This window comes from Lapillicoccus sp. (assembly GCF_036559105.1).
Lineage (GTDB): Bacteria > Actinomycetota > Actinomycetes > Actinomycetales > Dermatophilaceae > Lapillicoccus.
Window position 1 is genome coordinate 1 of record NZ_DATBTV010000038.1, and the last position, 99,639, is coordinate 99,639.

Sequence of the window (99,639 nt, forward strand, 5' to 3'; positions counted from 1 at the left end):
TTGGAGAGCATCGCGACGCGGACTCCCTTGTCGCGCAACGCCGTCAGGACCGGAAGCACGTCGTCGTAGACGTCCCACTGCCGGTGCATGATCGAGTAGAGCGCGTCGGCGAGCTCGAGGTCGATCCCTGGAGCCTGGGCCATGGTCCGGTCGAAGACCTCGCGATGGCGTCGTGGGTCGAGGTCGCGTTCGCTGTCCGGGTCGACGTCGCGGGCGTGCTCCCAGAGGCGGTCGAGGAACGCCATCGCCCCCTCGTGGTCGGCCGGTCCGAGCCCGGTGGCCGCGTCGCCGTCACGGCCGAGGCCGGCCCAGGCCTGCTGGAGCCAGACCGCCGGGTCGCCCGCGTGCGCGAGGGTGTGGTGGAAATCGAAGACCACGCCGCGGATGGGACGGGCGGGCGGGACCGAAGGCATGCCCGGACCCTAGCGGCGGGCCGTCAGGCCGGCCGGTGCGCCCGGACGAGCACATCGAGCGCTACGCCGGTCGGGACGACGCGGTCCACCCGCTCGGCCCGCTCGAGAACGAGAGCGGTCCCGTCCAGGTCGGCCTCGACGTCGGCCGGGGTGAAGAGCACCCCCGGATCCTGCGGTCCGCCCACGCCGTAGCTGAGGTTGTCCGAGTGGTGCGCCACGAGCAGGAGCGTGCCGCCAGGAGCCAGGGCGGCCGCCGCCGCGCGGTGGGCGGGCCGGCGTTCTCCGGCGACCAGCTGCAGGTACGCCAGCACCACCAGATCGGCGCTCGCCGGGTCGGGAGTCCACGCCATCAGGTCCGCGGTCACCGCGCAGACCCGGCCGGTCTCCGGGCCCAGCCGGTCGTCGGCCAGCTCGCGGATCCGTCGGGTCGCGACCGCCGAGAAGTCGACGGCGGTGACCCGCCACCCCCGCGAGGCCAGCCAGATCGCGTTGCGCCCCTCGCCCGCGGCGAGGTCCAGAGCCCGCCCCGGCGGGAGGTCCGCCGTCTCGCGGGCGACCACGGCGTTCGGGGTCGCCGACCAGACGAGGTCGGTGGCCGCATACCGGGCGTCCCAGGCGCTGGAGTCCACGCTGACCAGTGTGGCGATCCCGTGCTCGACAGAGGAAGCGAGGGCCACCCAGACCCTCGAGTCTCACCGCCGGTCGACACGCGGAGGCCGACTTGCATCGCTACCGGCAGGTAACCGTATGCTGTGCCCGCTCCGGAGGTACGCCCCCCTGTCCCCTCCGAAGCTACGGGTCGCGCCATCCCCCGATGGGTACGACCCTCGGGCGCGGCGGCGCACCCCCCACGCGCCGCCGCGCCCAACCTCGCTCAGCGCGAGATGCCCGGCAGCGCCGACTCCCCGTCGCGCAGCGCCTGGAGCGCCTCCGGGTGGTGCTCGCTCAGGTGCCCGATGGCCTTGCGGCGGTACCGCCAGATCTGGAGCGCGCCTAACGCCCAGAACGGGAACTGCACGGCCATGGCCAGCCGGAACCCGTCCAGCGTGTAGGCGGTGGGGCCACCGGGCGTGACCTGGTCGAGGACGATGCCGACCAGAGCCATCGCGGACAGTGAGGCGACGAACCCGCCGACGTTGACCACACCAAGGGCGCTCCCGATGCGCTCCCGCGGGTTGAACGAGCGGGCCAGGTCGAAACCGACCATCGATGCCGGTCCGCCCAGCGCGGTGACGACCACGAGCACGACCAGCAGCGGCAGCGGAGCGGGACCCGGCCAGAGCAGGACCACGGCCCAGACGGTCGCGATGGCGCCGACGACGGCGAGGACGAGGTGGGACCGCTGGTAGGGGTGCCGGGCGACCACCCCGCCGAGGAGCGGCCCGAACAGGATCTGGGTGGCGGTCATGAGCACGAGGAGCCCACCGGCCGTCGCCTCGCTCAGGCCCTGGCCGCGGACGAGGAACGGGAACCCCCAGAGCAGGGTGAACACCGTCATCCCGAACTGGCTGGTGAAGTGGGACCACAGTCCCAGTCGGGTGCCGGGGGCGTCCCACGTGCTCCGGAGCGACCGTCCGACGGCTCGCAGGCGCAGCTGCGGGTGCTCCTCGCCCGGCGCGTCGCGCATGACCACCACGACGACGACGGCGAGCACGACCCCCATGAGCGCCGCCGCGAGGAACGTCGGGGTCCAGCCGACTCCGTGCAGCGCGGCGGCGAGGGGGAAGGAGGCTGCGATGGCCCCCACCTGGCCGAGCTGGCCGGTCACCTGGGTGATCATCGGGCTCTGCCGCACCCCGAACCACAGGGTGACGACCCGGATCACGCTGACGAAGATCATCGCGTCACCGGCGCCGACGAGGACCCGGGCGAGGACGCCGAGCTCGAAGGTCCCCACCACGGCGAACAGCAGCTGCCCGCCGGTCATCAGCGCGAGGCCGGTGAGGATCAGCCTCTTGGAGCCGAACCGGTCGAGCAGCACGCCGACCGGCACCTGCAGTGCCGCATACACCAGCAGCTGGAGGACGGTGAACGTCGCGAGCTGCGTGCCGGAGATGTGGAACCGATCGGCCGCGAGCAGCCCGGCCACGCCGAGCGAGGTCCGGTGGAAGACGGCGAGGATGTAGACCGACAGCGCCGCCAGCCACACGGCGTAGGCCCGCCGACCGCCGAGGACGTTGGTCACCGGTTCACCGGCAGTCCGGCCAGGGCCGTGTGGACGTGGGTGTGCGTCTCCGCCACCAGCTCGTCGACGGTACCGGTCCGCAGGACCTCCAGCAGCCGTTCGTGGTTGGCCACCGCGCGCTCGATGCGGTCGCCGCCGTGACGGAACTGGGCGGCGAGGATGGTCAGCTGCCGGTCCCGAAGCCCCAGGTAGGTCCGGGCGAGGACGCCGTTGCCGGCGGCTTGGACGACGATCTCGTGGAAGCGGCGGTCGTGCTCCACCAGCCGGTCGACGTCTCCCGAACCCAGCGTGGCGCGCATCCTCTCCAGCTCGGCCTCGAGAGCCGGGATCAGCTCGGTCCGGCGGGGCCACACCGAACGCGCGGCCCACTCCTCGATGACGATGCGGGCCTCGAGGACGTCCCGCGCGTCGTCGACCGACGGTGGGACGACGAGGGCGCCCTTCTTCGGGTAGAGGCGTACCAGCCCTTCGCCCTCCAGGCGCAGCAGAGCCTCGCGGACCGGGGTTCGGGAGACGCCGGCCGCCTCGGCGAGGCCGCCCTCGGTGACGAGGGAGCCCCCGGGGAGGCCGCCGGCGAGGATGTCGCGTTTGACCTGGGCGTAGACGCGGTCGGCGGCGGACGGAGTAGCGGTGGTCATGTTGTATCCAAGATAGATGCAACAGGGCTCCGACCTCAACTTCGTCTCACAGGTCCTGCACAGCGTCGCGCCAAGGTCACCCCAGTACCCGTTCCTACGTTCCAAAGGTCGTGACGAGGCCGGGTGTGGACCAGGCCCTGGCGGAAGCAGGTGGGTGCGTGTCCGTTGCTCAAGGGAGCCGTCGGGAGACTGACGGTGAGGCGCCGCCGCCGCCGAGCCGTCGGTCGGCGACGGAACAACCGCCCGCGTCACCCCGCCGGCACCGGCGCCGGCGGACGGTGATCGTGGTCGTCGCGATCCTCGTCGTGGTCGCCGCGGCGGCCGGGACCTGGTTCTACCTGCACCGGTCGAACGCGAGCGCCACCGAGGCGGCCACGACGCAGCTCGTCGCCGCGAGCACCGAGACGGTCAAGGAGACGGTGTCGGCGACCGGCACCATCCAGCCGGCCAACCAGGCCAACCTCAAGTTCGCGCAGACGGGCAAGGTGACCGCGGTCGGCGTCAAGGTCGGCGACACGGTCACGGCGGGCCAGACTCTCGCGTCGATCGACGCGACCAGCCTGCAGGCGGCGGTGACCCTCGCCCAGCAGCAGCTGACGGCCGCCCAGGCCCAGCTCACCGCGGCCACCGCCGCGGCCAACAGCGGCCAGATCGCCTCGGCCAACGCCCAGGTCACCTCCGCGCAGAGCAAGCTCACCGCCGCGCAGGACGCCCTCGGTCAGGCGTCGCTCACCTCCTCGATCGCGGGCACGGTGGCCGCCGTCAACGTCGCGGTCGGCGACTCGGTCACCGGCGGGTCGAGCACGTCCGGGTCGACGGGGTCCACGGGGTCCACCGGGTCCACGGGGTCCGCTGGAGGGACCGGTGGGTCCGGGGGCACCGGCTCCGCCGGGGCGGGCAGCACCTCCGCGTCGTCGGCGTCGTCGGCGCAGGTCGTCGTCATCGCGACGAACGCGTGGGTGGTCAACTCCACGGTGGGCGCCGCCGACCTCGCCAAGCTGAAGAACGGGATGCAGGTGACGATCACGCCGACCGGCGCGACGCAGCCGATCTTCGGGACCGTCTCGACCGTCGGCGTGATCGGCACGACCAGCGGTGGCACCTCCACGTTCCCCGTCACCATCGCGGTGACCGGGTCCCCGACGGGCGTGTACGCGGGTACGACGGCGAGCGTCCTCATCACCGTCAAGCAGGTTCCCGACGTGCTCACCGTCCCGACCTCGGCCATCCACCAGGAGAACGGGCAGACCGTCGTCTACCAGATGAAGGACGGCGCACAGGTCTCCACTCCGGTCACCGTGGGCACCGTCTACGGCGCGACGACGCAGATCACCAAGGGCCTCAACGCCGGTGACGAGGTGGTCGTCACGGCTCGCGTCGGTCGGACCTCGACCGGCAACGCGACCGGCGGCACCGGGACGACGCGCAACGGAACGGGCGGGTTCGGCGGCAACTTCGGCGGCAACGTCAACCCGGGTGGCGGCCAGGTGCCGGGGCAAGCCCCGGGCCAGGCGCCGGCCGGTCCGGGAGGGAAGTGATGTCCGCGGCCACCCTCGACGACCTCGCGCCGCTCGAGGCCGACGAGGCGGGGGGCGTCGACGGTTCCGAGCCGGAGCCGATCCTCGACCTGTCCCAGGTCCGCAAGACCTACTCGACCGGGTCGATCGAGGTCGAGGCGCTGCGGGGCATCGACCTCGTCGTCCCGGAGGGTGACTACGTCGCGATCATGGGTCCCTCGGGTTCGGGGAAGTCGACGCTGATGCACATCCTCGGGTGCCTGGACATCCCGACCTCCGGCACGTACCGCCTGGCCGGGGTCGACGTCGGCGTCATGGACGAGGAGGAGCTCGCCGACGTCCGGAACCGGCGGATCGGGTTCGTGTTCCAGCAGTTCAACCTGCTGGCCACCCTCACGGCGCAGCGCAACGTCGAGCTCCCGCTGGTGTACGCGCGAGTGCCGCGCGCCGAGCGGCGGCGCCGGGCCACCGAGGCCCTCGAACGGGTCGGCCTCGGCGACCGCCTCGACCATCGCCCGAGCGAGCTCTCCGGTGGCCAGCAGCAGCGGGTGTCGGTCGCCCGCGCCCTGGTCACCGACCCGGACCTCATCCTCGCCGACGAGCCGACCGGAAACCTCGACACCGCCTCGACGCTCGACGTCCTCTCGCTCTTCGCCGAGCTGCACGAGCAGGGGCGCACGGTCGTGCTCATCACCCACGAGCGGGAGGTCGCCAAGCAGGCGGCTCGCACCGTGCTCATCCGCGACGGGCACCTGTACCACTCGCACGAGGAGGAAGTGGCGGGCACCGAGGCCCTCGCCACGCTCGAGTCGGGCGCCGAGCCCGACCCGGCCTCACGCGTACCCCTGTGGGAGCACAGGGCCGACGAGCCGGGGGAGGACCGACCGTGACCTGGTCGGACAGCTTCCGCACTGCATACGAGGCGATCCTCGCCCGCCGGATGCGGTCCGTGCTCACCATGCTCGGCATCCTCATCGGCATCGCCGCGGTGATGTTGACGGTCGGCCTCGGACAGGGCGCGCAGGAGCGAGTCGCCAGCGCTATCAACGCCCTCGGCTCCAACCTGCTCATCGTCACACCCGGGAGCACCACGTCGTCGTCCGGTTTCCGGGGCGGTCAGGGCTCGGCGACGACCCTGACCATGGGGGACGCGCAGATGCTGGCCAACCCGACCATCGCCCCCGACGTGGCGGCGGTCGCTCCCGCCTCGACGTCGAACCAGGCGCTGGCCGCGGGGTCGCAGACCTGGACCTCGTCCGTCGTGGGGACCACCCCGACGTGGCTGTCCGTGCGCGCCCGCACGGTGAGCGAGGGCCGCTTCTTCACCGAGGCCGACCAGGCCGCCGGCAACACGGTCGCCGTCCTCGGCGCAACGACGGCGAGCGAGCTGTTCCCCGGTAACCCGATCGGGCAGACGGTGACCATCAACAGCGCCCAGTTCACCGTGATCGGGATCCTCGACACCCAGGGCACGAGCTCCTCGACGAACCTCGACGACCAGGTGGTCGTCCCGATGACGACGTTCGCGTCGCGGGTCTCCACGAGCGCCAACCCGGAGGCGGTCTCGCAGATCTACCTGCAGGCCAAGGACCAGAAGTCCCTGTCCGCCGCCTACCAGGAGGTCAACGCCGCGCTGCTCACCTCGCACGGGGTGACCACGGCGAGCCCGGACTTCACCCTGAGCAGCCAGCAGTCGCTCGTCGAGACGGCGACCAACACCGAACACATCCTCACCGTCCTGCTCGGCGGGATCGCAGCGATCTCGTTGCTGGTCGGGGGAATCGGTGTCATGAACATCATGCTCGTGTCGGTGGCCGAGCGGGTCCGCGAGATCGGGCTGCGCAAGGCGCTCGGTGCGACCCCGTCGGTGATCCTGCGCCAGTTCCTCCTCGAGGCGAGCCTCCTCGGTCTCACCGGCGGGATCCTCGGGCTCGCGGTCGGGTATGCGGGCGCCGCCATCCTGCCGAACCTCCTCTCCCAGCCGGTCACCATCTCCGCCGTGTCCGCGGTGGGCGCCCTCGTGGTGTCCCTCGCCATCGGCCTGGCCGCCGGCGTGTACCCCGCCCAGCGGGCCGCCCGCCTCGCCCCCATCGACGCCCTTCGCAGCGAATGAAGAAAGTGACCCGAACTGCTATGAGCTCCAACCAGATCCGCCTCCCGCGCCCGTCCTGCGCCGCAGTCCGTGCCCTCCCGTATGCCGGGGTCGCTCTGCTGACCGCCCTCGCGCTCGCGGCGTGCGGCCCGGCGTCCGCCTCCGGTGGCTCGGGTGCTCCCGCTGCCGGGTCGACGCCGGCGCCGACCGGTACCGCCGGCGCCGGGGGAGCGGCCGGCCAGCGACAGCCAGGCGTGAACGGGCTCGTGGCGGCGGTCAACGGGTCGACGATGCAGGTCCAGACCCGTACCGACCAGACGGCGGTCACCTGGTCCGACGCGACGACGTTCACCACCGTGGCCGCGGCCGCCCTCACGGACGTGACCGTCGGGTCCTGTGTCACCGTGCTGGAGCCCGCGACGACTGGCACGGCTACCGGTTCGGCGCCGGCGACCCAGGTCACCGCCGCCTCCGTCGAGGTCCGACCGGCGACCAACGGCGACTGCGGCGCCGGGTTCGGTGGAGCGGGAGGCGGCGCTCCCGGCGCACCAGGAGCCGGCGCCACCCGGCCGGCGGGAGCGCCCACCGGCACCGCGACCAACGGCACCGGCGGTCGCGGCGGAGCCGACTTCGGACGCCGCGCCGTCGCCGGCCTGGTGACCGCGGTGAGCGGCGACACCATCACCGTCCAGGCGACGACACGGGCTCGCGGGAACGGGACGGCCTCCTCGACGGCCACCTCGTCGCCGACGACCACCACGGTGGCCGTCACGACCACCTCCTCGACGACCTACACCGCTCAGAAGGCCGGCGCGGCCACCGACGTCGCCGTCGGCGTGTGCGCCAGCGCGCTGGGCAAGGCGGATGACACCGGAGCCGTGGCGGCCACCTCGATCATGCTGCGGCCCGCGACGAACGGGGCCTGCACGACCGGGTTCGGCGGCGGCCCCGGCGGCGGTCGCGGCGGGGCCACCGGCACCGCGACGACGACCGGAGGAGCGAATGGCTGATCCGCGCACCTCAGCGGCCCGGCGCCGGCGGCGCTGGCGCCGTCGGAGTGTGGTGGCCGCGGGCGTGGTCGTCGTACTCGGCGCCGGCGGCTACGTCGCCTACGCCCAGGTCAGCAAGCCGGACACCGACGGCACCTACCGCGTCGCCACCGCGTCGAAGGGCTCGGTGTCGCAGACGCTCACCATGACCGGGACGGTGAAGCGGGTCACGCAGGTGACTGCCGCGTTCCCCGTGAGCGGCATCGTCACCGGGGTCTCCGTCAAGGTCGGCGACACCGTCACGCCCGGCCAGCAGCTCGCGACCATCGACCAGACCCCTCTCCAGGCGGCGGTCACCGACGCCGAGGCGGCGCTGCTCCAGGCCCAGGCACAGCTGACCACCGACCAGACGACGACCACCAGCCCCACAGGGTCTTCCGGGTCCTCGGCGGGCTCGGGGTCGACCGGGTCCGGCGCGTCCGGGTCGTCAGGCCGCACCTCGTCGTCGTCCTCGTCGTCCGGCTCGACGCACACGACGGGTTCGACGGGTTCGACGGGCTCGACCGGCTCGACGCACACGACGGGCTCGACCGGCTCGACGGGTTCGACGGGTTCGACGGGTTCGACGGGTTCGACGGGTTCGACGGGCGCCTCCACCGGTGCGACCGGCTCGACGGGCTCCGGCACCGGAGCGCACGGCGGGACGTCGGGTTCGGCGGCCGTCTCCATGCCCGACGCGGCGCCGATGCAGACGGCCCTCGCCGCCATGAACGCCGCCGCGACGAAGGAGGCCACGGCCTGCGCGCCCGTCCTCGCGGCCACAGCGTCGACCAAGACCTCCGGGGCGCCGGCCACCTCCTCGCCCACGACGACGAGGACCTCGACCCCGACGGACTCGCCGACGACGCCGGCCACCTCGTCGACCACGTCACCGACCACCTCGTCGACCACGTCACCGACCACGCCCCCGAAGACGTCACCGACCACCTCGTCGACCACGTCACCGACCACGCCCCCGAAGACGTCGCCGACCGGGTCGCCCACGACCTCGACGGGATCGCCCACGTACGACGTGACCCCGGAGCAGATCGCGCTGTGCGTCCCGGCCCTCCAAGCCTGGTCCACCGCTCTGACGGCCGCCCAGAAGGCGGTCTCGAGCTACGGCACCGCATTGGTCGCTGTGCAGAAGGAGCTGGCCACCCAGCAGAGCGCCGCCTCGAGCTCGAGCAGCGGTGCCAGCGGGACCGTGGGGTCGTCCGGCGGCCAGACCGGCTCCTCCGGGAGCACGGGCGCGTCCACCCACAGCGGGTCGACGGGCAGCACGGGTTCGTCGAGCAGCACGGGCTCATCCGGCAGCAGCGCGGGTTCGTCGGGCAGCTCGGGCAGCTCGGGTTCCTCGGGCAGCTCCGGAAGCTCCCGAAGCACGGGTTCGTCCGGCAGCGGCGCCTCCGGGGGTCTGTCGACCGAGGCCGCGGCCGCGGCCGTGCAGGCCAAGATCCTCAACGACCAGGCGAGCATCACGTCGGCCCAGCAGCAGCTCACGGCCGCGCAGACGAACCTGGCCGCGTCGACCCTCACGGCCCCCATCGGTGGCGTCGTGGGGGCGGTCGGCCTCACCGCCGGGCAGAGCGAGACGTCCTCCTCGGGGATCACCATCGTCGGCGACGGCGCCGCCACGGTGACCCTCGCGGTCTCCCTCGACAAGCTGCCCTCCATCAAGATCGGTCAGGCCGCCACGGTCACCCCACCGGGGCTCGGGGCGCTCAAGGGGACGGTCACCCAGATCTCGATGCTGCCCAGCGCGTCCACGTCGACGGCCGGCACCTCGAACGCGACGGTGACCTATGACGTCACCGTCACGCTGCCGAGCACGCCGCAGACCCTGGCCTCCGGTACCTACGCCACCACGACGATCACCACCGCGTCATCGAACGACGTCCTGACGGTGCCCGTGTCGGCCGTGCCGGGCGTGACCTCCGGTTCCGCGCGGGTGGGCGTGCTGGCCAATGGCGCCGTCACCGAGAAGACAGTGACTGTCGGTGCCGTCGGCGGCGGACTGGCCGAGATCCGCACCGGGCTCACCGAGGGGGAACAGGTCGTCATCGCCGACGTCCAGGCGGCGCTGCCGACCAACAACTCGCAGAACGTGCGCGGCGTGACTGGGCCCACCGGTGCCGGTGGCGGCACAGCCCGCTTCACCGGCTCGGGGGCCGGCGGGGGTGCGGCCATTCCGGGTGGTGCCGGAGCGGGTGGAGCGGGTGTTCGTCCGGGTGGCTGAGGGTTGCCGGTCCGCGGTCCTGGCTCGTTGACGCTCAGGATGGAGGATTCACCACGGCAGGCGGTGGTGGATCTTCCACCAGAGCTCATTCCGAGTGGACGAGGTCAGGCCTGGCAACCTGCCCAAGACGGTCGTTCCGAACCGGCACCTCACGGCATACGGTGACGGCATGGTCGTCGTCGAGCTCGCGTTCACCGACAAGCCGTCCCGGCTGGAGCTTCGGCCGAGGCATCGCGAGATCCTCACGGAGCTCCACGCCGCCGGCGAGGTGCTGGTCGCCGGCCCGTTCGACGACGACTCGGGGTCGATGGTCGTCTTCACGACGAGTCGCCAACGGGTGGACGAGGTGCTCAAGATGGACCCCTACTACTCCGCCGACGGCGTGACCGTCGTCGGCGTGCGCGAGCTGACTCCGCTGTTCACCACCTAGGGGGCTGTGATGGGATTTCCGGAGAACGTGCTGACCAGCGACGAGAAGGTCGAGAAGAGCCTCCATCCGCACTGGCGCACCGTCGTCGGCTCGCTGGTCATCGGGCTCATCCTCATCGCGGCCTGCGTCTACGCCGCCTATCTCTCGCCCGACGACACCAAGGGCAACGTCATCCAGTGGATCGCGGTCGGTGTCGGGGTGCTCATCGGCATCCCGCTCTGTATCGTCCCGTTCCTGCGCTGGCGGACGACGCACTACGTCATCACGACCCACCGCGTCATGGTGCGCAAAGGGATCGTCAACAAGAACGGCAAGGACATCACCCTGTCCAAGATCACCGACGTCAGCTTCAGCCAGACCCTGATGGACCGCATCGTCGGGTCCGGGACGCTGAGCATCGAGTCGGCCGGGGACAGCCCGAACGAGGCGTTCGAGGCGATCCCGCACAGCGACCAGATCCAACAGCTGCTCAACCACCTCATCGACCAGGACGCCAACAAGCGGGCCCAGCGCATGGTCAACCGGGCCGGCTTCGAGACGGATCAGGAGGCCGCCGACCGGATGCACCAGGAGGAGCAGCGGATGCACGAGGAGGAGGAACGCCTCACGCAGGCCCGCCGCCGCGAGCCCGGGCCCGACGAACGGTCGGCAGAGACCACGGCGGTCAGCACCGAGCCGACGACGACCACGGCCCCGGAGGCGCCTCGCTCCGAGAGGGAACGATGACCGCGAGTCTGTATGCGGGCTCGCCCGCGACCGAGGCCTTCCGTACGGCCCGTAACCAGCTGATGGGCTGGCGCGGCGACCACCGCGCCGCCGTGTCCGGCTTCCGCTGGCCGGACGTGGGCGACCGCTTCAACTGGGCGGTCGACTGGTTCGACGCCATCGCCCGCGGCAACGAACGCCCTGCGCTGATGATCCTCGAGGAGGCCGACGCCGCGGCGGGGCAGCCGGCGCAGTGGTGGTCGTACGACACGATGGCCCGCCGCTCGGACCAGGTCGCGGCGTGGCTGGCCCAGCAGGGAGTCGCCAAGGGCGATGCGGTGATCGTCATGCTCAGCAACCAGGTCGAGCTCTGGGAGACGATGCTCGGGATCATCAAGCTGGGCGCGGTGATCATGCCGACGGCCACCGCAGCCGGACCGGCCGAGCTCCGGGACCGGTTCGAGCGTGGCGGGGCGACCTTCGCCGTGGCCAACGCGTCCGACACCGGCACATTCGATGGCGTGTCCGGCGAGTACGGCCGCTTCGCGGTCACCCGCGGCGACGCCGCTCCCGACGGCTGGGCGTCGCTCGACGACGCATACCGGCTCGACGTGCCGCCGGCCGAGCACCCGGGCACCACACCCGAGGACCGGCTGCTGCTCTACTTCACGTCGGGCACCACGAGCAAGCCCAAGCTGGTCGAGCACACGCAGGTGTCGTACCCGGTCGGACACCTCTCGACGATGTACTGGCTCGGCCTCGAACCCGGTGACGTGCACCTCAACATCTCCTCGCCGGGTTGGGCGAAGCACGCGTGGTCGTGCTTCTTCGCGCCCTGGAACGCCGAGGCCACCGTCTTCCTCTACAACTACACGCGGTTCAACGCGGCCGCCCTGCTCGGCGTGATCCGCGACAACGAGGTCACCTCGCTCTGCGCGCCGCCCACGGTGTGGCGCATGCTCATCAACGCCGACCTCTCCGGCGGCCCGGGTCGGCTGCGCGAGGTCATCGGCGCCGGAGAACCGCTCAACCCCGAGGTCATCGAGCAGGTCGACAAGGCGTGGGGCCTGCAGCTGCGGGACGGCTACGGCCAGACCGAGACCACGGCCCAGGTGGGCAACACCCCGGGGTCACCGGTAAAGGTCGGCTCGATGGGCCGACCGCTGCCGGGCGTTCCTGTGGTTCTCGTGGATCCCCTGACGGGAGAACGCGTCTCGGCCACCGACGAGGGCCCCGGCGAAGGTGAGATCTGCCTGGACCTGACCGACCGGCCGCTCCCCCTGATGACCGGCTACCAGGGCGACGACGAGCGCAACGCCGAGGCGATGGCCGGTGGCTACTACCACACCGGCGACGTTGCGACCATCGACAGCGACGGCTACATCACCTACGTCGGCCGCACCGATGACGTCTTCAAGGCCAGCGACTACAAGATCAGCCCGTTCGAGCTGGAGTCGGTCCTCATCGAGCACCCCGCGGTGGCCGAGGCCGCCGTCGTCCCCGCGCCGGACCCGGTGCGCCTGGCCGTTCCGAAGGCGTACATCGTGCTCGCGCCCGGGCACGAGCCCACCGAGGAGACGGCCCTGTCGATCCTCGGGTATGCGCGTGAGCACCTTGCTCCGTGGCAGCGAGTCCGTCGGATCGAGTTCTCCGAGCTGCCGAAGACGATCTCGGGGAAGATCCGCCGGGTCGAGCTGCGCGGCCGCGAGGACGACCTCGCCGCCGAGGACGGCGACGTGCGTCCGGAGAACGAGTGGCGGGACGACCAGTTCCCGCAGCTGCGCTCAGGCGGGTGAGACGGCGGTGACCGCCCGCTGACCGACGAGGCACCCGATGACGACCGCCAGCGGCATCAGGGCCTGGGCCGTCGTCACCACCCGCTCGCGCAGCCCGAGCGTCGCGCCACCGGTGACGATCTCCGCCACGGTGAGGATCACGAGCGCGCCGAGCACCAGCGTGCAGACCTGGCCGAACCGAGGCCGCAGGACCAACGGCGCGTCGGGGCGGTTGACCGCGATCACGGCCGGCCACACGGTGAGGGCGGCGAAGGCCAGGTAGGTCGCGATCATGTGGCCGACCGAGTTCCGGCCGGACAGCGCGTTGGGGATCCAGGCGACGATGAGCGTGGCGACCCCACCGACGACCAGCAGACCCCGTCCGGCGACGTCCGCGGGACGCAGGCCGACCGCGGTGACGATGTGCGCGAGCCCGGTGAGCACCAGGGCCACGGTCATCACCCACCGGTGCGGTTCGTCGCTCGCGGCCAGGTCGCTGATCGTCTGGCGCACGGGGTCGTAGCCGGGGGTGACCGCGGCCCCCAGCAGCCAGCCGCCGACGAGGGCGACGGGAGCGAGGACGGAGGAGGCGACCGCCCACCACGGGATGCGGGGAAGCGGCGTCCAGGTCACCGGCATACCTTTAACACATGAAACTTGGACTTCAGGTCTCGAACTTCACGTGGCCCGATGCCCCCGACGGCATCGGGCCCACGTTCGCCCGCGTCGCGCGGGAGGCCGACGAGGCGGGCATGGCCAGCCTCTGGGTCATGGACCACTTCTTCCAGATCTCGACGATCGGGCCGCCCGAGAAAGAGATGCTCGAGGGGTATGCGGCGCTGTCCTTTGCAGCTGGGGTCACCTCGCGAATCACGTTGGGAACACTGGTGACCGGCATCACCTACCGGCTTCCGGGGCTGCTCCTGAAGACGGTGACCACCCTCGACGTGCTGTCTGGCGGCCGCGCCTGGCTGGGCATCGGCGCGGCCTGGAACGAGGAGGAGCACCGCGGCCTGGGCGTTTCCTACCCCGGTACGTCGGAACGCTTCGAGCGGCTCGAGGAGACGTTGCGTCTCGCCCACCAGATGTGGTCGGACGACGACCGCCCCTTCGAGGGCAAGCACTACCGGCTCGAGCGGCCGCTCAACCACCCGCAGGCCATCGCTTCACCCCACCCCCGGATCCTCATTGGCGGTGGTGGCGAGAAGAAGACCCTGCGCCTCGTCGCGCAGTACGCCGACGCCTGCAACATCTTCGACATGGGTCCCGCGAAGGTGCAGGCCAAGTACGACGTCATCCGGGGCCACTGCGAGGACGTCGGCCGCGACTACGACGACATCGAGAAGACCGTGCTCACCCGGCTGGACTTCGCGAATGAGTCCGACGACCAGATGGTCGAACGGTTCGGACGTCTCGGGGAGATCGGCACCGACCACGTCATCCTCGGCAACGCCGCCGCGGCGGGCTTCGAGAAGCCGGGCTACCTCGACCGGGTACCCGGGTTGTTGCGTCAGCTCAACGCCTCGGGATGAGTGCGACGGTCCGGGAGACCGACGTCGTCGTCGTCGGTGCAGGGCTGGCCGGACTGGTCGCGGCGACCGAGCTGACCGCTGCCGGCCGGCACGTGGTCGTCGTCGACCAGGAGTCGCGGGCCAACCTCGGCGGACAGGCGTTCTGGTCCTTCGGCGGTCTGTTCCTCGTCGACTCCCCGGAGCAGCGGCGGATGGGCGTCAAGGACTCGGTCGAGCTCGCCTGGCAGGACTGGCTCGGGACCGCCGGCTTCGACCGTCCCGAGGACCACTGGCCCGGCTTGTGGGCCCGGGCCTACGTCGACTTCGCGGCCGGTGAGAAGCGGGCGTGGCTGCACGAGCAGGGCATGCGCTGGTTCCCGGTCGTGGGGTGGGCCGAACGCGGCGACGGCCGGGCCGGCGGTCACGGCAACTCGGTGCCTCGCTTCCACGTGACGTGGGGGACCGGCCCGGGTGTGCTGGAACCGTTCGTGCGCAAGGCGTTCGAGGCCGAGCGTGACGGTCTGCTGACGTTCGCGTTCCGGCACCGGGTGGACGAGCTCGTCGTCGATGGCGGGGGCGTCACCGGCGTTCGCGGGGCCGTGCTGGCCAACGCCACGGAGTCGCGCGGCCGTCCGACCAACCGGGACGTCGTCGGTGACTTCGTCGTGAGCGCCCCCTCCGTCATCGTCACCTCCGGCGGGATCGGCGGCAACCACGACCTGGTCCGCGCTGCGTGGCCGGACCGGCTCGGCACACCTCCGGACCATCTGGTGACCGGAGTCCCGGCCTACGTCGACGGGCGGATGATCGGGATCGTCGAGGCCGCCGGCGGCTCGGTGATCAACCGTGACCGGATGTGGCACTACGTCGAGGGCATCCACAACTGGGCCCCGATCTGGCCCGGTCACGCCATCCGGATCCTGCCCGGACCGTCGTCGATGTGGTTCGACGGCAACGGCCGTCGTCTTCCCGCGCCGTACTTCCCGGGCTTCGACACGCTCGGGACGCTGGCCCACCTGCGTCAGTCCGGCCACGACCACTCGTGGTTCATCCTCACCCAGAAGGTCATCGAGAAGGAGTTCGCCCTCTCCGGTTCGGAGCAGAACCCCGACCTCACCGGCAAGTCGGTGCGCCATGTGCTCGGTCGGGTCCGCCCCGGGGCCCCGAAACCGGTGCAGGACTTCGTCGACTACGGCGAGGACTTCGTGACGGCTTCGACCATCCAAGGGCTGGTCGAGCGGATGAACACGCTCACCCCGGACGCGCCGCTCGACGCCGACGACATCGAGCGGCAGGTGGTCGAACGCGACCGCAACCTCGACAACGACTTCGCCAAGGACGCCCAGATCACGGCGATCCACGGCGCCCGGAGATACCGCGGCGACAAGCTCATCCGCACCGCGACGCCGCACAAGTTCCTCGACCCCGCTAACGGGCCACTCATCGCCGTCCGGCTGTCCGTCGTCACGCGAAAGACGTTGGGGGGCTTGCAGACGGACCTCGACAGCCGAGTACTGCGGGCCGACGGCGAACCGGTGCCCGGCCTGTATGCGGCGGGCGAGGTGGCCGGGTTCGGCGGCGGCGGGATGCACGGCTACCGGTCGCTCGAGGGCACCTTCCTCGGCGGGTGCCTGTTCTCGGGCCGCACCGCCGGTCGGGCCGTCGCGGCCGGGCGCTGATGTCGCTCACCAACCGGCCGCGCCGCATCGTGCTCGTGCGACACGGCGAGTCGCAGGGCAACGTCGACGACTCGATCTACGAGACCGTCCCCGACCACGCACTGACGTTGACCCCCAAGGGCGTCGAGCAGGCGACCGAGGCGGGGAGGCGACTGCGCGCATACCTTGAGCAGGAGCCGCTCACCCTCTACGCGTCGCCCTACGTCCGGACCCGGCAGACCGTCGAGGCGCTCGGCCTCGGCGTCCCGATCGAGGACGTGCGCATCGAGCCGAGGCTGCGGGAGCAGGACTGGGCGAACTTCCAGGACCCGGCCGACATCGCCGAGCAGAAGCGGCTCCGCAACGAGTACGGCCACTTCTACTACCGGTTCACGCACGGTGAGTCCGGCTCCGATGTCTACGACCGGGTGAGCACGTTCCTCGAGTCGCTCTGGCGGTACATCGAGGCCGAACCCACCGACTCCGGCGGCCACCCGATGTCCGACCAGAGCCTCGTCATCGTCACGCACGGACTGACCATGCGGCTGTTCTGCATGCGCTGGTTCCACTGGAGCGTCGAGTTCTTCGAGTCGCTGGAGAACCCGGTCAACGGCGGCCATGTCGTCCTGACCCGGCAGCCCGATCTCAAGTACCAGCTGGAGACGCCGTTCGTCCAGTGGAACCAGGACTACGTGCCGACCGACCGCGAACGCTCCTCCTGGCGGTGACCTCGAGCGGGCGTCAGAGGTACTGGCCCGTGCCGGCCGCTCCGGGACTCTGTGGGCCACCCATCTGACCGGGCACGCCCTGGCGCGGGTCCTCCGAGGTGGGGTGACCCGGGGGGAGCGCGCGCCGCATACCCTGCAGCTGCTGCTGGGCCGCCATCTGCTGGGCGAAGAGCGCGGTCTGGATGCCGTGGAACAGCCCCTCGAGCCAGCCGACCAGCTGTGCCTGGGCGATCCGCAGCTCGGCGTCGGACGGAGCCGCCGAGCTGAACGGCAGGGCCAGCCGGTCGAGCTCCTCGACGAGCTCGGGCGCCAAGCCGGCCTTGAGCTCCTCGATCGACCGGCGGTGGATCTCGGCGAGCCGCGTCCGGCCGGCCTCGTCGAGCGGCGCGTTGCGGACCTCGTCGAGGAGGTTCTTGATCATCGAGCCGATGCGCATCACCTTGGCCGGCTGCTCGACGAGGTCGGCCGGGTTGGCGCCGCTCTCCTCGTCGGCGCCCTCGCGACCGGACCCGTGGGAGGAGACGCCCATCCCGTCCTGGGTGACCACGACGATGCGGCCGGGCTCGTTCTCCTCGTCCGACTGGCTGCCCTGGTGGCCCTGCTGCTCGGTCATCCCGACAGTCTGTCGCATGCGAACGGCGGGGGCCTTACGACCCCCGCCGTCCAGCGACCACCACAGGGGCAGGGCGGCGCCGACGGCGCCACACGGGCGGTCACTGCCCTCATCATCGGTATTCCCGAAGCGGACCGGGATAGTCCGTCGGGATGGTCTCGGGCGGAATCTTTGCGACATAACCGAGTGTTTCGGGGCAGTTCAGACCCGCAGCAGCAGCTTGCCCACGTGGGTCGACGCCTCCATCTCGCGGTGGGCGTCCGGAGCGTCACCGAGGGCGTAGGTGCCGTGCACCACGGGGCGGATCCGACCACTCTCGATGAGCGGCCAGACGTGCTCCCGGACCGCCGCGACGATCGCCGCCTTCTCCGCCGCCGGCCTCGCCCGGAGGGTGGTCGCGACCAGCGCGCACCGCTTGGCGAGCATGGCGCCGAGGTTGATCTCGCCCGAGCGCCCGCCCTGCAGACCGATGACGACCAGGCGGCCGTTGACCGCCAGCAGCCCGACGTTGGCGGCGAGGTACTTCGCCCCGATGGTGTCGAGGATGACGTCGGCGCCGTGTCCCTCGGTGGCCTCGCGGACGACGCCCTCGAAGTCCTCCGTCCGGTAGTTGACGAGGATCGACGCCCCGAGCTCCCGGCAGATCTCGAGCTTCTCCGGTGACCCGGCAGTCACCGCCACGCGCGCGCCCACCTCGCGCCCCAGCTGGACGGCCATGGTCCCGATCCCGGAGCCGCCGCCGTGGACGAGGAGGACCTCGCCGGGCTGGATGTTGGCGGTCATGAAGATGTTGGACCAGACGGTGCAGGTGACCTCCGGCAGGGCCGCGGCGTCCACGAGGCTGACCCCGGCCGGGACCGGGAGGAGCTGGCCCGCGGGTACGGCGACCTTCTCGGCGTACCCCCCGCCGGTCAGCAGCGCGCAGACCTCGTCGCCGATCGACCAGCCGTCGACCCCGTCGCCGAGCTGGACGATGCGCCCGCTCACCTCGAGACCCGGGTAGGCCGACGAGCCGGGCGGCGGGTCGTAGTGCCCCTGTCGCTGCATGACGTCCGCCCGGTTGACGCCGGCCGCCACGACCTCCACCACGACCTCCCCTGGTCGGGGCATGGGGTCGGGTACGTCGTCGAGGACGAGGGCCTCGGGGCCACCGGGCTGCGGGAGGGTGATCGCCTTCACGGGGTGACCCTACGGCGGCGTCACCGACGACCGACCGTGGGACCCGACTCCCACCGTCTCACCCGCTCGTCCTCCGATCGGGGACGAGCGGTCGACCGAGGAGTTGGTCGACTGGGTGACATCGCGACGTGCGGTCGCAGAGCAGAGTGTGGTGTCCCGGTCACCACCACCGGGATTCGGCGCCCGTCAACCAGGCGCCCGTCAACCAGAAGGAAACGACCTCGTATGAGAACCCCTGTCAAGACCACCCCAACAGCGCGGCGGTCAACCACCGCCATGATCCTCGCCGCCACCGTGTCCACGGCCATCGCCGCTGGGGCCCTGCTCGTGGATGCGGGCGGCGCCGAGGCCAGCGGAACCGGCGCGAGCGCCGAGGCTCCCCGGGCCACGCCTCACCCGCTGCCCTCGATGGGCGGTGCTGGCCACCAACCCCTGGGGCGCGGCCTGCCCCCCGTCCGGCGCGGCGGCGTGGGAAACAACGTCGGTGGTCCCCTCTTCGTGATCGACAACGTGACGGACCGGCCCATCACCATCACGTACAGCGACTGCCCGTCCGACCCCGCACTGAACTGCCCCTGGAGCGATGACGGCACCACTCCGGGACCCGACTACATCCCCGCCGGTGGGCAGGACCGCATTCACATGCTCAACAACACCGCCGTCGACAACGCTGGAGAGATCTACATCAACGGGGCCTACGGCACGGTCACGCTGGACCTGGGCGTGCCGGCCAACCCGTTCGGAACTCCGACGATGTCCGTTCAGTCCGCCACGGGGTACTTTCCCTTCATCTGTGGCATCGACAACCCGGCGTCGACCCCCGTGCCGGTGATGGAGCTCTTCACGACTCCCACCACTCCCAACCACTGTGGCTGACCGGCGGTAGCGCCTCGACGATCGCTCCGGCGTCGGAGAGTTCTCAGGGCCGCCCGGCGTCACCGAGGACCAGGCGGCGAGCAGTCGCGAGCGCCTCAGGGGTGTCGACGTCGAGGGCGGCCAGGGCATCGACCGCAACGGTCTCGTGCCGCAGGATCAGCAGCGAGCGGGCGGGAACGTTCGCGGGCGCGTCCGGCAGCGCGTGGCGCAGGGCCGCGGTCCGGTATGCGGCGAGCAGCGGGTTTGCTCGTCCGTCGGGGTCGACGGCGACGGCGGCCTCGGTCGTCCCGTCGTGACCCAAGGTGGCGGCCACGCCGGTCGCCGCGGCGGCGGCGAACGGCATGTCGCCGGCGAGGACGACGACCAGCATCGTGTCCACCAGCGCGAGTCCGGTGGCCAGCGCGGCGACCGGGCCTCCGCCGGCGGGTGACTCTCTCGTCCACCGGACGTCGCGGACGGTCGGTCGCTGGACACCGACGGCGACCACCGGCCACTCGGGGGGCAGGGCGTCGAGAAGGTGGTCGAGGACGGTCGTGTCGCCGAGTCGCGCCGCGGTCTTGTCCGCACCGTCTGGGCCGAGCCGTCGCGACCGCCCGCCGCAGAGCACGAGGGCGGTGACCGGCGACGGGGCCACGGGTCAGCCGGCCTCGGCGACGCAGGCGGTGCCGACCCGTCGGAACCCGACCAACTCGTAGACCCGGGCGACCGCGTCGTCCTGGGCGGAGCAGAACACCGTCCGCACGCCGTGGTCCAGAGCGTGCCGCGCCAGCCGCGCGGTGATCGCCGCGCCCAGCCCTCGCCGGCGGTAGGCCGGGAGAACGCCGATCCCGACGATCTCGGACACCTCGCCGCGCGGGTTGTGGCTGCCCCCGCCGACCGGACCGGCCTCGGGGTCGAACGCGCCGGCCAGGATGCCCAGCCCGGCCGTGATGAGGGCGGCGACCCGCGCGGCGGTCTCCGGACGGGCGGCCGCGTCGGCGTCGCGCTCGGCGATGGAGGCCTCGCCGACGGCGGTGCCCGGGGTGCCGAACCCGACGTTGACGGCGGCGCGCACCAGGCCCAGCTCGGGGTCGTCGGCGGCCACGATCCGGATGCCGGCCGCCGGGTCGGGCTGGGGCGGGTCCTGCTCCAGCACCAGCAGCGGGCACTCCTCGACGGTCATCCCGGCCTCTCGGGCCGCGGCCAGGAGCGACGGCGTCGTGTCGTGGACCCACTCCACCGCCCGCGGGACGTCGAGCTCGCGCTGCCGGTCCAGGACCGCCCGGACGTCAGCGGCGGTCACCTCGCCGGCCAGATCGAGGCGCGGCCTCGCGTAGTAGGGGAAGCCGCCGCGAGGCAGGAAGAGGGTCAGGGGCCCGAGCTCCTCCGTGTCGCACGCGGCGCGCGGCGCGGTGTCGTAGTAGCGCTCGAGATCGGCCAACAGGCCAGGAGACGTCACGCCCTCATCCTGGTGCCGCCGATCCGGCGGGACAACGCGTTTGCGGCGGCCACGACGGCCTCAGCCAACACACTCTCCTGCGCTGGATCCACCAGCCGCTCCTCGTAGGTGACGGCGAACGCCGCGCCCGGGTACCCCGCGTGGTCCAGGGCGGCCGCCGCCACCGACCCGAGGTCCGGCGTGACCGTGCCGTGCTCGACCGCATACCCCCTCGCCCGCACCGCGGTGAGGATCGACCGCAGCTGGGTCGACGAGGTCGGCCCCGTCCCGTGCCGCAGGACGAACGACGACCGGGACGGGTAGAGCGCGCGGACCTGAGCCGCGGGCAGGGCGGCGAGCAGGGCCAGCCCGCTGGCGGTGAGCTGGGCGGGCAGCCGGACCCCGACGTCGCTGACCAGGGACGGCCGCCGCGGGGCGCGCTCCTCGACGAGGTAGAGGACGTCGTTGCCGTGCAGGACCGCGAAGTGCGCGTTGTGCCGCGTCTCGTCGACGAGCCGGGAGAGGATCGGGCGGGCGAGGCGCTGCAGCGGCGCCTGCCGCGAGTACGCCGACCCCAGCTCGAAGGCGGCGACCCCCAGTCCGTAGCGCCGCTCCTCGGGCAGGTGGACCACGTAGCCGTGCTCCTGGAGGACGCCCAGCAGGTGGTAGGTCGACGACCGGGGCAAGCCCAGCCGGCGCGCGATGATGGCCGCGGGCATCGGTTCGGTATGCCGCGACAGCAGCCCGAGCACCTCGAGCGCCTGCGCCGCGGCCCGGGCGTTGCTCACAGCCGAGTCACGGCCGCGACGACCGCTCCGGCGCCGTCCTCCTCGGCCACGTTGGCGGCGAGGGCCCTCGCGTTGGCGCGGTAGGACGGGACGTGGAGCACCTGCCGCAGCGCGAACGCCAGCCGGTCGGCCGTGAGCCTCGTGAACGGGATCGGCTCCGCGGCGGCGCCCTGACGGTGGACGCGCTCCGACCAGAACGGCTGGTCCGCGAGCACCGGGACCGGCACCGCCGGAACCCCGTGGTGGACGGCGGCGGCGGTCGTGCCGGCCCCTCCGTGGTGGACCACCGCGGCCATGCGCGGGAGCAGCCAGTCGTGGGGCGCCTCACCGATGCTGAGGATGTCGTCCCGGCCGTCGGCGACCGCGGCGAGCCCCGACCAGCCGGCCTGGAGGATGCCCCGGGCGCCCACGGCGCGGAGGGCGGTGACCGCCAGCTGGGCCAGGCGCTCGGCGTCACCAGTGCCGGCGGCCATACTTCCGAACCCGAGCAGCACCGGCGGGTCCCCGGCGGCCAGGAAGTCGAGCAGCTCCGGGGACGGTGTCCACGTGGGATCCGGTTCGGCCCACCAGAACCCGACGACATCGAGCCCAGGTCGCCAGTCGGCCGGGCGGGGCACCAGGTGCCGGCTGAACCCGTGCAGGACGGGCCACCGCTGGTCGGCCAGGTCGCGGCGCAGCTGGCGGTACGAGATGGGCGCCAGGCCCAGACCGACGCGGGCCCGGTTCACCTCGCCCATGAACGGGACCGCGAGCAGGGCCTCGCTGGCCGCCGCGCTCATCCGGTTGCCCCACGGCCCGAAGGACCGCACGCCGCCGGTCAGGACCGACGAGAACTCCCGGGTCCGCTCCAAGGGCTGGAGGAACACCCCCATGCTCGGGATCCCGCGACCCTGGGCGGTGTGGTAGTTCGGCGCGGTCAGGCTCGAGCAGAGGATCAGGTCGGCGCCCTCCGTGGCGACGAGGGTCTTCTCGGCCATCTCCCGCGCATACGGACGCATGAGCCCGACCATCCGGACCGCCGAGACGACGCCGCTCGTGGCCTGCCAGCGCCGGCCCTCCTCGCTCCCGAGCACCTCGCGCGGATCGGCCGCCAGCCCGGCGAACTCGATGCCGAGCGCCTCGACCATCCCCCGGAACGCCTCGTGGGTGGCGATGACCGCCGTGTGCCCCGCGTCGTTCAGGCGTCGGGCCAGCCCGGTGTACGGCGCGACGTCACCTCGCGAGCCCGCGGTGGTGATGACGATGCGCATGGCTGCGAGTCTGCCACCCGTCTCGCATCCGAGACACAATCAGGGGTTCGGCCGACGCTTGGGGGGCTCGGCGGCGCTCCAATGGAGCCATGACGCAGACGCCTACCGCGCCGGTTCCGGCCGGGCTCGTCCCTACGACGGTCACCGTCGGAACCGGACCCCTCGCGTTCGAGGACGTCGTGGCCGTGGCCCGGTTCGACGCGCCGGTCGTGATCGCCGACGCAGCGCTGGTCCGGATCCGGGAGAGCCGCCGGATCATCGAGGGGTTGGCCACCGACACGGTCCCGCACTACGGGGTGTCGACCGGGTTCGGGGCGCTGGCCACGAGGCACATCCCCGCCGACCAGCGGGCCCAGCTGCAGCGTAGCCTGGTGCGCTCCCACGCGGCCGGGTCCGGCCCCGAGGTCGAGCGCGAGGTGGTGCGGGCGCTCCAGCTGCTCCGGCTGGCCACCCTCGCCACCGGCCGGACCGGGGTCCGCGAGGAGGTCACCCAGACGTATGCGGCGCTGCTCAACGCCGGGATCACCCCGGTGGTCCACGAGTTCGGCTCGCTCGGGTGCTCCGGTGACCTGGCGCCGCTCGCGCACTGTGCGCTCGCGGCGATGGGCGAGGGGCCGGTCCGCGTCCGCGACGGTTCCCTGGTCCCGGCCGCGGTGGCCTTGCCCGAGAACGGGATCGTGCCGGTCGTTCTCGCTGAGAAGGAGGGTCTCGCCCTCATCAACGGCACCGACGGGATGCTCGGGATGCTCGTCCTCGCCGTCACCGACCTGCGCCGGCTGGTCACGACGGCCGACGTCACGGCGGCGATGAGCGTGGAGGGCCTGCTCGGCACCGACGACGTCTTCGCCGAGGACCTGCAGGCGTTGCGGCCGCACCCCGGCCAGGCGGCGTCGGCCGCGAACCTGCGAATGCTGATGCGGGGCAGTGAGATCCGCGAGTCGCACCGCACCGAGGAGTGCACCAGGGTCCAGGACGCGTACTCGCTGCGGTGCGCGCCGCAGGTCGCCGGCGGGGCTCGCGACACGATCGACCACGCAACCCGGGTCGCCGAGTGGGAGCTCGCGGCGGCGGTCGACAACCCCGTGGTCACGCTCGACGGGCGCGTCGAGTCCAACGGCAACTTCCACGGCGCTCCGGTCGCCTACGTCCTCGACTTCCTGGCGATCGTCGCGGCTGACCTCGCCAGCGTCTCGGAGCGACGCACGGACCGGTTCCTCGACCAGTCCCGCAGCAACGGACTGCCGCCGTTCCTCGCCGACGACCCGGGCGTCGACTCCGGGCACATGATCGCGCAGTACACCCAGGCCGCCCTCGTCTCGGAGATGAAGCGGCTCGCGGCTCCGGCTAGCGTCGACTCGATCCCCAGCAGCGCCATGCAGGAGGACCACGTGTCGATGGGCTGGTCCGCGGCGCGCAAGCTGCGCCGCTCCGTCGACGCCCTGACCCGGGTCCTCGCCGTCGAGCTGGTCACCGCCGCCCGCGGCCTCGACCTGCGCGCGCCGCTGCGTCCCGCGCCCGCCACCGGCGCGGTCGTCACGGCCCTCCGGGAGACGGTCCCCGGCCCCGGACCCGACCGGTTCCTCGCCCCGGAGATCCAGGCGGCGGTGGAGCTCGTCGCCGCGGGTGACGTTGTCCGCGCCGCCGAGAGGGTCACCGGCCCCCTCGCCTAGCCCCTCGCATACCGACCGCTTCGACCCAAGGAGACCCGACATGGATGGCGCCCGACCCGTTCGCGCCCCGCGCGGCACGACCCTGACCACCCGCTCGTGGGGCGCTGAGGCCCCGATGCGGATGCTGATGAACAACCTCGACCCCGAGGTCGCGGAGCGCCCGGACGACCTGGTCGTCTACGGCGGCACGGGTCGCGCGGCCCGCGACTGGCGGTCGTTCGACGCGATGGTCCGCACCCTGCAGACCCTCGAGGCCGACGAGACGATGCTCGTCCAGTCCGGCCGTCCGGTGGGCGTCATGCGGACCCACGAGTGGGCCCCGCGGGTCCTCATCGCCAACAGCAACCTCGTCCCGGACTGGGCCACCTGGCCGGAGTTCCGGCGCCTCGAGCACCTCGGCCTGACGATGTACGGCCAGATGACGGCCGGCTCGTGGATCTACATCGGCACGCAGGGCATCGTCCAGGGCACCTACGAGACGTTCGCTGCGGTGGCCGAGAAGCGGTTCAACGGGACCCTAGCCGGAACGCTCACCCTCACCGGCGGCTGCGGCGGGATGGGCGGCGCGCAGCCCCTCGCGGTCACCCTCAACGACGGGGTATGCCTCGTCGTCGACGTCGACCGCACCCGCCTCGACCGCCGGGTCGAGCACCGCTACCTCGACGCCGTCGCCGACGACCTCGACCAGGCCGTCTCCCTTGCGCTGCAGGCGAAGGCGGACCGACGCGCCTACAGCGTCGGTGTCGTCGGCAACGCCGCCGCGGTGTTCCCCGACCTGCTCCGCCGCGGCGTCGAGATCGACATCGTCACCGACCAGACCTCGGCGCACGACCCGTTGTCGTACCTGCCCGAGGGGATCGACGTGGCCGACTGGCAGGACTACGCGGAGCGCAAGCCGGAGGAGTTCACCGACCGGGCCCGCGAGTCGATGGCCCGCCACGTGGAGGCCATGGTCGGGTTCATGGACCAGGGCGCCGAGGTCTTCGACTACGGCAACTCGATCCGCGACGAGGCCCGGAAGGGCGGCTACGACCGGGCCTTCGACTTCCCCGGCTTCGTCCCGGCGTACATCCGGCCGCTGTTCTGCGAGGGCAAGGGCCCGTTCCGCTGGGTAGCGCTCTCCGGGGACCCGAAGGACATCGACGCGACCGACCGCGCGGTGATGGACCTGTTCCCCGACAACGACCGGCTGCAGAAGTGGATGCGCGCCGCGGGGGAACGCGTGGCTTTCCAGGGGCTGCCGGCGCGGATCTGCTGGCTCGGCTACGGCGAGCGGGACAAGGCCGGCCTGCGGTTCAACGAGATGGTGGCCTCCGGCGAGCTGGAGGCGCCGATCGTCATCGGTCGCGACCACCTGGACTGCGGCTCGGTCGCCAGCCCGTACCGCGAGACCGAGTCGATGCTCGACGGCTCCGACGCGATCGCCGACTGGCCGCTGCTCAACGCGCTGGTCAACACCGCGTCCGGCGCCTCCTGGGTGTCGATCCACCACGGCGGCGGGGTCGGCATCGGCCGCTCGATCCATGCCGGGCAGGTCTCCGTCGCCGACGGGACGCCGCTGGCCGCGCAGAAGCTCGCCCGGGTTCTCACCAACGACCCCGGCATGGGTGTCATCCGGCACGTCGACGCGGGGTACGACCTCGCCGACCAGGTGGCGGAGGAGCGCGGCGTCCGCGTGCCGATGCGCGAGGATGCCGTCAGTCGGTGATGTCGCTGATGTCGGCGACCTGCGCGCCGAGCACCCGGACCACGTCGTCGCCGTTCACGGTGAGGGCCACGCCGTGAGCGCCGCCGCCGAGCGAGACCGTACGGCCGGCCACCGTGACGTCGGCCACGACCGGCCACGCCCGGGTCGACCCGAACGGCGTGATGGTGCCGCGCTCGTAGCCGGTGACCTCCCGGGCGGCCGCGGCGTCCGGCATCGACAGGCGGTTCGTCCCGAGCAGGGCGCGCAGCTTGGGCCAGGAGAACTGGCGGTCACCGGGCACCAGCACGAAGAGGTAGTCGCCCTCGCCGCGTCGCACCACCAGCGACTTGACGATGTCGCCCGGCTGGACGCCGCGGGCCGCCGCGGCTTCCTCGAGGCTGCGGACCGGACCGTGGCGGGTCACCGTGAAGGGAATACCGGCGGCTTCGACAGCGGCCAGTGCACGGGCTTCCCCCAGCATCTCCACGGACGACAGCCTAGGTTGGTCCCGTGAGCGCCGCCGTGGACGCCCAACACTCTCGTGTCCCTGTGCCCGTGTCGGCGCTGCGCTCCTTCGACGCCATGTGGGCCGAGCTCTCCCCGATCGGCCGGGACGCGTCGACCGGCGGGTACCGGCGGTACGCCTGGACCCGTGAGGACCACACGTTGCGGGAGTGGTTCGCCGGGCAGTGCGCCGCTCGGGGGCTGGACCTCGCCTTCGACCGAGCCGGCAACCAGTGGGCCTGGTGGGGCGACCCCGACGCGGTCCGTGCAGACGGGTCCACCGGCGGCGTGGCCGTCGGGTCCCACCTGGACTCGGTCCCGGACGGCGGGGCCTTCGACGGCCCGCTCGGTGTGGTCTCGGCGCTCGCGGCAGTCGACGCGCTGCGTGCCGCCGGGTTACGGCCGCGGGTTCCGTTGGCCGTGGCCTGTTTCGGCGACGAGGAGGGCGCCCGGTTCGGTATCGCCTGTGCCGGATCGCGCCTCATCACCGGAGCGCTCACGGCCGACCGCGCCCTCGGCCTCACCGACGCCGACGGGACGACGATGGCCGAGGCGATCGCGGCTGCCGGCCGCGACCCGGCGAGCCTCGGCGACGACCCCGAGACGCTGGCCCGGGTGCACACCTTCGTGGAGCTGCACGTCGAACAGGGCCGCGCACTCGCCGACCCGGACGCCTACGACCAGAGCCGTTCCGCCGTGGGTGTCGGCAGCGACATCTGGCCGCACGGCCGCTGGCGGATCGACGTGCCGGGCACCGCCAACCACGCCGGCACGACCCGCTTGGAGGACCGCGACGACGCCATGCTCAAGCACGCGGCCCTCGTCCTCGCCACCCGGGCAGCGGCGACCCGGCACGGCTGCGTCGCGACGATCGGCAAGGTCCGCGTCGAGCCCGGCGGAGTCAACGCCATCGCCAGCCACGTCGCCACCTGGCTCGACGCTCGCGGCGCCGACGAGGCGGCGGTCCGCCGGGTCGTGGCCGACGTGGTGGGTGCCGCCGCCCCGCACGGCGCGACGGTCACCGACGAGTCCTGGACCGGGACCACCCGGTTCGACACCGAACTGGTGGAGCGCCTCGCGACCACGCTCGGACCCGACACGCCAGTCCTCGGTACCGGCGCGGGTCACGACGCGGGAATCCTTGCGACTCGGGGGATCTCGTCGGCGATGCTGTTCGTCCGTAACCCGACCGGCGTCTCCCACTCCCCGGTCGAGCAGGCCGACCCCGCCGACTGCCACGCCGGCGTCGCCGCCCTCACCGCCGTGCTCACGGACCTCTCGGAGGCGGCGCCGTGACGACGTACTGGGCCGAGCACGCGTGGCTGCCGACCGGCCCGGCGACCTCGGTGCGGATCACCGTGCAGGACGGTCGCTTCGGCCCGATCCAGACCCACGTGCACGCCCACCACGACGACGTCCGGATCCCCGGGGTCGTCCTCCCGGGGCTCGCCAACACACACAGCCACGCCTTCCACCGCGCCCTGCGGGGGCGGACCCACGGAGGTAGTGGCAACTTCTGGACATGGCGCGAGCAGATGTACGCGGTCACCCAGCGACTGAACCCCGACACCTACTTCGCGCTGGCCCGAGCGACGTTCGCCGAGATGGCGCTGGCCGGCATCACCGTCGTGGGCGAGTTCCACTACCTGCACCACAGCCCGTCCGGACGGCCCTACGCCGACCCGAACGCCATGGGCGACGCCCTGATCGCGGCGGCGGGCGAGGCCGGTATCCGGATCACGCTGCTCGACACGTGCTACCTCGCCGGCGGGCTGACCGGCGAGGGGCACACCGCGCCCGACGCCGTCCAGCAGCGGTTCTGTGACGGCTCCGTCGGCGAGTGGCTCGACCGGATGTCGGTGCGCACCCCGCCGCACGCCGCCACCGCCCGAGTCGGTGCCGCCGTCCACTCGGTCCGGGCCGTGCCCAAGCCCTCGCTCGAAGAGGTGGGCGCCTGGGTCGAGGGCCGGCCGATCCACGTGCACCTCTCCGAGCAGCCGGCCGAGAACATCGCCTGCGAGATGTTCTACGGCTGCTCGCCGACCGAGCTCCTCGCTGACACCGGCGTGCTGCGACCCGACGTGACCGCCGTTCACGCGACCCACGTCAGCGCCGAGGACGTGAAGCTGCTCGGGGCGGCCGACGCACAGGCCGCGTTCTGCCCCACCACCGAACGCGACCTGGCCGACGGGATCGGCCCGGCGCGGGACCTCGCCGACGCCGGGGTCAGCCTCAGCCTCGGCTCCGACCAGAACGCCGTTGTCGACCCCTTCGAGGAGCTCCGCGGCCTGGAGATGAACGAGCGCCTCTCGACCAACGAGCGCGGTCGGTTCCGCACCGACGAGCTGGTCCGCATGGCCACGGCGAACGGGTACCGCAGCCTCGGCTGGTTCGGTGGCGGCGTCATCGCCGAGGGCGCGTTGGCCGACTTCGTCGTCGTCCGGGACGACACGATCCGCACCATCGGGAGCCGGGCCGGTCAGATCGTCTACACGGCGACCGGGGCCGATGTCGCGACCGTCGTCATCGGCGGCCAGGTCGTCGTCGACCGCGGCGAGCACCAGCGGCTCGGCTCGGTAGCGCCGCTGTTCCGCGATGCCTTCGACGCGCTGCGGGTCGAACGGTGACCGCTACGGCAACGACCCTCGTCACCGGCATCGGTGAGCTGACCACGATGGACCCGGAGCATCCCGACACCGAGGACGCCGTCGGTACCCTCCACGACGCGGCCCTCGTCCTCGGCCCCGACGACCAGGTGCTCTGGGTCGGGCGCGCCGCCGCGGACCACGGGCCCGACGCTGACCACCACCTCGACCTCGGTGGCCGAGCGGTGGTTCCCGCCTTCGTCGACAGCCATACGCATCTCGTCTTCGCCGGCGATCGCAGTGCCGAGTTCGAAGCCCGGATGTCCGGCGCGGCGTACGACGGTGGCGGGATCGCGAGCACGGTTGCGGCAACTCGGGCGGCGACCGACGACGAGCTGCGCCGGCTGCTCGCGGACCGGGTCGCCGAGATGCGCGACCAGGGCACCGGCGTCGTCGAGATCAAGTCCGGCTACGGCCTCGACATGGCCACCGAGACCCGGCTCCTTCGTCTCGCCCGCGAGGTGACCGGCGAGGTCACCTTCCTCGGCGGCCACGTCGTCCCCCCCGAGTACCGCTCGTGCCGCGGCGACTACGTCGACCTGGTGACCGGTCCCATGCTCGCCGCGGCCGCCGCATACGCCCGATGGGTCGACGTCTTCTGCGAACCGCACAGCCCGTACGCCTTCACCGAGGACGAGGCCCGCGCCATCCTCGTCGCCGGCCGGGCCGCCGGGCTCGGGTTGCGAGTCCACGGCAACCAGCTCGGCGCCGGGCCCGGGGTACGCCTCGCCGTCGAGCTCGACGCGGCGAGCGTGGACCACTGCACGTACCTCACGGCCGCGGACGTCGACGCGCTCGCCGGCGGTTCGACCGTGGCGACCCTGCTGCCCGGCGTCGAGTTCTCGACCCGGCACCCCTACCCCGACGCGCGCGCCCTGCTCGACGCCGGCGTCCGGATCGCGCTGGCGACCGACTGCAACCCGGGTACCTGCTTCACCTCGTCGATGCCGTTCGTCATCGCGCTGGCCGTCCGGGAGCTGCGTCTCACCCCGCAGGAGGCCTTGTGGGCCGCCACCCGTGGTGCGGCAGACTCGTTGGGACGTGACGACATCGGAAGGATCGCGGTGGCTGCTCGAGGTGGTGTGACGGTCATCGATGCGCCGTCGCACCGGCATCTTGCGTATCGTGCAGGCGTGCCGCTCGCCCGACGTCTGACGACCGCCCCCTGATGGCGGTCACTCCCCACTCGCTTGGCATCGTCCGGTCCGGCGAACGCGAGCCCATGCCGTGGAAGAACGGCCAGGGCGCGACGCGGGAGATCGCCCGGCGGCTCCTCGGCGTCCGCGGCCCCCACTTCGTCTGGCGGCTCAGCGTGTCCGACATCGACAAGGACGCCGACTTCGGCACGTTCCCGGGGGTGCAGCGGTCCGCGACGCTCATCCACGGCGACGGGATGACCCTCGACGTGGCCGGAACCGAGCACGAGCTCGCGCCGTTCCAGCCGCTCACCTTCGACGGTGAGGCCGACGCGCACGCCCGCCTGACGCACGGTCCGGTCAGCATCCTCAACGTCTTCACCGTGGCGAGCCGGATGAGCTCGGCGGTCCGCGTCGCCGACCTCTCCGACGGGCGGCCGATGAGCATCGCCGGCGCGACCGTGCTCGTCCTCCTCAGCGGGACGGCCTCGGTGTACGCGGCGGACGGCGCCAGCGCGAACCTCGCCGCGCTCGACGCGTTGGTACCCCGGCCCCGCGTCCGGATCGTCTCGGGCACGGGGATGGCGGCGGTGGTGCGGATGGAGAACTACCGCGCCTGGCGCGCGTTCAGCTGGTAGCGCCGGGCGGGCGGCCCACCCACGACGACGACAGTCGGTTCGACCGTTCCATCGAGCCGAACCTCGGCTCGTCGACCCGCTGAACCGCTCGCGCTGCCGACGGCCGCTACGGTGCCGGTGGACCGGCCTCGATCCGACGGCGGTGCCTCGCGACCGCGTCGTCGCCCATCGACCAGTCCGACTCGACCCAGAACGTCGCGCCGGCGTCGGCCCACCGTTTCACCGTGGCGACGCCCGCAGGCCCCGGTTCGCTGACACCCTCGGCAACCACGTCGTAGCCCTCCCACGGCAGTCCCTTGGACTCGCGAATCTCCTTGATGGCGGACACAATTCGCGCAAGGTCGGTGGGCCCGAACTCGCCGTCCCCGCTGCGCCCGACGGTGGTGGGGATGATCCCGTCCCACTGCGCGGCGCGCTCCATCGAGCGGCCGGCGGGGTAGGCACCGACCACCCATACCGGCACCCTCGGTTGCTGGACCGGGGGTGGTGGCGGGACGAAGTCGGTGGGCTCGACCGAGTAGTGGGAACCCGCGTACGCGAACGGCTGCCCGCGCATCAGCCCGTCGTAGACCGCCAGGCCCTCGTCGAGCTTCTCGGCCCGGACCTTGCGCCCCTCGTCACGCTCGAAGGCCAGCCATCCGGGGTGCAGCGCGCCCAACCCGACGGCCAGCTGGGCCCGGCCGTCGGAGAGGTTGTCGAGGGTGGCGACCCGACCCGCGAGGTCCCACGGCCGGATGCGGGGCAACGGCGTGAGCATGGTGCCCAGCCGGATGCGCGACGTCCGCATCGCCGCCGCCGCGAGGGTGATCCACGCGTCCTGTCCCCAGACCGCCTCCCACGTGAAGATCGCGTCCCACCCGACGTCCTCGGCCGCGACCGCGAGGTCGGCGAACTGCCTCGGCGTCGCCAGGCTGATGACGACGCCGGCCCGGAACGCCGTCACGCTCAGTCGTCGATGGAGTCGGCGTTCGGCAGGTGGCCGGTGGACTTGCGGTAGTACTGGGCGGCCGCCCGCTCGGCGACGACGCGCGCGGCGCCGACCGCGAGACCGAGGATCGCGGCGTAGATGAGCGCCTCGCCCCAGCTGGTCTCGTCGACCTCAGCGGGGTCCACCGGCGCTTCCCGGCCGGACACCGCACGCCACCCGACGCCGACGACCTTGGTCGCGACCGCGCCGGCCGCCAGCGCGGCCGCGGTGCCGAGAAGCCGCCATCCCATCGTGCCCATGTGCGCCACTCCTTTGCTTGCGCGAATCCCGCCGCCCGTCCGGACGACTCTTCCATGGCGGGGGAGTAAAGTCACCTTCCACAACGACAGGGGAGCGCCCCATAGCGCTGAGAGTGCGGTTCACGCCGCAGACCCTCCAAACCTGCTCCGGTTAGCACCGGCGAAGGGAGTCGGTTTCCATCTCAGGTGTGGCTTCGCATACGCGGTATGCGCGGGCGCACCTCCCCCGGGAGCCCAGAAGGACCTGACCCGGGAGACCATCATGAGCACCACCTCGCCGCACACGGGCCGCACCACCCGCCGCACCATCCTCGCCACCCGGCCGCTGACCCGGTGGCGCACCATCGACCTGCTCACCTGCGCCTTCATCGGCGTCGCCTTCGGCGTGGCGTACTGGGCGTGGTACCTGCTGTACCAGGGTCCGAGCACCGCGCTCGCCGCCGTCTACCCGCCGCTGCAGGGCATCACCGGGGCGCCATGGCTGATGGCCGGCGTCGTCGGCGGTCTGGTGATCCGCCGTCCCGGCGCCGCGCTCTTCGCCGAGGTCATCGCGGCGTCCGTCGAGGCGCTCATCGGCAGCTCGTGGGGCGCCGCGACGCTGGTCTCGGGGGTCCTGCAGGGCCTCGGCGCCGAGATCGGGTTCGCCATCCTCGCCTACGGCTCGTTCGGGCTGGGCGCGGCCATGCTCTCCGGGGCGCTGGCGGCCCCGATGGAGGCGGTCTACGAGTGGTTCAGCTACTGGACCGACTGGGACATGGGCTACAAGGTCGCGTACCTCGTCATCCTCACCGCCGGGGGTGCGCTCATCGCCGGCGGGCTCGGCTGGCTGTTGACGACGGGGCTGGCGCGAGCGGGAGCCCTGGGCTCCCTGCCACCGGGCCAGGAAGCACGGGAGGCGCGCGCTGTCTGACGCCCTCCGCGTCGCACCGTCGCCCCTGACCGCCGGCACGGGCGCCTCGGTCGAGGTCGAGGGACTGACCTGGCGCCCCTACGGCCGGACCCGGCCGGTGCTCACCGACCTCACGGTGCGCATCGCCGCGGGGGAGCGGGTGCTGCTCGTGGGGCCGAGTGGTTCGGGCAAGTCAACCGTGCTCCGGGCGATTGCCGGGCTGCTGCTGACCGCCGACGCCGGCGACCTCACCGGCACCGTGCTCGTCGACGGCGTGGCTCCCGGTGGCGCCGCCGGGTCGGTCGGCCTGGTGCTCCAGGACCCGGGCTCCGCCGTGGTCGCCTCGTCCGTTTGGCGGGACGTGGCCTTCGGGCTGGAGAACGTCGGGATGCCGCGGGACGCGATGTCCGCGCCGATCGCCGCCGCGCTGGACGAGGTCGGGCTGCGTCATCTCGCGGGCTCCAGCCCGCTCACCCTGTCCGGGGGCGAGCAGCAGCGGCTGGCGCTGGCAGGGGCGCTGGCGATGTCGCCACGGGTGCTGCTGCTCGACGAGCCGACCGCGATGCTCGATCCGCGCAATGCGGCCTCGGTGCGTCAGGTCGTCGGGGACGTGGTCCGAGCGCGCGGGCTGACGACGGTCGTCGTCGAGCACCGGTGGGGCCCCTGGCTCGACCTCGTCGACCGCGTCGTCGTGCTCGGCCCCGAGGGCGACATCGTCGCCGACGGGCCGCCGCCGATCGTCCTCGCGGAGCGGGGCGCCGAGCTCGCGGCGATGGGCATCTGGGTACCCGGGCAGCCGGACCCGGAGCCGGTGGACGTCTCCGAGGCGTTCACGACGGCGTTCGGGCCTCCGCCCGACCCCGCGGTATGCGCGCGCGGGCTGTCGGTGCGGCGTACCTCCCAGCCCCTCAACGGGCCGCCGCGGGCCACGACCGCCGTGGCCGACGTCGACCTCGAGGTCCGCGGCGGGTCGACCGTGGCCCTGGTCGGCCCGAGCGGGTCGGGCAAGTCGACCCTGCTGGAGGCGCTGGGCGGTCTGATCCGCCCGTCGGCCGGCACCGTGATGCTGGCCCCCGACCCGCCGAGAGGCCACCTTCGGTCGTTATCCGGCGTGAATAGCGACCGAAGTTGGCCTCTCGGCGGAGGTGGAGGCGACGTGGCGCCACCGCGTGACCCATTCCGGCGGTCGTCACCGGACCTCGCCCGGGCCGTCGCCTGGGTACCGCAACGGGCGGCCAGCACGATCGTGCGGCGTTCGGTCCGCGACGAGGTGCTCGCGACGTCGCTGGCCGTCGGGCTCGACCCGGCCACGGCGTCCGCCCGGGCCGACCTCCTGCTCGAGCGGTTGGGTCTGGCCCACCTGGCGACGGCGGACCCGCGGCAGCTGTCCGGTGGTGAACAGCGGCGGCTCGCCGTGGCCGCTGCCGTGGTCCACCAACCGTCGGTCGTCCTCGCCGACGAGCCGACGGTCGGCCAGGACCGGCTCACCTGGGCCGCCGTGGTGGGGATCCTCGACGCGGTCCGGGCCGCCGGCTCGGCCGTAGTGGTGGCGACCCATGACGACGCTGTCGTGGCCCGGGCCGATGCGGTGACGGCCCTGGACCACCGACCGTCGGACCCGGCGGCGTCCACCTCGCCGCGGCGTTCGATCGCCGCCCGCTGCGGGCCGCTGTCACTGCTGCTCGCCTGTCTGGTCGTGCTCCCGCTCCCCGCCCTGGTTTCCGGTTGGCGACCGCTGCTCGTGGTCCTGGCCGTCGAGGCCCTGCTCGGTCTCGTCGCCCTCTGGGCGCCGGGAACCGGTCCGGCCCCACCGGGCCGCTGGCGTCGCCTCGGAGCACGGTCGGTGCCCGCCCTCATCGGCATCGCCGGCGTGATGTGGTCGACCTGGCTGCTCGGCGGCCACGACCTCGAGACCGCGTTCGGTGCCGGTTTGCGCGTGCTCGCCCTCGTCCTCCCGTCGGTGGTCCTGCTGCCCTACGTCGACCCCGACGCCCTCGGCGACCATCTGGCCCAACGGCTCCGCCTGCCCGCCCGTCCGGTGGTCGCGGCGACCGCGGCGCTCCAGCGGTTCCAGACGTTCGGCTCGCTGTGGACCGAGCTCACCCGTGCTCGCCGGGTTCGCGGCATCGGGGCCGGCCGCTCCCTCGTGGCCAAGCTCCGGGAGGGGGGTGCCACGACGCTCGCACTGTTCACGGTGATCCTCGGGCAGGCCGCGGTCCTGGCCCTGGCCATGGACGCGCGTGGGTTCGCCGGCGCGCACCGGCGCACGTGGGCCGGCCCGGCCCCCTGGCGGCTGCCCGACACCCTCGTCCTCCTCGGTGCGCTCCTCGTGCTGGTCACCGCGGCCGCCGCCCGGCTCCTGGTCACCTGAGCCCTCCCGCGGACAGCTCGACGGGCACGAGCGACCGATTCGACCCGAAACCGGGCGATCCTGGCCAAGGTGCCGTCGAGCGGACCGGGGCCTGGTGGCGTGTTGCACGGGTCCGGGCCGGCGCCGCCTAGCCTGTCCGGGTGCGCCTGCTCCTCATCCGCCACGCCGAGACCACCGCCAACGCCCAGCGCCTGCTCGACACGGCGCCCCCCGGGGCCGACCTCACCGAGCTCGGGCGCGGCCAGGCGGCGGAGCTCGTCGACCGCCTCGCCGAGACCCCCCTGGACGCGATCTACGTCTCCGACCTGGTCCGGACCCACCAGACGGCGGCGCCACTTGCCGCTGCCCGCGACCTGGTCCCGATCAAACGGCACGGGGTCCGCGAGATCCAGGCGGGGGTCCACGAGATGGCCAGCGGCGAGGGGTGGGACCCCTACCTCGCGGTCCTCTACCGGTGGGCCGACGGAGAGCCCGACGCCCGCGTACCGGGTGGGGAGTCCCGGGCCGAGGTGATGGCGCGGTTCGACGAGGTGGTCGCCGAGGCGGCGCAGCACGAGAGCGCCGCGATCATCAGCCACGGCGCCGTGATCCGGGCCTGGACCGGCGCCCGAGCCGTCAACGTCGACAAGGCCTTCGTCGCCGACACCCGCCTGCACAACACCGCGGTCATCGTGCTCGACGGCGACCCGGAGTCCGGCTGGGTCGTCGACACGTGGGCCAACGAACCGGTGCCCCAGCTCGACTGACGGTCACAGCGCAGCGGACCGCTCCTCGGTCCGTGCAGCATGGCCGTCCGCTCCTCGTCGGACTGGCCCGTGACGTCCGTTCGGAAAAGCCTCGGGTGGTTGAGTTGCATAGACAACCTATGTAAAGTCGACGGTATGCCTGTGGATCTCGTCAGCCGACCGCGTTCCGAGGCCGAGCAGCTCGGCTCCGACCTGCTGTCGGTGGTCGCCCGGCTGAACCGGCTGGCCACCCAGCGCGCCGGACTCGACGTGCCGTACGCCCAGGTCCGGCTGCTCGCCCAGGTGGAGGAGCAGGGACCGGCTCGGATCTCGGCGCTCGCCGCCGCCGACCACTGCAGCCAGCCGACGATGACCACCCAGGTCCAGCGGCTCGAGGCCGAGGGGTGGGTGACCCGCGAGGCCGACCCGGTGGACGCGAGGGCTGTCCTCGTGACCATCACCGAGTCGGGCGCCGACGCCTTGGGCCAGGCCCGCGCCCGTCGCGCCGACGTCGTCGCGCCCTACGTCGCCGCCCTCTCCGGCCAGGAGCAGGACACGCTCGCGAACGCGGTCGGGATCCTCCGCCGGCTGCTCGTCGAGGCCGGCCCCGCGCATACCCCCACCGTCTGAAACCCGAACCACACCAAGGAACTCCTCTATGTGGCGCCAGCCGAAAGCCGTCTGGGCGGTCGCCTTCGCGTCCGTCATCGCGTTCATGGGCATCGGCCTGGTGGACCCGATCCTCAAGCCGATCGCCGACCAGCTGCACGCCACGCCCTCGCAGGTCTCGCTGCTGTTCACCAGCTACATGGCCGTCATGGGCCTGGCCATGCTCCTCACCGGCGCGATCGCGAGCCGGATCGGCGCGAAGCGCACCCTGCTGATCGGCCTGGTCATCATCATCGTCGGCGCGGGGCTGGCCGGGTCGTCCAGCTCGGTGATGGAGATCGTGGGCTGGCGCGCCCTCTGGGGGCTCGGCAACGCCCTCTTCGTCGCCACGGCGCTCGCGACCATCGTGTCGTCGGCCCGGGGGTCGGTCGCGCAGTCGATCATCCTGTACGAGGCGGCCCTCGGCCTCGGCATCGCGGTCGGACCGCTCGTCGGCGGCATCCTCGGCGGCATCTCCTGGCGCGGTCCGTTCTACGGCGTCTCCACCCTCATGGCCGTCGCCCTCGTCGTCACGGCGTTCCTGCTACCAAAGACCCCGCCGGCCGCCAAGAAGACCTCGTTGCTCGACCCGTTCCGAGCGCTCAAGCACCGCGGCCTCTTCGGCGTGGCCATCACCGCCCTGCTCTACAACTTCGGCTTCTTCACCCTGTTGGCGTTCACGCCGTTCCCTCTGGACATGAGCGCACACGAGATCGGTCTGATCTTCTTCGGGTGGGGCGTCGCTCTTGCCTTCACCTCGGTGTTCGTCGCTCCGCGCCTACAGGCCCGCTTCGGCACCGTCCCGACGCTGCTCGTCAACCTCAGCCTGCTGTCCGCGCTGTTCGTCGTCATGGCGATCGGGACCGACAACAAGGCGTTGCTCGCGACGTGCGTCGTCGTCGCCGGTCTGTTCCTGGGCGTCAACAACACCCTGGTCACCGAGACGGTGATGAAGGCCGCGCCGGTCGAGCGCGGAGTGGCGTCGGCGGCCTACAGCTTCGTCCGCTTCTCCGGCGGTGCCGTCGCCCCGTGGCTGGCCGGCAAGCTCGGCGAGGAGCTCAACGTGCACGTTCCGTTCTGGGTCGGGGCGTTCGCGGTCGCGGTCGCCGTGGGCGCGCTCGCGTTGACCCGGCCCTACCTGCGCCACATCGACGACCCCGAGGCGGACCAGTCGCGGGACACCGAGGCCGAGCGGGAGGCCCAGGCCGTCACCGTCGGCGACGCGTGACGACTGGACCCACGTCACTGTCGTCGCCGCAACGGTGATGGGAGGCTGGCTCTCGTGCGCCACATCGTCCAGAGCAAGAAGCTGCAACACGTCCGCTACGACGTGCGGGGTCCGATCCTGCAGGAGGCCCACCGCCTGGAGGCCGAGGGTCACAAGATCCTCAAGCTCAACATCGGCAACACCGCCCCGTTCGGCTTCGAGGCCCCCGAGGCGATCCTCGTCGACATGGTCCAGAGCCTGCCCGACTCGCAGGGCTACTCCGACTCCCGCGGCATCTACTCCGCGCGTACCGCCGTCGCGCAGTACTACCAGTCCTGCGGCCTGACCAAGACCGTCCCCGACGACGTGTTCATCGGCAACGGTGTCTCCGAGCTGATCTCGATGGTGCTCACCGCGTTCGTCGACGACGGCAACGAGCTGCTGATCCCGGCGCCGGACTACCCGTTGTGGACGGGGGCCGTGTCCCTGGCCGGCGGCATCCCCGTCCACTACCGGTGCGACGAGTCCAACGGGTGGAACCCAGACCTCGAGGACATCGAGTCGAAGATCACCGAGAACACCTACGCGATCGTCATCATCAACCCCAACAACCCGACCGGCGCCGTCTACAGCGAGGACATCGTCAAGGGAATGGTCGACATCGCGCGGCGGCACCAGCTCGTCGTGATGGCCGACGAGATCTACGAGAAGATCATCTTCGACGAGCGCACCCACCACCACGCGGCGAGCCTCTGCGGCGACGAGGTCCTCTGCCTCACGTTCAGCGGGCTGTCCAAGGCCTACCGGGTATGCGGGTACCGCTCCGGTTGGGTGATGATCTCCGGCCCGCAGCACCTCGCCACCGACTTCCTCGAGGGGCTCACGCTGCTCGCCAACATGCGGATGTGCGCCAACGTCCCGGGGCAGCACGCGATTCAGACGGCGCTCGGCGGGTACCAGTCGATCAACGAGCTCATCGTCCCCGGCGGCCGGTTCTACGAGCAGAGCAAGCTGGCGTCGAAGCTGCTCAACGACATCCCCGGCGTGACCTGTGTGGAGCCGCAGGGCGCGCTCTACTGCTTCCCGCGCCTCGACCCCGAGATGTACCCGATCGTCGACGACCAGCAGTTCGTCATCGACCTGCTGCGGGCCAAGAAGATCCTCGTCACGCACGGCACCGGCTTCAACTGGTTCGAGCCGGACCACTTCCGGCTGGTGACCCTTCCGGCGGTGCCGGAGCTCGAGGAGGCGATCGGCCGGATCGCCAGCTTCCTCGAGTCCTACGCCTAGCGGCTACGAGGCGGCGACGACCACGGCGACGACGATCAGCACCACGATCGCGAGCACCGTCAGGGTGAGGAACACCGTGCCGATGATGCCGAGGACCTTGCCGGCCATGGCGATTCCCCGGTTGGCGAACTCGCGCGGGTCCCGGTCGATCTCCGCGACGACCTTGTTGCCGTAGTACCAGCCGAACGGGCCGAGGATGGTCAGCCCGAGCACCGAGAGCAGGCCGAGCACGAAGGCCAGCGTCGCCCGCGGGTGCTCGACCGTCGGTCCGGGCGCGTGGAAGCGAACCTGGTCGGGGGCGCCGCCACCGTAAGCGGGCCGGTAGGACGGCTGGCCGTACGCCGGCTGCTGTCCGTATGCCTGCTCGGCGGGCCACTCCTGCGCCGGTCGGTCCTGCGCCGGTCGGTCCTGCGGGTAGCTCGGCCCCTCGTTGCTCACCGGTTCAGCCTAACGCCGTCGTCGTCGCGTCTCGTGGCGATGACGAGGATCCAGTCGTCTCGGGCACCGGCATGTCGCTCCAGGACGTCCACGGTCCAACCGTGCTGGTCCATCAGCCGAGCGAGCGGCTCCGGACGCCAGTAGGTGAAGAACCGCGGCAGCCCGAGCTTGTGGTCGCTCCACGCCGACCCGTCGCCCTCCTTGACCGACAGGGCCAGGGTGCCGCGGGCTCGCACCGCGCCGTGGATCCGGTCCAGGACAGTGGCGAGCTCGTCCGGGGTGAGGTGCAGCAGCATGGCGAAGGCGACGACGGCGTCCCAGGGACCGCCGAGGCCGTCGGTCAGCACATCGATGTGCAGTGGTGCGAGTCCCGCGTGCCGCATGGCATCGACGAACGACGTCGCGCCGTCGGAGGGCTGGACGGCCAGCCCCAGGTCGGCGAGGTAGCGCGCATCCACACCGGTGCCGGAGCCCAGCTCCAGGACGGCCGCCCCAGGAGGCACGGCGGCGGCAATCCGGTCGAGGAACGCCACGTGCCAGTCCGGAGCCGAACCCACGGTCGCGTCGTAGCGGTCGGCCCGGCGCTCGTAGACGGCGAGCGTGCGGGCGTTGGACGAGGCGGCGACGAAGGTGAACAACCGACCGCTGCCGAGGGCCGGCCCCGGGTCGTCGGCCAGGTCGGCGACACCGACGGCCGCCTCGCTGTCGGAGATGGGGATGAACGACACCTCACGAAAACCATGGTCAGCGAACCACGTTCGCACTCGTGGCGTGATGTCCGGCGCCCGGCGCGTCCGCGTCCAGATGACGCGGGCGTCGGGCGCGCACAGCGCGGGCAGCTCGGCGATGGTGTGCTGAACGTCCGCGTCAGAGATGTTGCCCAGCACACCGCAGAGCAGGACGAGGTCGGCCGGCGGCAGGTCGGCATACACGTCGTGGTCGCCGGCATCGGCGGTGAGCACCTCGACGCCGGACCAGCCGCGGGCCCGGTCGCGGGCGCGCCCGGCGAGGTGGGGGTCGAGCTCGACGAGGGTCGCCGTGACGCGGTCGGCGTCGTCGCGGCCGGCCAGGACCTCGAGCAGGTCGCGACCGTCCCCCGCGCAGAGACTGACCACCCGTACCGGACCCGGCGCCGTGGCGTCCAGCCAATGGGCGACCTGGTCCTGGACGACGCGCAGCCGGCGGCTCAGCGACGAGTCGGGGTCGGCATAGGCGCCGTGCCAGGTCTCCCAGTAGGTCATCGAGGCAGCCTAGGAGGGCCCGCCTACGCTCTGGGGATGGACAGTGAGCGACCGGCCGAGCTGCCGCCGGAGAAGCCGAACCATCGTCACGTCAGCCTGAGACGCGAGGAGACCGGCCGCTACACGATCACCAACGCCCGCGGCGGGACCCTCAGTATCGGCGCGAGGGACGACGACTTCACCGCCGTCGAGCTGCTGCTCTCGGCAATCGCCGCCTGCTCGTCGATCGACGTCGACTACGTCACCGGTCGCCGGGCGCAGCCGGAGGCGTTCGAGGTCGACGTCGACGCGGAGAAGGTGGCCGACGAGCAGGGCAACCATCTCGACGACATCGTCATGACCTTCCGGGTGGCCTTCCCGGCCGGCGACGGGGGCGATGCGGCCCGTCGGCTGCTGCCGGACATCGTCCGGAAGTCGCACGAGCGGCTCTGCACGGTGAGCCGGACGATCACCCTCGGCACGGAGATCACCACCCGGATCGAGTGACCCGCATACCGAACCGGCCGCCACCCGCCGTGTCTCGCCGGAAATCGGCCCCGCCGCACCTACCCTCGTGACCGTGACCAGCGTGACGAAGGGCAGCGCCGTGGACGCGCTGCCCGTCAACGTCTCCAACGTCGTCGCGCGCGTCGTCGAGGACTACCTCGACGACCTCGAGTCGACCGTCCCAGGCCTCGTCTCCGGGGTCTATCTCCTCGGCTCGGTCGCCCTCTCCGACTTCCACCCCGCGTGGAGCGACGTCGACTTCGTCACCGTCGTCAACGACGAGCCCGACGACGTGCAGCGGATGCTGCTCGCGGACATCCATGAACGCGTGGCGCAGTCACACCCGACCCCGCGACTCGACGGCCACTACCTGCGCTGGGCCGACCTGGCCAGCGCGCCCGACCGGCGAACGACCCTCGGCCTGCAGGCCAAGGGCGGAGTCCTGCACTTCGGGTCCAACTGGGTGCCGTCGATCCTCACCTGGCACGAGCTGGCCGAGCACGGGCTGCACGTCCACGGCCCGGGGCTGGAGAACCGGCGGATTGCCCGCGATGACGAGATGCTGCGCGACTGGTGTCTCGGGAGCATCGCCAACCAGTGGACGCCCTGGTGGTACCGCAATGCCAACCTCTGGTCCGGCTCCGGGATGGGCAGCCTCGGCGGCTGGGCGCCGGCGTCGGGCGTGCTCGGCGTCACCCGCGTCCACTACATGCTGACCACCGGGCGCGTCACCTCGAAGTGCGGCGCGGGCGAGTGGGCGCTCACGGTCTGCGAACCGGAGTGGCGCCGGCTGCTCGAGGAGTGCCTGCGGATCCGGAACCGGCCGACGAAGCCGTCGCTCTACCGCGACCCGTTCACCCGGCGTCGTCAGGCGCTGGCGTTCATGGACCTGCTGATGACCGCCGACGAGGAGACCTACGGTCCCTGACCGCTGAGGCCTACCGGCATACTCGGCACATGCCCGACGCCGACCTCGTGCCCGACCCGCGGGACGCCCCGCCGCTGACGTGGGGGATCATCGCCCCCGGTGGCATCGCCAACAAGCTGGCCGAGGCGGTGAGCGAGTTCACCGCCGGCACCGTCGTCGCCGTCGGCTCACGCGACGCCGGCCGCGCTGCGGATTTCGCCGCCCGGCACGGGGTGGCCCGGTCCTACGGCAGCTACGAGGAGCTGGTTGCCGACGACGAGGTACAGGCGGTCTACGTCGCCTCACCGCACTCGGGGCACCGCGAGCACGCCCTGCTGGCGCTGGCGGCCGGTAAGCATGTCCTCATCGAGAAGGCCTTGGCGCGCAACAGCTCCGAGGTCGAGGACATCTTCGCCGCGGCCCAGCGGAACCACGTCTTCGCCATGGAAGCCATGTGGACGAGGCACCTGCCGCACATCGCCGGGGTGCGTCGCCGCATCGCCGACGGCGCGATCGGTGAGATCGTCACGGTCTCCGCCGACCACGGCCAGTCGCTGGACCTGCCGAACGACCATCGGCTCAAGGACCCCGAGCTCGCCGGCGGCGCGCTGCTCGACCTCGGCGTCTACCCCATCTCCTTCGCCGTCGACCTCCTCGGCGCCCCCCAGGAGGTCTCGGCCACCGGTCGGCTGACCGACACCGGCGTCGACGGCCACGTGTCGCTCGTCCTCGGGTACGGCCCGAAGACCCTCGCGCAGATCGACACCACCCTGTGGACCAAGACGCCGACGACGGCGGTGATCTCCGGCACCGAGGGCAGCATCGAGATCGACGGCGACTTCTACGGTCCGAACCTCACGCGCCTCCGCCGCGCCGATCGCGACCGGACCGTCGTCGAGGAGTGGGGCGGCCCGATCCCCAACGGGTTCCAGTTCCAGGTCGCCGAGGTGGCCCGCTGCGTCGCCGACGGGAAGCAGGAGAGCGAGCGGATGACGTGGGCGTCCTCCCGCGCCGTCATGTCCGTGATGGACGAGGCCCGCCGGCAGGTCGGCGTCAGGTACCCGGGCGAGTGAGCCGTCGCACCGTCAGCGACTGTTCCGCGCGACCGACCGGACCCTGCACGTCGTAGAGCGTCGAGCTGGTGACCCCCAGCCCGTCGGACCCGAACACCACGGTCGTGTCGAAGCCGACCCAGCCGGCCACCGGCTCACGGAAGAGATGCACCGTCAGGTCGACGTTCGGGAACATCCACGAACGCGGATCTTCCCGCACCGCAATGCCGTTCGCGGTGTCGACCAGGCCCAGGTATGCGGCGGTCGGGCTCACGTCGAGCCCCTCCACGAGGGGTACACCGGGGTGGAGCCAGCCGCGACCGCGACCGGGCGAGTTCTGCGGATGCCCTCGCATGTCCAACGACGCGATGTAGCCGCCGCTCCACACGGCTCGGCCGTCCCACGGCGCGAAGGTGTCCGGCAGCGGCAGTGGTTCCGGCATACCGCCGGCCACCACCGCCGTGTCGCCGCGGGTGATCCGCCAGGCCCGGGCGCGTACCACGGGACGCTCCCCGGCCACCAGGGTGGCCTCGACGAGCTCGATGGTCCGGCCGGGCCGGATGGTCTCCACCGTCACCGACGTGGGCTCGGCCGGGATGACGCCGAGGATCTCGTAGCAGATCCGCGCCAGGAGCATTTCGGGTCGCGGCTGATGCTGGTCGATCATGTGGGCGATGAGCCCCGAGACCGGCCCCATGTGCTGCTCGTGGTCGTTCCACACACCCTGCGCGTGGAGGGTGGGCTGGTAGCGCCCGTCGGGCAGCCGGACGTAGTAGCTGCTTGCGGCGGGCCCCGGTTCGTTGCCGTCGGTCACGTCCGCCACCCTAGGCACCGGGTCGCAAGGGCAGCGCGCCGACTCCGGAACGCCGGATCTCGGTGGCGTGCACGATGTCGCGCGAACGCTTAACGAGCGCGGGACGTGTGCTCGATGGCTGCTGCGGAACCGACGTCCGCCACGTCGCTCAGCGGTGGGGCGTGCGCGGCCCGGTGGCCTCGTCATGGGCGCGCGCGACGCTCTTCGGGACGACCATCCGCCAGGCGTCGACGACGATCTCGCGCATCTCCTCGGGGTCCAGTGCGTCCATCCGGGCGACCACCCAGTGGTAGCGCAGGTCGCCCTTTCCGGGCATGAGGAAGGTCGCGGGATCACTGGCGACGAGGGCCTCGCGCTCCTCCTTGGGGAAGGCGAAGCCCATGGTCGTCTCGTCGCGGGAGAAGGCGACCCAGACGCTCTGGCCGACGCGGAACTTCACCCGGTCGTGGACGACCACCTCGTAGGCGCGGGGCAGCTCCCTCGCGACGGCGCGGACGTCCTCAACGGTGACGGGCACGTGACCAGCCCATCACGGACCACCGTCAGACCGTGCCGGCCACCCGGGCCGCGATCTCCGCGGCACAGAGGTCCGGCTGGCGCTCCGGCAACCAGTGGCCCTCGTCGACCTCGACGAAGCGGTAGTCGGCGAGCACCATCGCCCCGGTCGACTCGGCCGCCTGGCGCCCGAGGAACCCGTCGTGCCGGCCCCAGACCAACGTTGTCGGGACCCGGCTCCGGTGCACGGCGCCGCGGGAGTGCCGCATCGCGCGGTACCAGCCCAGGGCGCCGGTGAGGGCGCCGGGCTCGCGCATCCGGCCGGCGTAGCGCTCGGCCTCGGCCCGCGGCATCCCGGACGAGCGCAGCAGGCCCTCCAGCCGCCGCAGGAGCACGCGTTCCGGCAGCCGCGGCATCTGGAAGAAGAGCATGTAGCTGGAGTGGGCGAGCTGCCACGGGGTGCTCGTGGCCGCGCGGCGGAGGGCAGCCGGGTGTGGCGTCGAGAGCACGGTGAGGGTGGCCACCCGGTCGGGGTGCGCCCCGGCGAGCATCCATGCGAGCGCTCCGCCCCAGTCGTGCCCCACCAGGTGGACCCGGTCGACCCCCGCGGCGTCCAACAGGGCGAGTGCGTCGTCGGCCAGCTCGGTCAGGGCATAAGCCTGCGGGTAGGGCTCGTCGGGCCGGGCCCGGGGGCTGTAGCCGCGCTGGTCCGGTGCCAGGGTCCGTAGTCCCGCGTCGACCAGGCGGTCGGCGACGGCGGCCCAGGACTGTCGGTCCTCGGGGAACCCGTGCAGCAGCAGGACCGCCGGCGCCGATGGGTCGCCGCGGTCGGTGACGTCGAAGGTCAGCCCGTCACGGGTGTACTCGGTGATGCCCGACGTGGAGGTGCTCACGAGATCTCATCCTGTCGTCTTCCCTCCCACCCCGCTCACTGCCATCCTTCGGGTGTCGTATCGGTGACGAGACGGGGAGTCGAGCAATGGCGGTGTTCCTCAAGCTGGACGGCATCGAGGGCGAGTCCCGGGACGCCCGCCACGCCAAGGAGATCGACGTGACCTCCTGGTCGCTCGGCGTGACGAACGCCGGGTCCGGCCACGGCGGCGGTGGTGGCGGTGGTGGTGGCGGCGCGGGCCGGGCGACGTTCACCGACCTCTCGGTGAGCAAGCTGATCGACAGGGCGTCACCCGCCCTGATGCTCGCGGTCGCGAGCGGGCGGCACGTACGGTCCGGCCGGCTGACGGTGACCGGCGGTGGTCCGCGGCCGGTCGAGTACCTCGTCGTCGACCTCGAGGACGTCCTCGTGACCGCCTGTCTGCTCGCCGACGCGGTGGACCCCGACCGGCCGGTGGAGAACGTCGCGCTGGGCTTCGGGAAGATCCACGTCGCCTACACCCAGCAGTCGGCCACCGGGGGCATGGGGTCGGTCTCCGAGTTCACCTGGGACCTCGTCGGCCACGGTCCGGGCTGAACCGGTTCGGTCATCGTCCGCGGTGACGACGTCACGGCCACCGGCATGTTCTCCGAGCACTTCCAGAAGGAGAACGTCATCTGGTCCGGGGAGCGGGGCAAGACGATCTTCTTCCAGAACGAGTTCCCCTATGACGCGCCGACCCAGGCGGACTGGCAGCACGACGGCATCCTCGGCTATGCGGCCTACAAGGTCGCCGACTCGGTGAAGACCAACGAGCTGTGTGGGTGGCGCGTACATCTACACGAACGTCAACCCCACTCTCCATGCGACCCATGGGTTCGAGGTGCCGGTCACACCGGGGGTCAGGCTGCACAGCCTGCTGACCGTGTCGCTCAACAACGCCGGCACCATCGACCACATCGTCAACGACGTCGGTGCCCCCGCCACGCCCGGACCGAACGGCTCGAACGTGAGCTACCTGACCGAGTACCCGATCCCCTAGGTGCTCGTGGCTTAGTCGGTGCGCTGCGGGAGCGGCTGACCCACGTCGAGACCAGGACCGTCATCGTTCCGTATGCGTTCCAGGTCGCCGCCGACGAGATGCTCCTCGTCTCGCCGCTCTAGCATCGACAGGTGGCGTTGCTCCCGCTCTTCCCGCTGGGCGGCACCCTCATGCCCGGTATGCAGCTCCCCCTGCAGGTCTTCGAGGACCGCTACCTGGCCCTGTTGCGCCGCCTCATCGACAGCCAGGGCGAGGAGCTCGGGTTCGGCGTCGTGGCGATCCGGCACGGTTACGAGGTCGGCGAGCGGGTCAACGAGCTGTACTCGGTGGGGTGCCTCGCGGTGCTCGACCGCCTCGTGCAGGTGACCGACGGGCTCTTCCTCGTGCTCAGCCACGGGACGAGGCGGTTCCGGCTGGACGCCGTGGACGAGGCGGCCGGCACGCCGTGGATGACCGGCGAGGTGACGTGGCTCGAGGAGCTCACGGGTGACGAGGCGCGGCTTCCCTTGCTGAGCAAGGCGGTTCGTGAGGCGGTGCAGGTGCACGGCGTCGCCCTGGGCCTCGAGCTGACCACGCCGCCCGACCAGCCTGAGCTGCTCGCGTACTGGGCGGCGGAGTCGCTGGACCTGGACCGCGACGACCGGCAGCGGCTGCTGGAGGTCTCGGAGACCGCCGCGCGGCTCGCGCTGGTCCGCCGGCTGGCCCAGCGGGAGTCCGCGCTAGCGGCCGAGCTGGGCCTGGCCGCCAGCCCGGGAAACACGCCGCCCAGCCTCAACTGACCCGACGCGGGTCCTTGGTCAGCGCAGCGGCACGAGCGAGGTCCAGTCGTCCCTCGGGAGCACGTCGGCGACGGCCCAGACCTGCAGCTCGTCGAGCGTGAGCTCGGAGCCGTTGTTGGTGAGGAACGCCGTGTCGGCCGCGTCGCGTCCGGTCGCGATGCGCAACAGCGTCTGCCGAGGCGCGAGCCAGGTCGCGTCGACGACGTGCCAGGAGTCGTCGACCCAGGCCTCGCAGACCGCATGGAAGTCCATGGGCGCCAGCCCCGGCGCATACACCGAGACGAGCCGGGCGGGGACGTCACGAGCCCGCAGCAGGGCGATCGTGAGATGCGCGAAGTCGCGACACACCCCCCGGCGCGCCAGCAGGGTCTGGACGGCCCCGTCGGTGGGCTGGCTGGAGCCGGACACGTAGGCGAGCTTGTCGTGGACCCAGGCGGCCACCGCAGCCAGCAGCGCGTGCCCCTCGAGACCGCGGAACTCCGCGTCGGCGGTCGGCGCGAGCGTGTCGGACTCGCAGTAACGGCTCGGCCGCAGGAACGTCACGAGGTCGACCGGCTCGGCGCCGAGGGGGTCCGACTGGCCGGTCACCGTCGCGGTGTAGTCGAAGGTGACCCGCGAGGCGCCGCAGGTGGTCTGGTGCAGCCGGCTGCCGTAGTGGTCGGTGAACGTGGTGGGCTCGACCAGCAGGCCGTCGACGCGGATGCTCAGCTGCTCGTCGAGCGTCATCCCGGTCCCGGAGACGGCGGTGCTGAACAGCAGCGTCGCCGGTCCCATGACGGTCACCGTCAGGTGGGCCGAGATGTCGCGTCGCATGCCTCATTCGAACAGAGGCGGAGCCGTCTCAGCCGATCAGTCCACGCAGCGTCGGTTCGTCCACCAGGCCGGTATGCGTGCCGGGGCTGCCGCAGGCCTACGCCCCCGGGACGGCGCCGGCCCGGGCGGCGTCGGCGTGAAAGGCACCGGCCAGCCACGAGAAAAGGCACGCCGCGGCGTAGGCGTCGCCGGCCCCGTTGGTGTCCACGACCGGCCGACCGGGAAGGCTGACCGCCCGGGACGCGGAGCGGGCTCTCGTCGCGGCGGTGCACCGCGCTGCCGTGTGCCCCGTCGGTCACGACGACGACCGGTGGCCTCGGGTCGTAGAGGGACATCCGGGACCCGTCGGGCGTGACGAGGTTGACCGCTCGGCGCGTGCCGCTGGGGTGCGTGGCGGTCGCCAGCTCGACACCGGCCGACGCGAACCGGTCCTGCACCAGGCGGCCCTCCATGTCGTCGCCGATGACGTCCACGAGGGCGGTCCGCAGCCCGAGGGCCGCGCAGCCGAGCGCCACCCCGGTGCCGGTGGGACCGACCACGCTCTGGATCGGCGGAACGGTCAGGGAGTCCCGAACCGGCAACGGCAGCAGCGGAACTCGTACGTGGTGTGGTCCACGCCGGTCCCGCCGACGACCAGGACGTCGAGGTCGCCCGTCACGAGGAGGGGGTCGCGACGCAGAGGTACCGCTCGTCCTCGACCGGGCCGCCCCAGAGCAGCGGGTCGCTGAGCGGCACGGTCTGGACCCGCGGCGCATACGGAGCCAGCAGCCGTCGCGTCTCGGCCGCGGTGAGACCGCCACCGGTCCACCAGCGCCCCTCGACGAGCAGCAGCCGACCGCCCGGACGCAGCAGGCGGACCCAGCGCGAGAGCGCCGCCGACGGGTCGGGGAGGGCCCACAGGACGTGCCGGGTGAGGACGACGTCGTAGGCGCCGGCCCGGCCGGGCGGGTCCGAGGCGTCGCCGACCTCGACCGTCGCCGTCGTTCCGGACGCCGCGATCTTCGCGCGGGCGGCGGCGACCATCGCCGGGGCCAGGTCGACGCCGTGGACGCGGTGGCCGCCCTCGGCGAGCAGCACCGTGAGGGTCCCGGTCCCGCAACCCAGGTCGAGAACGTCGGCGGGCGGCTCCGGCAGGTGCTCCCGCAGGAGCCGGCCCCACGCCCCCCGGACCTGTGGGTCGCGCAGTCCGTGGTCGGCGGCCTCGTCGAACCCCGCCGCCTCGGCGTCCCAGTACGCGCGGACGTCGGCCGCCGTCACGGGCCTTCCTGGTCGGGTGGGCGAGTGGCGCCTCGCCGGCCCAGACCCCGCACGAGAAGGACCAGCCCGACCAGCGCGACCACCGGGCCGACCACCGCCCAGAGGGTCACCCCGGACATCGCGCTGCCGGGCAGGTAGCCGAGTCCTTGCAGGGTCCAGACGGCGCCGACGACGACCAGCAGCACGCCCACGATCGCCAAGACCGGCCGCCTCATCCGCTGCTCCTCGTCACGGCACGAGACTAGACCGCCGTCTACCGTGGCCCGGGTGGGGCACGAGCCGGCGAGCGTCGACGTCCTGGCCGAGCGGCTGGCGACCGACCTCGCCTCGGCCCTCGGCGACCGCCTGCTGTCGCTGGCGGCCCACGGCTCGTGGGTGGCGGGCGACCGGCAGCGGCGGCGGCGTACCCGCAGTGGTCCGCTCTGCTCGGGTGGGCCGAGCGGTGGTGGTACGACGACGGGGTGGACGACGACGCGGTGCCGTCCACCGTCCCCGCCTTCGTCGCGGACATGGCGGCGAGCATCTGAACTGGCACGAGACCGGTCTGTCGGCCGAGATGCCCGCCGCCTGAGGGTCGGTCGCCCGAACCTGAGGTGCCGTCCTTCCGGATCTGAGACCGGTCTTGTTGCCGGCACGATCTCGACCACGTTGTTCGTCGTCAGCTACCTGCCGATCTCGTCAAGGCGGTCCGGACGCGGGACCTGCGCTCCTACAGCGCGAGCAACGTCGTCGTCGCGAACGTCGGCAACGTGGTCCACTCCGCGTACGTGTTCAGCCTGCCCGCCGGACCGTCTGGCTGCTGCACTCGTTCTACGTCGTCAGCAGCGCGCTGATGCTGTTCTGGTGGTGGCGGTACCGGTCACGCCACGACGGAGGCGTCCCAGCTCAGCCGGGAGCCGGTCATCCAGGCGGTGCTCCGGTCGGTGACGACGTACCGGAAGACGACGGTCATCGCGGCCTCCTGGAACCGGCGGCCCACCGGGCCGGGGATCTTGGAGCTGCTGCTGCGCGCGCCCGCCTTGACGATGCGCTCGACCCGGGCTCGACGAGCCTGCTCGTAGAGGCGGAGGGCGGCCGGTAGGTCGGCAGCGGTCGGCGCGTGGTCGCGGACCGAGGTGGCCAGGACCATGGCGTCCTCGAGGGCCATCGACGCCCCCTGGCCGGAGCTCGGCGACGGGGCGTGGGCGGCATCGCCGACGATGACGAGGCGGTCGCGGGTCCAGTGCGGGACGTGCGGCAGGTCGTAGGTGTTGTCGCCGGCCAGCTCCAGGACGCCGTCGGCGACCAGCTCGGCCGCGGGGCCGTGGTCACCGGTGACGAGGTCCAGCAGCCGTCGTTGCCACTCCTCCGGGCTCGTCGCCGCCCGGCGCTCGCGGCTGATCTCGGGCTCGGGCACGTTGACGAACCAGACGACGTCGCCGTCGGGCGTCGGGTGGGCCCCGAAGAACGCGCGCGCGCCGAAGACGAAGTGCCAGGCCTCCGGACGAAGGGTCGACGCGAGCGCGGAGCCGCGGGTGATGCCGCCGAAGTTGGTGAGGCCTACGTAGCGTCCCTCCGGCGCTGCGGGGTCGATGGCCCGACGGACCTGCGAGCGCACGCCGTCCGCGCCGACGACGAGGTCGGCGGTCAGCCGCTCGCCGCTCGCCAGGGTGACCGTCGCACCGTTGGCGACTCCGGCCACGTCGACCACCTCGGCGCCCCGCCGGACCTCGACCCCCCGGCGCTCGGCCTCGTCGAGCAGCCGGGCGGCGAGGAGCGAGCGCTTCGCCGTGAGCGCCACCGACCCGTCCTGGAGCGGCCGGCCCAGGCTGAGCTCGCCGAGCAGTCGTCCGGTAGCGCCGTACATGGTGTTCGTCGTCGACGGGAAGCCGAGCTCACGGGCGAGGTCCAGGACGCCGAGCAGGTCAAGCGCATCGAGGCCGTTCGGAGCGATGGTGAAGTACGAGCCCTCGGTGGGGTTGTGGTCGGTGCGGCGTTCGAGGACGACCGCCTCCACCCCGACGTGCTGGAGCGCTAGCGCCGTCGCCGGTCCGGCGACGCCACCTCCGACGATGATCGCGGTCATCCTGATACCCTCTCTTACCAAAATCTGATAGTTCGACAATCGAAAGAATAACAGCCATGGCGTCTCGGGACAACCTGGTCGGCGGCCTGGGCCTGGCGATGCAGCGGTACCAGCGCAGCGTGCAGGCGTTCGACGACGCGGTCGGCCGTCGGCTCGGTCTCGGGCCGGCCGACCTGCGGTGCCTCGACTGGCTGGCCGACGGGCCGAAGTCCGCGGGCCAGCTGGCCGTCGCCACGGCGCTCACGCCGGCCGCGACCACCGCGCTGGTGGATCGGTTGGCGCGCAAGGGTTTCGTCGAGCGCTACCGCAGTGACGAGGACCGCCGACAGGTCATGGTCCGGATGACCGACGCGGGGATGGGGCGGACCACGCGGCTCTACGGTCCGATGGTCGAGGAGGGCCAGGCGATGCTCGACGGGTTCACCGACCGCGAGCTGCGGCTGATGAGCCGGCACCTCGAGGCGATCACGGAACTCACGGATCGGCACCGCACCCGTGTCGACGGTGGCGCCGACTAAACCGCCCGCAGCCGATCGCCCATCCCGCTCGCTGAGGGCGGCGTGAGGTCGAGGGTGTAGGCGACGAGCGTCGGGAAGGGCGGGAAGGTGGTCGGCCGGATCTCTCCGGTGCGCCGCCACCCGAGCCGCTCGTACAAGCGGACGGCCCGCTGGTTGTCCGCGAACGCCCAGAGCCGCGCGGTGTCGACTCCGCGGCGGGACAGTCGCTCCACGGCGAGATCGTGGGCGTCCTCGGCCAGGCCGGTTCCCCACGTGTCCACTGCGGTTCCGAAGTGCAGCAGCTCGTCACCGCGAAGCGCTACGAAACCCTCGAGCCGGCCGTCGACCTCGACGGCGAGGGCCTCCGTGCCGGGGTCGGCGATCTCCGTACGCCATCGGTCAGCCACCCGCTCGCGCGGGAACGGGTTCGTGTCCTGCGGGAAGATGTGGCCGAGACCGGTGATCCCCCCGGCCTCCTGCAGGGCGACGAGCTCCGGCAGGTCGGCCTCGGTCAGCAGACGCAGTCGGGTGCCCCGGGTCTCGGTGCGCACGGCCCGTTGGAACGCCTGAGCCGCGACGCTCGGCGGGGGCGGCCCCGTCTCAAGTCGCTCGGCGACCGCCGCCTCCACCACGGCCGCGGGCTGGTACCCGTACGCCACCAGCCGTTGCGCCGCAGCGATCTTGGGCAGCCACTCACCGTCGCGAACCCGCACCAGCGAGCGACACGCACCGAGCACCCCGTCGCCCGGGTCGCCGGGTTGTCGTAGCCACCAGGTCAGCGCCTCGACGAGGAGCGCGCGCAGGTCGTCCGGCGCGACGTCGGCGAACACCTCGCGCGCGGGCGGCCCGAGCAACGCTCCGTCAAGACCGCTGAGGATGCTGCGGTCGAGCGCGTACCAGAACCGGCCGTCGGCGGCTGGGCGGTCGGCGGGGTCGTACGTCGCGCGGAACGCCATGGCCGGGCCGGTGTTGAGCTCCACCTCGAACCCGGGATCCGTCGTTCCGGAGCCGGCGCCCGCCCGGGTGTAGACGACGAGCTCCAGCCCGCGGGCCGGCACCGGGAGCGCCTCGTGCCGCAGGGCGGCCACCAGGGCGTGCTTCTCGGTGTCGTCGAGCGGCTCGGCGGTCACGAGCGCGACGTCGATGTCGCTGCGCCCCGGCTGGTACGCGTCGAGGGCGACCGAGCCCGCCGCATACGCGCCGACGAGGTTCCCGCCGAGGATGCCCCAGGACCGTTCGACGAGGGCGGCGAGGTAGGCGTGGGGATGGTCGCCGTCCGCCACTAGAGGTCCTCGAACCGGACCCGCTCACCGACCGGACCGTCCTGCTCGGGGAAGGCGACGCGGCCGGCCGCGACGCACCACCGCGCGACGTCGACCCTGAACCGTCCCGCCCGGACGGCAGGGTCGGACTCGGCCAGCCGCCGGGCCTCGTCCACGGGGACCGTGTAGACCGACATACCCCGCATGGTCGGGTCGGACTGGTCGAGCAACGGGCCGTTGGCCGCAATGATCCCGCGAGCGACGAGCTCCCCGAGGTAGGCGAGATGGGCGTGGTGGAGGGCGGTCGAGGCGTCCTCGTCGAGCTCGGGCGGGTGGTCGCCGCGGCGCAGGTAGACGACGGTACGGACGTCGAACACGGCTGGTGCTCCGGGCGGTCGCTCCATGGCCGGAGCCTAGGGCGCGCGGTGGCCGGCGAGCAGCCCTCCGTCGACCGGGAGCACGACGCCGGTGACCCAGCCGGCGTCGCAGGACAGCAGGTAGGCGACGGCCGCAGCGATGTCCTCGGGCTCACCTACCCGGCCGAGCGGGTAGAGGGGGGCCATCCGGTCCGCGCCGCCGGGCTGGCCCTCCCACACGCGGGTCCGGACGGTGCCCGGCGCGACAGTGTTGACCCGGATGCCGTCGGGCCCGAGCTGGACGGCGAGGTTCTGGGTGAGCGAGTGCAGCCCGGCCTTGGGCTGGAGTAGGGCTCGCCACCGATTCCGGTGAGCCCGTTGACCGAGCTGATCATGACGATCGCGGGGTCCTGGTCGCTGCTCCTCAGGTGCGGGATCGCGGCCCGGCAGGCACGGACCGTGCCCAGCAGGTTCAGGTCGAGCATCGCCCGCCACACCTCGTCGTCGGTCTGCTCCACACCAGGGTGCGCCACGTCCCCGCCCGCCACGGCCACGAGACCGTCGAGCCGGCCGGTCTTCGCGACGACGCCGGCGATGCCGTCGTCGACCGATGCTCGGTCGGTGACGTCCATGCCGATCGCCAGATGTCCGGCTTGGTATGCCGCGTCGAGCTCCGCGACCGTGCGGTCGGCCGACTCGCGGTCCAGGTCGGCTACGGCGACCACCGCGTCCTCGGCGGCGAGCCGGTGCGCGCAGCCGCGACCGATGCCGGAGCCGCCACCCGTGACGAGGACCACGCGTCCGGCGAACCGTCGGCATCCGACCTCGTCAGCGACCACGGCCCGATCGTCGCACGGACGTCACGTCGCGAGTCATGTCGCTTGACGTGGAGCGATGGCCACACCAACAGCGACCTGACGTGCGACCTGACGTGCGACCTGACGTGCGACATGGCTCGCGACCTGGCTCGCGACCTGGCTCGCGAACTGGCTCGCGAACTGGCTCGCGAACTGGCTCGCGACATCACGTGCGACATGGCTCGCGGTATGGCTCGCGGAGCTCGAGGGCCGGAGCCGGCGCTAGCGGACCCGGCGGATCCGGCCCTCGTCGAGGTGGTACTCGGCGTCCGCCTGATCGGCGCACCACGCGTCGTGGGTCGCCATGAGGACGACCGCACCGGCGTCGGCCTCGGCGCGCAGCAGCGCGACGATCGGCTCGCGGGTCGAGGCGTCGAGCTCGCTGGTCGGCTCGTCCGCGAGCAGCACGCTCTTGCGCAGGGCGAGCGCCCGAGCCACGGACACCCGCTGCTGCTGCCCACCGGAGAGCTCCTCGACGAGGTGGTCGCCCGAGCCGCCGAGCCGGACCTCCTCCAGTGCGGTGTCGGCCCGATGGTGGGCCTCCTTCGCCGGGACGCCGAGAACCATGAGCGCAACGACGATGTTCTCCCGGGCGGTGAGCGGGGCGACGAGGGCGATGCCCTGCGGCACGAGCATGATCCCCTCGCGGGCGGCGGCCGCGCGATCGGTGAGGTGGCTGCCCGCATACGCCACCGTGCCGCTGGTCGGACCGAGCGCCCCGGCGAGCACCCACAGGAGCGTCGTCTTGCCGGCCCCCGAGGGCCCGGTCAGCGCAGTGAAGGTGCCGGGCGCGAGGTCGAGGCTGACGTCGTCGAGGATACGACGGCCCGCGATGTCGAGGGTGACGCCCGAGGCGGTCAGCGGGAGGGGGCGGCGCCGCTCGTCGGCGGCGCGGTCGCGCTCGCCCACCCGGTTGTCGGTCGGCACCATCGAACGCTACAGCGACCCGGGCTCCGGCGGAGGCGGCACGTTGTACCGTGCGAAGCGGGTCGACGCGCACCAGTGCCGACCGGGAGGACACATGCTCGCAGCGCTGCGGTACCGCCGCGCGCAGACCCTCGTGGTCGTCGTGCTCGGGGCTCTGGTGACGACCTGTCTCGTCCTCGCGCCGCTCTACACGCGGGCGCTCGAGCAGGCGATGATCCGCACGATGCTGCGCGAGGCCAGCGTGGCGCAGACCAGCCTCCGGCTCGTGTCGACGAGTCCGACGGCGCGGCAGGACGCCCTGGACCCCGACGCCCTCGAACAGCTCCTCCCGGAGAGCCTGCGGACCGTCGTCGGGTCGCCGATCCCCAGCACGGGCGTCGACGTGCGCACGCTGCCGTTCGCCGCGCAGCCGGGGGGTCGGCTGCTCAACCGGGCGGGCATGTGCGAGCACGTGACGATCACCGAGGGTCAGTGTCCGCGGGCGCGCGGAGAGGTCGCCGTGTCGGCCGACCAGGTCAAGGCCTACGGGACGCCGGTCGGGTCCACCATCGAGGTGGGGGAGTTCGACGGCGCGGTCAGCTCGCTCGAGGGGGCGCCGCGCACGACACTCCGGGTCGTCGGGGTCTACGAGCAGGTCGACGGCCCGTACTGGTTCGGCGACCGCCTGACCGGCTCGGCCGCACAGAAGCTCGGCTTCGACACCATGCTCACCCCGCTCCAGACGCTGACCGACCCCGTGACCTCACCGAAGGGCACGCCGGAGCCGTGGTTCCAGCCGGTCTACGGCCTGGACTTCCCGCTCTTCGCCGACCGGGTGGGCATCGACCAGATCGGGACCATCGGGTCGACCATCACCGGTCTCGTCCAGTACCCGATGGGGGTCGAGCGGGCCGCCAGCCGCGCGTCCGAGACGATCACGGTACGCAGTGGTCTGCCGGCCATCGCCGACGAGGCCCGGGTGGGCAGCGAGCAGGCGTCGATCACCGTGCCTCTGCTCATGGCGCAGATGGCCCTGTTGCTCGTCTGCGTGCTCTGGCTCGTCCTCGTCTCCGCCGCCGACCAGCGCCGCGGCGAGGTCGCCGTCGCCCGCCTCCGTGGCCGTGGTTCGCGCGGGGCTCGCCGGTTGTTGCTCTCGGAGACGCTCCCGCCGGTCGTCATCGGCGCACCCCTGGGGGCGCTGCTCGCGGTCGGCCTGTCCACGGTGGCCCGCAACACGGTCCTCACGTCCGACCCGCCGTTCGAAGTACCCGTGGCGGCGGTGGTGGCCCTGCTGGCCGGCCTGCTCCTCATGGTCGGGCTGGCCGTGCTTTCGGTCCGGCGAGTGTGCCGGGACCCGGTGGCGGACCTCATCCGCAGCGTCCCGCCGCGGCGCACCGGGGTACGGCTCGGTGTGCTCGAGGCGATGCTCGTCGCGGCGGCCGCCGCGGCCTTCATCGCCCTGGTGACCGGCTCGGTCAAGGGCCCGGTCGGCCAGCTCGCGCCGACCCTGCTCGCCCTGGCCGTGGGGGTCGTGGCCGCACGCGTCCTGTCGTCGCTGCTCGCAGTCGGCGGGCGGTGGCTGCTGCAGCGCGGCCGGCCGACCGCCGGGGCCGCGGCTCTCACCTCCAGCCGGCGCGGGACGACCCGGTGGCTCGTGCCGGTGGTCACCGTCGCCCTCAGCATCACGGTCGTCTCGGCCGATGCGCTCGCCGTCGGCGTGCGCAACTGGGCCGGACGGGCGGCCGCGGAGGTGGGGGCGGCGACCGTCCTCACGCTGGGCACCGGTGACCTCGCCGCGGCGGCCAAGGCGGTCCGGGCCGTCGACCCCACGGGCGAGCACGTCACGCCGGTGGCGGTCGTCGCACCGAACGGGCAGGGGACCACGACGGTCGGAGTCGTCCCGAGCGCCTTCCGTCGGATCGCCCTGTGGCCGGGGGTGGACGTCGGCTCGTTGGCCTGGGAGCGGCTCACGGCGCCGACCGTGCCGCCGCTGGTCCTCACCGGTACCCACGTGACGTACCACCTCGACGCGCCGGCGTTCGACGTCGTGACGCCCGCTGTCCGGCCGGCGCCGACGTCGCTGGCGCTGGCCCTTCGGGTCGCCCGGGCGGACGGGTCGGTGGACACCGTCCCGATCGGCGTCCTTCCGGACAGCGGCGTCGTGAGGGACCAGCAGGCCACCGTGACCTGCGCCGACGGGTGCCGGATCACCGGGATCGGCGTCCAGGCGCCGGCGTCGACGGCGGCGGTGAAGGGCTCGGTGACGATCTCGCGGCTCACCGTCGACGGCCAACCGGTCGAGCTGGGCGGCGCCGGGACCTGGCGTGACACTGCGGCGGAGGACGTCGTCGTGACGGGAACCTTCGCGAACGGCGGCCTCACGCTCCGGTACGCCACCAACGGCGCCGACCAGGCGTTCCTCCCGCACGCCTCGGTCCCCGACGTGGTCCCGGCCCTCACCACCCCGGCCTCGGCCCCGAGCGCCGCGGGAGCCACCTTCGGCGGGTCCTACGTCGACGGCACCGCCCTGCTGCTCAGCTCCGGCGGCAGCGTGCCCTTCGTGCCGGGCGGTCCCGCCTCGGCCAGCATCGTCAACCTGGACAACCTGCTCGCCCAGGGCTGGCGCGGGCGTGGTTCGGCCGTCCTCTACGCCTACCTCGACACCACCGACCCGGCCACCGTGGCCCGGGTGACGACGGGTCTGGCCGCGCAGGGGATCACGGTGTCCGAGACGACCCGTGCCGACGACGTCGCCGCGATGTACGGGCGGAGCGCCGCGGCCTGGAGCCTGCAGCTGGCCCTGGCCGTCGGCATCCTCGCGCTCATCGTCGCCGCCACCGGCATCATCGTCCTCGCATCGACGTCACGGCGGGCCCGGAGCCGCGACTACGCCGTCCTGCGTCTGGTCGGTCAGCGACCACGTCGGCTGTCCCTCTTGGCCCAGCTCGAGACCGGACCGGTCATCGTCGTCTCGGCCCTGCTCGGCGTCGCCGTCGGACTCTGGTCGGCGCCCGCGGCGGTGGGCATGGTGCCCCTCTTCACGACGTCGCCGGCGACCTTCCCGGTGGACCTGCATACGGCCTGGGCTCCGGCGCTGGTCGCAGGGGCCTTCGGCCTCGTCGTCCTGACGGTGGTCGGCCTGGTGACCAGCCGGCGGATCGCGCGGCGCGCCAGCTTCGAACGGCTACGGGAGACGGTATGACGACCGCGCAGGCGATCACGACGCTCGGGCTGGTCCACATCTACCGGTCCGAGGGCCAGGACGTCGCGGCCCTGTCCGGGGTCGACCTCAGCGTCGGTGCCGGCGAGGTGGTCGGGCTGCTCGGGCCGTCCGGGTCGGGCAAGTCGACGCTCCTGGCGCTGCTCGGCGGGCTGTTCCGGCCGAGCGCGGGCAAGATCTTCGTCGGCGAGCACGAGCTGTCGGCGCTCACCCCGAGCCAGCTCGACGCCTTCCAGGCCAGGGAGACGTCCCTCATGCTGCAGGGCGCCCAGCGCAACCTCATCCCCTACCTCACGGTCCGGGAGAACGTGGAGTTCGCGCAGGTCGAGGCGCGCCGGCTCGGGGCGGACGTCATCGGGGTGGGCCGCGGCCTGGAGCTGGTGGGTGCGACGGAGTTCGCCGACGCGAAGCTCGGCCGTCTCTCGCAGGGTCAGCTGCAGATGGCCGCTCTCGCCGTAGCCATGGCGCCGTCACCTGGGGTGCTGCTGGCCGACGAGCCGACCAGCGCGCTCGACCGGGTCGCCCGCGAGCGGATCGTCGACACCCTGATGCGCGTCAACGAGGACCAGGGAACGACCGTGGTCGTCGTCACCCACGACCCCGAGGTCGCCGACCGCCTGCCCCGCACGGTGACGATCCGCGACGGCCGGATCGGCGGCGAGGGCCGCAGCGGCAAGGAGTATGCGGTGGTGACGGCCGACGGGTTCATCCCGATCCCCGTGCACATCCGCGACCAGCTGCCGCCCGGAACCCTGTTGCGCATCGAGCCGGACGAGGCCGGCTATCGCATCGTCCCCGAGGTCATCGGTCAGGACCCTGGGTCGGGGCCGGTTGACTAGGCCGGTCGACGTCACGCTCGAGCACCGCGAGCCAGCGCTCGAGCTCGGCGGGTCGGCGGAACAGCAGGATCGGAACGTCCTCCGATGCCGCCCACGCCCGCATCCGGTCCCGCTTCCGCGCGAACGACCGGAAGTGCCAGACGATGATCGAGTCCCGCGACAGGGCACCACGCAGGGTCTCGACGTTGCCGTTGCAGATCGGCTGCCGGTCGACCAGGCGGGTCGCGGTGCGCCGGACGAGACGCCCGAGCGACCGCCAGCGCGGGTAGTCCAGGCCCACCACGAGCTGGGTGCGGGGGAGGACGAGGTCCCGCCAGGAGGCGTATGCGGTGTCGAGGACCCATGCGTCGGTCGCCGCGATGGCCGCGAAGATCTCGCGCTGGACGTCGGGCTCCACGGCGACCCAGCCGGGCAGCCACGTCAGCTCGTCGACCAGGTGCAGCGGGAGACCGCTCAGCGCCGCGAGCCTCGCCGCGGCCGTGCTCTTGCCGGATCCGGTGACCCCATAAACGAGGATCCGGCGCTCGGTCAGCGGGACGTGGCGGGCTCGTTCGGGCACGACAGCGATGGTGGTCCCTGGCCGAGTAGGCGGCAACTTTCCGTCGTGGGGGGGAACAATCACCCCATGCACGAAGTTGAGTCAAGTGTACGCAACTTTGCGGAGTCTGGTTTTGACAACCGGCGTCCGGCGCGGCAGTGTGGGCGGCCGGAGCACAGAGCCCGCCTGAACCACCCGAAACCCAGCACCACAGGAGAGTCACCATGGCACGTGCGGTCGGAATCGACCTGGGCACCACCAACTCGGCCGTCGCCGTCCTCGAAGGCGGCGAGCCCACCATCATCGCGAACGCCGAGGGCGGCCGGACCACCCCGTCCGTCGTCGCGTTCAGCAAGAACGGCGAGGTGCTCGTCGGCGAGATCGCCAAGCGCCAGGCCGTCACCAACGTCGACCGGACCATCCGTTCCGTCAAGCGCCACATGGGCACCGACTGGAAGTCCTCGGAGATCGACGGCAAGCACTACACGGCGCAGGAGATCAGCGCGCGCATCCTCCAGAAGCTGAAGCGCGACGCGGAGGCCTACCTCGGCGAGAGCGTCAGCGACGCGGTGATCACCGTCCCGGCGTACTTCGACGACCACCAGCGCCAGGCCACCAAGGAGGCCGGGGAGATCGCGGGCCTCAACGTCCTGCGGATCATCAACGAGCCGACCGCCGCTGCGCTCGCATACGGCCTCGACAAGGGCAAGGAGGACGAGCTCATCCTCGTCTTCGACCTCGGCGGAGGCACCTTCGACGTGTCCCTCCTCGAGGTCGGCAAGGACCCGGAGGACGGCTTCTCGACCATCCAGGTTCGCGCCACCAACGGCGACAACAAGCTCGGTGGCGACGACTGGGACGACCGGATCGTCCAGCACCTGCTCACCACGGTGAAGAACAGCAGCGGCGTCGACCTGTCCAAGGACAAGATCGCCATGCAGCGCCTGCGCGACGCTGCGGAGCAGGCCAAGAAGGAGCTCAGCTCCTCGACGAACACCAACATCAACCTGCAGTACCTGTCGATGTCCGAGAACGGACCGATCCACCTCGACGAGTCGATGTCCCGCGCTGAGTTCGAGCGGCTGACCGCCGACCTGCTCGAGCGGACCAAGGCGCCGTTCCAGAAGGTCATCGCCGACGCCGGCATCAAGGTCTCCGACATCGACCACGTGGTCCTCGTCGGCGGCTCGACCCGTATGCCGGCCGTCTCCAAGGTCGTCACCGAGCTGACCGGCGGCAAGGAGCCCAACAAGGGCGTCAACCCGGACGAGGTCGTCGCGGTCGGCGCGAGCCTCCAGTCCGGAGTCCTCAAGGGTGAGCGCAAGGACGTCCTGCTCATCGACGTCACCCCGCTCAGCCTCGGCATCGAGACCCAGCACGGCCGGTTCACCAAGCTCATCGAGCGCAACACAGCGATCCCGACCAAGCGCAGCGAGATCTTCACGACGGCCGACGACAACCAGCCGTCCGTCCTCATCCAGGTGTTCCAGGGTGAGCGCGAGATCGCGCAGCACAACAAGGGACTCGGCACCTTCGAGCTGACCGGCATCGCGCCGGCGCCGCGCGGCGTGCCGAAGATCGAGGTCACCTTCGACATCGACGCCAACGGCATCGTCCACGTCACCGCCAAGGACCAGGGCACCGGCAAGGAGCAGTCCATGACGATCTCCGGCGGGTCCGCCCTGCCCAAGGAGGAGATCGAGCGGATGGTCAAGGAGGCCGAGGCGCACGCCGAGGAGGACAAGAAGCGGGTCGAGGAGATCGACGCCCGCAACACCGCCGACCAGCTGGTCTACTCCACCGAGAAGTTCCTCGCCGAGAACGGTGAGAAGGTCCCGGAGGCGGAGAAGTCCGAGGTCCAGGCGGCGCTCGCCGAGCTGAAGACCGCGGTCGGCAGCAAGGACGCTCCGGGTACCGACGTCGAGGACATCAAAGCCAAGACGGCGAAGCTCAGCGAGGTCTCCCAGAAGATGGGTCAGGCCATGTATGCGGCCAGTGCGGCGGAGGAGGCCTCGGCCGGCTCCGGCGACGCCGGTCAGCAGGACTCGGCCACCGACGCCGAGGCCGGTTCGGGTTCTGGTTCCGCCGACGACGATGTCGTCGACGCCGAGATCGTCGACGACGAGACCGACGGCCCGCAGGACCGCACATGACGGACCAGCCGGTGGAGCCGGTCGGCGAGGAGCCGGCCGGTCCCACCGGACCCGCGAGCAGCGGATCCGGGCGTGGTCGTCACGAGGCCGCCGGGCGTTCCGGGCAGGGCGGCCACGGCGGTGAGGCCTCGTCCGAGCCCGGAGGTGACGACGAGTACGACGTCTACATCCCCGACACGCCAGGATCCTTGGTGGACAACGAGATCGAGGGTGAGGTCATCGAGGAGGCGCCGGTGGGCGATGTCCACCCGGACACCCAGAAGGCCGCCGAGCACCTCGAAGACCTGCGCCGCCTCCAGGCGGAGTACGTCAACTACAAGAAGCGCGTCGACCGCGACCGCGACCTCGCGCGCGACCGTGGGGTCACGCAGGTGGTCGAGGCGCTGCTGCCGGTGCTCGACGACGTCCACGCCGCGCGCGAGCACGGCGACCTCGAGGGCACGCCGTTCGCGGCGATCGCCGACAAGCTCGACGGCATCCTCGGGCGGTTCGGGGTCGAGCGGATCGGCGCCAAGGGCGAGGAGTTCGACCCGGCCATCCACGAGGCGCTGATGCACGTGGAGGCCGAGCTTCCGGAGGACGCCACGACGACCACGGTCGTCCAGGTGATCCAGCCGGGGTTCAAGATGGGGGAGCGGGTCGTCCGGCCCGCACGGGTCTCGGTCGCCGACCCGCAGTGAGCGCTCGCATACGGAACCGAGAGGAGGGACGCCGAGATGGCTAGCCAGGACTGGTTGGACAAGGACTTCTACGCCATCCTCGGCGTCTCCTCCGACGCCGACGCGGCGACGATCAAGAAGACCTACCGCAAGCTGGCCCGCAAGCTGCACCCGGACCAGAACGCCGGCGACACGGCGGCGGAGGCCAAGTTCAAGGAGATCGGCGAGGCGTACTCCGTCCTGTCCGACCCCGAGCAGCGCCAGCAGTACGACCAGCTCCGCGCCATGACGCGCGGCGGCGCCCGGTTCACCGCCGGGGGCGGCGGGTCGGCCGGCGGCTTCGAGGACATCTTCAGCGGCATGTTCAGCGGCGGTAACACCCGCACCCGCTACTCGACGAGCAACAGCTCGGCGAACGACCCCGACATGCAGGACCTGCTCGCCAGCCTCTTCGGGCAGGCCGGTGGTTCCTACCCGGGTGGGTCGACCTACGGCGGGTACGACACCTTCGGCGCCCCCCGCGGACCACGCAAGGGAGCCGATGTGCAGGCCCGGACGAACCTGTCGTTCCGCGACGCGGTGGCCGGTCAGACCGTGACTCTCGAGGCGGCCGACGGCCAGCGCATCACCACGCGGATCCCTCCCGGCGTACGCGACGGGCAGAAGATCCGGTTGCGCGGCAAGGGTGCTCGCGGTGACGCCGGTGCCGAGCCGGGCGACCTGATCCTCACGGTCACCGTCGAGAAGCACCCGGTGTTCGGCCGGGACGGCGACAACCTCACCGTCGACCTGCCGGTGACGTTCCCGGAGGCGGCTCTCGGTGCGACGGTGTCGGTGCCGACCCTGGACGGTTCGCCGGTCCGCGTGAAGATCGCGCCGGGGACCCCGAGCGGTCGTGTGCTGCGGGTCAAGGGCCGCGGCGTGAAGCGCGGCGACAAGAGCGGGGACCTGCTGGCCAAGGTGCAGGTCGTCGTGCCGCAGCGGCTGACCGACGCCGGGCGTGAGGCGCTCGAGGCCATGCAGGCCGACGAGGCCGGCCAGGACCCGCGCGCCGAGCTCTTCGAGCGGGCGCGGGCCTGAGCGGGGCTCCGGCATGGTCGCGCCCCGCAAGACCTCCACGGAGCCATCGAGCTTCGGCCCGGACGACGACACCCCGGTGTTCGTCATCTCGGTCGCGGCCCAGCTCGCCGGTATGCACGCGCAGACCCTGCGGCAGTACGACCGGCTCGGCCTGGTCTCGCCGTCGCGCACCCGCGGCGGCGGCCGGCGCTACTCCGGCCGCGACGTCGCGCTGCTCCGCGAGGTGCAGCGGCTGTCGCAGGAGGAGGGCGTCTCGCTCGCCGGGATCCAGCGGATCCTCGAGCTGGAGAACCAGGTCGCCGCGCTGCGCGCCCGGATCTCCGAGCTCGCCGACGCCCTGACCAAGCAGGCCGACCGGGCCGACGCGCGGGCCCAGCTGGGTTCCCGGATCTTCGCCGCCGGCACCGGGGGCGAGATCGTCGCCGTCCGCCCGGGCGAGCGGCCGCCCCGCTTCGGATCGGCCTCGCAGGCCGTGGTCCTCTGGCGGCCCGGCCTCGGTCGCCCCAGCGCTCCTCGGTGAGGCCTCCCTGGGAGCGGCGCGAGACCGCGATCTCCAGCGGCCTCGACCCGGCGTCGTTGACCGAGCGGGCGGCTCGCCGCCGCACCGGTGACGCCGGCCTCGGCCGGGAGGTCGCCCTGCCCGTGTACTTCCTGCGCCCACCCGGCTCGACGGTCTCGGACCCACCCCAGATCGGCGTGCTCGTGCGACTGGCCCCCGGCCGCGCCGCTGCCGGCCTGGACCGGCTCGTCCTCCCGGCCGACTTTCCGAGAGCGACCCGCATTTGGGACGCCGCTCGTGACGCGTCCGGTGATCCAGCAGCGATCCGAACGCGGGAGGGGTGGGTACGGGTCGGCCTCGGCTCCACGAGGACGTCCGAGCTGCCCGCCGCACTGGTCCTGCGCAGCGCTGACTGGACATTGCTCCAGGCGGCTCTCGCGTTGCGGGCACGTATCGGGGCCGGTATCGACGCGGGGCCTCAGGACGCGCCGGTCGAGCGCGTGACGGCGCGCTTCCTGGGTCGGCTCGACGGCCTCGACGGGACGTCCTCCGCCGGTCTCTGGGGCCGTCTGGCGCTCGAGGTCGTGACGGTGCGTCGGCCGGAACGCCTCGCCGACACCAGGTCGTTGCGTTGGCACGCGTCGTGGGGACAGGGCGGGTTCCCCGCTGGGTCGGACGGGACCGCTGTCGGCGTCGCGGGACCGGCGATGCTGCTCGACCTCACGCAGCAACAGGTCACCGTTGAGGGTCGGCCGTTCCGCGTTCGCACGCTGCCGGACTGGGAGCGGGAGCAGGCCGCGCACGACCTGCGCCTCTCACCGCGTCTGCTGATGGCGTGGCCCGTCGCCCCCCTCTCGGCGGTGGTCGCCCACTTCGAGGACATCACGCCGGCGCCGCTGGCAGACGGACCCCAGGACGCAGTTCGTCGCCGGCCTTCGCGTGGTGGCCCGCAGGATGCCCGCTGACCGCGGCCCACCGCTGGGCGCTGTGGATGCCCTGAACCGAGCGCCGTCGTCAGTCGGTCAGCACGTGGAGATGCCGGCGATCGCCTGGCGCGAGAGCACGCGCGAACGAGGCGTCGAACGTGGCCAGCCGCAGCTGATGGGCTGCGGCGAGGTTGAGGAGGTGGAAGTCCGTCACCTGTGACGGTCCCGCCAGCCACGACGTGTCCACGTGGGGCTCGGCGAGCGACGAGTCGTCCGCCAAGAACCGGTGCGTGGGCACCGCCCTCATTTCCCCGAGCGCAGCGAGCACCTCGGCCCCGCCGATCTCGTGACCGGTCACCCGCGGATTGGTCAGGAGCCGCAGGTAGGCGGCCTCCGTCATCGGGGTGGTGGCCCAGGTGACGCCCTGCCCGAACCAGCGTGTCGCTGCCGCGTGATGCTGATGGGTGGTGAGGCTGAGAGCGACCAGGACGTTGACGTCAAGGAGGAAGTCACTCACCCCTCGGACTCGTCTCGATACCGGCGGACCGTGTCGTCGGTGACGACCGGCGCGCCGGTAGGCGCCTCGAAGACGGGAAACCCGGTCGTGGACGCCCTCGAGACGCCAGCACTCGTCGACAGTCCGCGTCGAGCGAGCTCGGAGACCGCAGCACCCAGCGATATCCCCCTTTCGCGGGCTCGCACTCGGGCCACGGTGAGGACCACGTCATCGATGTCCAGGGTCGTTCGCATCACCGCATCATATCATCAGCGCATCGTACTGCTCTCTGGACCGGTCGGTCAGTCAGCGGCCGAGGCCGTTGATCATCGTCCGCATCGCGAAGTCGAACCGATCGTGGCCCTCACCGGCGGTGAGCTCGGCCGCATACCGCTTGGTGAGCGGGTAGTCGTCCGCCGACAGCGCCTCGAACCGGCCCATCAACGTGTCGTGGGTGGCCACCCACCCGCCGTCGGTTTCCAGCTGCCTCGCCCACAGCCCGAGCTCGAGGCAGTACGCGTTTATGTAGAGGCTGAGCGCGTCGATCGCCCACGCTGCCGTCTGAGCGGGCACGCCGCCGGCCAGGAGGATGCCGAGCATGCCCTCGCTGAGGCGCAGCGCCTCGGGGTTGGAGGGCACCACGCCGAGCGCCGCCTGGGAGATGCCGGGGTAGCGCAGGTACTGGTCGCGGATCTGCGCCGCGAGGTCGAAGATCTGCTCTCGCCACGTCTCCGGATCCGGCTCGGGTAGGACGATGCGCGAGCAGAGGTACCCGATGAGCAGCTCGTCGAGGTCCGCCTTGTTGACGACGTGCGCGTACAGCGACGCCGGACCGGTGTCCAGGGTGGCCGCCACCCGACGCATTGTCAGGGCCTCGAACCCTTCGGCCGCAACGATGTCCAGGGCCGTCTGCACGATCCGCTCGACGCTGAGCGGTGGCTTCCGGGAGGACTGGGCGGCCCGCTTCTCGAGCTTGCGGAGCTGCCGCTCGATCCGCCGGTCCACGGGCATACCGCGGACTCTACTTGACACGAACGCCGTTCGTCGGTAGAACACCGTTCGTGAGTATCGAACAGCGTTCGTCCAAGACCTCGACCGCCCCGTCCCTCGTCGCGCAGCACTACTGGATGGTCCTCGTCGTCGTCCTGGTGGCCGACGTCATGGACCTCGTCGACTCGACCGTCGCGAACCTCGCCGGCCCGTCGATCCGGGCCGACCTCGGCGGGGGCGACACCACGCTGCAGTGGGTGCTCGCGGCATACACCACCGCCTTCGCCCTGGGACTGGTCACCAGCGGCCGCCTGGGCGACCTGTTCGGGCGGCGCCGGATGTTCCTCGTCGGCATGGCCGGCTTCACGTTGGCGTCACTCGCCTGCGGCCTCGCGCCGGGCGCGGGCTGGCTCATCGTCGCGCGGGTGTTACAGGGCCTGTTCGGCGCCGTGATGATCCCCCAGGGACTGGCGCTCGTGAAGGTCGCCTTCCCGCCGGAAGAGCTGGGCAAGGCGTTCATCCCCTTCGGCCCGGTCATGGGTCTCGCGGGCGTGGCCGGACCGATCCTCGCCGGCTGGCTCATCGACGCGAACCTCGCCGGCTCACATTGGCGCGCGATCTTCCTCATCAACGTGCCGATCGGGGTCGTGGCCTTCGCCCTCGCGTGGCGCTGCCTGCCGCACGAGACCGGTGAGAACCGCAACGCGCGGCTCGACCTGCGGGGAGTCACCCTGCTCACGCTGGCCTCGGCGATGCTCATGGTGCCGCTGGTCCAGGGCCGCGAGCTCGGCTGGCCGGCCTGGACGTGGGTCCTCATGATCGGCTCGCTCGGCGTCTTCGCGCTGTTCGTCCGGTCGGAGCGACGGAGCAACCACCCGGTCATCGAGCCGTCGCTGTTCCAGAAGCGCAGCTTCGTCGTCGGCCTCGTCGTCATCGCCGCCTTCTTCACCGCGCTGACCGGGTTCACCCTGGCCTTCAACCTGCTCATGCAGCTCGGCCTCGGCTGGACGCCGCTGCATTCCGGCCTCTCGCTGATCCCGTGGGCGCTGGGCACCGCCATCGGCGCCGGGCTCGCCGGGGCGTTCCTCGCGGCGAAGCTCGGTCGGGCCACGCTGCAGCTCGGCCTGGGCATCGCGCTGATCGGGATGATCGGCCTGTGGTGGTCGGTCGGACACTTCGGCACCGACCTCACGTCGTGGTCGGTCGCCCCGGCGCTGCTGGTGTCCGGGTTCGGCTCAGGACTCGTCTTCGTGCCGCTGTTCGGCTACATCCTCGGCGACGTGTCGGAGGCCGAGGTCGGCACCGGCTCCGGCCTGCTCAACGCGGTACAGCAGTTCTCCGGGGCGATCGGCGTCGCCGCCCTGGGCACGCTGTTCTTCTCGCGGGTGGAGCTCGACGGCGGGTTCGTCGGAGCGACGCAGGTGGTGCTGGTGTGTGCGACGGTCCTGTATGCGGTGACGCTCGCCCTGGTGGGGCTGCTCCCGAAGGTCACGCAGGAGGAGCACGCCTAATCAGCCGGGTGGAGGTATATCCGAGACGCTGGAGCGCTCGGACATACCTCCATCGGGCGATGGCTCCACACGAGTGGAAGCCCGCGGTCAGGCGCGCTCGGCGGCCACGGTCTCGGGGCGCTCGAGGGCGACTGTCGTGCGGAGCGGAACCTCGCGGATGAAGACGACCGCGACCAGGGCGACGACCGCGACGACGGCGGCCACGAGGAAGATCTGGCCGGTCGCGTCGCCGTACGCGGTCCGCACGATGGTCGCGATCACCGGGGGCATGCCCTTGAGGTCCAGCGTGCCCGCCTCGCCGGAACCGGCTGCCGCGGTGACCGCCGGGCCTAGCGCGACGAGACCGTCGTGCACCTTGTTCTGGACGAGGCCGGCCAGCACCGCACCCAGGGCGGACACCCCGACGGCGCCACCGAGCGAGCGGAAGAACGAGACCGCCGCGGAGGCCGCGCCGATGTCCCGGACGTCGACGGTGTTCTGGACGGCGAGGACGAGGTTCTGCATCAGCGCGCCCATACCGAGGCCCATGACCGCCATCGAGATGCCACTCTCCCAGGCAGGGGTGTCGTGCCGCAGCAGCGACAGCCCGGCCAGGCCGACGACGAGGAAGATGCCGCCGCCCACGAGGAACGCCTTCCAGCGTCCGGTCCGGCTGATGATCTGGCCCGCGATCGTCGACGACAGCATCGCCGCGACCATCAGCGGGATGGTCATGAGTCCGGCCTTGGTCGGGCTGTAGCCCTGCGCGACCTGGAAGTACTGGCCGAGGAACGTCGTCCCGCCGAACATCGCGATCCCGACGGCGACGCTGGCGACGATGGACAGGATGGCGGTCCGGTTGGCGAGGACCTTCAGCGGTACCAACGGTTCAGAGGCCCGACGCTCGACGCGGAGGGTGACCCAGCCGAAGACGATCGTCGCGACGACGAACGCCGCGGACGGCCACGAGAGCCAGGCGAAGTCGGTGCCCGCGAAGGTCACCCAGAGCAGCGGCAGGCTGGCGGTGACGGCGATGAGTAACGCGCCCAGGTAGTCGATCTTCGGCTGCCGCCGCACCGTGTGCAGGTGCAGCTGCGTCTGCAGGACGACGATCGCGACGATCGCCAGCGGGACGCAGATGTAGAACGTCCAGCGCCATCCCCACGAGTCGACGACGAACCCGCCGAGCAGCGGGCCGCTGACCGTGGCCACGGCCATGACCGCCCCCATGTAACCGGCGTAGCGACCGCGCTCGCGGGGGGCGACGATCGCGCCCATGATGGCCGCGGAGAGCGCGGTCAGGCCGCCCATGCCGATGCCCTGGACGACGCGGCAGGCGATGAGGAACGGGACGTTGTGGGCCATCCCCGCGGCTACCGAACCAGCGACGAACACGACCGTCGCGCTCTGGACGAGCACCTTCTTGCTGAACAGGTCGGCGAGCTTGCCCCAGATGGGAGTGGTCACGGTGGTCGCGAGGAGCGAGGCCGTGATGATCCAGGTGTACTGGCTCTGCGTGCCCTGGAGGTCGCCGATGATCGTGGGCAGCGCGGTCGCGACGATGGTCGACGACAGCATCGCCGTGAACAGCGCCGCGAGCAGGCCGGTCATGGCGCGGAGGATCTCGCCGTGGCTCATCTCGCCGGGAATGGAATTGGCGCGGACGACGGCAGTCGCGCGGTGGCGGCCCTTGGGGCGCGTGCGCAGCGCGGTACGACTGCTGGGCTCCTCGAGGGCGACGGTGCCGCCCTCGGAGTCGGTGGGACGTTCGGTGGTGACGGTCATGCGTACGCCTTCTGGTTCTGGTTCGGGTTCTGTTTCGTGGTGTCGTCGGCGACGCTGTCGGCGAACGCGGTGCTCAAGGGATCCGTCAGGGGGTTCAGTGCGGGTATGCCGCCCGTGCGCATGTCCGAGACGGTGCGGCTGAGGGCGGTGTCGAGCTCGGTCAGGCCCTGGAGGACCTCGCGCGCCTTGGCGTCGTCCCACCCGTCGAGGACGGCGGCGACGCGACGCGCGTGCTCGCGATGCTGCTCGGCGAGGAACTGGACGCCGCCGGCCGTGAGCGACAGGAGCGACGCCCGCGCGTCGGCCGGGTCGGGCCGGCGGACGACGTAGCCCAGGGACTCGACGGTGGCGACCGCCCGTGACACGGCGGACGCCGAGACGCCGAGCGCGCACGCGATGTCGCCCGAGCGGCTGGGCTCTTCGTGCAGGCGCTTGAGGATGGCGAGGGCGATGCCGGTCGGACCGAGCTGCTCGTGACGCAGGTGGGAGTAGGAACGCGCCGTCCGGATCAGTCCGGACAAGGCACCGACGATCTCCAGGGCGACGGGTTCGCTGACGGTCATGACGGGCTCCAATTGGTTGTGACACGCAACTATAGCCTTAAAGGTTGACCAACGCAACGAATATTCCCGGCGTCAGAAGGCCAGGTCGTCGTTGAGCTGGCCGAGGAGCCGCGCGAGCTCGCGGACGTCGGACTCTGACCAGCGGCCGAGGATCGACGAGACCCGCTGACGGCGGGCGCTGATCGCCGCAACGAGGGAGGTCCGGCCGGGTTCGGTGATGGTGAGGAGCCGGGCCCGAGCGTCCTCCGCGGACGGTTCCCGGGTGACCAGGCCGAGCCGCTCCAGCACGGCGATGTTGCGGCTCATCGTCGACTTGTGCAGGCCCAGCGTCTCGGCGACGTCGATCGCGCGGACCCCATGGGGCAGGGAGTCGGACAGGTCGGAGATGGTGACGAGGACCGTGTAGGAGGCGACGTCGAGGTCGGGGTGGACCTGGGCGGCGATGGACGACGACGCCACCCGCGACCGCCGGAAGAACCGGGTCAGCTCGCGTTCGAGGTCGTGCAGGTTGCTGCGTTCCGCGGTGCTCACTCCCCTAGCCTGCCGGGTCGACCCCGTCAACGGTGAGCACGCGGCAGAACTCGTCGAGGACCGCGTCAGTGAACAGGACGAACCGGACGAGCTCGACACCCTCGCCGTGGTCCGGCTGGAACGCTGCATCTACCGCGATGTCGGCGACGACGGCCGGCGCCCAGCCGTAGACGCCGGCGCTCACCGCGGGGAAGGCCACAGACCGTGCCCCGATCTCGGCGGCCACGTCGAGCGACCGGGTGAAGCAGCGTCGCAACAGGTGCGGGTCGCGTTGGCCGCGGTGCCAGTTCGGCCCGACGGTGTGGATGACCCAGCGCGCGGGCAGGTCCGCGCCAGAGGTCGCCACCGCGTCGCCCACCGGAAGACCGCCGGGGTACGCGTCTCGCCGCACCTGCCGGCAGGCCGCCAGCAGCCGAGGTCCGGCCGCCCGGTGGATGGCGCCGTCCACGCCGCCGCCACCCAGGAGAGAGGAGTTGGCTGCGTTGACGATCGCGTCCACCCGCTCGACGGTGATGTCGCCCCGCACCGCCTCGACCCGGCGGGACGGGGAGTCCACTGTCCGCATACCGGGGCTCCTTCGCTCGGGGTTCCCAGAGTAAACCTGAGCGGAATAGACTCAACTTTGTCCGACGTTGTCCTCGGTGAACCGGCATACCCGCATTCCCGCTGAAAGAGGTACCCGCACTCCATGGATCTGCAGCTGACCACCAAGGCCAACGAGGCCCTAGCGGCCGCCACGCGCGCGGCCGCCGCGCACGGACATCCCCAGATCGAGCCCGCCCAGGTGCTCAAGGCGTTGGCCGAGCAGTCGGAGACGACGACGCCGGCGCTGCTCGAGGCCGCCGGGACCACCGTCGCCGTCGCCGTTGCCGCGGCCGACCGGATCCTCGCCGCGCTGCCGTCGGTGTCCGGCTCGTCGGTACCCACCCCGCAGCTGTCGCGCGGGGCGCTGGCCGTGTTGGAGAACGCCCGCTCGCTGATGGCGTCGATGGGCGACACGTTCATCTCGACCGACCACCTGCTGCTCGCACTCGCGCGCACCGGCGCCTTCGGCCTCGACGCGGGTGCCATCGAGGCGGCCATCCCGCAGCTGCGCGGTGGGCGTCGCGTCGACTCCGAGCAGCCAGAGGCGACCTTCCAAGCGCTGGAGAAGTACGGCACCGACCTGACCGCCGCCGCCCGCGAGGGCCGCTTGGACCCGGTGATCGGTCGCGACGCCGAGATCCGGCGCGTCGTGCAGGTGCTCTCGCGGCGGACCAAGAACAACCCCGTCCTCATCGGCGACCCCGGTGTCGGCAAGACCGCCGTCGTCGAGGGACTGGCCCAGCGCATCGTCGCGGGCGACGTGCCGGAGAGCCTGCGCGGCAAGACGCTGATGAGCCTCGACCTCGGGGCGATGGTGGCCGGCGCGAAGTACCGCGGCGAGTTCGAGGAGCGCCTCAAGGCCGTGCTCGAGGAGATCACCGGGTCCGAGGGCCGGGTCATCACCTTCATCGACGAGCTGCATACCGTCGTCGGTGCCGGCGCGACCGGCGAGGGCACGATGGACGCCGGCAACATGCTCAAGCCGATGCTGGCCCGGGGCGAGCTGCGGCTCGTCGGCGCGACCACGCTCGACGAGTACCGCAAGCACATCGAGAAGGACGCCGCCCTGGAGCGACGGTTCCAGCAGGTCTTCGTCGGCGAGCCGTCGGTGGAGGACACCATCGCGATCCTCCGCGGGCTCAAGGAGCGGTACGAGGCGCACCACAAGGTGGCCATCGCCGACGCCGCGCTGGTCGCGGCGGCCGCGCTGAGCGACCGCTACATCACCGGGCGCCAGCTGCCCGACAAGGCGATCGACCTCATCGACGAGGCCGCGTCCCGGCTGCGGATGGAGATCGACTCGAGCCCGGTGGAGATCGACGAGCTGCGTCGTCAGGTCGACCGGCTGAAGATGGAGGAGCTGCACCTGCAGGCCGAGACCGACGACGCCTCGCGCGAGCGGCTCGCCCGTCTGCAACAGGACCTCGCCGACCGCCAGGAGCAGCTCGACGCGCTCAACGCGCGGTGGGAGTCCGAGAAGGCCGGACTCAACCGGGTCGGTGACCTGAAGTCGCAGCTCGACGAGCTCCGCAGCCAGGCCGAGCGGCTCCAGCGTGAGGGCGACCTCGGCAGCGCGTCGGCGATCCTCTACGGCCAGATCCCTTCGGTCGAAAGGGAGCTGGAGGCGGCGGCCGGCGATGAGTCGGCGGTGGTCGGCAACGTCATGGTCAAGGACGAGGTGGGTAGCGACGACATCGCCGACGTCATCTCGGCCTGGACCGGCATCCCCGCCGGGCGGCTGCTCGAGGGCGAGACCGAGAAGCTCCTGCACATGGAGCAGCACCTCGGCGCCCGCCTCATCGGCCAGGTCGACGCGGTGCGTGCGGTGTCGGACGCCGTTCGCCGCGCCCGCTCCGGCATCGCCGACCCCGACCGGCCCACCGGGTCGTTCCTCTTCCTCGGCCCGACCGGGGTCGGCAAGACCGAGCTGGCCAAGTCGCTCGCCGACTTCCTCTTCGACGACGAGCGGGCGATGGTCCGGATCGACATGTCGGAGTACTCCGAGCGGCACGCGGTCGCGCGGCTCATCGGGGCGCCTCCGGGCTACGTGGGGTACGAGGAGGGCGGCCAGCTCACCGAGGCCGTGCGCCGTCGGCCCTACTCGGTGATCCTCCTCGACGAGGTCGAGAAGGCCCACCCGGAGACCTTCGACATCCTCCTGCAGGTGCTCGACGACGGCCGCCTGACCGACGGCCAGGGACGCACCGTGGACTTCCGCAACGTCATCCTCGTGATGACGTCGAACCTGGGTTCGCAGTACCTCGTCGACCCGCTGCTCACGCCGGAGTCGCGCAAGGAGGCGGTGCTCGGTGTGGTGCGGCAGACGTTCAAGCCCGAGTTCCTCAACCGCCTCGACGAGGTCGTCATCTTCGACCCGCTGTCGACCGATGACCTCACGCAGATCGTCGACCTGCAGGTCCACGCGCTGGCCAACCGACTGCGCGACCGTCGGATCACCCTCGACGTGACCGACGCCGCCAAGGAGTGGCTGGCCCTGACCGGCTACGACCCGAGCTACGGCGCCCGCCCGCTGCGGCGGTTGGTGCAGAAGGAGATCGGCGACCGACTGGCCAAGTCACTGCTGTCCGGCGAGGTCCGTGACGGCGGCACCGTGAAGGTCGACCTCGACGCCGAGGCGGACACCCTCGTCCTGCGCTGACATCGGAGGGTCGTGGCCCTGATCCGGGCCACGACCCTCCGATCCGATCGATCTCAGCCGAAGAACGTCCGCAGGTCGCTGACGAGGAGCTCTGGCACCTCGAGCGCCGCGTAGTGGCCGCCGCGCTCGAACTCCGACCAGTGCTCGATCCCCGTGTTGTCGCGCTCGGCGAACGGCCGGATGGTCTGGAAGTCGTCCTTGAACACGGCGACGCCGATCCGACCGTGGCTGACCTGCGGCTCGGCTCCGGAGTGCCCCTCGGCGTAGTGGTACCGCACCGCGTTCGCGGACGTGTTGGTCAGCCAGTAGAGCGACACCTGCGTGAGGACCTGCTCCGTGGACACCAGGCTGGACCCGTTGCCGAAGTTCTCGAACAGCTCGTTGTAGGCCAGCTGGCCCACCGGCGAGTCGGACAACGCTGCCGCGATGGTCTGCGGGCGGGTGCCGTTCATCCCGTTGTACCCGCCCACCGACTGAAACCAGCCGAGGAACTCCAGCGCCGCGTACTCCTTCGGCCCGAAGTCCTCCATCTCGTCCGGCGCTCCGGACGGGAACGAGAACAGCTGCAGCACGTGCGCGCCGAGGAACCCGGGCGGGTCCAGGACCGCCAGCTCGCGCGAGACCATGGCGCCGCCGTCGCTGCCGTGGGTCCCGTAGGAGTCGTACCCGAGCCGGCGCATGAGGGTGTCGTATGCGCCGGCGACGGCGGCCGTCGTCCAGTCGCCGCCGCCGGGGGCCGGGGCCATCGGGGTGCTGAAGCCGAAGCCCGGCATCGACGGGACGACGAGGTGGAAGGCGTCCTCGGCCCGGCCGCCGTGCGCCACCGGGTCGGTGAGCGGGCCGATCAGGTCGAGGAACTCGGCGAACGAGCCGGGGTAGGTGTGCAGGAGGAGCAGCGGGGTGGCGTTCGGCTCGGCCGAGCGGACGTGGACGAAGTGGACGGTCTGCCCGTCGATGTCGGTGACGAAGTTCGGGACGGCGTTCATCCGCGCCTCCTGTGCGCGCCAGTCGAACCGCTGCCAGCGCTCGACCATGTCCTGCAGGTAGGAGACGGGGGTGCCGTAGCTCCACGCGTCGCCGAGGGCCGGTACCGGGTAGCGGGTGTGGGCCAGCCGGTGCTGCAGGTCGTCGAGGGCGTCCTGCGGGATGTCGATGGTGAAGGGCCGGATCTGGGTGTTCGTGGTGGTCGTCATGACCGCTACGCTAGGAAGGGTTCAGGAACGTTTCGTTCCTGTTAGTCCGATCAGTTCTGCGAGGTTCCGACGTGCTGGAGAGCTCGGCACGGCTGCTCGCCCTGCTCGGGCTCATGCAGTCCCGGCGCGACTGGACGGGGCCGGAGCTGGCCGAGCGGCTCGGCGTCACCGACCGGACCGTCCGCAAGGACGTGGACCGGCTCCGGCTGCTCGGGTATCCGGTCGACGCGGTGCGCGGGCCGCACGGGCGCTACCGCCTCGGGGTCGGCGCGTCCTTGCCGCCGCTGCTCCTCGACGAGGACGAGGCCGTGGCGGTGGCCGTCGGCCTCCGGGCCGCGACCGGGATCACCGGGATCGAGGAGACGAGTATGCGGGCGCTCGCCAAGCTCGACTCCGTGCTCCCGCACCATCTGCAGCGCCAGGTCTCGGCGATGCACGAGGCGGTCCTCAAGGGGCCGGAGAACACCGGTTCCAACGTCGAGGACCCCGTCGTCGACGCGGCTGTGCTGACGGCCCTGGCCGCGGCGATCCGCGACCACGAGGAGGTCCGGTTCGACTACCAGGGCGAGGCGCCGACGGACCGCCGGCAGGTCGAGCCCTACCGGTTGGTCTCCTGGCAGCGGCGCTGGTACCTCGTGGCCCGCGACGCGCATACCGACCGGTGGGCGCCCTACCGCGTGGACTGGCTGACGCTGAGAACCCCTGGGGGACGGCGGTTTCGGCCGGTGGCCTTCCCCGGTGACTACACGTCGTTCGTGCTGCGCGAGGTCGCGGTCGCGGGATGGGCGGTGCACTGCCGGGTCCGCGTGGATGCGTCGGCCGAGGAGGTCCTCGCGCGGGTCAACCCGACGGTCGGCGTGGTCGAACCGGTCGACGAGTCCCACTGCGACCTCGTCACCGGCGGCGACAGCGTCGAGGTGGTCGCGGTGTGGATCGGCATGCTCGGCCTCGACTTCCACGTCGAGGAGCCGCCGGCCCTGGTCGAGGCCCTGCGGGTCCAAGCCCGGAGGTATGCCGCCGCGGTCCCCAGCTGACGGCGGAGGGCTGTGGTCGTGGGGGCAACACCAAGCCTCCGGCGAAGCCCTGTGGATGAGTCCACGGCCGGTGGCTCGGCTGACGCCAGGCTGGCGGTATGCCTCGATCGAGCGACGCCCGACCGGACTTTCGCGTGCTTGGCGCGCCCAACCCACCCCGGGAGGCGAGTGAGCTGCGGGCGACCAGTGTCGAACAGCGAGGCCTGCTGACGCGGGAGCAGTGCCTCGGTGCCGGGATGACGGCCGCGGCGGTCCGGTGGAAGGTCGATAGGCGCGTCTGGGAGCCCGTGCACCGCGGGGTCTACCAGACGCGGCCGGGCAAGGACGACTGGCACACCGCTGCCCTCGCCGCCCTGCTCGCCGTTCCTGGTTCGGCGTGGTCGCACCAGACCGCAGGCTTCGTCGAGGGGCTGGTGGGCACGCCGCCCCTGGTCGTCGACCTGCTGGTGGACGAACGTCGTCGGGTGGCGACGCCGGCTGGTGCCAGGCTGCACCGTCGGGTCGATGCGGACGCCTTCGTCGACCCACTGCACTGGCCGTGGCGCGTCGACGTGGACCACACCGTGCTCGATCTGGCCGCCAAAGGATCGGAGAGCGACGCCGTGGCCCTCCTTGGACGGGCCTTCTCCCGCCACCTGACCAGCGAGGCGGCGCTGCGGCCGCGACTGGCCGCCCGCACGCGGTATCCGCACCGGGGGCTCCTGGACGACGTCCTTGCCGACGTCGCCGACGGAGCGCAGAGCGTCATGGAGGTGCGGTTCGTTCGCGACGTCGAACGGGCCCATGGCCTGCCGCTGGGCCGTCGTCAGGCCCCGACCCTCTCCAGCGGGCTGCGACTCCACGATGTCGCCTACGACGAGGAGCGCGTCCTCGTTGAGCTGGACGGCCGGCTCGGTCACGAGGGTCCGGCCCGCGTCGGCGACGGGATCCGTGACCGGCGCAGTGCGACGCTCGGATGGCTCACCGTGCGCGCGTTCTGGGTCGACGTCGCCGTCACGCCGTGCGAGCTCGCCCGGGAGGTCGGGGTGATCCTCGGGTCTTGCGGGCGGTCCGGCCGCCTGCGACGCTGCCGGCGGCGCGACTGCGTCACCTGAGTGTGGGACGTCGGAGCGTTGTGGCGGTCAAAGCGACCACAACCCTCCGATGTAGAGGTCGTCCTCAGGCCGTGAGGTGCTGCTGCTTGGCCAGCTCCGCCGGCATGTAGTCGTAGCGCAGCAGGGACCGGGTGAACAGGCCGGTCCCGTGCGACACCGAGCGCAGGTCGATCGGGTACCGCGACAGCTCGACCTGGGGCACCTCGGCGTGCACTACGGTCCGTCCGGACACCTCGGCCGGCTCGGTCCCGAGGACCGCGCCCCGTCGGCCGCGCAGGTCCGACATCACCGACCCGACGTAGTCGTCGTCCACGGTGATGTCGACCCTGTCGATCGGCTCGAGCAGCGACACGGTCGCCTCGTTGGCCGCCTCCTTGAGGGCCATCGACGCCGCCGTCTGGAACGCCATGTCGGACGAGTCGACCGAGTGGGCCTTGCCGTCGAACAGGGTGATCCGCACGTCCACCACCGGATAGCCGCTCAGGACGCCCTTCTCCAGCTGAGCACGCGCGCCCTTCTCGACCGACGGGATGAACTGCCGCGGCACCGAACCCCCCACCACCTTGTCGACGAACTCGACGCCACCACCGCGCTCCAGCGGCTCGATCTCGATCTGGCAGACCGCATACTGGCCGTGGCCACCGCTCTGCTTGACGTGCCGGCCCTGCACGGTGCACTTGCGCACGAACGTCTCGCGCAGCGCGGTCCGGAACGGCTCGGCCTCGACCTCGACGCCGTAGCGGTCGCGAAGCCGGCTGAGGATCTCCTCGACGTGGGCCTGGCCCATCGTCCACAGCACGACCTGGTGCGTCTCCGGGTTGTGCTCCATCCGCATCGTCACGTCCTCGGCGACGACCCGCTGCAGCGCGCCCGCGAGCTTGTCCTCGTCGCGCTTGTTGGAGGCGTGGATCGCCACGGGTAGCAACGGGTCCGGCAGCACCCAGGGCTCGATGAGCGCCGGCCGGTCCTTGGCCGAGAGGGTGTCTGAGGTCTCGGCGTGCGACAGCTTGCTGACGAGGACCAGCTCGCCGGCAATGCCCCGGTTCGTGTGACGGGTGGCGTCGTCGAGCGGCGAGCTGAGCGGGCCGACGCGCTCGTCGTCGTCGTGGTCGGTATGCCCCTCGACCGGCGCGCCGCCACGCCGCTCGACGAACTCGCCCAGGTGCCCGGACACGTGCACGACATCGTCCGCGCGCAGGGTGCCCGAGAACACGCGGACCAGCGACAGCCGGCCGACGTAGGGGTCGCTGGTGGTCCGGATGACCTCGGCCACCAACGGTCCGTCGGGGTCGCAGGTGACGGCCGGGAGGGTGGCGCCGACGGGACTGTATGCGGTCGGCGCGGTGCGGCTGGCTGGCGACGGGAAGCACTGTTCGATGACCTCGAGCACCTCCTCGAGGCCGACGCCGGTGGCCGGGGAGATCGGGACCAACGGGAAGAAGGTCGCCTTGGCGACGGCCGCCTTGAGGTCCTCGATGACCGTGTCGGTGGAGATGTCCTCGCCCTCGAGGTAGCGGTCGAGCAGGGTGTCGTCCTCGGACTCCTCGATGATCGCCTCGATGAGCGGCCCACGACGGTCCTCGATCGCGGCGGCCTCGTCGCCCTCGGGATCCCGCTCAGAGCGCGAACCGTCCGACGAGTCGAACACCCGCTGGCTGAGCAGCCCCATCGACCCGACGACGACCTTCTCGGCGTCGTGGACGGGCAGGTAGAGCGCCTGCGCGTCCCCGAACGCCCGCTGGCACCGCGCGATGGTGTCGTCGTAGTCGGACCGGGGCATGTCGAGCTTGCTCACGGCGACGGCCCGGGGCACGCCGACCGCCGCGAGCTCCTGCCACAGCAGTGCGGTCGCACCGTCGATGTCGTCGGCAGCCGAGATGACGAAGATCGCCGCGTCCGCGGCGCGCAGGCCGGCCCGGAGCTCGCCCACGAAGTCGGGGAACCCGGGGGCGTCGATGAGGTTGATCGTCACACCGTTGCTCTCGAACGAGGCGACGGACAACCCGACCGACCGGTTGCGTTCGCCCTCCTGGGGACGTCGCCCCGGGACGCGGGCCGCGACGAGGTGGTCGAACAGCGTGGACTTACCGGCTCCGCCCGGACCGACGAGGACGACGTTGCGGATGTCCTCGGGGGTCCGGGGCTGGGGCGCAGGGGATGACTCGGTTTTCGCAGCGCCTTTGCTCACTACCCCACCCTGTCAAGCACCTCCTGAGGGCACAAGGGCAGCGTGCTTCTACCATGACCGGCGTGCGGGAGGGGAGCGCGGCCGGCCGCGCACAGACGCTGAACGCCCTCGGCCGCGCGGCCGAGGCACTGACCGTCGTCTCGTCCGGCCTGGCCGAGGAGCCGCAGGACGTCGACCTGCTCGTCCAGGGCGCGGTGGCCCTCGTCCAGCTGGACCGGGACGACGAGGCCGTCCGCTACTGCCTCGCGGCGGCCGCCGCCGACCCGGACTCCGTCGTCGTCCAGAAAGTCCTGTCGGTGGCCCTGCGCGGCGCCGGCGACCGGGTCGGCGCCTACCACGCCGCCGTCCGCGCGACCCAGCTCGCGCCGCACGACCCGGGCGCCCACATCCAGGTCGCCCACTCGGCGTCCGACCTGCGCGACCCCCACAACGGGCGGATGGCCGCGGAGTACGCGCTGCGCCTCGCACCGTCGAGCCCGTCCGCCCACCTGGCCATGGTGGCCGCGCTCTTCCCTCCGGGATCGCCGCCATCCAAGGCGACGATGCGCGAGGCCGAGCAGCACGCCCGGACGGCGCTGTCCCTGAGGCCGGACGATCACGTGGCGCTCAACGAGCTCGCCCGCATCCAGATGGCCCGCGGCCGTCTGGTCAGCGCGGCCGGCCACCTCTCCACCTCGGTGCGCGCGGCGCCGTTCGAGACCGTCATGCAGCGGAACATGGACCTCGTCCTCACCGGTCTCATCGCACGGTTCCACTGGATCCTGTTCCTCGTCTGGTTCGTCGGTACCCAGGTCGTCGGCGCCGCCAACGGTCAGCCGCCCCGATGGCTGCTCGTCCTCCTCGGCGCCATCGGCGCGGTGGCGCTGGGCTGGATCGCCTGGCAGCTCCGGGCGCAGGTGCCCGCCGACATGCGCCTGGGGTTCCTGCGCGGCTTCGCCCGCCGGCAGCGGCTGGCGGCGGTCTGGGGGGTATGCCTGTTGCTCACCTGCCTGCTGTTCCTCGCCGCCGCCGTGTCGCCGACCTCCCTCGCGCTGACCCTGTTCGTCGTGGGTGGTGGCCCGCTGTTCCTCGGGGCGGTGCTCAGCTGGGTCCGGTTCTTCCGTGACCGACGGGCCTCGTAGCCTGACCGGTGTGACCGACCCGGGGAACCCGCTCATCGCCTCGCTGGCTCGTGCCGTCGAGGCGGCGCCGGGCGACGTGACGCTCCGGGTGCACCTGGCCGAGCTGCTCCTCGGCGACGGCCAGCAGGACGCCGCCGTGAGCCACTGCGCCGCGGCGCTGCAGCGGGACCCCGGGAACGCGGCCGCTCGTGAGCTGATGAGCCGCGCCATGGGCGGCGGCGTCACGCATACCGAGCCGTCGGCCGGCGCCGCCCCGACACCGGTGAGGGGCGAGTTCGACTGGCGCCAGGCCGAGTCCGACATCTCCGACGTCGCCCCGCAGCCGATGTTCGTGGACGACGAGAACGCCCCGCCGCCCGACGTGTCGGCCTGGGACGTCGAGAAGTCCGGGATCACGCTCGCCGACGTCGGCGGCATGACCCAGGTCAAGGAACGGCTGACCGCCGCGTTCCTCGCTCCGATGCGCAACCCGGAGCTGCGGCGCCTCTACGGCAAGAGCCTGCGCGGCGGGATGCTGCTCTACGGGCCGCCCGGCTGCGGCAAGACCTTCATCGGGCGAGCGGTCGCCGGCGAGATGGGCGCGCACTTCGTCAACGTCGGGCTGGCCGACGTGCTCGACATGTACGTCGGAACCTCGGAACGCAACATCCAGGACGTCTTCCGGCTGGCCAGGACCAACGCGCCCTGCGTGCTGTTCCTCGACGAGGTGGACGCCCTCGGACAGAAGCGGAGCCTGACCCGCAGCTCCGGGATGCGGACCGCGGTGAACCAGCTGCTCACCGAGCTCGACGGCGTGAACGACGTCAACGAGGGCGTGTTCGTCATCGCCGCGACGAACCAGCCGTGGGACGTCGACGCCGCCCTGCGCCGGCCGGGCCGGCTCGACCGCACCCTGCTCGTGCTGCCGCCGGACCAGCCCGCGCGGGAGGCGATCTTCCGGCACCACCTGGCGCACCGCCCGGTCGAGGGGATCGACCTGAAGCGGCTGGCCAAGGCGACCGAGGCCTACTCCGGCGCCGACATCGCGCACCTCTGCGAGACGGCGTCGGAGCACGCCCTCATGGACGGGGTCCGGACCGGCACGGTGCGGATGATCGGCATGAAGGACCTGGACGCGGCACTGCGCGAGGTACGCCCGTCGACCACCCCGTGGTTCGACTCGGCCCGCAACGTCGTCCAGTTCGCCAACCAGGACGGCACCTACGACGAGCTCCGGGAGTGGATGCGCAAGCACCGGATGCTCTAAGACGCCGCCCTGGTCGGTGTTCGGGCCCAGTCAGGCCCGAGTGGCCGTCACGAGCAGGTACTCCCAGGGCATGTGGCCGTCCTGGAGGTAGCGGTCGCCGAGGTCCGTGAGGACCTGGTCGAGCTCCGCGACCCGCCCCGGGTCGTCGGCGATGTTGCGGTAGGCGGCGATGGTCGGGCCGTAGTAGGCCTTGAAGAAGTCCCGGAACTCGGCGCCGGTCGTGAACCGGTCGACGTCGAGCTCCTCCCGCGTTGCGGTAAGCGAAGACACCCCGCTTCCGAACAGCTCGCGGACGTGGGTCTCGTTGCCCCACAACGGTCCTGGCGAGGCCCCGGGCGGGGGAGCCGCCGCATACGGCTTCATCGCCGCGAACATCTGACCGATGAACCCCTCGGGCGTCCAGTTGACGAGGGCGATGGTGCCGCCGGATCGGGTGACCCGCAGGAGCTCGTCCGCCACCGGCTGGTGGAACGGCGCGAACATGACGCCCACGAGCGAGAGGACGACGTCGTGCTCGCCGTTCTCGCAGGGCAGGTGCTCCGCGTCGGCCTCGCGCCAGGTGATCTCGAGACCCTCGGCCTCGGCGCGCTGGCGCCCGGTCTCGAGCAGCTCGGGCGTGATGTCGGTGGCCCAGACCTGCCCGCCGGCGAGAGCGGCGGGCAGGCTGGCGTTGCCGGAACCGGCAGCGACGTCGAGGACGCGGTCACCCGGTGCGATTCCGGCCGCCTCGACGATCCGCGGCCCGAGGCTCTGGATGACCTCGGTCGCGACGTTGTCGTAGTTGCCCAGCGCCCACATGGCGCGGTGCTTGGTCTTGATGGGGTCGAGCGTGAGGGCTGTGGTTGTCGTGTCCGTCATGTCTCTGACGGTAGGAACGCTGGGTATGCGCCGGCATCCGTGCGTACGCGTAACCTTCGGCCACGTCGGGTCGGGTTCGTGGCGGTGCGCGCGTAGTCGTTATGCGGTGAGGAGCCGGGCGACGGCCGCCGCCCGCGCCGACCGGCCCTGGACGTCGAGCTTGACGTAGACGTTCTGCAGGTGGCGCTCGACGGTGCGGACGCTCAGGTGCAGTGCCTTCGCGATGTCGTCGTTGTCGTAGCCCTGAGCGGCCAGAGTCAACACCTCGCGCTCGCGGGCGGACAGCGACATGGCCGTCGCGGGTTTGGCCGCCGCGGCCTCGCGGTCCGGGCCGAGGAAATCCTCGACCTCGCGGACGAAGACCGGCCAGGCCTTTTCGTTGGCCAGGATGATGTGGTTCTCGCTGTCGAGGGGCACCAGGCGGGCGCCCCGGATCGACGACGCGAGGAACCGCCCCTCGTCGAACCCGTTGATCTGCTCCCCGGTCGCGTGCAGCACCAAGGTCGGGACGTCCAGCCGCGGCAGGCATTCCGAAGCGCCGTGGTGGCGGCGTTCGTGACGGGAGGCGTAGGCAGAGGTCGCCGAGGCCGAGGCCCGCTGCAGCTCGTCGAGCCAGCCTTTCTGCTCCTCGGTCGCGGCCGGGATGAGCATCGAGGTGAACACGCGGCGGAACGTCGAGTCCGGACGCGCCCAGCCGACCTTGATCATCTGGTCGAACGTGTCCTCGACCTCGGACTCCTCCGGCGTCTGGTCCCGGGCCGCGTCGGCATAGCTGTTGTAGAACAGCAGCCGGGTGACCCGCTCGGGGTGCTCCGCGGCGTACCGGATGGCGACGGGTCCGCCCTGGGCCATGGCCATGAGCGCGAACCGGGGGTACCCGGCGTCCTCGACGACCGCCTCGAGGTCGGCGATCCGCATGTCCAGCGAGAAGTCGGTGACGTCCCAGTCGGAGAGGCCGTAGCCCCGCTCGTCGAACCGGATGACCGTCGCGAAGCGGCCGAGATCCGCGAGGAAGTGCCGCCAGACCGGGCTCTCCCAGTCGAACTGCAGGTGGCTGAGCCAGCACGTCGAGATGACGAGCGGCGGCCCGGAGCCGTGGACGGCATACGCGATCCGCACGCCGTCGGCGGACCGGCAGAACCGGACCTCCTGCGGCGGAGTGCTGGGGGCGCGACTCGACGCCGTCACGGTATGGATGCTACGCCGCGGCTCGATCACGACTGCTCAGAACGCCATGGCCGCGGACGGGGCCAACGGCGTGCGCATCGCCTGTGACAGCTCGCGGACCGCTCCGACGCGCTGTTCGGCGACGAGGCCGGCTCGGTGCTGGGCGGCGAGGTTCCCACCGCCGAGGTATGCGGCGCCAAGGGCCTGGATCGGCAGCGTGACCTCAGCGTCGGCGGAGGTCGCATCGACGGAGGCCTGCCCCGAGGCATCGGCGTGGATCCGCCATCGACCGTCGTTCCAGGGGGCGTGGACGTCCGCGACCTCGAGGACGACGTCGCACGGCTGGGTCCACGTCCGAGCTTCGAGCGCCTCGGGCAGGTCGACGATTCGCACCCAGAGACTGTCGAAGGTCCCGACGTCGGACGTCGACCGTGGGCCACCGGTCCAGAGGACCAGCGGGTCGTCCGCGCCGACCTTTCCGACCTTGACCGTGCCCATGAGGTCGAAGTCGACGAGCCGGCGCAGCAGGACCAGCTGCGCGACCGGCTCACCGACGAGGAGCCATACGGCCAGCTCCCCGGCGGGACGGTACTTCTCCCACTTGTGCGACCGGCGGAACACCGCGAACCCGATGTCCTCACCGTCGCGCCGGGCGAACAGCACCCGCCAGGCCTCTTTCTCGCGCAGCTGCTCGGGCGGTTCGTAGCAGATCCGGTCGTAGTAGGCGACGTCGCCGACGACCGCGCCGAGGCCGGCCACGCGGACGTGACAGTTGTGCATCCGGGTAGGGACGTCCGGGTCGGTGACGGTCGTGAACTGCGACGTGACCTCGGCCGCAGCGGTGTCGAGGCCTGGGGCGGTCAGCGTCGCGTGGCGGCTGAGCTCGACGGTGAGCTCCAGCGAAGCCAACCCGTAACCGTAGCGGCCGTAGATGGCCGGCTCGCTGGCGTGCAGGGCCGAGACGTGGTTGCCGGGCTCCTCGTGGACCCGCTCCAGGTGGTCCCGGATCATCGCCGAGAGGACCCCGCGGCGGCGATGGTCCGGGTGGACACCCACCCAGCTGAGGGCGGCGCAGGGAACGTGGCGGACTCCCGCGTCGGGGCCGGGAACGGCGAGGGTCATCGGGAAGACGCCGTAGACGCCCGGGTAGGTCGCCGGGTCGGCACCGTCGACGTCCGCAGCGAACCGCTGGTCCTCGGGAAGCCCCACCAGCTGCTGTTCGGCCGGGGCCGGGTAGACCTCCTGGAACCAGACGGTCTGGTCCGTGGCGAGGAAGCGGTCGGCGTCCGTCGTGCGGCTGACACGGATCGGGTTCTCGGTCATGGTGTGCAGCCAACCGCTGCGACCCCGTGCATCTCAAGGGGATTGCCGTTCCGTCGATCGGGGGACCCCTGCGTCGTCCCGTCGGACGGCCGGTCAGCGGACGGTCGGAACGGGCCGCGCTGACGACAACACCGGTGGCGTCCGGGTGGTCCGCGCTGACCGTCCGGGCCTGCCCGACCACCACGCCGTTCACGAGAGCTGGACCGACACGGTGGTCGCGGTGAAGCTGGGCGCCGACGACGACGGGATGGTGCTGCTCACCGGGCGGGTGACGCAGGACGGAACCGCGTTGGTCGCCACCCATGGTCTTTCCGGGCGGCTGCTCTGGAGCGACAACCACCGCGTGGCCGGCGAACCACTCGACTACCCGGTGTCGATCGCCGTCGGACCGTTCGGCTCGGGTGGGGCGCCCACCGTCTCGGTGGCCTGGTCCGTGGACGGTCGCCTGACCCTCCACGACGCGAGCCGCGGGACCCGGCCCTACAGCGAAGACGGACAGCCGCTGAACCCGGTCACCGCGCAGCGTTTCGTCACCGGGCGCAACGGCCGACACCTGCTGGCGGTCCGACGACTCCGGGACGCGCACGCCGTCCTCGTCTCCGGCGGCAAGCGTCAGCGCCCTGGCGTGAACCACCGTCCGACCATTGCGGTCCGGCTCAGCGCACGCGGCGGTCGAGGTAGGCCGACACCAACCGGTGCCGGACGGGGCGGAGGGGGTAGTCCCACTCGCCGACCATCTCGACCGCTTCACCGCCGAGCCCGGTCTTGAACCGCAGCAGCCCGAACAGCGGGTCACCCGGGTCGAGGGTGTCCGAGATGCCGCGCAGGTCGTAGACGTCCGCGCCGCCCACGTGGGCGTCCTGCAGCATCTGCCACTGCATGGCATTGCTGGGCCGCCACTCGCGTCCGGCCGACGCCGACGCACCGTGGGTGTAGGACACCGCCGTCCCGACCCGCGTCCGCAGCCCCGCCGCGTAGACCCGCCCCTCCCGGGAGGCGAGACAGAGCTCCAGCCGCGACGGGTCCTCGCCGCGCAGGGAGCGCCACATCCGCTCGAAGAACTCCAGCGGCAGGGGTGGGAAGCCGTCGCGGGCGGCCGTCTCCGCATACAGCTCGTGGAAGGTCGGCAGGTCGTCGGAGCCTCCGGTCGTGACGACCACTCCGGACCCGGAGGCCTTGCGGAGGTTGCGCCGCCACGGCGCGTCCAGCCGCTCGGCGGGGTCCGCGTCCGGTGCGAGCGGCACGTGCGACCGGTACCGAGGATGCATCTGGCCGCCGAACCCCGGTCCGGGCGCCTCGTACTGCGTCCACCCCTGCTCGCGCAGGCTCCTCACCACTGACGCGGCCACCTCCCCGACCTCGTCGGGCGGCACGTCCCGCAGCCGCCCAGGCCCGCGCGAGCGGAGCACTGACCGCAGTGTCTCGATACGCCACCGCCGCAGCACCAGGTCTGGCGCGATCTTGACCGAGAAGACCCCGCACGTCCGTAGATACGCCAGCAGGGACTCGAGGATCCGCTCCGGTCCGAGCCCGGCCCAGTCCACGACCGGCCCCTCGCCGATGTACGCCAGGGACCCCATCGCGGGAACGCGCCGGTAGAGCACCAAGGCGACACCGCGCAGCACCGACCCGTCGAACCAGCCCACGCTCTCTGGGGCCCATCGGGGCGGCATCACGCCCCACGAGGGGCATTGCAGGTACGAGGCGCTCGCGCAGGAGCGGACGAAGTCCAGATGCTCGGTCACCGAGACGGGCCGGACGCTGAGCGGACCGGTCACCTCGTCATCGCCGCGTCAGGCGACGTCTCGTCGCACGAACACCGTTGATGACGTTCCACTTCACCGCACCGGCGACCTCGCGGGCGTGCTCGGCGGCCGTGAAGTCCCGGGCGTTCTCGGCGTCGGCCAGTGCGCGGTCCAGGTCGTGGTCGGCGTCCTGGAGCACTCGCCAGAAGTCGCGCCGCATCGGGCCGATCGCCTCGTAGCCGTAGGACCGGTAGATCCCAGCAAAGAGCGGCTGGAACAGGCGTACCCGCTCGTGCAGCCCGCTGGAGTAGGACATCGGGTTCTTGTGGCGCTTGAGGATGTAGTCGGGCAGCACGTCGGCGAAGGTGTGCCGCAGGATCCACTTCTCGTACCCGTCCCGCATCTTCATCGAGGCGGGCAGTCGCATCGCCATGGTGAGCATGTCGAGGTCGAGGTAGGGCACCCGCGCCTCGACACCGTTGCCCATGCTGGTCCGGTCGACCCGCTGCAGCTCGGTGCGGCTCAGGTGCTGGATCTTGTGGAGGAACAACGCATTCGACTGCTCGGGCGAGATCTCGCGGTACATGTCGTAGCCGCCGAACAGCTCGTCCGACCCGTCTCCGGTCAGGACGACCTTGACGCCGCTGGCGTGGACCTTCTGAAACAGCTTCAGCGAGACCACAGCGTTGATGACGTCGCCGTACTCGGTCGCCTCGCTGACCCGGATCGCCTCGCGTACGTCGGCCAGCCCGATGTCCCTCGGCCGCAACGTGACCACCTCGTGCCGCACCCCGAGGTCGGCGGTGAGGCGACGCGCATACGCGAGGTCCTCGCTGCCCTCGGTGCCGACGGTGAACGCGACGCAGTCCGGGTGCATATCGCGCACGTGAGCGAGCGCCAGCGAGCTGTCCAACCCGCCGGACAGGATGACGCCGACGGTGAGGTCGGTGTCGACCCGCATCCGCACCGCTTCGCGGTAGGTCCGCCGGACGAGGTCCATCGCGTCGTCGAGGTCGTCGACCATCGGCTGGCCCTCGCCGAGCCGGAGCAGGTCGAGGTAGGGGTGCAGCTCGGGGGCCTCGCCGGGCTCGGCCCAGCCGCAGTGACCCGGCGGCACCTCGTGGACGACGATCCCGCGGCCCAGCGGACCGACCAGCGACTTGACCTCCGAGGCGACCGCCAGCCGGCCGTCGACGAGCGTCCAGTAGAGCGGCTTGACCCCGGCGGGGTCGCGAGCCAGGAAGACGCGGCGGGTATGCCGGTCGACCAGTCCGAAGGCGAACTCACCCCGGAAGCGGAGCAGGGCGTCCTCGCCCCAGGCCAGCACCCCTTCGAGGGCCACCTCGGTGTCGGAGATCGACCGCAGCTCGTGACCCGCGCTCAGCAGCTGCTCGCGCAGCCGCTCGAAGTTGAAGATCTCGCCGTTGTAGGACAGCGCCCAGCGGCCGTCGGCGGACAGCCACGGCTGCACCGCGCGGTCGCGGTCGACGATCCGCAACCGGTGGGTGCCGAGCAGGGCCTCGTCGTCGAGGAGGGTCTCCTCGACCTCGCCGCGGGGCCGAACCGTGTCGAGCATGGCCGCGAAGGTCGCGGCGTGCTCACGCGCGCCCGGGCCGACGAGCAGGGCGATGCCACACATCTAGTTCGTCACTCGCAGTCCGTCGATGTCAGAGTCAGGGCAGGATCAGGGGAGGGTCAGGGAGGGGTCACGGTACGCGGCGACGTGCTCGGGGTTGAGGCACAGGTGCCAGGCCTGGCCCTCGCCGATCACGTTGAGCACCCCGCGGTCCCGGTAGTCGGTGAGGATGCCCCGCAGGCTCTCGGCCGCACCGAACGTCTCGAACCATGTCATCTCGACATCGGCGCCCCAGCCGAGGCAGTGCGAGCTGGGCAGCAGGGCCGAGTAGCCCAGCTCGCTCAGGTGGCGCTGGTGCTCGATGCTGCGCACGATGCTGTTGACCCACAACGGGGGGGTTCCGGTCGGCGCCTCCTTCTGGAGCAGGTCGGCCACCTCGTTGAGCAGGGCGACGATCTCCGGTCGGGCGGCGAGGAACTTCATCCCCGACACCTGCGGTCGACGGCGTGGTGTCAACCGGCGCAGCGCCGCGTCGCGGCCCCGGCCCACCAAGCCCTCGGGCTGCACCGCGAACCGGAACCGCAGCGCCCCTGCCTTGTCCAGCCGAGGGAGCGAGACGAGATCCGGCGCGTCCTCGACCGCCGCCTCGTCGGCGTACGGCGTGACGTGCGACCACCACATGGCGTCGAGCTGGTGGAGGACGAGGATCCGCACGAGGGCCGACCGGCTCTTGGGGCTGGACGGTAGCCGCAGCTTGGGGTCCTCGAGCTCTTGGCGGGCGGCGGCCAGGAGCGCGCCGCGGGTCTCCGCCGCTCGGTCGATGACCTGTCGCGCGGCGGGGCCGTGGAGCTCGCCGCCGAGGACGTCGAGCGCTGTGGCGTTGTCATTGCCGGCGTCGAGAGCAGCCGTCATCGCCTCGACGGCGGCATCCACCTCGGAGTGGTAGGCCGACACCAGCGCTGGGTGCGCCGGCCTGCTGGTCGCGACCACGAGGGGCGACCTTATCCGCCGGGTAACGGCGTCGACAATTCAGCGCGGTTGGGAGAATCCGGTGAGTGTCCCGCTATCCGGCGAGCTCCACGAGGACCGGCGCGTGGTCGGACGGCGTCTTGCCCTTGCGCTCCTCGCGGACGATCTCGGCGTGCTCGACCCGGGTGGCCAGCGCCGGGGAGCCGAGCACGAAGTCGATCCGCATCCCCTGCTTCTTGGGGAACCGGAGCTGCTGGTAGTCCCAATAGGTGTAGGTACCAGGGCCTGGCGCGTACGGGCGGACGAGGTCCTGGAAACCCGCGTCGACGACCCCCTGGAACGCGGCGCGCTCGCCGGGCGACACGTGCGACTTGTCCACGTAGAAGTCCATGCTCCAGACGTCCTCGTCGAACGGCGCGATGTTCCAGTCGCCCATGAGCGCGATCTCGGCGGACGGGTCCTTCTCGAGCCAGCCGGCGGCGGCGTCGCGGAGCCGGGCCAGCCAGTCGAGCTTGTAGACCATGTGTGGGTCGTCGATGTTGCGCCCGTTGGGGATGTAGAGCGACCAGACCCTGATGCCGCCGACGGTGGCGCCGATCGCCCGGGCCTCGCTCGCGATGGGCTCACCCCACCCGGGCATCCCGTCGAACCCGATCTCGATGTCGGTCAGCCCCACCCGCGAGGCGATCGCCACGCCGTTCCACTGGTTGACGCCGACGTGGGCGACCTCGTAGCCCAGCGCCTCGAAGGTGAGGTAGGGGAACTGGTCCTCGCGAGCCTTGGTCTCCTGGATGGCAAGCACGTCGAGGTCGGCTCGCTTCAGCCAGTCCTCGACGCGTTCGATGCGGGACCGGATGGAGTTCACGTTCCAGGTCGCGATGCGCATCACGGCAACCTATCGGCCTACGCTGACGCCCATGACGACCGCGTTGGTGACCGGGGCCACGGCCGGGATCGGGTACGAGTTCGCCCGTCAGCTCGCCGAACGCGGGCACGACATCGTGCTCGTCGCTCGCGACCGGGTCCGGCTGGAGAACGTGTCCGACGAGCTGCGCCGCGACTACAAGATCCGGTCCGAGGTGCTGGTCGCCGACCTGTCCGACCGCGCCCAGATCGGGAAGGTCGCCCAGCGGCTCGCCGAGGATGCGCGACCGGTCGACCTCCTCGTCAACAACGCCGGGTACGGCATGAAGAAGGGGTTTCTGGCCAACGAGATCGAGGTCGAGGAGGCGATGCTCGACGTGCTGTGCACGTCCGTCCTCGTCCTCTCGCACGCGGCCGCGCGGGCGATGAGGACCCGCGGCCGCGGCGGCATCATCAACGTGTCCTCGGTGGCCTCGTATGCGTCGATGGGCACCTACTCGGCGGCCAAGGCCTGGGTCCGCTACTTCTCCGAGGGGCTTTCCCGCGAGCTGACCGGGTCCGGTGTGACCTGCATGGCCCTGTGCCCGGGCTTCACGCATACCGAGTTCCACGAGCGGGGCCGGATGAACATGTCGCGGCTGCCCGAGTTCATGTGGCTCGACGCCGCGGCGGTGGCCCGGCAGGGCCTGGACGACGCCGCGAAGGGCAAGATCGTGTCGGTGCCGGGGGTGCAGTACAAGACGCTGGTCGGCGTGATGAACGCCGTGCCGCGGGTCCTCGTGCGCGACGTGTCCAGCGTGATCGCGCGACGCCGGCGGACCCAGGGCAGCTGAGCCCGCGCCGGGGCTCCACAACTCGGACATGTCCGAGCTGAGGTGGGCCGGGCCGTAGCGTGACCGGGTGGACGTCCGGCTGGAGTGGGGCCCCACCGGTGCGGCGGTGCTGGCACCGGAGTGCGATGTGGCCGTGGTGGTCGACGTCCTCACGTTCTCGACGACGGTCACCGTGGCGGCGGACCGCGGCGTCGCGGTGCGGCCGTTTCGGTGGGCGGATGCCTCCGCCGAGGACGAGGCGCGCCGGCTGGATGCGACCCTCGCGAGGTCCCGCGGAGAGGCCAAACCGGGCGACGTGAGCCTCTCGCCGGAGACCTTCCGGACGGCGGGCGACCTGAGCCGGGTCGTGGTGCCGTCGCCCAACGGGTCGACGATCTGCGCGATCCTCGCCGAGGCGGGCGCCGACGTCGTCGTGGCCGGCCTGCGCAACCGGAGGGCCGTCGCTGCGCACCTGTCGGCTCGCGGCGGCCGGGTGCTGGTCGTCCCTGCGGGCGAGCGGTGGCCGGACGGCTCACTGCGGCCCGCGATCGAGGACCTCTGGGGGGCGGGCGGCGTCGTGGCCGCGCTCCTCGAGACCGATTCCTCCGTCGAGGCGAGCGAGGAGGCACTGGCCGCGGCCTCCGCATACCGGCTGGTCGAACCCCGGATCGAGGCGGCGCTCGCCGCGTGCCCGAGCGGTCAGGAGCTGACCGGCTGGGGGTATGCGTCGGACGTCACCATCGCCGCGGAGCTCGACGCGAGCCAGGCGGTGCCGATGCTCCAGGACGGCTGGCTCGTAGCGGAGTAGCGACTCAGTAGAGGCCGGCCGAGTAGGCCTCGCCGTAGTAGCGCTCGAGCTCCTCGAGGGAGTCGTCCGGGCGCTCCAGCTGCTGGGCGATACAGGCGCGGGAGGGGACGGCGTCGGGGTTCCACGTCTCCGGCTTCCACAGCTGGCTGCGCAGGAACGCCTTGCCACAGTGGAAGAACACCTCCTCGACGTGGACCTCCAGGGCGAGCACCGGGCGGTGGCCCTTGACGACGAGCTCGTCGAACCACGGCGCGTCGCTGACCAGCCGGCATGTGCCGTTGACCCGCAGCGTGTCGGTCCGGCCGGGGATGAGGAAGATCAGGCCGACGTGCGGGTTGGCCAGGATGTTGAGGTAGCCGTCGGCGCGCTTGTTGCCCGGACGCTCGGGGATGACCACCGTCGAGTCGTCGAGCACGTGCGCCAGGCCGGCGGGGTCGCCCTTCGGTGACGCGTCCACGCCGCCGCCTGCCGACGTTGCCACGACGCAGAAGGGGGACGCCGCGATCCACTGGCGGTGCAGCGGGGCGAGCCGGGGCTGGACCTTGTCGACGACGCGCTGGATCGGGTATCCGATGACGGCGCGCAGGTCCTCCTCGTCGGTGACGTACGCGGTATGCGTGGCATGAGCGGCAGCCGTCATGCCGTCGAGGCTACGGGAGGGCCACCGGGCCGGTCGCCTAGATTTGTCACCGTGAGCAACGACGAACGCCCCGACGTCGCGACCGCCCGAGCCAAGCTCCTCGACATCGTCAAGGCCAAGGCGATCGTCCACGGCAAGGTCACCCTGTCGTCCGGCCGCGAAGCCGACTACTACGTCGACCTGCGCCGCATCTCCCTCGACGGGGAGGCCGCGCCCCTCGTGGGCGTGGTCATGCGTGACCTCACGAAGGACCTCGACTACGAGGCCGCGGGCGGGTTGACGTTGGGCGCCGACCCGGTGGCCACCTCGATGCTCCACGCCGCGGCCGCTGCCGGTGAGCGATGCGACGCCTTCGTGGTTCGCAAGGAGGGGAAGGCCCACGGCCTGCAGCAGCGGATCGAGGGTCCGTCGGTGGCCGGGCGCCGAGTCGTCGTCGTGGAGGACACCACGACCACCGGCGACTCGCCGATCGCGGCGATCCGGGCCGTCCGCGAGGCCGGCGGCGAGGTCGTCGCCGTGGCGACCATCGCGGATCGGGCGACGGGCGCGGCCGCGAAGATCGAGGCCGAGGGCGTCGCCTACCGGTTCGCTTACACCCTCGAGGACCTCGGTCTGGCGTAGCCGCCCCACGAAGTTCTCCGCTCCGCTCCGATACTTCGCGGGGACCCCGACCCGTAGCCCAACCCCTAGGCTTCCCCCATGTCCACCACCCTGATCGTCATCCTGGTCATCGTCGTGGTGCTCGGACTGATCTTCGCCGGGCTCTACAACGGGCTGGTCAAGCTGAGGAACGTCGTCCAGGAGTCCTGGGCGCAGATCGACGTCGAGCTCAAGCGCCGCCACGACCTCATCGGCAACCTCGTCGAGACGGTCAAGGGCTACGCCTCGCACGAGCGGGGCACGCTCGACGAGGTCACCCGGGCTCGCGCCGCGGCGATGGCGCCCAACCAGGGCCCCGCGCAGGCCGCACAGTCCGAGGGCGAGCTGTCCCGGGCCCTGGTCAACCTCCAGGCCGTCTCCGAGGCCTACCCGGACCTCAAGGCCAACCAGAACTTCATGTCGCTCCAGAACGAGCTCAGCTCGACCGAGGACCGCATCGCCGGCGCGCGCCGCTACTACAACGCCAACGTCCGCGCCCTCAACACCAAGGTCGAGACGCTGCCGACGAACTTCATCGCCGGCATGGCCGGCGTGACCAAGGCGGAGTACTTCGAGACCGAGGGCATCGCCCGAGAGGCCCCTCAGGTCAGCTTCGGCACCAACGGGCCGGCGACCCCGGCAGCACCGTCGGGGCCGTCGGTCGGCCAGGGTCCGGCGGCCGGCGGTCAGCTCCCGCCTGGGCCGCAGGACTCGCCGCCGCCCCAGGGGTGACGTCGCCGGCGGGGTCTCGTTCCGTGTTGCGGCGGCTCACCGGCTTCACGGTCCTGCCGCTGCTCTCGCTCGTCACGCCGTTCCTCCTGCTGCCGGTCGTCGCCCGGGTCGCCGGTCCGTCGGGCTGGTCGAGCTTCCTCGCCGGACAGGCTGTCGGGATGGTCGGGGCGACCGTCGTCTTCTGGGGCTGGAACGTCGGCGGCCCCGTCCTCGTCGCCCAGGCGTCGTCCGCGGTCGAGCGGGCCGAGGTGTATGCGGCGAGCCTGCGGACGCGGTACCTCCTGCTTCTCGGGGTGGTCCCGGCCACGGCGGTGGTGAGCGCCCTGGTCGCGCAGCCCGGTCACCGGGTGGACGCGTCGGCGATGGCGGTGGCGACGTCGCTGCTCGGGCTCTCGCCGTCCTGGTTCGGGATCGGCGTGGGGGACCCGTGGCTGCTGTTCTGGTACGACACCATGCCGCGTGTGGTCGCGGCGGTCGTCGGTGCCGGCGTGGTGTGGGCGACCGGACTCGTCTGGACGTACCCGGCGCTGCTCGCCCTGTCGGTGGTGGTCGCGCTGATGGCGTTCCGGCGGCGGGTCGTGGCGGGGGTGGTCCGGAGCTCGCCGTTCCCGGTCTCGCGATCCGGGGGCGAGCTGCGCACCCACCTGGGCACCGCAGGGATCAACCTCGCCGCGACGGCGTATGCGTCGACGCCGGTCCCGGTCGTGACGGTCGCTTTCCGCCCGCAGGTGTCCTCGGCGTTCGCGTCGGCCGACGCCGCATACCGGCTCGGGCTGTTCACGGTGACCGCGATGGGGAACGCGTTCCAGGGGTGGACGCTGGAGGCGGGGACCGGTGGCGAGCGGCGGTCACGGCACCGTGCGGCGTTCCTCTCGCACCTGGTGCTGGGCATTGTCGGCGGTCTGCTGTTCGCGGCGCTGGGGCCCTGGGTGACGGGGTTCGTGTTCGGTCCGGCCGTGGCGGCGCCGCGGGACGTGTGCGTCTGGTACGGCGTGGCGTTCCTGTTCCTCAGCGTGAGCACGCCGCCGATCCGCAACCTGCTGGTCCCCGCCGGACGGATCCGCCTGGTGCTGGGGTGGACGTTGGGTTCGGCCGTGGTGGGCCTGGTGCTGATGATCGGCGCCGCCGTGGCCGGGTGGAGCGCCGGCGTCGCGGCCGGGATGGCGGTCAGCGAGGCGGTCCTGCTCGCCGGCCTGCTCGGCCCCGCCCTCCGCGCGTCCCGATCGGCCACCCCATGACCCATCCATCTTCCAGACGCCCGTTGTTGCCAGTTTCGACGCCGCCGAGGGGCCAGAACTCACAACAACGTGGGGTTGGAAGCGGGAAGGCGTCGTGAGTGGCGCACCGCAGGACCTCCGGGTGGTGGCCGTTGTCACGGCCTACGGCCCGGGGCCGGGGCTGGCGGGGCTGATCGACGAGGTCGCGCCCCAGGTCGAGAGCGTCCTCGTCGTCGACGACGGCTCGACCTCCGGGCTCGACGTCGTCGCTGCCCTCGAGGAGCGCCCCGGCGTACGCGTGATCCGGCAGGCCAACGCCGGTGTCGCTGCGGCCCTGAACGCCGGCGTCCGGGCCGCCCTCACCGACGAGCGCGCCGACGCCGTCCTGACCCTGGACCAGGACTCCGGACTCCCGCCGACCTACGTCGCCCGAGCGGTCCGAGCCTGGAGGGACGCGGTGAACCGCGGCATACCCGTCGCCTTCGTCTGCGCCTCGAGCTACAGCGGTCGACGCACTCCCACCCGTGGCGTCGTCCAGGGCTACGCGCGGGCGTTCGACCCGATGCAGTCCGGGGCGCTGGTGCCCGCCACGACCTACCGCGACGTCGGCTGCTACGACGAGGGGCTGGTCATCGACGCCGTGGACTCCGAGTTCACCGTGCGGTGCCTCGCCGCCGGGCTCGAACCCCTGGTGGCGCCGGGCTGCGAGCTCACCCACGGCATGGGCGAGCGCACCTCGGCGCACGTGCTGGGCCGGGACGTCGCGTACAACCGGCACTCGCCCGAGCGGGTCTACTACATGGCCCGGAACGCCACGTTGATCACCCGGCGGCACGCCCGTGACGAACCCACGTGGGCGCTGCGGCGGCTCGCGGAGGAGGCCAAGGCGCATACCCTCCGCCTGGCCCTCGACCCCGCTCGGGCGGACCTGGCCCGCGCCGCCGTCGCCGGTGTCCGGGACGGACTCAGGGGCCGCACCGGCCGCCGGCCGGACGCCTAGACCTGGTCGCGCCTGCCGGTCTCGAGCTCCTCGGGCGTGGGGGTGTCCCGCTCCAGCTCCGTGGCCGACGGGGTGCGGTCGCGGCGGTGGCGCCACCATTCGACGGCGGCGGGGATCAGTGAGACGAGGACGACGAGGACGATGGCGATGTCGAGCTTGTCCTGCAGGACGGGGAAGGCCTGGCCGAGGAAGTAGCCGAGGAAGGTGACGGAGCAGACCCAGAGTGCGGCTCCGACGGCTGACCAGGTGAGGAACCGGCGCCGGTCCATCTTGCTGATGCCGGCGACGACGGTGACGAAGGTGCGCACGATGGGGACGAACCGGCCGATGACCAGGGCCTTGTTGCCGTGTTTGTCGAAGAAGTCGTGGGTCTGGTCCCAGTACCTGCGTTTGATGATGCGTCCGTCGTGGCGGTAGATCGACGGGCCGAGGGCGCGGCCGATCTCGTAGCCGACGACGTTGCCGAGGAACGCGGCGGCGAACAGCAGGATCAGCGCGAGCCAGAGGCTGATGGGCAGCTTGCCGGTGGCGATGAACAGGCCGATGGCGAACAGGAGGGAGTCGCCCGGCAGGATCGGGAAGAACAGGCCGCACTCGATGAAGAGGATGGCCAGGCTGACCCAGATCAGGGCGGTGCCGTACTGGGTCAGGAGGTAGTTGGGGTCCATCCAGCTAGGACCCAGCATGGGCACGGCGAACTGGACCGCGTGGAGCATCACAGGGAGAACGGTATGCGCCAGAGCCAGGTTCCGTCGCATCCTGAGCGCGTCGCACGGCCGCATACGGTGTCCCGGTGACTGAGGTGGGCGTCGGCCAGTGGCCCGGACCCTGGCCGGAGGGCGACCACTGGGACCCCGAGCTGCTCGCCGAAGGTGACCGGCGCAACGTCGAGGACCGCTACCGCTACTGGCGGCACGACGCGATCGTCGCCGACCTCGACACCCGGCGGCACCCGCTCCACGTGGCGGTCGAGAACTGGGGCCACGACTTCAACATCGGCTCGGTGATCCGGACCGCGAACGCGTTCAACGTGGCGGCCTTCCACATCGTCGGGCGCCGGCGCTGGAACCGGCGCGGCGCCATGGTCACCGACCGTTACCAGCACGAGGTCCACCACCCGACGGTGGCCGACCTGGCGACCTGGGCGGCCACCACCGGCATACCGCTCGTCGGCATCGACAACCTGCCCGGCTCGGTCGCGATCGAGGGGTATGCGTTGCCGCCGGCCTGCGTGCTGGTCTTCGGTCAGGAGGGGCCGGGCCTCTCCCCGGAGATGCGGGAGGCCTGCGAGGTCGTCCTCCACATCACCCAGTACGGCTCGACGCGGTCGATCAACGCCGGCGCCGCGGGGGCGATCGCCATGCACATGTGGGTTCTCCAGCACGGCGGGGAGGTTCAGAGGCCGTAGACCCGGGCCGCGTTGTCGCGCGCCACCATCCCGGCCAGGTGCGCTGCGTCGTCCTCGCCGAGGTCCCCGTCGGCCAGCAGGTCGTCGACCATCCGGGCGAACCCCCGCCGGAAGAGCAGGGCGCCGAGCAGGTAGTGCTCGGCCAGCCCGTAGGCGTCGGTGGAGAACAGCAGCGAGCCGAACGGCACCAGCTCGAGGGTCTCCCGGATCGGGCCGGCGGACAGGGCGCCGGTGTTGTGGACCGCCAGGCCGAGGTCCATGAACGCGTGGTCGAACACCTGGGCGAGGTATGCCGCGTGGCGGTGGAACGGGTAGGTGTGCAGCATCAGGACGGGGACGCCGAGGTCCTGGGTGCCGCGCAGGAACGGCGTCAGGTGCAGCGGGTCCGCGGCGAGCAGATCGAGGTCGGGGTCGCCGTAGCCGGTGTGGATCTGGAGGGGAAGTCCAAGCTCCAGCGCGGTGTGGGCGAGCCAGCCGCTGACGGCCCGCTCGGCCACCCGCTGGGGGTCGGCGTCGCGCAGGGCGGCGACGAGGGCATCGGGTCCGGGCTTCTCGGCCGGGAGGTCCAGGCCGACCCGGTATGCGGCGATGCTCTTCGCGGCGATGGCGCCGCTGGTGCGGAGCCGGTCCTCGACGGCTCCCGGGACGTCGGCGGTCTCCTCGCGGAGCACCTCCTCCACCACCCGTTCGAGGCGGACGACCTCGTACGCGTCGCCGTCGGCCAGCCCGGCCAGCTCGGCCGGGGTCGTGAGGGCGGTGCCGCCGGGGCCGTCGAGGCCGGTGTCGACGAGGAAGGTGCCGATCCCCGAGGCGGTGAGGAACCGCCGGTTGACCTCGGTCGCGCCGAGCTCGCGTCGTCGGGCCAGGTAGGCGTCGGCCGGGGCGAGCGGTTCTAGGTCCAGCAACGGCGCGCAGTGCCGTCGGATCGCGAGTCCGAGCATCGAGTCGAACAACGACGTCCCGAGGGGTGACGCGCCCGGCGCCTCGTTCATCAGGGCCTCGAACCCGTCGCGCTCGAGGTCGGTGGTGACGAGACCGTGGCAGTGGTGGTCGGTGAGCACCCCGAGCCGGTCGGACTCCGGTCTCACGAGGTGGCGGGCGCGTCGGCGGGGTTGTCCGGCGACTCGTCGAGGTGTCGGAACGCCGCGGACATCCGGTGGGCCAGCCCGGGGACG

100 protein-coding genes, 3 pseudogenes and 1 riboswitch are annotated in these 99,639 nt (G+C 71.9%); of the genes and pseudogenes, 53 read left to right on the forward strand and 50 right to left on the reverse strand.

The window, feature by feature from the left end; genetic code table 11:
- From VIG79_RS05360 to VIG79_RS05375, 4 genes are all read right to left on the reverse strand, one after another.
- On the reverse strand, positions 1–413 hold a 413-nt coding region (locus VIG79_RS05360), incomplete at its 3' end, for a hypothetical protein (RefSeq protein WP_331883096.1).
- Positions 414–436: 23 nt separating this feature from the next.
- Positions 437–1,042: a class I SAM-dependent methyltransferase gene (locus tag VIG79_RS05365; RefSeq protein WP_331883098.1), complete on the reverse strand. Its 606-nt coding sequence runs from the start codon at positions 1,040–1,042 to the stop codon at positions 437–439.
- A 245-nt stretch (positions 1,043–1,287) separates the two neighbouring features.
- On the reverse strand, positions 1,288–2,598 hold the full coding sequence (locus tag VIG79_RS05370; protein ID WP_331883100.1) for an MFS transporter: 1,311 nt from the start codon (positions 2,596–2,598) through the stop codon (positions 1,288–1,290).
- Positions 2,595–3,236 carry a GntR family transcriptional regulator gene (locus VIG79_RS05375; RefSeq protein ID WP_331883103.1) on the reverse strand — a complete coding sequence of 214 codons (642 nt, stop codon included), beginning with the start codon at positions 3,234–3,236 and terminating at the stop codon, positions 2,595–2,597. Before VIG79_RS05375 ends, VIG79_RS05370 begins: the two co-directional genes overlap by 4 nt.
- Positions 3,237–3,520: 284 nt before the next feature.
- Here VIG79_RS05375 and VIG79_RS05380 point away from each other — a divergent pair, with 284 nt between their 5' ends.
- The 5 genes and pseudogenes from VIG79_RS05380 to VIG79_RS19735 form a co-directional block, all read left to right on the forward strand.
- Positions 3,521–4,774 carry an efflux RND transporter periplasmic adaptor subunit gene (locus VIG79_RS05380; RefSeq protein WP_331883105.1) on the forward strand — a complete coding sequence of 418 codons (1,254 nt, stop codon included), beginning with the start codon at positions 3,521–3,523 and terminating at the stop codon, positions 4,772–4,774.
- Positions 4,774–5,643, forward strand: a complete 870-nt coding sequence (locus VIG79_RS05385; RefSeq protein ID WP_331883107.1) for an ABC transporter ATP-binding protein — start codon at positions 4,774–4,776, stop codon at positions 5,641–5,643. The genes VIG79_RS05380 and VIG79_RS05385 overlap by 1 nt, the downstream gene beginning before the upstream one ends.
- On the forward strand, positions 5,640–6,866 hold the full coding sequence (locus VIG79_RS05390) for an ABC transporter permease (RefSeq protein ID WP_331883110.1): 1,227 nt from the start codon (positions 5,640–5,642) through the stop codon (positions 6,864–6,866). Before VIG79_RS05385 ends, VIG79_RS05390 begins: the two co-directional genes overlap by 4 nt.
- Positions 6,867–6,886: 20 nt before the next feature.
- Complete coding sequence (locus tag VIG79_RS05395) at positions 6,887–7,855, forward strand: hypothetical protein (RefSeq protein ID WP_331883113.1); 969 nt, start codon at positions 6,887–6,889, stop codon at positions 7,853–7,855.
- A 184-nt stretch (positions 7,856–8,039) separates the two neighbouring features.
- Positions 8,040–8,150 (forward strand): annotated as a pseudogene (locus tag VIG79_RS19735) (hypothetical protein); the annotation flags it as partial.
- Between the two features lie 842 nt (positions 8,151–8,992).
- Here the strand turns inward: VIG79_RS19735 and VIG79_RS05405 are convergent.
- The gene (locus VIG79_RS05405; protein WP_331883117.1) at positions 8,993–9,259 is read right to left on the reverse strand and encodes a hypothetical protein; all 267 of its coding nucleotides are present in this window, start codon (positions 9,257–9,259) and stop codon (positions 8,993–8,995) included.
- A 58-nt stretch (positions 9,260–9,317) separates the two neighbouring features.
- Between VIG79_RS05405 and VIG79_RS05410 the strand changes: the two genes are divergently transcribed.
- The 4 genes from VIG79_RS05410 (at position 9,318) to VIG79_RS05425 (ending at position 13,043) form a co-directional block, all read left to right on the forward strand.
- Entirely contained in the window at positions 9,318–10,112 is a 795-nt protein-coding gene (locus tag VIG79_RS05410; protein ID WP_331883119.1) for an efflux RND transporter periplasmic adaptor subunit, read from the forward strand.
- Between the two features lie 169 nt (positions 10,113–10,281).
- Positions 10,282–10,542: a YciI family protein gene (locus VIG79_RS05415; protein ID WP_331883121.1), complete on the forward strand. Its 261-nt coding sequence runs from the start codon at positions 10,282–10,284 to the stop codon at positions 10,540–10,542.
- 9 nt (positions 10,543–10,551) lie between these two features.
- The gene (locus VIG79_RS05420; protein ID WP_331883124.1) at positions 10,552–11,268 is read left to right on the forward strand and encodes a PH domain-containing protein; all 717 of its coding nucleotides are present in this window, start codon (positions 10,552–10,554) and stop codon (positions 11,266–11,268) included.
- A complete protein-coding gene (locus tag VIG79_RS05425) occupies positions 11,265–13,043 on the forward strand; it encodes an AMP-binding protein (RefSeq protein ID WP_331883127.1) in 1,779 nt (592 codons plus the stop codon). Before VIG79_RS05420 ends, VIG79_RS05425 begins: the two co-directional genes overlap by 4 nt.
- Here VIG79_RS05425 and VIG79_RS05430 read toward each other — a convergent pair.
- On the reverse strand, positions 13,032–13,655 hold the full coding sequence (locus VIG79_RS05430) for a DUF998 domain-containing protein (protein WP_331883130.1): 624 nt from the start codon (positions 13,653–13,655) through the stop codon (positions 13,032–13,034). The two genes, VIG79_RS05425 and VIG79_RS05430, sit on opposite strands and share 12 nt — an antisense overlap.
- A 17-nt stretch (positions 13,656–13,672) precedes the next feature.
- Here VIG79_RS05430 and VIG79_RS05435 point away from each other — a divergent pair, with 17 nt between their 5' ends.
- The 3 genes from VIG79_RS05435 to VIG79_RS05445 are packed head-to-tail and all read left to right on the forward strand — an operon-like array spanning position 13,673 to position 16,919.
- Positions 13,673–14,554, forward strand: coding sequence for an LLM class F420-dependent oxidoreductase (locus VIG79_RS05435; RefSeq protein WP_331883132.1), 882 nt, complete (start codon positions 13,673–13,675; stop codon positions 14,552–14,554).
- Positions 14,551–16,212, forward strand: a complete 1,662-nt coding sequence (locus tag VIG79_RS05440; RefSeq protein WP_331883133.1) for an FAD-binding dehydrogenase — start codon at positions 14,551–14,553, stop codon at positions 16,210–16,212. The genes VIG79_RS05435 and VIG79_RS05440 overlap by 4 nt, the downstream gene beginning before the upstream one ends.
- Positions 16,161–16,919: a histidine phosphatase family protein gene (locus VIG79_RS05445; RefSeq protein WP_331883134.1), complete on the forward strand. Its 759-nt coding sequence runs from the start codon at positions 16,161–16,163 to the stop codon at positions 16,917–16,919. Before VIG79_RS05440 ends, VIG79_RS05445 begins: the two co-directional genes overlap by 52 nt.
- A 13-nt stretch (positions 16,920–16,932) precedes the next feature.
- Here the strand turns inward: VIG79_RS05445 and VIG79_RS05450 are convergent, their stop codons facing one another.
- Both VIG79_RS05450 and VIG79_RS05455 read right to left on the reverse strand, forming a co-directional pair.
- A complete protein-coding gene (locus tag VIG79_RS05450; protein ID WP_331883136.1) occupies positions 16,933–17,532 on the reverse strand; it encodes a bacterial proteasome activator family protein in 600 nt (199 codons plus the stop codon).
- Between the two features lie 201 nt (positions 17,533–17,733).
- Positions 17,734–18,711 carry an NAD(P)H-quinone oxidoreductase gene (locus tag VIG79_RS05455; RefSeq protein WP_331883138.1) on the reverse strand — a complete coding sequence of 326 codons (978 nt, stop codon included), beginning with the start codon at positions 18,709–18,711 and terminating at the stop codon, positions 17,734–17,736.
- Positions 18,712–18,987: 276 nt separating this feature from the next.
- Here VIG79_RS05455 and VIG79_RS05460 point away from each other — a divergent pair, with 276 nt between their 5' ends.
- Positions 18,988–19,587 (forward strand): hypothetical protein, encoded by a 600-nt coding sequence (locus VIG79_RS05460; RefSeq protein ID WP_331883141.1) that lies wholly within the window; start codon positions 18,988–18,990, stop codon positions 19,585–19,587.
- Between the two features lie 43 nt (positions 19,588–19,630).
- Here the strand turns inward: VIG79_RS05460 and mobA are convergent, their stop codons facing one another.
- From mobA to VIG79_RS05480, 4 genes are read right to left on the reverse strand one after another with little or no spacing between them, the layout of a single operon-like run.
- Positions 19,631–20,221 (reverse strand): molybdenum cofactor guanylyltransferase, encoded by a 591-nt coding sequence (mobA, locus tag VIG79_RS05465; RefSeq protein ID WP_331883143.1) that lies wholly within the window; start codon positions 20,219–20,221, stop codon positions 19,631–19,633.
- A 3-nt stretch (positions 20,222–20,224) separates the two neighbouring features.
- Positions 20,225–21,025 (reverse strand): GNAT family N-acetyltransferase, encoded by an 801-nt coding sequence (locus VIG79_RS05470; RefSeq protein ID WP_331883145.1) that lies wholly within the window; start codon positions 21,023–21,025, stop codon positions 20,225–20,227.
- Complete coding sequence (locus tag VIG79_RS05475) at positions 21,022–21,792, reverse strand: IclR family transcriptional regulator (protein WP_331883148.1); 771 nt, start codon at positions 21,790–21,792, stop codon at positions 21,022–21,024. Before VIG79_RS05475 ends, VIG79_RS05470 begins: the two co-directional genes overlap by 4 nt.
- The gene (locus VIG79_RS05480) at positions 21,789–23,042 is read right to left on the reverse strand and encodes a glycosyltransferase (protein ID WP_331883150.1); all 1,254 of its coding nucleotides are present in this window, start codon (positions 23,040–23,042) and stop codon (positions 21,789–21,791) included. The genes VIG79_RS05475 and VIG79_RS05480 overlap by 4 nt, the downstream gene beginning before the upstream one ends.
- An 89-nt stretch (positions 23,043–23,131) precedes the next feature.
- On the opposite strand from VIG79_RS05480, the gene hutH reads away from it, so the two are divergent.
- Positions 23,132–24,712, forward strand: a complete 1,581-nt coding sequence (hutH, locus tag VIG79_RS05485) for a histidine ammonia-lyase (protein ID WP_331883153.1) — start codon at positions 23,132–23,134, stop codon at positions 24,710–24,712.
- A 40-nt stretch (positions 24,713–24,752) separates the two neighbouring features.
- Entirely contained in the window at positions 24,753–26,420 is a 1,668-nt protein-coding gene (gene hutU / locus VIG79_RS05490) for a urocanate hydratase (protein ID WP_331883155.1), read from the forward strand.
- Here the strand turns inward: hutU and VIG79_RS05495 are convergent.
- Entirely contained in the window at positions 26,410–26,880 is a 471-nt protein-coding gene (locus VIG79_RS05495; protein ID WP_331883328.1) for a YbaK/EbsC family protein, read from the reverse strand. The genes hutU and VIG79_RS05495 overlap by 11 nt on opposite strands.
- A 101-nt stretch (positions 26,881–26,981) precedes the next feature.
- Here VIG79_RS05495 and VIG79_RS05500 point away from each other — a divergent pair, with 101 nt between their 5' ends.
- From VIG79_RS05500 to VIG79_RS05515, 4 genes are read left to right on the forward strand one after another with little or no spacing between them, the layout of a single operon-like run.
- Positions 26,982–28,199 carry an allantoate amidohydrolase gene (locus tag VIG79_RS05500; RefSeq protein WP_331883330.1) on the forward strand — a complete coding sequence of 406 codons (1,218 nt, stop codon included), beginning with the start codon at positions 26,982–26,984 and terminating at the stop codon, positions 28,197–28,199.
- Positions 28,196–29,530: a formimidoylglutamate deiminase gene (locus VIG79_RS05505; RefSeq protein WP_331883158.1), complete on the forward strand. Its 1,335-nt coding sequence runs from the start codon at positions 28,196–28,198 to the stop codon at positions 29,528–29,530. Before VIG79_RS05500 ends, VIG79_RS05505 begins: the two co-directional genes overlap by 4 nt.
- Before the next feature lie 47 nt (positions 29,531–29,577).
- Positions 29,578–30,717: an imidazolonepropionase gene (gene hutI / locus VIG79_RS05510; protein WP_331883331.1), complete on the forward strand. Its 1,140-nt coding sequence runs from the start codon at positions 29,578–29,580 to the stop codon at positions 30,715–30,717.
- A complete protein-coding gene (locus VIG79_RS05515; RefSeq protein WP_331883161.1) occupies positions 30,717–31,322 on the forward strand; it encodes a HutD family protein in 606 nt (201 codons plus the stop codon). Before hutI ends, VIG79_RS05515 begins: the two co-directional genes overlap by 1 nt.
- A 106-nt stretch (positions 31,323–31,428) precedes the next feature.
- On the opposite strand, the gene VIG79_RS05520 is transcribed toward VIG79_RS05515, so the two are convergent.
- Positions 31,429–32,265 carry an LLM class flavin-dependent oxidoreductase gene (locus tag VIG79_RS05520; protein ID WP_331883164.1) on the reverse strand — a complete coding sequence of 279 codons (837 nt, stop codon included), beginning with the start codon at positions 32,263–32,265 and terminating at the stop codon, positions 31,429–31,431.
- Positions 32,266–32,267: 2 nt separating this feature from the next.
- Complete coding sequence (locus VIG79_RS05525; RefSeq protein WP_331883166.1) at positions 32,268–32,549, reverse strand: DUF4235 domain-containing protein; 282 nt, start codon at positions 32,547–32,549, stop codon at positions 32,268–32,270.
- Between the two features lie 78 nt (positions 32,550–32,627).
- Positions 32,628–32,735, forward strand: a riboswitch (TPP riboswitch).
- A gap of 76 nt (positions 32,736–32,811) precedes the next feature.
- Here VIG79_RS05525 and VIG79_RS05530 point away from each other — a divergent pair.
- The 6 genes from VIG79_RS05530 (at position 32,812) to VIG79_RS05555 (ending at position 39,679) form a co-directional block, all read left to right on the forward strand.
- Positions 32,812–33,459: an ECF transporter S component gene (locus tag VIG79_RS05530; protein ID WP_331883169.1), complete on the forward strand. Its 648-nt coding sequence runs from the start codon at positions 32,812–32,814 to the stop codon at positions 33,457–33,459.
- A 97-nt stretch (positions 33,460–33,556) separates the two neighbouring features.
- Positions 33,557–35,809 (forward strand): ATP-binding cassette domain-containing protein, encoded by a 2,253-nt coding sequence (locus VIG79_RS05535; RefSeq protein WP_331883172.1) that lies wholly within the window; start codon positions 33,557–33,559, stop codon positions 35,807–35,809.
- Between the two features lie 140 nt (positions 35,810–35,949).
- Positions 35,950–36,555, forward strand: coding sequence for a histidine phosphatase family protein (locus VIG79_RS05540; RefSeq protein WP_331883175.1), 606 nt, complete (start codon positions 35,950–35,952; stop codon positions 36,553–36,555).
- A 135-nt stretch (positions 36,556–36,690) separates the two neighbouring features.
- Positions 36,691–37,164 carry a MarR family winged helix-turn-helix transcriptional regulator gene (locus tag VIG79_RS05545; protein WP_331883177.1) on the forward strand — a complete coding sequence of 158 codons (474 nt, stop codon included), beginning with the start codon at positions 36,691–36,693 and terminating at the stop codon, positions 37,162–37,164.
- Between the two features lie 28 nt (positions 37,165–37,192).
- A complete protein-coding gene (locus VIG79_RS05550; protein WP_331883179.1) occupies positions 37,193–38,410 on the forward strand; it encodes an MFS transporter in 1,218 nt (405 codons plus the stop codon).
- Between the two features lie 54 nt (positions 38,411–38,464).
- Positions 38,465–39,679 carry a pyridoxal phosphate-dependent aminotransferase gene (locus VIG79_RS05555; RefSeq protein ID WP_331883181.1) on the forward strand — a complete coding sequence of 405 codons (1,215 nt, stop codon included), beginning with the start codon at positions 38,465–38,467 and terminating at the stop codon, positions 39,677–39,679.
- Positions 39,680–39,682: 3 nt separating this feature from the next.
- Here the strand turns inward: VIG79_RS05555 and VIG79_RS05560 are convergent, their stop codons facing one another.
- Entirely contained in the window at positions 39,683–40,117 is a 435-nt protein-coding gene (locus tag VIG79_RS05560; RefSeq protein WP_331883184.1) for a DUF4190 domain-containing protein, read from the reverse strand.
- Complete coding sequence (locus VIG79_RS05565; protein ID WP_331883187.1) at positions 40,114–41,358, reverse strand: class I SAM-dependent methyltransferase; 1,245 nt, start codon at positions 41,356–41,358, stop codon at positions 40,114–40,116. The genes VIG79_RS05560 and VIG79_RS05565 overlap by 4 nt, the downstream gene beginning before the upstream one ends.
- 36 nt (positions 41,359–41,394) lie before the next feature.
- Between VIG79_RS05565 and VIG79_RS05570 the strand changes: the two genes are divergently transcribed.
- From VIG79_RS05570 to VIG79_RS05580, 3 genes are all read left to right on the forward strand, one after another.
- Complete coding sequence (locus tag VIG79_RS05570) at positions 41,395–41,844, forward strand: OsmC family protein (RefSeq protein WP_331883189.1); 450 nt, start codon at positions 41,395–41,397, stop codon at positions 41,842–41,844.
- 73 nt (positions 41,845–41,917) lie between these two features.
- Positions 41,918–42,772 (forward strand): aminoglycoside adenylyltransferase domain-containing protein, encoded by an 855-nt coding sequence (locus VIG79_RS05575; RefSeq protein WP_331883192.1) that lies wholly within the window; start codon positions 41,918–41,920, stop codon positions 42,770–42,772.
- Between the two features lie 29 nt (positions 42,773–42,801).
- On the forward strand, positions 42,802–43,824 hold the full coding sequence (locus tag VIG79_RS05580) for a Gfo/Idh/MocA family oxidoreductase (protein WP_331883195.1): 1,023 nt from the start codon (positions 42,802–42,804) through the stop codon (positions 43,822–43,824).
- Here the strand turns inward: VIG79_RS05580 and VIG79_RS05585 are convergent.
- The 3 genes from VIG79_RS05585 to VIG79_RS05595 form a co-directional block, all read right to left on the reverse strand.
- Positions 43,805–44,617, reverse strand: coding sequence for a thioesterase family protein (locus tag VIG79_RS05585; protein WP_331883198.1), 813 nt, complete (start codon positions 44,615–44,617; stop codon positions 43,805–43,807). The two genes, VIG79_RS05580 and VIG79_RS05585, sit on opposite strands and share 20 nt — an antisense overlap.
- A gap of 148 nt (positions 44,618–44,765) precedes the next feature.
- Complete coding sequence (locus VIG79_RS05590) at positions 44,766–45,134, reverse strand: MmcQ/YjbR family DNA-binding protein (protein ID WP_331883200.1); 369 nt, start codon at positions 45,132–45,134, stop codon at positions 44,766–44,768.
- Positions 45,135–45,159: 25 nt separating this feature from the next.
- Positions 45,160–46,005, reverse strand: coding sequence for an alpha/beta fold hydrolase (locus tag VIG79_RS05595; RefSeq protein ID WP_331883203.1), 846 nt, complete (start codon positions 46,003–46,005; stop codon positions 45,160–45,162).
- Positions 46,006–46,091: 86 nt separating this feature from the next.
- Here VIG79_RS05595 and VIG79_RS05600 point away from each other — a divergent pair, with 86 nt between their 5' ends.
- The 3 genes from VIG79_RS05600 to VIG79_RS05610 all read left to right on the forward strand — a co-directional run bounded on the left by VIG79_RS05600 (position 46,092) and on the right by VIG79_RS05610 (position 47,804).
- Positions 46,092–46,580, forward strand: coding sequence for a type VI secretion system tube protein Hcp (locus VIG79_RS05600; protein WP_331883205.1), 489 nt, complete (start codon positions 46,092–46,094; stop codon positions 46,578–46,580).
- Between the two features lie 223 nt (positions 46,581–46,803).
- The gene (locus VIG79_RS05605) at positions 46,804–47,025 is read left to right on the forward strand and encodes a hypothetical protein (protein ID WP_331883207.1); all 222 of its coding nucleotides are present in this window, start codon (positions 46,804–46,806) and stop codon (positions 47,023–47,025) included.
- A 131-nt stretch (positions 47,026–47,156) separates the two neighbouring features.
- Positions 47,157–47,804, forward strand: coding sequence for an LON peptidase substrate-binding domain-containing protein (locus VIG79_RS05610; protein WP_331883210.1), 648 nt, complete (start codon positions 47,157–47,159; stop codon positions 47,802–47,804).
- A gap of 18 nt (positions 47,805–47,822) precedes the next feature.
- Here the strand turns inward: VIG79_RS05610 and VIG79_RS05615 are convergent, their stop codons facing one another.
- From VIG79_RS05615 to VIG79_RS05625, 4 genes and pseudogenes are all read right to left on the reverse strand, one after another.
- Positions 47,823–48,617 carry a transglutaminase family protein gene (locus tag VIG79_RS05615; RefSeq protein WP_331883213.1) on the reverse strand — a complete coding sequence of 265 codons (795 nt, stop codon included), beginning with the start codon at positions 48,615–48,617 and terminating at the stop codon, positions 47,823–47,825.
- A gap of 97 nt (positions 48,618–48,714) precedes the next feature.
- Positions 48,715–48,846 (reverse strand): annotated as a pseudogene (locus VIG79_RS19740) (PfkB family carbohydrate kinase); the annotation flags it as partial.
- Between the two features lie 425 nt (positions 48,847–49,271).
- Positions 49,272–49,874, reverse strand: coding sequence for a class I SAM-dependent methyltransferase (locus tag VIG79_RS05620; protein WP_331883215.1), 603 nt, complete (start codon positions 49,872–49,874; stop codon positions 49,272–49,274).
- Positions 49,871–50,089: a hypothetical protein gene (locus VIG79_RS05625; RefSeq protein WP_331883218.1), complete on the reverse strand. Its 219-nt coding sequence runs from the start codon at positions 50,087–50,089 to the stop codon at positions 49,871–49,873. The genes VIG79_RS05620 and VIG79_RS05625 overlap by 4 nt, the downstream gene beginning before the upstream one ends.
- Positions 50,090–50,245: 156 nt before the next feature.
- Here VIG79_RS05625 and VIG79_RS05630 point away from each other — a divergent pair, with 156 nt between their 5' ends.
- Positions 50,246–50,401 (forward strand): hypothetical protein, encoded by a 156-nt coding sequence (locus VIG79_RS05630; RefSeq protein ID WP_331883334.1) that lies wholly within the window; start codon positions 50,246–50,248, stop codon positions 50,399–50,401.
- A gap of 332 nt (positions 50,402–50,733) precedes the next feature.
- On the opposite strand, the gene VIG79_RS05640 is transcribed toward VIG79_RS05630, so the two are convergent.
- A complete protein-coding gene (locus VIG79_RS05640) occupies positions 50,734–51,939 on the reverse strand; it encodes an NAD(P)/FAD-dependent oxidoreductase (protein WP_331883220.1) in 1,206 nt (401 codons plus the stop codon).
- A 56-nt stretch (positions 51,940–51,995) separates the two neighbouring features.
- On the opposite strand from VIG79_RS05640, the gene VIG79_RS05645 reads away from it, so the two are divergent.
- Positions 51,996–52,457, forward strand: a complete 462-nt coding sequence (locus VIG79_RS05645; RefSeq protein WP_331883222.1) for a MarR family winged helix-turn-helix transcriptional regulator — start codon at positions 51,996–51,998, stop codon at positions 52,455–52,457.
- Here the strand turns inward: VIG79_RS05645 and VIG79_RS05650 are convergent.
- From VIG79_RS05650 to VIG79_RS05670, 5 genes and pseudogenes are all read right to left on the reverse strand, one after another.
- Positions 52,454–53,719 carry a GNAT family protein gene (locus VIG79_RS05650; protein ID WP_331883223.1) on the reverse strand — a complete coding sequence of 422 codons (1,266 nt, stop codon included), beginning with the start codon at positions 53,717–53,719 and terminating at the stop codon, positions 52,454–52,456. The two genes, VIG79_RS05645 and VIG79_RS05650, sit on opposite strands and share 4 nt — an antisense overlap.
- The gene (locus VIG79_RS05655; RefSeq protein WP_331883225.1) at positions 53,719–54,102 is read right to left on the reverse strand and encodes a YciI family protein; all 384 of its coding nucleotides are present in this window, start codon (positions 54,100–54,102) and stop codon (positions 53,719–53,721) included. The genes VIG79_RS05650 and VIG79_RS05655 overlap by 1 nt, the downstream gene beginning before the upstream one ends.
- Positions 54,103–54,111: 9 nt before the next feature.
- Positions 54,112–54,549, reverse strand: coding sequence for an SDR family NAD(P)-dependent oxidoreductase (locus VIG79_RS05660; RefSeq protein WP_331883332.1), 438 nt, complete (start codon positions 54,547–54,549; stop codon positions 54,112–54,114).
- Positions 54,456–54,893, reverse strand: a pseudogene (locus tag VIG79_RS05665) (SDR family NAD(P)-dependent oxidoreductase); the annotation flags it as partial. The pseudogene VIG79_RS05665 and the gene VIG79_RS05660, both read right to left, overlap by 94 nt.
- A gap of 240 nt (positions 54,894–55,133) precedes the next feature.
- The gene (locus tag VIG79_RS05670; RefSeq protein ID WP_331883226.1) at positions 55,134–55,838 is read right to left on the reverse strand and encodes an ABC transporter ATP-binding protein; all 705 of its coding nucleotides are present in this window, start codon (positions 55,836–55,838) and stop codon (positions 55,134–55,136) included.
- 94 nt (positions 55,839–55,932) lie between these two features.
- Here VIG79_RS05670 and VIG79_RS05675 point away from each other — a divergent pair, with 94 nt between their 5' ends.
- The gene (locus VIG79_RS05675; protein ID WP_331883227.1) at positions 55,933–59,019 is read left to right on the forward strand and encodes an FtsX-like permease family protein; all 3,087 of its coding nucleotides are present in this window, start codon (positions 55,933–55,935) and stop codon (positions 59,017–59,019) included.
- Entirely contained in the window at positions 59,016–59,876 is an 861-nt protein-coding gene (locus VIG79_RS05680) for an ABC transporter ATP-binding protein (protein ID WP_331883230.1), read from the forward strand. The genes VIG79_RS05675 and VIG79_RS05680 overlap by 4 nt, the downstream gene beginning before the upstream one ends.
- Here VIG79_RS05680 and VIG79_RS05685 read toward each other — a convergent pair.
- Positions 59,839–60,435, reverse strand: a complete 597-nt coding sequence (locus VIG79_RS05685; protein ID WP_331883233.1) for an adenylate kinase — start codon at positions 60,433–60,435, stop codon at positions 59,839–59,841. The genes VIG79_RS05680 and VIG79_RS05685 overlap by 38 nt on opposite strands.
- A gap of 203 nt (positions 60,436–60,638) precedes the next feature.
- On the opposite strand from VIG79_RS05685, the gene dnaK reads away from it, so the two are divergent.
- Genes dnaK through VIG79_RS05710 form a run of 5 tightly spaced genes read left to right on the forward strand, consistent with a single transcriptional unit; the run spans position 60,639 to position 65,770 of the window.
- Positions 60,639–62,567 carry a molecular chaperone DnaK gene (gene dnaK / locus VIG79_RS05690; RefSeq protein ID WP_331883235.1) on the forward strand — a complete coding sequence of 643 codons (1,929 nt, stop codon included), beginning with the start codon at positions 60,639–60,641 and terminating at the stop codon, positions 62,565–62,567.
- Positions 62,564–63,247, forward strand: coding sequence for a nucleotide exchange factor GrpE (locus VIG79_RS05695; RefSeq protein ID WP_331883238.1), 684 nt, complete (start codon positions 62,564–62,566; stop codon positions 63,245–63,247). Before dnaK ends, VIG79_RS05695 begins: the two co-directional genes overlap by 4 nt.
- A gap of 36 nt (positions 63,248–63,283) precedes the next feature.
- Positions 63,284–64,306, forward strand: a complete 1,023-nt coding sequence (locus VIG79_RS05700) for a DnaJ C-terminal domain-containing protein (RefSeq protein ID WP_331883241.1) — start codon at positions 63,284–63,286, stop codon at positions 64,304–64,306.
- A 13-nt stretch (positions 64,307–64,319) separates the two neighbouring features.
- Positions 64,320–64,826: a heat shock protein transcriptional repressor HspR gene (locus tag VIG79_RS05705; RefSeq protein ID WP_331883243.1), complete on the forward strand. Its 507-nt coding sequence runs from the start codon at positions 64,320–64,322 to the stop codon at positions 64,824–64,826.
- On the forward strand, positions 64,823–65,770 hold the full coding sequence (locus VIG79_RS05710; protein ID WP_331883245.1) for a hypothetical protein: 948 nt from the start codon (positions 64,823–64,825) through the stop codon (positions 65,768–65,770). Before VIG79_RS05705 ends, VIG79_RS05710 begins: the two co-directional genes overlap by 4 nt.
- Positions 65,771–65,819: 49 nt before the next feature.
- On the opposite strand, the gene VIG79_RS05715 is transcribed toward VIG79_RS05710, so the two are convergent.
- Genes VIG79_RS05715 through VIG79_RS05725 form a run of 3 tightly spaced genes read right to left on the reverse strand, consistent with a single transcriptional unit; the run spans position 65,820 to position 67,238 of the window.
- Complete coding sequence (locus VIG79_RS05715) at positions 65,820–66,248, reverse strand: TA system VapC family ribonuclease toxin (protein ID WP_331883248.1); 429 nt, start codon at positions 66,246–66,248, stop codon at positions 65,820–65,822.
- A complete protein-coding gene (locus VIG79_RS05720; RefSeq protein WP_331883251.1) occupies positions 66,245–66,481 on the reverse strand; it encodes an antitoxin in 237 nt (78 codons plus the stop codon). The genes VIG79_RS05715 and VIG79_RS05720 overlap by 4 nt, the downstream gene beginning before the upstream one ends.
- A gap of 52 nt (positions 66,482–66,533) precedes the next feature.
- Positions 66,534–67,238: a TetR/AcrR family transcriptional regulator gene (locus VIG79_RS05725; protein WP_331883254.1), complete on the reverse strand. Its 705-nt coding sequence runs from the start codon at positions 67,236–67,238 to the stop codon at positions 66,534–66,536.
- A gap of 50 nt (positions 67,239–67,288) precedes the next feature.
- Between VIG79_RS05725 and VIG79_RS05730 the strand changes: the two genes are divergently transcribed.
- On the forward strand, positions 67,289–68,728 hold the full coding sequence (locus VIG79_RS05730; protein WP_331883257.1) for a DHA2 family efflux MFS transporter permease subunit: 1,440 nt from the start codon (positions 67,289–67,291) through the stop codon (positions 68,726–68,728).
- An 87-nt stretch (positions 68,729–68,815) separates the two neighbouring features.
- On the opposite strand, the gene VIG79_RS05735 is transcribed toward VIG79_RS05730, so the two are convergent.
- From VIG79_RS05735 to VIG79_RS05750, 4 genes are all read right to left on the reverse strand, one after another.
- Complete coding sequence (locus tag VIG79_RS05735) at positions 68,816–70,492, reverse strand: MDR family MFS transporter (RefSeq protein WP_331883260.1); 1,677 nt, start codon at positions 70,490–70,492, stop codon at positions 68,816–68,818.
- On the reverse strand, positions 70,489–71,055 hold the full coding sequence (locus tag VIG79_RS05740) for a MarR family winged helix-turn-helix transcriptional regulator (protein WP_331883262.1): 567 nt from the start codon (positions 71,053–71,055) through the stop codon (positions 70,489–70,491). Before VIG79_RS05740 ends, VIG79_RS05735 begins: the two co-directional genes overlap by 4 nt.
- A gap of 72 nt (positions 71,056–71,127) precedes the next feature.
- Positions 71,128–71,586, reverse strand: coding sequence for a MarR family winged helix-turn-helix transcriptional regulator (locus tag VIG79_RS05745; RefSeq protein WP_331883264.1), 459 nt, complete (start codon positions 71,584–71,586; stop codon positions 71,128–71,130).
- Positions 71,587–71,590: 4 nt separating this feature from the next.
- Positions 71,591–72,151, reverse strand: a complete 561-nt coding sequence (locus VIG79_RS05750; protein WP_331883266.1) for an O-acetyl-ADP-ribose deacetylase — start codon at positions 72,149–72,151, stop codon at positions 71,591–71,593.
- A gap of 123 nt (positions 72,152–72,274) precedes the next feature.
- On the opposite strand from VIG79_RS05750, the gene clpB reads away from it, so the two are divergent.
- Entirely contained in the window at positions 72,275–74,830 is a 2,556-nt protein-coding gene (clpB, locus tag VIG79_RS05755) for an ATP-dependent chaperone ClpB (protein WP_331883268.1), read from the forward strand.
- A 53-nt stretch (positions 74,831–74,883) separates the two neighbouring features.
- Here the strand turns inward: clpB and VIG79_RS05760 are convergent, their stop codons facing one another.
- On the reverse strand, positions 74,884–76,023 hold the full coding sequence (locus VIG79_RS05760; protein ID WP_331883271.1) for an epoxide hydrolase: 1,140 nt from the start codon (positions 76,021–76,023) through the stop codon (positions 74,884–74,886).
- 71 nt (positions 76,024–76,094) lie between these two features.
- Here VIG79_RS05760 and VIG79_RS05765 point away from each other — a divergent pair, with 71 nt between their 5' ends.
- Entirely contained in the window at positions 76,095–77,057 is a 963-nt protein-coding gene (locus VIG79_RS05765; RefSeq protein ID WP_331883273.1) for a helix-turn-helix transcriptional regulator, read from the forward strand.
- Between the two features lie 98 nt (positions 77,058–77,155).
- Positions 77,156–78,151 carry a hypothetical protein gene (locus tag VIG79_RS05770; protein WP_331883275.1) on the forward strand — a complete coding sequence of 332 codons (996 nt, stop codon included), beginning with the start codon at positions 77,156–77,158 and terminating at the stop codon, positions 78,149–78,151.
- A gap of 64 nt (positions 78,152–78,215) precedes the next feature.
- Here VIG79_RS05770 and VIG79_RS05775 read toward each other — a convergent pair whose 3' ends face one another.
- On the reverse strand, positions 78,216–80,339 hold the full coding sequence (locus VIG79_RS05775; RefSeq protein WP_331883277.1) for an elongation factor G-like protein EF-G2: 2,124 nt from the start codon (positions 80,337–80,339) through the stop codon (positions 78,216–78,218).
- A 62-nt stretch (positions 80,340–80,401) separates the two neighbouring features.
- Between VIG79_RS05775 and VIG79_RS05780 the strand changes: the two genes are divergently transcribed.
- Complete coding sequence (locus VIG79_RS05780) at positions 80,402–81,460, forward strand: tetratricopeptide repeat protein (RefSeq protein WP_331883279.1); 1,059 nt, start codon at positions 80,402–80,404, stop codon at positions 81,458–81,460.
- Between the two features lie 10 nt (positions 81,461–81,470).
- Positions 81,471–82,706 carry an AAA family ATPase gene (locus VIG79_RS05785; RefSeq protein WP_331883281.1) on the forward strand — a complete coding sequence of 412 codons (1,236 nt, stop codon included), beginning with the start codon at positions 81,471–81,473 and terminating at the stop codon, positions 82,704–82,706.
- Positions 82,707–82,736: 30 nt separating this feature from the next.
- Here the strand turns inward: VIG79_RS05785 and VIG79_RS05790 are convergent, their stop codons facing one another.
- From VIG79_RS05790 to VIG79_RS05820, 7 genes are all read right to left on the reverse strand, one after another.
- A complete protein-coding gene (locus VIG79_RS05790) occupies positions 82,737–83,564 on the reverse strand; it encodes a class I SAM-dependent methyltransferase (protein WP_331883283.1) in 828 nt (275 codons plus the stop codon).
- A 99-nt stretch (positions 83,565–83,663) separates the two neighbouring features.
- Positions 83,664–84,752, reverse strand: coding sequence for an alpha/beta fold hydrolase (locus VIG79_RS05795; RefSeq protein WP_331883286.1), 1,089 nt, complete (start codon positions 84,750–84,752; stop codon positions 83,664–83,666).
- 36 nt (positions 84,753–84,788) lie between these two features.
- Positions 84,789–86,054 carry a GNAT family N-acetyltransferase gene (locus VIG79_RS05800; RefSeq protein WP_331883289.1) on the reverse strand — a complete coding sequence of 422 codons (1,266 nt, stop codon included), beginning with the start codon at positions 86,052–86,054 and terminating at the stop codon, positions 84,789–84,791.
- 656 nt (positions 86,055–86,710) lie between these two features.
- The gene (locus tag VIG79_RS05805; protein WP_331883292.1) at positions 86,711–87,799 is read right to left on the reverse strand and encodes a lipid II:glycine glycyltransferase FemX; all 1,089 of its coding nucleotides are present in this window, start codon (positions 87,797–87,799) and stop codon (positions 86,711–86,713) included.
- Positions 87,800–87,836: 37 nt separating this feature from the next.
- Positions 87,837–89,438 (reverse strand): asparagine synthetase B family protein, encoded by a 1,602-nt coding sequence (locus VIG79_RS05810; RefSeq protein ID WP_331883295.1) that lies wholly within the window; start codon positions 89,436–89,438, stop codon positions 87,837–87,839.
- A 45-nt stretch (positions 89,439–89,483) separates the two neighbouring features.
- A complete protein-coding gene (locus tag VIG79_RS05815; RefSeq protein ID WP_331883298.1) occupies positions 89,484–90,365 on the reverse strand; it encodes a hypothetical protein in 882 nt (293 codons plus the stop codon).
- Positions 90,366–90,438: 73 nt separating this feature from the next.
- Positions 90,439–91,230 carry an exodeoxyribonuclease III gene (locus VIG79_RS05820; RefSeq protein ID WP_331883301.1) on the reverse strand — a complete coding sequence of 264 codons (792 nt, stop codon included), beginning with the start codon at positions 91,228–91,230 and terminating at the stop codon, positions 90,439–90,441.
- 31 nt (positions 91,231–91,261) lie between these two features.
- Here VIG79_RS05820 and VIG79_RS05825 point away from each other — a divergent pair, with 31 nt between their 5' ends.
- Both VIG79_RS05825 and VIG79_RS05830 read left to right on the forward strand, forming a co-directional pair.
- Positions 91,262–92,041, forward strand: a complete 780-nt coding sequence (locus VIG79_RS05825) for an SDR family oxidoreductase (protein ID WP_331883304.1) — start codon at positions 91,262–91,264, stop codon at positions 92,039–92,041.
- 67 nt (positions 92,042–92,108) lie between these two features.
- Complete coding sequence (locus VIG79_RS05830) at positions 92,109–92,828, forward strand: 2-phosphosulfolactate phosphatase (RefSeq protein WP_331883306.1); 720 nt, start codon at positions 92,109–92,111, stop codon at positions 92,826–92,828.
- A 4-nt stretch (positions 92,829–92,832) separates the two neighbouring features.
- Here the strand turns inward: VIG79_RS05830 and VIG79_RS05835 are convergent, their stop codons facing one another.
- Complete coding sequence (locus tag VIG79_RS05835) at positions 92,833–93,468, reverse strand: pyridoxamine 5'-phosphate oxidase family protein (protein ID WP_331883309.1); 636 nt, start codon at positions 93,466–93,468, stop codon at positions 92,833–92,835.
- Between the two features lie 51 nt (positions 93,469–93,519).
- Here VIG79_RS05835 and pyrE point away from each other — a divergent pair, with 51 nt between their 5' ends.
- The 4 genes from pyrE to VIG79_RS05855 all read left to right on the forward strand — a co-directional run bounded on the left by pyrE (position 93,520) and on the right by VIG79_RS05855 (position 97,056).
- A complete protein-coding gene (pyrE, locus tag VIG79_RS05840) occupies positions 93,520–94,089 on the forward strand; it encodes an orotate phosphoribosyltransferase (protein ID WP_331883312.1) in 570 nt (189 codons plus the stop codon).
- Positions 94,090–94,167: 78 nt separating this feature from the next.
- Positions 94,168–94,839, forward strand: coding sequence for a LemA family protein (locus tag VIG79_RS05845; RefSeq protein ID WP_331883315.1), 672 nt, complete (start codon positions 94,168–94,170; stop codon positions 94,837–94,839).
- A gap of 23 nt (positions 94,840–94,862) precedes the next feature.
- Entirely contained in the window at positions 94,863–96,077 is a 1,215-nt protein-coding gene (locus VIG79_RS05850) for a polysaccharide biosynthesis protein (protein WP_331883317.1), read from the forward strand.
- Between the two features lie 94 nt (positions 96,078–96,171).
- Positions 96,172–97,056: a glycosyltransferase gene (locus VIG79_RS05855; protein ID WP_331883320.1), complete on the forward strand. Its 885-nt coding sequence runs from the start codon at positions 96,172–96,174 to the stop codon at positions 97,054–97,056.
- On the opposite strand, the gene VIG79_RS05860 is transcribed toward VIG79_RS05855, so the two are convergent.
- A complete protein-coding gene (locus tag VIG79_RS05860; protein WP_331883333.1) occupies positions 97,053–97,772 on the reverse strand; it encodes a DedA family protein in 720 nt (239 codons plus the stop codon). The two genes, VIG79_RS05855 and VIG79_RS05860, sit on opposite strands and share 4 nt — an antisense overlap.
- 77 nt (positions 97,773–97,849) lie before the next feature.
- Between VIG79_RS05860 and VIG79_RS05865 the strand changes: the two genes are divergently transcribed.
- Complete coding sequence (locus VIG79_RS05865; RefSeq protein WP_331883323.1) at positions 97,850–98,464, forward strand: TrmH family RNA methyltransferase; 615 nt, start codon at positions 97,850–97,852, stop codon at positions 98,462–98,464.
- On the opposite strand, the gene VIG79_RS05870 is transcribed toward VIG79_RS05865, so the two are convergent.
- A complete protein-coding gene (locus tag VIG79_RS05870) occupies positions 98,452–99,552 on the reverse strand; it encodes an amidohydrolase family protein (protein WP_331883326.1) in 1,101 nt (366 codons plus the stop codon). The genes VIG79_RS05865 and VIG79_RS05870 overlap by 13 nt on opposite strands.
- Positions 99,553–99,639: the final 87 nt, after the last annotated feature.

Bases quoted from the DNA above. Each gene is read 5' to 3' on its own strand.
- VIG79_RS05415 (WP_331883121.1), top strand. From the start codon at position 10,282: ATGGTCGTCGTCGAGCTCGCGTTCACCGACAAGCCGTCCCGGCTGGAG.
- VIG79_RS05655 (WP_331883225.1), bottom strand. From the start codon at position 54,102: ATGGAGCGACCGCCCGGAGCACCAGCCGTGTTCGACGTCCGTACCGTC.
- VIG79_RS05515 (WP_331883161.1), top strand. From the start codon at position 30,717: ATGGCGGTCACTCCCCACTCGCTTGGCATCGTCCGGTCCGGCGAACGC.
- VIG79_RS05640 (WP_331883220.1), bottom strand. From the start codon at position 51,939: ATGACCGCGATCATCGTCGGAGGTGGCGTCGCCGGACCGGCGACGGCG.
- VIG79_RS05570 (WP_331883189.1), top strand. From the start codon at position 41,395: ATGGACAGTGAGCGACCGGCCGAGCTGCCGCCGGAGAAGCCGAACCAT.
- VIG79_RS05435 (WP_331883132.1), top strand. From the start codon at position 13,673: ATGAAACTTGGACTTCAGGTCTCGAACTTCACGTGGCCCGATGCCCCC.
- VIG79_RS05375 (WP_331883103.1), bottom strand. From the start codon at position 3,236: ATGACCACCGCTACTCCGTCCGCCGCCGACCGCGTCTACGCCCAGGTC.
- VIG79_RS05385 (WP_331883107.1), top strand. From the start codon at position 4,774: ATGTCCGCGGCCACCCTCGACGACCTCGCGCCGCTCGAGGCCGACGAG.
- VIG79_RS05760 (WP_331883271.1), bottom strand. From the start codon at position 76,023: ATGACGACCACCACGAACACCCAGATCCGGCCCTTCACCATCGACATC.
- VIG79_RS05680 (WP_331883230.1), top strand. From the start codon at position 59,016: ATGACGACCGCGCAGGCGATCACGACGCTCGGGCTGGTCCACATCTAC.
- VIG79_RS05530 (WP_331883169.1), top strand. From the start codon at position 32,812: ATGAGCACCACCTCGCCGCACACGGGCCGCACCACCCGCCGCACCATC.
- VIG79_RS05790 (WP_331883283.1), bottom strand. From the start codon at position 83,564: ATGACGGACACGACAACCACAGCCCTCACGCTCGACCCCATCAAGACC.
- VIG79_RS05740 (WP_331883262.1), bottom strand. From the start codon at position 71,055: ATGACCGTCAGCGAACCCGTCGCCCTGGAGATCGTCGGTGCCTTGTCC.
- VIG79_RS05725 (WP_331883254.1), bottom strand. From the start codon at position 67,238: ATGCCCGTGGACCGGCGGATCGAGCGGCAGCTCCGCAAGCTCGAGAAG.
- VIG79_RS05820 (WP_331883301.1), bottom strand. From the start codon at position 91,230: ATGCGCATCGCGACCTGGAACGTGAACTCCATCCGGTCCCGCATCGAA.
- VIG79_RS05395 (WP_331883113.1), top strand. From the start codon at position 6,887: ATGAGCTCCAACCAGATCCGCCTCCCGCGCCCGTCCTGCGCCGCAGTC.
- VIG79_RS05495 (WP_331883328.1), bottom strand. From the start codon at position 26,880: ATGCTGGGGGAAGCCCGTGCACTGGCCGCTGTCGAAGCCGCCGGTATT.
- VIG79_RS05770 (WP_331883275.1), top strand. From the start codon at position 77,156: ATGCCTCGATCGAGCGACGCCCGACCGGACTTTCGCGTGCTTGGCGCG.
- VIG79_RS05645 (WP_331883222.1), top strand. From the start codon at position 51,996: ATGGCGTCTCGGGACAACCTGGTCGGCGGCCTGGGCCTGGCGATGCAG.
- VIG79_RS05420 (WP_331883124.1), top strand. From the start codon at position 10,552: ATGGGATTTCCGGAGAACGTGCTGACCAGCGACGAGAAGGTCGAGAAG.
- VIG79_RS05800 (WP_331883289.1), bottom strand. From the start codon at position 86,054: ATGACCGAGAACCCGATCCGTGTCAGCCGCACGACGGACGCCGACCGC.
- hutH (WP_331883153.1), top strand. From the start codon at position 23,132: ATGACGCAGACGCCTACCGCGCCGGTTCCGGCCGGGCTCGTCCCTACG.
- hutI (WP_331883331.1), top strand. From the start codon at position 29,578: ATGGACCCGGAGCATCCCGACACCGAGGACGCCGTCGGTACCCTCCAC.
- dnaK (WP_331883235.1), top strand. From the start codon at position 60,639: ATGGCACGTGCGGTCGGAATCGACCTGGGCACCACCAACTCGGCCGTC.
- VIG79_RS05810 (WP_331883295.1), bottom strand. From the start codon at position 89,438: ATGTGTGGCATCGCCCTGCTCGTCGGCCCGGGCGCGCGTGAGCACGCC.
- VIG79_RS05735 (WP_331883260.1), bottom strand. From the start codon at position 70,492: ATGACCGTCACCACCGAACGTCCCACCGACTCCGAGGGCGGCACCGTC.
- VIG79_RS05675 (WP_331883227.1), top strand. From the start codon at position 55,933: ATGCTCGCAGCGCTGCGGTACCGCCGCGCGCAGACCCTCGTGGTCGTC.
- VIG79_RS05460 (WP_331883141.1), top strand. From the start codon at position 18,988: ATGATCCTCGCCGCCACCGTGTCCACGGCCATCGCCGCTGGGGCCCTG.
- VIG79_RS05550 (WP_331883179.1), top strand. From the start codon at position 37,193: ATGTGGCGCCAGCCGAAAGCCGTCTGGGCGGTCGCCTTCGCGTCCGTC.
- VIG79_RS05480 (WP_331883150.1), bottom strand. From the start codon at position 23,042: ATGCGCATCGTCATCACCACCGCGGGCTCGCGAGGTGACGTCGCGCCG.
- VIG79_RS05750 (WP_331883266.1), bottom strand. From the start codon at position 72,151: ATGCGGACAGTGGACTCCCCGTCCCGCCGGGTCGAGGCGGTGCGGGGC.
- VIG79_RS05705 (WP_331883243.1), top strand. From the start codon at position 64,320: ATGGTCGCGCCCCGCAAGACCTCCACGGAGCCATCGAGCTTCGGCCCG.
- VIG79_RS05845 (WP_331883315.1), top strand. From the start codon at position 94,168: ATGTCCACCACCCTGATCGTCATCCTGGTCATCGTCGTGGTGCTCGGA.
- VIG79_RS05580 (WP_331883195.1), top strand. From the start codon at position 42,802: ATGCCCGACGCCGACCTCGTGCCCGACCCGCGGGACGCCCCGCCGCTG.
- VIG79_RS05860 (WP_331883333.1), bottom strand. From the start codon at position 97,772: ATGCTCCACGCGGTCCAGTTCGCCGTGCCCATGCTGGGTCCTAGCTGG.
- VIG79_RS05440 (WP_331883133.1), top strand. From the start codon at position 14,551: ATGAGTGCGACGGTCCGGGAGACCGACGTCGTCGTCGTCGGTGCAGGG.
- VIG79_RS05615 (WP_331883213.1), bottom strand. From the start codon at position 48,617: ATGCGACGCGACATCTCGGCCCACCTGACGGTGACCGTCATGGGACCG.
- VIG79_RS05500 (WP_331883330.1), top strand. From the start codon at position 26,982: ATGTGGGCCGAGCTCTCCCCGATCGGCCGGGACGCGTCGACCGGCGGG.
- VIG79_RS05835 (WP_331883309.1), bottom strand. From the start codon at position 93,468: ATGACGGCTGCCGCTCATGCCACGCATACCGCGTACGTCACCGACGAG.
- VIG79_RS05425 (WP_331883127.1), top strand. From the start codon at position 11,265: ATGACCGCGAGTCTGTATGCGGGCTCGCCCGCGACCGAGGCCTTCCGT.
- VIG79_RS05565 (WP_331883187.1), bottom strand. From the start codon at position 41,358: ATGACCTACTGGGAGACCTGGCACGGCGCCTATGCCGACCCCGACTCG.
- VIG79_RS05625 (WP_331883218.1), bottom strand. From the start codon at position 50,089: ATGAGGCGGCCGGTCTTGGCGATCGTGGGCGTGCTGCTGGTCGTCGTC.
- clpB (WP_331883268.1), top strand. From the start codon at position 72,275: ATGGATCTGCAGCTGACCACCAAGGCCAACGAGGCCCTAGCGGCCGCC.
- VIG79_RS05695 (WP_331883238.1), top strand. From the start codon at position 62,564: ATGACGGACCAGCCGGTGGAGCCGGTCGGCGAGGAGCCGGCCGGTCCC.
- VIG79_RS05545 (WP_331883177.1), top strand. From the start codon at position 36,691: ATGCCTGTGGATCTCGTCAGCCGACCGCGTTCCGAGGCCGAGCAGCTC.
- hutU (WP_331883155.1), top strand. From the start codon at position 24,753: ATGGATGGCGCCCGACCCGTTCGCGCCCCGCGCGGCACGACCCTGACC.
- VIG79_RS05450 (WP_331883136.1), bottom strand. From the start codon at position 17,532: ATGACCGAGCAGCAGGGCCACCAGGGCAGCCAGTCGGACGAGGAGAAC.
- VIG79_RS05525 (WP_331883166.1), bottom strand. From the start codon at position 32,549: ATGGGCACGATGGGATGGCGGCTTCTCGGCACCGCGGCCGCGCTGGCG.
- VIG79_RS05825 (WP_331883304.1), top strand. From the start codon at position 91,262: ATGACGACCGCGTTGGTGACCGGGGCCACGGCCGGGATCGGGTACGAG.
- VIG79_RS05600 (WP_331883205.1), top strand. From the start codon at position 46,092: ATGGCGGTGTTCCTCAAGCTGGACGGCATCGAGGGCGAGTCCCGGGAC.
- VIG79_RS05700 (WP_331883241.1), top strand. From the start codon at position 63,284: ATGGCTAGCCAGGACTGGTTGGACAAGGACTTCTACGCCATCCTCGGC.
- VIG79_RS05720 (WP_331883251.1), bottom strand. From the start codon at position 66,481: ATGCGAACGACCCTGGACATCGATGACGTGGTCCTCACCGTGGCCCGA.